The organism is Azospirillaceae bacterium, assembly GCA_028283825.1.
Classification (GTDB): Bacteria; Pseudomonadota; Alphaproteobacteria; order Azospirillales; family Azospirillaceae; genus Nitrospirillum.
Genome location: JAPWJW010000002.1, coordinates 403,165 through 518,507, shown reverse-complemented (window position 1 = coordinate 518,507; position 115,343 = coordinate 403,165). Strand labels below are relative to the sequence as shown.

Annotated in this window: 96 protein-coding genes and 2 pseudogenes (2 of these 98 only partly in view); 44 read left to right on the top strand and 54 right to left on the bottom strand. The window is 67.5% G+C overall.

What is annotated here, in order from left to right:
• The 6 genes from PW843_10995 to PW843_10970 all read right to left on the bottom strand — a co-directional run.
• Positions 1 to 260: the 5' portion of a TonB-dependent receptor gene (locus tag PW843_10995; GenBank protein ID MDE1147131.1), read on the bottom strand. Its footprint begins 1,900 nt before the window's first position; the window shows 260 of its 2,160 coding nt (coding positions 1-260); it begins with the start codon at positions 258 to 260; its stop codon lies off the left edge, out of view.
• A gap of 59 nt (positions 261 to 319) precedes the next feature.
• On the bottom strand, positions 320 to 1,261 hold the full coding sequence (locus PW843_10990) for a fumarylacetoacetate hydrolase family protein (GenBank protein MDE1147130.1): 942 nt from the start codon (positions 1,259 to 1,261) through the stop codon (positions 320 to 322).
• Positions 1,262 to 1,285: 24 nt separating this feature from the next.
• On the bottom strand, positions 1,286 to 2,293 hold the full coding sequence (locus PW843_10985; GenBank protein MDE1147129.1) for an MBL fold metallo-hydrolase: 1,008 nt from the start codon (positions 2,291 to 2,293) through the stop codon (positions 1,286 to 1,288).
• Positions 2,294 to 2,370: 77 nt separating this feature from the next.
• Positions 2,371 to 3,036 carry a TetR family transcriptional regulator gene (locus PW843_10980; GenBank protein ID MDE1147128.1) on the bottom strand — a complete coding sequence of 222 codons (666 nt, stop codon included), beginning with the start codon at positions 3,034 to 3,036 and terminating at the stop codon, positions 2,371 to 2,373.
• A 96-nt stretch (positions 3,037 to 3,132) separates the two neighbouring features.
• A complete protein-coding gene (locus tag PW843_10975; protein ID MDE1147127.1) occupies positions 3,133 to 3,681 on the bottom strand; it encodes a carboxymuconolactone decarboxylase family protein in 549 nt (182 codons plus the stop codon).
• Between the two features lie 32 nt (positions 3,682 to 3,713).
• Positions 3,714 to 5,231: an AMP-binding protein gene (locus tag PW843_10970; protein MDE1147126.1), complete on the bottom strand. Its 1,518-nt coding sequence runs from the start codon at positions 5,229 to 5,231 to the stop codon at positions 3,714 to 3,716.
• A 749-nt stretch (positions 5,232 to 5,980) separates the two neighbouring features.
• Between PW843_10970 and PW843_10965 the strand changes: the two genes are divergently transcribed.
• The gene (locus PW843_10965; protein MDE1147125.1) at positions 5,981 to 6,769 is read left to right on the top strand and encodes an MFS transporter; all 789 of its coding nucleotides are present in this window, start codon (positions 5,981 to 5,983) and stop codon (positions 6,767 to 6,769) included.
• Between the two features lie 146 nt (positions 6,770 to 6,915).
• A complete protein-coding gene (locus tag PW843_10960; GenBank protein MDE1147124.1) occupies positions 6,916 to 8,085 on the top strand; it encodes an acetyl-CoA acetyltransferase in 1,170 nt (389 codons plus the stop codon).
• Between the two features lie 22 nt (positions 8,086 to 8,107).
• Here the strand turns inward: PW843_10960 and PW843_10955 are convergent, their stop codons facing one another.
• The 12 genes from PW843_10955 to PW843_10900 all read right to left on the bottom strand — a co-directional run bounded on the left by PW843_10955 (position 8,108) and on the right by PW843_10900 (position 29,777).
• Entirely contained in the window at positions 8,108 to 9,550 is a 1,443-nt protein-coding gene (locus tag PW843_10955) for a PepSY domain-containing protein (protein MDE1147123.1), read from the bottom strand.
• A gap of 19 nt (positions 9,551 to 9,569) precedes the next feature.
• Positions 9,570 to 11,972: a TonB-dependent receptor gene (locus PW843_10950; protein MDE1147122.1), complete on the bottom strand. Its 2,403-nt coding sequence runs from the start codon at positions 11,970 to 11,972 to the stop codon at positions 9,570 to 9,572.
• 104 nt (positions 11,973 to 12,076) lie between these two features.
• Positions 12,077 to 12,502 carry a hypothetical protein gene (locus tag PW843_10945; GenBank protein MDE1147121.1) on the bottom strand — a complete coding sequence of 142 codons (426 nt, stop codon included), beginning with the start codon at positions 12,500 to 12,502 and terminating at the stop codon, positions 12,077 to 12,079.
• A 281-nt stretch (positions 12,503 to 12,783) separates the two neighbouring features.
• The gene (locus PW843_10940; protein MDE1147120.1) at positions 12,784 to 13,467 is read right to left on the bottom strand and encodes a hypothetical protein; all 684 of its coding nucleotides are present in this window, start codon (positions 13,465 to 13,467) and stop codon (positions 12,784 to 12,786) included.
• 44 nt (positions 13,468 to 13,511) lie between these two features.
• On the bottom strand, positions 13,512 to 16,829 hold the full coding sequence (locus tag PW843_10935; GenBank protein MDE1147119.1) for an amino acid adenylation domain-containing protein: 3,318 nt from the start codon (positions 16,827 to 16,829) through the stop codon (positions 13,512 to 13,514).
• Between the two features lie 18 nt (positions 16,830 to 16,847).
• Positions 16,848 to 20,255, bottom strand: a complete 3,408-nt coding sequence (locus PW843_10930; protein MDE1147118.1) for an amino acid adenylation domain-containing protein — start codon at positions 20,253 to 20,255, stop codon at positions 16,848 to 16,850.
• Positions 20,256 to 20,281: 26 nt separating this feature from the next.
• Complete coding sequence (locus PW843_10925; GenBank protein MDE1147117.1) at positions 20,282 to 23,938, bottom strand: amino acid adenylation domain-containing protein; 3,657 nt, start codon at positions 23,936 to 23,938, stop codon at positions 20,282 to 20,284.
• A gap of 10 nt (positions 23,939 to 23,948) precedes the next feature.
• Positions 23,949 to 25,505 carry a condensation domain-containing protein gene (locus tag PW843_10920; GenBank protein ID MDE1147116.1) on the bottom strand — a complete coding sequence of 519 codons (1,557 nt, stop codon included), beginning with the start codon at positions 25,503 to 25,505 and terminating at the stop codon, positions 23,949 to 23,951.
• On the bottom strand, positions 25,498 to 25,737 hold the full coding sequence (locus tag PW843_10915) for an MbtH family protein (GenBank protein ID MDE1147115.1): 240 nt from the start codon (positions 25,735 to 25,737) through the stop codon (positions 25,498 to 25,500). Before PW843_10915 ends, PW843_10920 begins: the two co-directional genes overlap by 8 nt.
• 129 nt (positions 25,738 to 25,866) lie before the next feature.
• On the bottom strand, positions 25,867 to 26,598 hold the full coding sequence (locus PW843_10910) for an iron-containing redox enzyme family protein (GenBank protein MDE1147114.1): 732 nt from the start codon (positions 26,596 to 26,598) through the stop codon (positions 25,867 to 25,869).
• 680 nt (positions 26,599 to 27,278) lie between these two features.
• Positions 27,279 to 28,892 (bottom strand): NAD-dependent malic enzyme, encoded by a 1,614-nt coding sequence (locus PW843_10905; GenBank protein MDE1147113.1) that lies wholly within the window; start codon positions 28,890 to 28,892, stop codon positions 27,279 to 27,281.
• 117 nt (positions 28,893 to 29,009) lie between these two features.
• Entirely contained in the window at positions 29,010 to 29,777 is a 768-nt protein-coding gene (locus PW843_10900; GenBank protein ID MDE1147112.1) for an alpha/beta hydrolase, read from the bottom strand.
• A 313-nt stretch (positions 29,778 to 30,090) separates the two neighbouring features.
• Here PW843_10900 and PW843_10895 point away from each other — a divergent pair, with 313 nt between their 5' ends.
• On the top strand, positions 30,091 to 30,924 hold the full coding sequence (locus PW843_10895; protein ID MDE1147111.1) for an enoyl-CoA hydratase/isomerase family protein: 834 nt from the start codon (positions 30,091 to 30,093) through the stop codon (positions 30,922 to 30,924).
• A gap of 4 nt (positions 30,925 to 30,928) precedes the next feature.
• Positions 30,929 to 31,825 (top strand): alpha/beta hydrolase, encoded by an 897-nt coding sequence (locus PW843_10890; protein MDE1147110.1) that lies wholly within the window; start codon positions 30,929 to 30,931, stop codon positions 31,823 to 31,825.
• Between the two features lie 57 nt (positions 31,826 to 31,882).
• On the opposite strand, the gene PW843_10885 is transcribed toward PW843_10890, so the two are convergent.
• Complete coding sequence (locus tag PW843_10885; GenBank protein MDE1147109.1) at positions 31,883 to 32,833, bottom strand: AraC family transcriptional regulator; 951 nt, start codon at positions 32,831 to 32,833, stop codon at positions 31,883 to 31,885.
• 327 nt (positions 32,834 to 33,160) lie between these two features.
• On the opposite strand from PW843_10885, the gene PW843_10880 reads away from it, so the two are divergent.
• The 4 genes from PW843_10880 to PW843_10865 all read left to right on the top strand — a co-directional run bounded on the left by PW843_10880 (position 33,161) and on the right by PW843_10865 (position 39,127).
• Positions 33,161 to 34,048: an AraC family transcriptional regulator gene (locus PW843_10880; protein ID MDE1147108.1), complete on the top strand. Its 888-nt coding sequence runs from the start codon at positions 33,161 to 33,163 to the stop codon at positions 34,046 to 34,048.
• 157 nt (positions 34,049 to 34,205) lie between these two features.
• Positions 34,206 to 36,278 (top strand): M13 family metallopeptidase, encoded by a 2,073-nt coding sequence (locus PW843_10875; GenBank protein ID MDE1147107.1) that lies wholly within the window; start codon positions 34,206 to 34,208, stop codon positions 36,276 to 36,278.
• A gap of 161 nt (positions 36,279 to 36,439) precedes the next feature.
• Positions 36,440 to 37,756, top strand: coding sequence for an acetyl-CoA hydrolase/transferase C-terminal domain-containing protein (locus PW843_10870; protein MDE1147106.1), 1,317 nt, complete (start codon positions 36,440 to 36,442; stop codon positions 37,754 to 37,756).
• Between the two features lie 150 nt (positions 37,757 to 37,906).
• Entirely contained in the window at positions 37,907 to 39,127 is a 1,221-nt protein-coding gene (locus PW843_10865; protein ID MDE1147105.1) for a PepSY-associated TM helix domain-containing protein, read from the top strand.
• A 159-nt stretch (positions 39,128 to 39,286) separates the two neighbouring features.
• Here PW843_10865 and PW843_10860 read toward each other — a convergent pair whose 3' ends face one another.
• From PW843_10860 to PW843_10850, 3 genes are all read right to left on the bottom strand, one after another.
• Positions 39,287 to 40,363 carry a putative sulfate exporter family transporter gene (locus PW843_10860; GenBank protein MDE1147104.1) on the bottom strand — a complete coding sequence of 359 codons (1,077 nt, stop codon included), beginning with the start codon at positions 40,361 to 40,363 and terminating at the stop codon, positions 39,287 to 39,289.
• A gap of 7 nt (positions 40,364 to 40,370) precedes the next feature.
• Positions 40,371 to 40,505 (bottom strand): hypothetical protein, encoded by a 135-nt coding sequence (locus PW843_10855; GenBank protein ID MDE1147103.1) that lies wholly within the window; start codon positions 40,503 to 40,505, stop codon positions 40,371 to 40,373.
• A gap of 284 nt (positions 40,506 to 40,789) precedes the next feature.
• Complete coding sequence (locus tag PW843_10850) at positions 40,790 to 41,041, bottom strand: hypothetical protein (GenBank protein MDE1147102.1); 252 nt, start codon at positions 41,039 to 41,041, stop codon at positions 40,790 to 40,792.
• A 167-nt stretch (positions 41,042 to 41,208) separates the two neighbouring features.
• Between PW843_10850 and PW843_10845 the strand changes: the two genes are divergently transcribed.
• The 4 genes from PW843_10845 to PW843_10830 all read left to right on the top strand — a co-directional run bounded on the left by PW843_10845 (position 41,209) and on the right by PW843_10830 (position 46,920).
• Entirely contained in the window at positions 41,209 to 42,126 is a 918-nt protein-coding gene (locus PW843_10845; GenBank protein MDE1147101.1) for a LysR substrate-binding domain-containing protein, read from the top strand.
• Between the two features lie 20 nt (positions 42,127 to 42,146).
• On the top strand, positions 42,147 to 42,977 hold the full coding sequence (locus PW843_10840; GenBank protein MDE1147100.1) for a methyltransferase: 831 nt from the start codon (positions 42,147 to 42,149) through the stop codon (positions 42,975 to 42,977).
• A gap of 428 nt (positions 42,978 to 43,405) precedes the next feature.
• Positions 43,406 to 46,369, top strand: a complete 2,964-nt coding sequence (locus tag PW843_10835) for a TonB-dependent receptor (GenBank protein MDE1147099.1) — start codon at positions 43,406 to 43,408, stop codon at positions 46,367 to 46,369.
• A gap of 59 nt (positions 46,370 to 46,428) precedes the next feature.
• A complete protein-coding gene (locus tag PW843_10830; GenBank protein MDE1147098.1) occupies positions 46,429 to 46,920 on the top strand; it encodes a hypothetical protein in 492 nt (163 codons plus the stop codon).
• Between the two features lie 210 nt (positions 46,921 to 47,130).
• Here PW843_10830 and PW843_10825 read toward each other — a convergent pair whose 3' ends face one another.
• From PW843_10825 to PW843_10815, 3 genes are all read right to left on the bottom strand, one after another.
• Positions 47,131 to 48,702 (bottom strand): peptidase S10, encoded by a 1,572-nt coding sequence (locus PW843_10825; GenBank protein ID MDE1147097.1) that lies wholly within the window; start codon positions 48,700 to 48,702, stop codon positions 47,131 to 47,133.
• A 345-nt stretch (positions 48,703 to 49,047) separates the two neighbouring features.
• The gene (locus tag PW843_10820; protein ID MDE1147096.1) at positions 49,048 to 49,386 is read right to left on the bottom strand and encodes a P-II family nitrogen regulator; all 339 of its coding nucleotides are present in this window, start codon (positions 49,384 to 49,386) and stop codon (positions 49,048 to 49,050) included.
• A gap of 189 nt (positions 49,387 to 49,575) precedes the next feature.
• The gene (locus PW843_10815; GenBank protein ID MDE1147095.1) at positions 49,576 to 50,952 is read right to left on the bottom strand and encodes an ammonium transporter; all 1,377 of its coding nucleotides are present in this window, start codon (positions 50,950 to 50,952) and stop codon (positions 49,576 to 49,578) included.
• 702 nt (positions 50,953 to 51,654) lie between these two features.
• Between PW843_10815 and PW843_10810 the strand changes: the two genes are divergently transcribed.
• Complete coding sequence (locus tag PW843_10810; GenBank protein ID MDE1147094.1) at positions 51,655 to 52,989, top strand: porin; 1,335 nt, start codon at positions 51,655 to 51,657, stop codon at positions 52,987 to 52,989.
• A gap of 275 nt (positions 52,990 to 53,264) precedes the next feature.
• Positions 53,265 to 54,392: a PAS domain-containing sensor histidine kinase gene (locus PW843_10805; protein ID MDE1147093.1), complete on the top strand. Its 1,128-nt coding sequence runs from the start codon at positions 53,265 to 53,267 to the stop codon at positions 54,390 to 54,392.
• A 200-nt stretch (positions 54,393 to 54,592) separates the two neighbouring features.
• On the opposite strand, the gene PW843_10800 is transcribed toward PW843_10805, so the two are convergent.
• From PW843_10800 to PW843_10790, 3 genes are all read right to left on the bottom strand, one after another.
• Positions 54,593 to 57,484: a response regulator gene (locus tag PW843_10800; protein MDE1147092.1), complete on the bottom strand. Its 2,892-nt coding sequence runs from the start codon at positions 57,482 to 57,484 to the stop codon at positions 54,593 to 54,595.
• Positions 57,468 to 57,872, bottom strand: a complete 405-nt coding sequence (locus tag PW843_10795; GenBank protein MDE1147091.1) for a response regulator — start codon at positions 57,870 to 57,872, stop codon at positions 57,468 to 57,470. The genes PW843_10800 and PW843_10795 overlap by 17 nt, the downstream gene beginning before the upstream one ends.
• Positions 57,873 to 58,132: 260 nt before the next feature.
• Positions 58,133 to 58,801: a response regulator transcription factor gene (locus PW843_10790; protein ID MDE1147090.1), complete on the bottom strand. Its 669-nt coding sequence runs from the start codon at positions 58,799 to 58,801 to the stop codon at positions 58,133 to 58,135.
• Positions 58,802 to 59,092: 291 nt separating this feature from the next.
• Between PW843_10790 and PW843_10785 the strand changes: the two genes are divergently transcribed.
• Together PW843_10785 and PW843_10780 are read left to right on the top strand one after the other, a co-directional pair.
• On the top strand, positions 59,093 to 61,402 hold the full coding sequence (locus tag PW843_10785; protein ID MDE1147089.1) for a S9 family peptidase: 2,310 nt from the start codon (positions 59,093 to 59,095) through the stop codon (positions 61,400 to 61,402).
• A 53-nt stretch (positions 61,403 to 61,455) separates the two neighbouring features.
• The gene (locus tag PW843_10780; protein MDE1147088.1) at positions 61,456 to 61,767 is read left to right on the top strand and encodes a DUF5076 domain-containing protein; all 312 of its coding nucleotides are present in this window, start codon (positions 61,456 to 61,458) and stop codon (positions 61,765 to 61,767) included.
• Between the two features lie 75 nt (positions 61,768 to 61,842).
• Here PW843_10780 and PW843_10775 read toward each other — a convergent pair whose 3' ends face one another.
• Complete coding sequence (locus PW843_10775; GenBank protein MDE1147087.1) at positions 61,843 to 62,043, bottom strand: (2Fe-2S)-binding protein; 201 nt, start codon at positions 62,041 to 62,043, stop codon at positions 61,843 to 61,845.
• A 144-nt stretch (positions 62,044 to 62,187) separates the two neighbouring features.
• Between PW843_10775 and PW843_10770 the strand changes: the two genes are divergently transcribed.
• The 5 genes from PW843_10770 (at position 62,188) to PW843_10750 (ending at position 65,680) form a co-directional block, all read left to right on the top strand.
• Entirely contained in the window at positions 62,188 to 62,586 is a 399-nt protein-coding gene (locus PW843_10770) for a hypothetical protein (GenBank protein MDE1147086.1), read from the top strand.
• 117 nt (positions 62,587 to 62,703) lie between these two features.
• Positions 62,704 to 63,798: an aromatic ring-hydroxylating dioxygenase subunit alpha gene (locus PW843_10765; GenBank protein MDE1147085.1), complete on the top strand. Its 1,095-nt coding sequence runs from the start codon at positions 62,704 to 62,706 to the stop codon at positions 63,796 to 63,798.
• Positions 63,799 to 63,803: 5 nt separating this feature from the next.
• On the top strand, positions 63,804 to 64,136 hold the full coding sequence (locus tag PW843_10760; protein ID MDE1147084.1) for a 2Fe-2S iron-sulfur cluster-binding protein: 333 nt from the start codon (positions 63,804 to 63,806) through the stop codon (positions 64,134 to 64,136).
• Positions 64,137 to 64,218: 82 nt separating this feature from the next.
• Positions 64,219 to 65,175, top strand: coding sequence for a hypothetical protein (locus PW843_10755; protein ID MDE1147083.1), 957 nt, complete (start codon positions 64,219 to 64,221; stop codon positions 65,173 to 65,175).
• 1 nt (position 65,176) lies between these two features.
• The gene (locus PW843_10750; GenBank protein MDE1147082.1) at positions 65,177 to 65,680 is read left to right on the top strand and encodes a hypothetical protein; all 504 of its coding nucleotides are present in this window, start codon (positions 65,177 to 65,179) and stop codon (positions 65,678 to 65,680) included.
• Between the two features lie 19 nt (positions 65,681 to 65,699).
• On the opposite strand, the gene PW843_10745 is transcribed toward PW843_10750, so the two are convergent.
• Positions 65,700 to 67,094, bottom strand: a complete 1,395-nt coding sequence (locus PW843_10745) for a carbohydrate porin (protein ID MDE1147081.1) — start codon at positions 67,092 to 67,094, stop codon at positions 65,700 to 65,702.
• A gap of 12 nt (positions 67,095 to 67,106) precedes the next feature.
• A complete protein-coding gene (locus PW843_10740; GenBank protein MDE1147080.1) occupies positions 67,107 to 67,565 on the bottom strand; it encodes a hypothetical protein in 459 nt (152 codons plus the stop codon).
• A gap of 316 nt (positions 67,566 to 67,881) precedes the next feature.
• Between PW843_10740 and PW843_10735 the strand changes: the two genes are divergently transcribed.
• From PW843_10735 to PW843_10720, 4 genes are all read left to right on the top strand, one after another.
• Positions 67,882 to 69,405, top strand: a complete 1,524-nt coding sequence (locus tag PW843_10735; GenBank protein MDE1147079.1) for a radical SAM protein — start codon at positions 67,882 to 67,884, stop codon at positions 69,403 to 69,405.
• Positions 69,405 to 69,650, top strand: coding sequence for a hypothetical protein (locus PW843_10730; protein MDE1147078.1), 246 nt, complete (start codon positions 69,405 to 69,407; stop codon positions 69,648 to 69,650). The genes PW843_10735 and PW843_10730 overlap by 1 nt, the downstream gene beginning before the upstream one ends.
• 196 nt (positions 69,651 to 69,846) lie before the next feature.
• A complete protein-coding gene (locus PW843_10725; protein ID MDE1147077.1) occupies positions 69,847 to 70,242 on the top strand; it encodes a hypothetical protein in 396 nt (131 codons plus the stop codon).
• 9 nt (positions 70,243 to 70,251) lie between these two features.
• Complete coding sequence (locus PW843_10720; GenBank protein ID MDE1147076.1) at positions 70,252 to 71,214, top strand: sulfotransferase; 963 nt, start codon at positions 70,252 to 70,254, stop codon at positions 71,212 to 71,214.
• 27 nt (positions 71,215 to 71,241) lie between these two features.
• Here the strand turns inward: PW843_10720 and bfr are convergent, their stop codons facing one another.
• Positions 71,242 to 71,718 carry a bacterioferritin gene (gene bfr / locus PW843_10715; GenBank protein MDE1147075.1) on the bottom strand — a complete coding sequence of 159 codons (477 nt, stop codon included), beginning with the start codon at positions 71,716 to 71,718 and terminating at the stop codon, positions 71,242 to 71,244.
• A gap of 137 nt (positions 71,719 to 71,855) precedes the next feature.
• Complete coding sequence (locus PW843_10710; GenBank protein ID MDE1147074.1) at positions 71,856 to 73,751, bottom strand: potassium transporter Kup; 1,896 nt, start codon at positions 73,749 to 73,751, stop codon at positions 71,856 to 71,858.
• A gap of 302 nt (positions 73,752 to 74,053) precedes the next feature.
• Between PW843_10710 and PW843_10705 the strand changes: the two genes are divergently transcribed.
• A complete protein-coding gene (locus PW843_10705; protein ID MDE1147073.1) occupies positions 74,054 to 74,974 on the top strand; it encodes an ion channel in 921 nt (306 codons plus the stop codon).
• A gap of 129 nt (positions 74,975 to 75,103) precedes the next feature.
• Positions 75,104 to 76,282 carry a GGDEF domain-containing protein gene (locus PW843_10700; protein MDE1147072.1) on the top strand — a complete coding sequence of 393 codons (1,179 nt, stop codon included), beginning with the start codon at positions 75,104 to 75,106 and terminating at the stop codon, positions 76,280 to 76,282.
• 6 nt (positions 76,283 to 76,288) lie between these two features.
• Here PW843_10700 and PW843_10695 read toward each other — a convergent pair whose 3' ends face one another.
• Positions 76,289 to 77,959: an alkaline phosphatase family protein gene (locus PW843_10695; protein ID MDE1147071.1), complete on the bottom strand. Its 1,671-nt coding sequence runs from the start codon at positions 77,957 to 77,959 to the stop codon at positions 76,289 to 76,291.
• A 188-nt stretch (positions 77,960 to 78,147) separates the two neighbouring features.
• Here PW843_10695 and PW843_10690 point away from each other — a divergent pair, with 188 nt between their 5' ends.
• Together PW843_10690 and PW843_10685 are read left to right on the top strand one after the other, a co-directional pair.
• Positions 78,148 to 78,903 (top strand): ABC transporter ATP-binding protein, encoded by a 756-nt coding sequence (locus tag PW843_10690; protein MDE1147070.1) that lies wholly within the window; start codon positions 78,148 to 78,150, stop codon positions 78,901 to 78,903.
• A complete protein-coding gene (locus PW843_10685; GenBank protein ID MDE1147069.1) occupies positions 78,900 to 80,405 on the top strand; it encodes a hypothetical protein in 1,506 nt (501 codons plus the stop codon). Before PW843_10690 ends, PW843_10685 begins: the two co-directional genes overlap by 4 nt.
• 127 nt (positions 80,406 to 80,532) lie before the next feature.
• On the opposite strand, the gene PW843_10680 is transcribed toward PW843_10685, so the two are convergent.
• Positions 80,533 to 81,879 carry an MFS transporter gene (locus PW843_10680; protein MDE1147068.1) on the bottom strand — a complete coding sequence of 449 codons (1,347 nt, stop codon included), beginning with the start codon at positions 81,877 to 81,879 and terminating at the stop codon, positions 80,533 to 80,535.
• Positions 81,880 to 82,434: 555 nt separating this feature from the next.
• On the opposite strand from PW843_10680, the gene PW843_10675 reads away from it, so the two are divergent.
• The gene (locus PW843_10675) at positions 82,435 to 82,602 is read left to right on the top strand and encodes a YdcH family protein (protein MDE1147067.1); all 168 of its coding nucleotides are present in this window, start codon (positions 82,435 to 82,437) and stop codon (positions 82,600 to 82,602) included.
• Between the two features lie 129 nt (positions 82,603 to 82,731).
• On the opposite strand, the gene PW843_10670 is transcribed toward PW843_10675, so the two are convergent.
• The 3 genes from PW843_10670 to PW843_10660 form a co-directional block, all read right to left on the bottom strand.
• Positions 82,732 to 84,273, bottom strand: coding sequence for a malonyl-CoA synthase (locus PW843_10670; GenBank protein ID MDE1147066.1), 1,542 nt, complete (start codon positions 84,271 to 84,273; stop codon positions 82,732 to 82,734).
• A gap of 40 nt (positions 84,274 to 84,313) precedes the next feature.
• On the bottom strand, positions 84,314 to 85,798 hold the full coding sequence (locus PW843_10665) for a malonyl-CoA decarboxylase (protein MDE1147065.1): 1,485 nt from the start codon (positions 85,796 to 85,798) through the stop codon (positions 84,314 to 84,316).
• A gap of 78 nt (positions 85,799 to 85,876) precedes the next feature.
• Complete coding sequence (locus PW843_10660; protein ID MDE1147064.1) at positions 85,877 to 86,551, bottom strand: GntR family transcriptional regulator; 675 nt, start codon at positions 86,549 to 86,551, stop codon at positions 85,877 to 85,879.
• 534 nt (positions 86,552 to 87,085) lie between these two features.
• Between PW843_10660 and dctP the strand changes: the two genes are divergently transcribed.
• From dctP to PW843_10645, 3 genes are read left to right on the top strand one after another with little or no spacing between them, the layout of a single operon-like run.
• Positions 87,086 to 88,165 (top strand): TRAP transporter substrate-binding protein DctP, encoded by a 1,080-nt coding sequence (gene dctP / locus PW843_10655; GenBank protein MDE1147063.1) that lies wholly within the window; start codon positions 87,086 to 87,088, stop codon positions 88,163 to 88,165.
• Complete coding sequence (locus PW843_10650) at positions 88,162 to 88,743, top strand: TRAP transporter small permease (GenBank protein MDE1147062.1); 582 nt, start codon at positions 88,162 to 88,164, stop codon at positions 88,741 to 88,743. Before dctP ends, PW843_10650 begins: the two co-directional genes overlap by 4 nt.
• A complete protein-coding gene (locus PW843_10645; GenBank protein ID MDE1147061.1) occupies positions 88,730 to 90,076 on the top strand; it encodes a TRAP transporter large permease in 1,347 nt (448 codons plus the stop codon). Before PW843_10650 ends, PW843_10645 begins: the two co-directional genes overlap by 14 nt.
• A 209-nt stretch (positions 90,077 to 90,285) precedes the next feature.
• Here PW843_10645 and PW843_10640 read toward each other — a convergent pair whose 3' ends face one another.
• The 5 genes from PW843_10640 to rfbB all read right to left on the bottom strand — a co-directional run bounded on the left by PW843_10640 (position 90,286) and on the right by rfbB (position 95,583).
• A complete protein-coding gene (locus PW843_10640; protein ID MDE1147060.1) occupies positions 90,286 to 91,788 on the bottom strand; it encodes a methyl-accepting chemotaxis protein in 1,503 nt (500 codons plus the stop codon).
• A 236-nt stretch (positions 91,789 to 92,024) separates the two neighbouring features.
• Positions 92,025 to 92,372: a ribbon-helix-helix domain-containing protein gene (locus PW843_10635; protein MDE1147059.1), complete on the bottom strand. Its 348-nt coding sequence runs from the start codon at positions 92,370 to 92,372 to the stop codon at positions 92,025 to 92,027.
• Positions 92,373 to 92,657: 285 nt separating this feature from the next.
• Positions 92,658 to 93,542, bottom strand: a complete 885-nt coding sequence (gene rfbA / locus PW843_10630) for a glucose-1-phosphate thymidylyltransferase RfbA (GenBank protein ID MDE1147058.1) — start codon at positions 93,540 to 93,542, stop codon at positions 92,658 to 92,660.
• 69 nt (positions 93,543 to 93,611) lie between these two features.
• A complete protein-coding gene (gene rfbD / locus PW843_10625; protein ID MDE1147057.1) occupies positions 93,612 to 94,502 on the bottom strand; it encodes a dTDP-4-dehydrorhamnose reductase in 891 nt (296 codons plus the stop codon).
• 10 nt (positions 94,503 to 94,512) lie between these two features.
• The gene (gene rfbB, locus PW843_10620) at positions 94,513 to 95,583 is read right to left on the bottom strand and encodes a dTDP-glucose 4,6-dehydratase (GenBank protein MDE1147056.1); all 1,071 of its coding nucleotides are present in this window, start codon (positions 95,581 to 95,583) and stop codon (positions 94,513 to 94,515) included.
• A 438-nt stretch (positions 95,584 to 96,021) separates the two neighbouring features.
• On the opposite strand from rfbB, the gene PW843_10615 reads away from it, so the two are divergent.
• Positions 96,022 to 96,252, top strand: a complete 231-nt coding sequence (locus tag PW843_10615; GenBank protein MDE1147055.1) for a hypothetical protein — start codon at positions 96,022 to 96,024, stop codon at positions 96,250 to 96,252.
• Between the two features lie 14 nt (positions 96,253 to 96,266).
• Here PW843_10615 and PW843_10610 read toward each other — a convergent pair whose 3' ends face one another.
• Positions 96,267 to 97,481: a hypothetical protein gene (locus PW843_10610; GenBank protein ID MDE1147054.1), complete on the bottom strand. Its 1,215-nt coding sequence runs from the start codon at positions 97,479 to 97,481 to the stop codon at positions 96,267 to 96,269.
• Positions 97,482 to 97,775: 294 nt separating this feature from the next.
• Here PW843_10610 and PW843_10605 point away from each other — a divergent pair, with 294 nt between their 5' ends.
• Positions 97,776 to 98,081 carry a hypothetical protein gene (locus tag PW843_10605; GenBank protein ID MDE1147053.1) on the top strand — a complete coding sequence of 102 codons (306 nt, stop codon included), beginning with the start codon at positions 97,776 to 97,778 and terminating at the stop codon, positions 98,079 to 98,081.
• A gap of 98 nt (positions 98,082 to 98,179) precedes the next feature.
• On the opposite strand, the gene PW843_10600 is transcribed toward PW843_10605, so the two are convergent.
• Positions 98,180 to 99,463 carry an MFS transporter gene (locus PW843_10600; GenBank protein MDE1147052.1) on the bottom strand — a complete coding sequence of 428 codons (1,284 nt, stop codon included), beginning with the start codon at positions 99,461 to 99,463 and terminating at the stop codon, positions 98,180 to 98,182.
• On the bottom strand, positions 99,463 to 100,908 hold the full coding sequence (locus PW843_10595; protein ID MDE1147051.1) for a M20/M25/M40 family metallo-hydrolase: 1,446 nt from the start codon (positions 100,906 to 100,908) through the stop codon (positions 99,463 to 99,465). The genes PW843_10600 and PW843_10595 overlap by 1 nt, the downstream gene beginning before the upstream one ends.
• A gap of 183 nt (positions 100,909 to 101,091) precedes the next feature.
• Here PW843_10595 and PW843_10590 point away from each other — a divergent pair, with 183 nt between their 5' ends.
• The gene (locus PW843_10590) at positions 101,092 to 101,298 is read left to right on the top strand and encodes a hypothetical protein (GenBank protein ID MDE1147050.1); all 207 of its coding nucleotides are present in this window, start codon (positions 101,092 to 101,094) and stop codon (positions 101,296 to 101,298) included.
• On the opposite strand, the gene PW843_10585 is transcribed toward PW843_10590, so the two are convergent.
• Entirely contained in the window at positions 101,295 to 102,632 is a 1,338-nt protein-coding gene (locus PW843_10585; GenBank protein ID MDE1147049.1) for an amidase, read from the bottom strand. The two genes, PW843_10590 and PW843_10585, sit on opposite strands and share 4 nt — an antisense overlap.
• A gap of 177 nt (positions 102,633 to 102,809) precedes the next feature.
• Between PW843_10585 and PW843_10580 the strand changes: the two genes are divergently transcribed.
• The 6 genes from PW843_10580 to PW843_10555 all read left to right on the top strand — a co-directional run bounded on the left by PW843_10580 (position 102,810) and on the right by PW843_10555 (position 108,922).
• Positions 102,810 to 103,085, top strand: a complete 276-nt coding sequence (locus PW843_10580; protein ID MDE1147048.1) for a DUF2282 domain-containing protein — start codon at positions 102,810 to 102,812, stop codon at positions 103,083 to 103,085.
• 32 nt (positions 103,086 to 103,117) lie between these two features.
• Positions 103,118 to 103,963 carry a DUF692 domain-containing protein gene (locus tag PW843_10575; protein MDE1147047.1) on the top strand — a complete coding sequence of 282 codons (846 nt, stop codon included), beginning with the start codon at positions 103,118 to 103,120 and terminating at the stop codon, positions 103,961 to 103,963.
• Entirely contained in the window at positions 103,947 to 104,660 is a 714-nt protein-coding gene (locus PW843_10570) for a DNA-binding domain-containing protein (protein MDE1147046.1), read from the top strand. Before PW843_10575 ends, PW843_10570 begins: the two co-directional genes overlap by 17 nt.
• On the top strand, positions 104,657 to 105,109 hold the full coding sequence (locus PW843_10565) for a DoxX family protein (GenBank protein ID MDE1147045.1): 453 nt from the start codon (positions 104,657 to 104,659) through the stop codon (positions 105,107 to 105,109). Before PW843_10570 ends, PW843_10565 begins: the two co-directional genes overlap by 4 nt.
• Positions 105,110 to 105,173: 64 nt before the next feature.
• Complete coding sequence (locus PW843_10560) at positions 105,174 to 106,049, top strand: LysR family transcriptional regulator (protein MDE1147044.1); 876 nt, start codon at positions 105,174 to 105,176, stop codon at positions 106,047 to 106,049.
• 92 nt (positions 106,050 to 106,141) lie between these two features.
• Positions 106,142 to 108,922, top strand: coding sequence for a DUF5695 domain-containing protein (locus PW843_10555; GenBank protein ID MDE1147043.1), 2,781 nt, complete (start codon positions 106,142 to 106,144; stop codon positions 108,920 to 108,922).
• Positions 108,923 to 108,926: 4 nt separating this feature from the next.
• Here PW843_10555 and PW843_10550 read toward each other — a convergent pair whose 3' ends face one another.
• The 7 genes and pseudogenes from PW843_10550 to PW843_10520 all read right to left on the bottom strand — a co-directional run bounded on the left by PW843_10550 (position 108,927) and on the right by PW843_10520 (position 114,504).
• Positions 108,927 to 109,211, bottom strand: coding sequence for a hypothetical protein (locus PW843_10550; protein MDE1147042.1), 285 nt, complete (start codon positions 109,209 to 109,211; stop codon positions 108,927 to 108,929).
• Positions 109,208 to 109,609, bottom strand: coding sequence for a hypothetical protein (locus tag PW843_10545; protein MDE1147041.1), 402 nt, complete (start codon positions 109,607 to 109,609; stop codon positions 109,208 to 109,210). Before PW843_10545 ends, PW843_10550 begins: the two co-directional genes overlap by 4 nt.
• A 132-nt stretch (positions 109,610 to 109,741) precedes the next feature.
• Positions 109,742 to 110,041, bottom strand: coding sequence for a hypothetical protein (locus tag PW843_10540; GenBank protein ID MDE1147040.1), 300 nt, complete (start codon positions 110,039 to 110,041; stop codon positions 109,742 to 109,744).
• Between the two features lie 30 nt (positions 110,042 to 110,071).
• Complete coding sequence (locus PW843_10535) at positions 110,072 to 111,271, bottom strand: IS256 family transposase (protein ID MDE1147039.1); 1,200 nt, start codon at positions 111,269 to 111,271, stop codon at positions 110,072 to 110,074.
• Between the two features lie 91 nt (positions 111,272 to 111,362).
• The gene (gene ltrA, locus PW843_10530) at positions 111,363 to 112,583 is read right to left on the bottom strand and encodes a group II intron reverse transcriptase/maturase (protein MDE1147038.1); all 1,221 of its coding nucleotides are present in this window, start codon (positions 112,581 to 112,583) and stop codon (positions 111,363 to 111,365) included.
• A 461-nt stretch (positions 112,584 to 113,044) separates the two neighbouring features.
• A pseudogene (locus PW843_10525) lies at positions 113,045 to 113,872 on the bottom strand (IS256 family transposase).
• 221 nt (positions 113,873 to 114,093) lie between these two features.
• Positions 114,094 to 114,504, bottom strand: a pseudogene (locus PW843_10520) (ATP-binding protein).
• 318 nt (positions 114,505 to 114,822) lie between these two features.
• On the opposite strand from PW843_10520, the gene PW843_10515 reads away from it, so the two are divergent.
• Positions 114,823 to 114,984 (top strand): hypothetical protein, encoded by a 162-nt coding sequence (locus PW843_10515; protein ID MDE1147037.1) that lies wholly within the window; start codon positions 114,823 to 114,825, stop codon positions 114,982 to 114,984.
• A protein-coding gene (locus PW843_10510) for a recombinase family protein (GenBank protein ID MDE1147036.1) crosses the window boundary here: on the top strand, positions 114,965 to 115,343 show its beginning. Its footprint extends 1,670 nt past the window's final position; the window shows 379 of its 2,049 coding nt (coding positions 1-379); its start codon is at positions 114,965 to 114,967; the stop codon falls past the right edge of the window. The genes PW843_10515 and PW843_10510 overlap by 20 nt, the downstream gene beginning before the upstream one ends.

The window sequence follows — 115,343 nt, the reverse complement described above, 5'->3', positions numbered from 1 at the left end:
AGGCCCGGCGCGTATTGCTGCACACTGTCCAGCGAGACGACGCCCGATTTCGCCAGCGCGTCGGCGTTGAGGGCGGTGACGGAGATCGGCACCTCCTGCAGGTTCTGGCTGAACTTCTGCGCGGTGACGACGATCTCCTCGATGCCGATGTCGGCCGGCCGTGCGGGCACGGCCGCCGGGGCGGCCGTTTGGGCCAGGGCGGGGGAAGCCAGGACCAGCGCCGAGGTGCCGGCCATGAAAAGGCATGTGCGGACGTTCATGGTGTTCTCCCTGTGGTCGGCGGCGCCTCTCCGGGCGCCTGCCGCTTATTTGTTTGGGGTCAGCCGGCTTCGGCCGGTATCACCACCCGATTGCTGAGCCGGCCCAGGCCGCTGACCTCCAGCTCGATCACGTCGCCGTGGCGCAGCCGTTGCCCGTGTTCCAGCCCGCAGCCGCCACCGACGGTGCCCGAAGCGAAGAACTCACCGGCGTGCAGCGTCTCATCCACCGAGGCATAGGCGATGATGTCTTCGAAGGTGTGCATCATGTCGGCGCTGCTGCCGACGGCGCGGACCTGGCCGTTGAGGATGGTGGTCATGGTCAGCGCCTGGGCATTGGGGATCTCATCCGCCGTCACCAGCCAGGGGCCCATGGCGTTGCCGGTGTCGAAATCCTTGCCCTTGCTGGGCCCCAGCATGGCCGGCATCTCGCGGTACTGCTGATCGCGGGCGCTGAAATCGTTGAAAATGGTGTAGCCGAAGATGTGGTCGCCGGCCTCGTCCCTGGGGATGTCCTTGCCGGACCTGCCCAGGAAGACGCCGAACTCCAGTTCATAGTCGAACCAGTCGCAATAGCGCGGGCAGATCACGTCCGTGCCGGTGCCAACGACGCTGAAACGGTTGGGCTTGTAATAGACCGGCCGTTCCTTGAACACCGGCGACAGGGCGGACAGCGGGGCGGCCCCGCTTTCCCCCACCACCAGGTGGCGGTTGGCCCGTGCCTGCATCAGGTGCTTCTCGAAGGTCAGGCAGTCGTACATCTGGCGCGGCACCGGCACCGGCGCCAGCAGGCGCACGGCATCCAGCGGCCGTTCCACGACGGGGCGCGCCGCCAGGGCCCGGGCGGCGTCCAGCGCCCACTCGCCCCCGTCGATCAGGGCCAGCATGTCGATGGACCAAGGGGCGCCGGCGGCACCGGCGGTGAAGTCGCTAAGGCTGGCTTCGCCCGGCAGCAGCGCGCCGATGTGCACGCCGCCGTCAATGGCGAACGAGATAAGCTTCATCGCGGTTTTCCTTGGGAAAAGGCGTCAGTGATGGTGGGTGGGATTGGTGCAGCCGGGGCAGCCGGCGGCCTCCGCCCGGCGCGTATGGCGCCGCTTGTAGTAGCGGCCCATCTGCGCCCACAGCTCCTGGCGCGGCAGCACGGGGCGGGTGCCGCTCAGTTCGCCGTAGATGGTCATGACGTTGGGGATCATGCGCTCGGCATCGCCCCAATCGTCGAATTCACCCAGCGTGATGTCGAAGGCGCAGTCCAGGAAGCCCATGCCGGCGGCGTGGCGCTTGGCCGTCTCATCCCAGATGTATTGCAGGTAGGCCTTGAAGTCCCGCACCGCCGGCTTGCCGACGATGGGGCCGTGGCCGGGCACCACCACGTCCACGTCCCAGTCCAGGATCAGGTCGCAGGCCTTGACCCAGTTGGCCACGGGGCCCGACCAGATGGCGGGATGGGCGCCGGCGAACAGGATGTCGCCGGTGTAGACCACCTTGTCCCCCGGCACATGGACCAGGATGTCGCTGCGGGTGTGGGCAGGGCCGACATCGACCAGCCGCACCGCCTTGTTGCCCACCGTCAGGTCCAGGGCGCCGTCGAACGTGTCGGTGGCGTGGGTGATGGTGATGCCGCGAAAGTCGAAATGACCGAACACCTGGTGCATGAAGTCGCCGCCCTCCCACTCCCGCCAGTTGTCCAGCATGTCGGCGATGGCGTCGGGCATGACGTGTTCCAGGTCCGCGTCCACCGACCGGGTGGTCAGGATGCGGGCACCGGTCACCAGTTCGTTGCCGAAGGTGTGGTCCCCGTTGGAATGGGTGTTGACCAGGGTGCCGATCCGCGCGGCGGCGGGCACGGCGTCCTTCATGGTCGCCAGCATCTCCGCCGTGATCTTGAGGTCGAACAACGTGTCGACCAGCAGGGTCTCGCCGCTGTCCTCGATCAGGCCGGCATTGCTCCAGCCCCAGCTGCCGTCGGGCAGGATATAGCCCCAGCAGCCGTTGCCCAGATCATGCAGCCCTTTGGTGAATTCCCATGCGGCCACCAGCGTCCTCCCTTTTTTCTTCCCCGTTCGGGGTAGGGCTAGTGGACAGGCAAGTGGCTCATCCAGGCAACAGCAGCCTATGGACGGTTGTCCAACGACGCCTCGGGCACGCCGCCGCCGATGCCCCGCATGCCGGCAACGGCGAAATTCACCAGGTATTGCGCGATCGTTTCGGGATCGTCATGACCAAGGTCAACGATATCGTCGTAGCGGCTGTCCATCAGCTCATAGGAATAGAGCGCGCCGACGATGAAGGAAAAACCCCATACCGCCTGCGCCGGGGTCAGGCCGGGGCTGGCCGCGCGCACGGAATCGATCCAGATACGCAACGAAGGGTTGCTGAAGCTTTGCCGCCGCATGGCCTCGCGCACCTCCGCCGGGGCGTTGACCCATTGGCGCAGCAGGCGCGGCGCCCTGCGCATCAGGGGGTCGGCGCTGCGGGCGCGGTTGACCAGCGGCTTGGTCAGGGCGGTGACAATGTCGCGCAGGTCGGCCGCGGCACCGCCCCTGGCCGCCTGCCGTTCCGCCAGCAGGGCCCGCCGCTCCGCCTCGATCTCGCGCCAGATGCTCTGCATCACGGCCACGAACAGGTCGGCCTTGCCGCCGAAATAGGCGTTGATGGTGCTGAGCGGCAGGTTCGCGTCCGCCGCGATGTCCCGCAGCGACGCCCCCTCATATCCGCTGCGGGCGAACACCGTGGTGGCGCTGTCCATCAGCGCCGCGATCGCATCAGACTTGGCCATCCATCCCCTTGCATCCCCACCGGACGCTTCCCTTCGCCCGGATCATAGGCCAGGGGCGGGCAAAGACCAAGCGGGCCCCAGGAGCAAGGGGTGACGTCACGTCACGACCGGCGCCTCGAACCCGATATCCAGGCCCACCAGGACACGCGCCACCATGTTGTAGGAGGCAACGATCATGGTCAGGTCGAACACCGCCGCCGGATCTGGGAAGTGGGTCCGCACCGCCGCCAGCGTGTCCGCGGCGATGCGGACATGCCGGGTGCTGTCCAGGGCGAAGGCCAGGACCGCGCGGTCCGCCGCGTCGAACAGGTCGGTATCGCGGCTGGCGGCGGCGACATCGTCCAGCGCGTCCAGCTGCGCCTGGGTGCCGCCGTCGCGCAGCCATGGGCCGGTGTGGTGGCGGAACTCATAGTCGGCGCCGTTCAGGCGGGCCACCGCGCAGATGGCCAGTTCGCGGTGGCGGGCGCTGATGTTGGGGCTGTTGCGGATGGGGCCCATCAGGGCGCCCCAGCCGGCGGCGACGCGCGGATTATGCAGCAGCATGCGGTCCAGGTTCAGCAGGCGGCCGCCGCGCCGGGCGCGGATGGCGGCCACCACCTCCGCCGCGTCGGGGCCGGGGTCGTCCTGGTAGGGGATCGTGGGCATGGCTCTCAAGTCCTTGTCCTGGTTGGAGGGGATCAGCCGACCGCGCGGTCGCGGCCCTGCCAATAGGGGTCGCGGATGGCGCGCTTCAGCACCTTGCCGACCGGGCTGCGGGGCAATTCGGCCCAGAAGGTCACGGCCTTGGGGGCGTGCACGCCGCCCAGCCTTTCCTTGACCAGGGCGATGATGTCGGCCGGCGCGGCCTGGCACCCGTCCTTCAGTTCCACCGCCGCGTGCACCGCCTCGCCCCATTTGGGGTCGGGCACGCCGAACACGGCGCAGTCGCGCACCGCCGGATGGGACAGGATCACCTGCTCCACCTCGGTGGAATAGACGTTGAAGCCGCCGCTGATGATCATGTCCTTGGCGCGGTCGACGATGTGGAAAAAACCCACCGCGTCGCGATAGCCGATGTCGCCGGTACGGTGCCAGCCCTGGTCGCGGGCCGCCGCCGTCGCCTCGGCATTGCGGTAATAGCCGGGGGTGACCAGGTTGCCGCGCACCACGATCTCCCCCCGCTCGCCATCGGCCAGCAGGTGGCCTTCCGCCCCCATGACCTCCACCCGCGTCGCCAGCGTGGCGCGGCCGCAGCTGGCCCAGCGCGCCTCGGGCCCGGCCGCCAGGTCCCGCGCCGGCAGGAAGGTCATGAACATCGGCGCCTCCGCCTGGCCATAGGACTGGCAGACGACCGGCCCGAACACCGCCACCGCCTCCCGCAGCTTGGCGGGTGAGATGGGGGCCGCGGCCACCACCATGTAGCGCAGCGAGGAATAGTCGCGGGTGCGCACATCCGGCTGGTCAAGCAGGCTGTAGATCAGGGTGGGCGGCAGGTAGAGGTGGGTCACGCCCTCGCGCTTGATGGCGTCCAGGATGGCGCGCGGGTCGGCCTTGGGCAGGATGACGTTGGTGGCGCCGCCGGGCAGGCAGCAGAAGGCCAGCACGCCGGCGGCATGCGTCATCGGCCCGGCCACCAGGTGCACGGGCCGCCCCTCATGGGGCATGCACTGCCAGAAGGTGGCGATCATCGTCTCCCACGTCTGCAGCGTCCATTCCGCCGCCTTGGACAGGCCGGTGGTGCCGCCGGTGGGAAAGACGCTGGCCAGGGTGTCGGGGGCATCGGCCGGATAGGGGGCCGGGCTGTCCCCCAGGGCCTCGAACGCGGCCAGCTCATCCAGGCGGACCAGCAGGCCGTCCGCCAACACCGGGCGCAGCGCCGCGACCTCATCCGCCAGGTCGGGGTGGTAGAACAGGCAGCGGCAGCCCATCAGGGCCAGCCAGTGGCGGTTGGCCTCATCCGAATTGCGGGCGTTGATCGGGACCCAGACCGCGCCCAGCCGGAAGGCGGCCAGGATGGCCAGGAAGGCGTCGACGCTGTTCGGACTGTACACCCCCACCCGCATGCCCGCCTCGACACCCCGGGCGGCCAGGGCGGCGGCGATACGCTCCACCCGGTCGCGCGCCGTTTCCCAGGACATGGATTCGCCGCCCAGGATGAAGGCGGGCGCATCGCCGCGACGCCGGAATCCCTGTTCGAAATAGTCGATCATGCGCATCGGACGCGCCCCTCCCTGATGGTTTTCTTAGGGGCCTATGGCTGACGCAGCGCCCGTGGCCCGGGCAATGGCAAAGCTTGGACGCCCGTCCAACGGCGGTCGCTTCTGGACACGCGTCCATAACGGCGGCTGGACCTGTCCCCCGACGAAGGATCAAATGGCGTCAACGACAAATGAACGGGGGGACGTGCCAGTGCGTATGGAGCGTGTGGGAACCATTGCCAGTCCGCCCTACCCTACCCGGCGGTCGGCCTATTTCGTCTCATCCATCGTCTTCCTGGCGACCCTGTCGGGCTTTCTGGACCGGCAGTTGCTGGCCATCCTGGTCGGCCCCATCAAGCACGATCTGGGGATTAGCGATTCCGGCATGAGCCTGCTCTACGGCTTCGCCTTCGTCCTGCTCTACAGCACGCTGGGGCTGGTCATCGGCCGGTGGGTGGACCGGGGACGGCGCAAGTACGTCCTGGCCGTGGGCATCGGCACGTGGAGCCTCATGACCATGCTGTGTGGCCTGGCGCCCGGCTACTGGTGGCTGTTCGCCGCCCGCATGGGCGTGGGCGTCAGCGAGGCCTGCCTGACCCCCGCCGCCTGTTCCCTGATCGCCGACTGTTTCCAGCCGCGCGCGCGGGGCCGGGCCATGAGCGTCTATCTGCTGGGCGTCTATATCGGCATCGGCCTGTCGCTCATAGCGGGGGGCGTGCTGCCGGGCTGGCTGGCCCAGCATCCGGCGCCTGCCGCTGCTGGGTGGCCTGGCGCCGTGGCGCGGCACCTTCCTGGTCATCGGCCTGCCCGGCCTGGCCGTGGCCCTGCTGGTGCTGGCCATGCGCGAACCGGCCCGCCAGGAAACGGGCGTGCCGCTGCCCGCGGCGGAGATGTCGGCGGCGACCACCCCCGGCCTTGTCGCCTACATCCGCGCCCATGCCCGGATCATGACGGGTGTGTTCCTGGCCCACGGCCTGCTGGCGTTCGCCGCCTATTCGGTCATGGCCTGGGCGCCCAGCATGCTGATCCGCCAGTTCGGGCTGGCCGCGTCCGGCGTGGGCGTGACCCTGGGCACCATCGCCGCATTGGGCGGCATCGCCGGCGCCCTGGCCGGGGCCTTCATCGCCGACCATTGGACCGCGCGGGGGGTGCCGGCCGCCAAGTTCCGGGTGTGCGCGGCGGGAACCGGGGCCGCCGCCATCGGGCTGGCGCTGCTGCCCCTGGCCGGCGACACCAAGGCGGCCTTCGCCTGCATCGCGCTGTGCCTGACCGCCCTGCCCTTCGCTTCCGCCAGCGGCCAGGTGATGGTGCAGGAGATGTTCCCCAACCAACTGCGCGGCCAGGGTTCCGCCCTGATGGTGCTGCTGCTGGGCCTGGGCGGATCGGGCTGCGGTCCGCTGGCCGTGGGGCTGGCCAGCGACCATTTGTTCGGCCCGTCCCACCTGTCCTACGCCATCGCCGCCGCCGCCTTGCCCGCCGCCCTGGCCGTCATCCTGCTGTACGTCGCCAACCGTGACGGTTTCGAGGCGTTGCGCCGCCAGCGCCTCAGCGCTTGATTTTTTTCGCCCTCAAGCGCCGGGCGCCGCCATCCGGCGGCTTGGGCTTCCTCGTTCCGCCCTGCGGTGCTCACTCCGGGGCCGGCAGTCGCCGGCCAGAAACGGCGTGAGGCGAACCTCACGCCGTTGTCTCATAAGGATTTCCCATGACCGGACCCTGTATCGTCGGATGGGCGCACAGCCCTTTCGGAAAGCTGGATGATGCCGACATCGAACAGCTGATCGCCCGCGTCGCCCGCCCGGCCATCGCCGATGCCGGCGTCTCCCCGGCAGACATCGACGGCGTCTTCGTCGGCAACTTCAACTCCGGCTTCAGCCGCCAGAGCTTCCCCAGTTCCCTGCCCCTGCAATCGGTTCCCGAACTGCGGCTGAAGCCGGCGGTGCATTGCGAGAACGCCTGCGCCTCGGGTTCCGCCGCCCTGTACGCCGCGCGCGACTTCATCGCGGCGGGGCGCGGCCGCCTGGCCCTGGTGGTGGGGGCGGAAAAGATGACGGCGGTGTCCACGGCCGAGGCGGGCGACCATTTGCTGAGCGCGTCATACCGCGTGGAGGAAGGCCTGGTGCCCGCCGGGTTCGCCGGCATGTTCGCGCAGGTGGCGGGGGCCTATTTCCAGCGCTACGGCGACCAGTCGGACGCCCTGGCCCGCATCGCCGCCAAGAACCACCGCAACGGCCTGGACAACCCCTATGCCCAGATGCGGCGCGACCTGGGCTTCGACTTCTGCCGGACGGTGTCGGAGAAAAACCCCATCGTCGCCGGGCCGCTGAAACGTACCGACTGTTCCCCCCTCAGCGACGGCGCCGCGGCCCTGGTGTTGGCCGACGCGGATACCGCCCGGACCCTGCGCCGCGCCGTCCGCATCCGCGCCGCCGCCCATGTGAACGACTTCCTGCCCCTGTCGCGCCGCGACCCCACTTGGTTCGAGGGGGCGGCCGAGGCCTGGCGCCAGGCCCTGGCGGCGGCGGGCCTCACACTTTCCGATCTGTCGCTGGTGGAAACCCACGACTGCTTCACCATCGCCGAACTCATGGAATATGAAGCCATGGGCCTGACCCCGCGCGGCCAGGGGGCGCGAGCCATCCTGGAGGGCTGGACGGAGGTCGGGGGCGTCCTGCCCGTCAACCGGTCGGGCGGGCTGAAGGCCAAGGGGCATCCCGTCGGCGCCACCGGCGTCTCCATGCATGTGATGGTCGCCATGCAATTGGCCGGGGAGGCCGGCGCGCTGCAACTGCCCACCCCCACGCTGGGCGCCGTGTTCAACATGGGGGGCGTCGGGGTCGCCAACTATTGCTCCATCCTGGAACGCGCCCGATGAACCATGACGGCGCCTTGGCCCCCTACGCCGCCAGCCCCAGCCAGGCCCGTGCCACCGGCAGGTGGCGCAGCACCAGGCGCTCGACCAGCAGCACGACGATCAACGATATCCCCAGCAGCGGCAGGAACAAGCCCAGCGCCACCAGCAGCACGGCGAACAGCCAGGGGGAACGCGCCGGCCGTTGCGAGGCGCGGGTGGCCGGCGGCGCCCCCAGCATGTGGGACGGGCGGCGACGCAGCCACAGCACCACCGAACTGACGGCCAGGGTGACCAGGCTGACGGCGGTGAACACGCCCAGCACCTGGTTCAGCCAGCCGAACAACTGCCCCTCATGCGCCGCCACGCCGAAGCCCACCACCTGATCCAGCCAGTGGCGCTGGTTGAAATCCTGGCGCGTCAGCAGTTGGCCATCGGCGCCCAGCGTCAGGTCGGTGCGCAGCGGTCGGTTCTGCGCGTCCGACTTGGCGGTCCAGGGGCCGCCCGGCTTGCGCGGGGGGGAGATCAGCACGGGTGCCGCCAGGTTCAGGGGCGCCACCGTGGCCACCAGGCCGTCCAGCGGCGTGTAGTCCATCACCATGGCGGGCATGGCCCCGCCGCCGTGGTGGTGATGGGCCGCATGCTCATCGGCAACCGCCGCGGCGCTGGCCGCCACGCCGTTGTTCATCGCCAGGCGCGCGGCCAGTTCGTCGGACCGGCCGGTGGGCCAGTCCTGCTTGGGCACGGCCGTGCCGGTGATGTAGCGCATCTCCTTGAAATAGGCGCCCCAGTTCTTTGACCAGGGCAGGCCGCTGAGCAGCAGGAACAGCGCGAAGAAGGAGACCCACAGGCCCACCACGGCATGCAGGTCGCGCCAGAAGGTGCGCCCGCCGTTGCCCAGCCGGGGATAAAGGATGCCGGCCAAACCCCGGGCCTGGCGCGGCCACCACAGGTACAGGCCGGTCAGGATCATGACGATGGCCCAGGAGGCCGCCAGTTCCACAAGGTAGGAGCCCTTGTCACCCATCATCAGTTCGCCATGCAGGCGGAAGATGATGCGCATCAGGCGGTCGTCCTCGCTCACCACCTTCAGGATGGCCAGGGTTTCCGGGTGGACGTAGACGCGGAATTGCTCCGTCCCCCGGCCGACGATGATGCGGGCGGCGGAATTGGGACCGGCCGGCAGCTCATAGGCGTTCAGCACGCCGCCCGGCACGGCGGCGACGGCCGCTTGTGCCTGGTCGGCGACGCTGGCCCGCTGGCCGGTGACGGCCAGGGTGTCGTAGGGCCGGTCGATCAGCGCCTCCACCTGCGGCTTGAACAGATAGAGGGCGCCGGTCAGCGACAGCCAGACGATGAAGGGGACGCAGAACAGGCCGGCGTAGAAGTGCCAGCGCCAGACCGCCCGCAGATCCAGCCAGGACCGGCGATCGGCAGGCCCCCCCTGGTCGAAAGCTTCCTGGGCGGAGAGGGTATCGATGCTCATCATGGTTTTCCCACCCGTGGATTTAGAACTTCACGCGCACGCCGCCGATGACCGTCCGGGGCGATCCCGCCCAGATGGAGCCCGTGCTGGCGGCCAGAGTGCCGGCACCGTTCTGCCCGCCGGCGGCGTTCAGGGTGTCGGTGATGTTGGAGGCGGAGGCGACGTAGGTCTCATCGAACACGTTGCGCACCTCCACATACAAACGCATGCCCGCGAGGGCGGGCGCCGAGGGTTCATAGTGGAGGTTCGCGTTCACCAGGTCATAGCCCGGCGCCTTCAGCAGGTTGGCGTTGTCCAGCATAAAGGATGCCGCGTGGTTGACCTCGACGAAGCCACCCAGGCCCTTCAGGGCGCCGGTGGGCTGGTCGTAACTCACGCGGGCGTTGAGGTATGACGGCATGACGCCAGGGATCTTGTTGCCGGCGCGGTTGAAGGCCACCGTGCGGCCGCTGCCGCTCAGCACCTCCACATACTCATCATAATACTGGTCATCCAGCAGATAGGCCGCCGACAGCCGGGCGCCGGGCAGGCTGTCCGGCAGCGGCTGCCAATCGGCCGAAACCTCCACGCCGCGATGCACGGAGGACGGCGCGTTGAAGGTGAAGGTTTGCAGGTTGGCGCCGGCGGACTGCGACACCAGCTCGTTGGAGAAGAACTCATAGAAGCCGGTGACGGTGGCCTTCAGGCTGCGCCCCAGCGTCCAGTCGGCGCCCAGATCAAAACCGACGTTGGACTGCGCCTTCAACTGGGTGTTGTTGCCGAACGTGCCGGCCTGGGTGACGAACAGGTTGCCGGATTGCGGCGTGCCGTAGCCGGTGGCGACCCGGGCGTGCAGTTGCCAGTCCTGGTCGGGCGTGTAGACCAGCGAGGCCTCCGGCGCCACGTTGACGAAGGTGCGCCGCGCCCGGATCAGGGTGGTGGTGGCACCGCCGCCGGTGGGATAGCTGTAGGCGGTCTGCAAGGCGTCGATGTCGGTGTAGTCGCCGCCCACGCCGACCACCGCCTTCCACTGTGGTGCCAGCGCCACCTCTTCCCGCAGGTGGGCGCCGACATTGTAGTGGTGGCCGAAGATGCTCTGCGTCAGGGCGCCCAGGGTGGCGCCGCCACCGGCCGCCGTGGCCGGCGCCAGGTTGTAGCTGTAGGAGTTGATGTCCTCATAATTGAAGGACAGTCCGGCGAACTGCGTCGCCTCCAGCCCGAAGATCTGGCCCCGGTTGGTGACGTCGCTCATCAGGTTGAAGGATGGCACGGTGCCCCGGGCGCTGGTGGCGCTGGTCGGCTGGTTGTAGTCGCGGTTGTCGAACACGAACTGTGTGCGCCAGACGGTGGCGTTGTCGATGTCGTGTTCCCAGCGCGCGCCGGCGATGGTGCGGCGGTCGTGCCGCCCCAGGCCGGCCTGGTCGGGGCTGAGGCTAAGCTTGGTGCCGTTGACGCCGTTGGCGTATACGCTGACCGGGGCGCAGCCGGCCGCCGCCAGAGCGGCACAACCCGCCTGATAGGGGTTGAGGTTGAACTGGTTCAGGGACAGGCGTAGCGACAGGTTGGAATCCAGGTCGTTGTTCACCAGCTTCACGGTGATGCGGTCGCGGGGGCTGGCCTCCAACGTGGCCAGCAGGTTCTCCGTCGTGGTGTTGAAGGAACTGTGCGCTGTCGACCCGTTGCCGCGCACATGGCTGCCGAAGAAACTGTAGTCGAAATCGTCGTAATGGGCGCCCGCCGTGGCATAGGCGTTGACGTAGCCGAAGCTACCCACGTCCACCCCGGTTTCCGCCCCGTCGATGTCGGCGCCGCTGCGCGTGCGGAAGTTGACCGCACCGCCGGTGGCGTAGTTGCCGTAAAGGGCGGAGGACGGGCCCTGCACCACGTCGATGCCGGCATAAGCGTGGGGGTCCGTCAGGTCGCTGCGCCCCAGGCCGTCCGGCTGGGTGACGGGGAAGCCATCCTCGAACATCTGGATGTTGCGCACACCGTAGGTCTGCCGCCCGTTCGACCCGCGGACGGAGATGGAAACGTCGCGGGGGCCGTTGCCCTGCTGCATGGTCACCCCCGGCGTCAGGGCCAGGATGTCGGCCACGGAAAAGGCGGGGCTGTTCCGGAACTGGTCACGGCTGACAGTGCCCATGGTCTGGCCCAGGGGCGCGTTGCGCACCGGCGGCGCCACGCGGTCGGCGGTGACCAGCACATCCTGGGGTACCGGGGTCGACGGCTGCGGCACGGCCACCTTGGCCACGTCGTCGGCGTCCAGCGCCGTCAGCGCGGCCTGGACCTGTTCAAGCTGGCGCTGCAACGCCGCCTTTTTCTCCGCCTTGGTCGGTGCGGCGGCATCGGCGGTCTGGGCCGGGGCGGGATGCGCCCAGGCGATGGACAGGGCAATGACGGCGGTCAGCGCGACGGCGCCGCCGGTCCTGGAATGGAAGCGGTACACGAAACTCTCCTGCGGCAGCCCATTGGGCCGCCATGACGCCGCCCCCGCACAGGCGGGGGCCGCGAAAGGCTGTGCCCGGCCCACGGGGCCGGAAGCGGATCGGATCAGCTCAGGAGAAGGGATGGCGGGCCCCGGGCCAGCCGGGTGCCGGGGGGCCGCAGATACCGCCGGGGGGCTGCCGGCGCGGGCGTCCAGCGGACCGCGCGGTATTCCGGCGACAGGATGAGGATGACGGCCAGCAGCACGGCCGCCAAGGCGGCCACGGCGGCGAAGACGCAGGGCGCATCGACCGTATGCCCGGCATGGCCGCCGCCCTCGTGATGATGGTGCATCCAGGGATCCGCCATCATCGCCTGGATCATCCCAGGCTTGGCCAGCGCCGGGTCGGCCATCATCGGGTCGGTCATCACCGACAGCAGGTCGTGCACGCTGTCGCACAGCATGATGGCCCCGGCGCCCGGTTCGCCCGAGGCCGGATTGGGCATATAGCCCACCGGCACCAGGCCCCGCAGGAACAACGCGACCACCAACAGCCACGCCCACCGCGACAGGCGGTGCCGGTTCCGGGCAGGTCCCCGGACGGGATGGCGGCGGGCAAGGCTCATAAGAACCTGATAAGAAAGCGGCGAATTGCTGTCAATGATTGAGGTCAAGCCCGGTTCCGGACTTTCGGCCGGGCTTGACCCATGCACAAACGACGCGTGGCGACCGCGCAGGCCGCCCAACCCCCGGCGGAATTGTCAGGGGACTTTGCCGGATTTTCCCGAATTATTCGTGCACCGTCCTTGTGGAAGGCTTCGTTTGACGGCCGTCATCTGCCGGCGCTCACGGATGGGCCGTGGGTGGCCGTGCCGGTGGGTCCGGGGACCCACCCTTGAGCTTGGGCGAGTTGAGCGGCATAGCCGATTTCCTGGGCCAGCTGCGTCAGGATGGACACGCCCCTGGCACTCAGGTCGGCGCCCTGCCACACGTCCCGAAGGTCCCCGAGATAGGCCGCCAGCGCCTTATCGACCGCGGCGGCACGGGCATCGTTGGCGGCCTCCAGAGCCTTGCAGTAATTGTTCTGCGCCGCATCCCAGTCCTGCCGCTCAACCTTGGCCGCCGTTTCCAAGGTACGGTAGTAGGTCTCATGGGCGGCGGCCAACTGCTGGCCATCATTACGCTGGCTGGCGGTTTGCGCCGCGGCAAGCCAGGCCTGATAGGCACTGTTGCGGCTGAAGCTTGCGTCCCAGGCGATGCGCTGCTGGCTGGCGCCCAGTTCGGCATAGGCACGCCACCAGGCCTGTGAAACCGCCAGTTCCGCCTCGTGGCTGGCCAGGCATATGGCGCGCCGGACCGCGCATAATGAGCTGGCCAGGCTGGGTGCCGCCTCGGCATCGGCATTGGCGTCGGCCGTCGCCGGTGAAGGCCCGGAGGGGGTGGCCGTGGCGGTCCTGGCCGCCGTGCGACGGCCCTCATCGCTTTTTTCCGGCCGATCCTCGCTCTTGGTCGACATGCTGTTCCTCCTCCGTCTCATCAGGTTTCGGCAACACGAACGTTTCAGGTCGGTAATCCCTCCGCGTCCAGGCGGGCGGCGGCCTCGATCTCTTCCAGCCCGGCCAAGGTGGCGGCAGCCGCGGCGGCCACGCTTGATCCAAGCTCCGGATGGTTCAGCAGTTCCCGGCTCAAGCCGCCGACCGAGGGGGCCTTGAACAACAGCAAGAGCGGCAGGTCCAGGCCCAGCAGGTCGCAGAGCTGGTGCATCACCCGGGCTGCCGTCAGCGAATGACCGCCCAGCGAGAAGAAATCATCACGCGCATCGATCTGGTCGAGGTTCAGCACGTCCATCCAGGCGGCGGCCACGATCTCCTCAACCGGCCCGGCAGGCGCCGTGAAGTCGCCCTCGTCACGGGACCGGTTCAGGTCCGGCGCCGGCAAGGCCCGGCGGTCAATCTTGCCATTGGGCGTCTGCGGCAGGGCATCGAGCCAGACCAGGGCCGTGGGCAGCATGTAGTCGGGCAACCGGGTTCGCAAATGATCGTAGAGCGCGGTGGCGCGGGGCCGTGCGCCTTCCGCCACGACGTAAGCGACCAGATAGGGGCCGGCCGGTTGGCCGGCGCCATCCCGGCGGGCGATCACCGCCGCCTGGCGCACCGCCGGATGCTGTCGCAGCACCGCCTCGATCTCACCTGGCTCAATGCGGAAGCCGCGGATCTTGACCTGGAAATCGCTGCGACCCAGATAGTCGATCCGGCCGTCGGCCAGCAGCCGGACCACGTCGCCGGTACGATAGAGCCGCCCGCCGGGAACGGTACCGAGATGGTCCGGCACAAACCGGTCGGCGGTGGCATCGGGGCGGTTGAGATAACCTTGGGCAAGGCCGGCACCGCCCAGGTAAAGGTCGCCCGGCACGCCCGGCGGCACCTGGTTGAGATGGCGATCCAGCACATGGGCCTGCAGATTGGCGATGGGCCGGCCGATCGTCACCGGCGCGCCGGCCCCGGCCAGCCGGTCGCCCGTGGCATAAATGGTGGCCTCGGTGGGACCGTACAGGTTCCAGCAGGTGGCGCCGTCCCCCGTCAGCCGGTCGGCCAGGTCCTGCGGCAGGTGTTCCCCGCCACTGATCAGCGTCATGCGCTTGTCGCCGCGCCAACCGGTTTCGATCAGCCGCCGCCAGGTCACCGGTGTCGCCTGCATGAAGGTGATGTCGGTCGCGGCCAGCGTCCGCGCCAGCGTCTCGCCGTCCAGGGCCGCCTCGCGGCCGGCGACGACCAGTTCCGCCCCCACCATCAACGGCAGGAAGATCTCCATGGCGGCGATGTCGAACGACAGGGTCGTCAAGGCCAGCCAACGGCCCTCCTGCGTCGGCTGCAGGCTCTGCCGCAGGGCGTGGAGCAGGTTGGACAGCGCCCCGCGGGACACCTGCACCCCCTTGGGTACACCGGTCGAGCCCGAGGTGTAGATGACATAGGCGGCCCGGGCCGGATCGACGGCGACCATGGGATCGTCCTCCGGCTGGCGGGCCAGGATCGGCGCATCCGCCGTCAGCCGGATCACCGTGGTGCCGACGGGCGCGAACGCCGCCGGCCGGTCGGGACCGCTCAGCAACAGCGGCACCCGCCCGTCGGTGAGCATGAAGCGCAGGCGATCCACCGGATAGTCGGGATCCAGCGGCAGGTAGGCACCGCCGGCCTTGAGGACCGCCAGCACCCCCACCACCATCTCGACGGAACGGTCGATGCAAAGGGCGACCAGCGTATCCGGCCCCACCCCCAGCCCGATCAGGTAATGCGCCAGTTGGTTGGCGCGGCGGTTCAGTTCGCCATAGCGGCACTGCACCGCGCCACACGTCACCGCCACGGCGTCGGGCCGGGCCACCGCCTGCCGCTCGAACAGCAGCGGCATCGCCGGCTCAGGCGGGAAAGCGGCCGTGGTCGCGTTCCACCCCGCCAGCAGGTGCCGTTCCGCCGCGGTCAGCAGCGGCAGCTCCCACAACCGCCGTTGGGGCGCCTCGGCAATGGCCGACAGCAGGGTCCGGAAATGGCCCACCATGCGGACGATGCGGTCCTGGTCGAAAAGATCGGTGCTGTATTCCAGGGTGCCACGCAGGCCCTTGTCATGGTCCTGCAGGAACATCGACAGGTCGAACCGGGTCGTGCCGGTCATGACCGCCGCGTCGGGTTCGTCCCCCGATGAGGCCAGCGCGTCCAGCGCCGGGATGTTCTGATAGGCGAACATGACCTGGAACAGCGGATGATAGCCCAGGTGGCGGGCCGGCTGCAGCGCCTCCACCAGCCGTTCGAAAGGCAGGTCCTGATGCGCCTGCGCCTCCAGCGTCGCCTCGCGGACCTGGGCCAGCAGGTCGAGCCAGCGCGGGTTGCCGGAAAGGTCGGCGCGGATCACCAGCGTGTTGGCGAACAGGCCGATCAGGGCCTCGTGCTCGCGGACGGTCCGGTTGGCGATGGGCGTTCCGACCGCCACATCCTCCTGTCCGCTGTAGCGCAGCAGCAGGGTCTGGAACGCCGCCAGCAGGATCATGTAGAGCGTGGCGCCGCTGCGCCGGCCCAGGCCCCGCAAGGTTTCGCACAGCCCATCCGGCAGATCGAAACTGTAATTGGCGCCGCGGTAGCTTTGCATCAGGGGCCGCGGCCGGTCGGTCGGCAGCTCCATCAGGGCCGGCAGGCCGCGCAGCTGGGTCGTCCAATAGGACAGCAGGCGATCGAACGTCTCGCCTTTCAGCCACCGGCGCTGCCATTCGGCATAACGGCCGTACTGAAGCGGCAGCGGCGGCAGCGGCACGTCGCGGCCTTGTCCCAACCCCTGGTAGAGCACGCCCAACTCGTGCGCCAATATGCCCAAGGACCAGCCATCCGAAATGATATGGTGCAGCACGAACACCAGTTGCGCCATGCTGGGACCGATCCGCAGCAGCAGGAACCGGACCAGTGGCGCCTGCGTCAGGTCGAAGGGCCGCTGAATCTCCCGCGTTTGCAGGTGCCGCACTTCGTCCGGGCGGCGGGCGGCGGGCAGGACCGTCAGATCGACCTCCGCCACCGTCACGGTAATGCCGGGTTCGACGATTTGCACCGGAACACCGTCGCTCACGCTGAAACGGGTGCGCAGCACCTCATGCCGGCGGACCAGTTCATCCACCGCCCGCTGCAACAGGGCGCTGTCCACCGTCCCCGCGAAGGGGATGCCCGTCCCCAGGTTGTAGACCGACAGGCCCGGCTGCAGCAGATCCACCAGCCACAGCCGTTCCTGCCCGAACGAAACCGGATATTGCTTGGGCTTGGCCGCCTTTTCGCGCAACAGCCGTTCCAGCAGCTGCCGCTTTTCCACCGGTGTAAGCTCCGGGCCGGTCGTCATGACGCTCATCGGCGGACACCTTTCTTGCTAAAGCCCGGCCAACAGGGTCTCGACCTCGGCATCGGACAATTGCGCCAGCCGGGCGAGAAGCTCCTCCGGCTGGGGGCCGTCCAGGGGCGGCGGGTCGAACGCCGGCGCGGTGGCGGCGGAGCCCCCCTCGCCCGCCAGCCCGTCGATGGCGACGGCCAGCTCAGCGACGGTCGGCGCATCGAACAGGCGCCGCAACGGCAGATCCACGCGCAGCCGCTCGCGAATGCGGGAGACGACCTGGGTCGCCAGGAGTGAATGCCCGCCAAGGTCGAAGAAATTGTCCTGGACCCCCACCCGATCCAGCCGCAGCACCTCGGCCCACAGATCCGCCAGCACCATCTCGGTCGGCGTGGCGGGGGCGACGAAGTCCTGGTCCAGGTCGGGCCGCGCGGCATCGGGCGCCGGCAGGGCGTTGCGGTCCAGCTTGCCGTTGGGCAGCAGCGGCAGCGCGTCGAGCACGACAAAATTGGACGGGATCATATAGTCGGGCAGCGTCGCGGCCAGGGTACGGCGCAGGTCCGCGGTCGTCACCGTCAATTCCGGCCGCAGCGTCAGATAGGCGGCCAGACTGGCCCCACCCTCCTGGTGGTCGGGGCGCAGCACCACGGCGCAGTCGCGCACCGCCGGGTGGCGCAGCAGGGCGGCCCGCACCTCGCCCGGTTCCACCCGGAAACCCCGGATCTTGACCTGGTCGTCGGCCCGCCCCAGGAACTCGATATCGCCGGAGGGCGCATGGCGCACCAGATCACCGGTGCGGTACAGCCGGGCACCGGGCACCCCGGAAAAGGGGTCGGGGACGAAACGGTCCGCGGTCAGGTCCGGCCGGCCCAGATAGCCCCGCGCCAGGCCGATGCCGCCGATATAAAGCTCCCCCGGCCCACCCGGTGGAACCGGTTGCAGCCGACGGTCCAGAATGTGGGTCTGGACGTTGGCGATGGGATAGCCGATGGGCGGCAGCACCGGCCAGCCGGCCGGCGGCCCGGCCAGGGTGAAGGCGGTCGCCAGATGGGTTTCGGTCGGCCCGTAGTGATTATGCAGGCTGGCACCCGGCCAACGGGCGAAGAAAGCGGTGATGGCGGGGGTGAGGTGCAACGCCTCTCCGGCGACGATGACCTGCCGCAGCGCCGACAGGTCCACGGTGGCAGCCGCGTCGGCCACCGCCAACTGCGTCAGCACCACCGGCGGAATGAACAGGCGGGCGACCGCCCCCTCGGCGATGGCCCGCAGCAATTGCCCAGGTTCCAGCCGGGTGTCGTCATCCACCATGACCAGGGTGCCGCCGCCGCACCAGGTGGAGAAGATCTCCTGGAACGAGACATCGAAATTGGGCGAGGTGAATTGCAGCGTGCGCGCCTCGCCGGGCAGCCTGGAATGGGCCACCTGCCACTGCAACAGGTTGAACAGGGCGCGCTGCGCCATGGCCACGCCCTTGGGCCGGCCGGTGGAACCCGAGGTGTAGATCACATAGGCCAGCCGGTCGGGATCGGCGGCCGGGCCGGCGTCCGCCAGACTGCCGTCAGACGGGTTATGATCGGGTTCGGCCATGATGGCCGCCGCGTCCCGGCTGAACGACAGCAGCGGGACATCAAGCGGGGGCAGCGCGTCCCGCGCGTTGTCATCGCTGATGACCACCGCCATCCCGGAATCGCCGACGATGAAGGCCAGCCGCTCTCGCGGATAGGTGGGGTCCAGCGGCACATAGGCGCCACCGGACTTCAGCACCGCCAGCAGCGCCACCGCCAGGTCGGCCGAGCGCCGCAGGCAGAAGCCGACCCGGGTCTCGTCGCCGACACCCAGTCGCCGCAGGTGATGGGCCAGGCGGTTGGCCCGCCGGTTGAGGTCGCCATAGCTCAGCGTCTGGCCGCCGCTGATGACGGCCGCCGCCGCCGGTTGCCGGGCGGCCTGGGCCTCGAACAGGGCGGCGACGGTCTGGGCGGTGCCGTAATCATGGCTGGTGGCGTTCCATTGGCCAAGCAGGGCCGCCTCGGCCGGCGGCAGCAGGGCCAGCGCCGACACGGGCTGGTCGGGCGCCTGCGCCACGGCGCCCAGCAGCGTACGGAAATAACCGATCAACCGCATGATGCGGGCGGCATCGAACAGGTCGGTGTTGAACTCGATGGCGGCCGTCAGGCGGGGCCCCGCCTCGGTGATGAACAGGGTCAGGTCGAATTTCGCCGTCCCGGCGACCGGCTGGGAAATGAAGTCCGCATCGGCGCCGCCCGCGTCGGCCGCCGCCGCCGCGACCTGATGGACGAACATGACCTGGAACAGGGGATTGTGGCTGGCATGGCGGGGCGGCCGCAGCTCATGCACCAGTTTCTCGAAGGGCAGATCCTGATGCGCGTAGGCCTCCAGCGTCACGTCGCGGACGTGGCGCAACAGCTGGCGGAAACCGGGATCACCGGCAAACCGCACCCGCAGCACCAGCGTATTCACGAAGAAGCCGATCAGTTCCTCGATCTCGGCACGGCCACGGTTGGCGATGGGACTGCCGACCACCAGGTCGTTCTGGCCCGTATAGCGGTGCAGCAGCGCCGTGAAGGCCGCCAGCAGCACCATGAACACGGTGGCGTTCTCCTCCCGGGCGATCGCCTTCAGCCGGGCCGTCACCGCGTCCGGGAGGGCGAAATGGATGCTGGCACCACGGAAACCCTGCGTCGGGCCGCGCGGCCGGTCGGCGGGAAGTTCCAGCAGCGCCGGCGCCCCGTCCAACTGCCGGCGCCAGTACCGCATATGGTCGTCCAGCACCCCGCCCGTCAGCAATTGGCGCTGCCAATGGGCGAAATCCCCGTACTGGATCGGCAGGTCAGGCAGGGAAGAGGGCAGGCCGGCGATGTAGGCGCCATAAAGCGCGGTCAATTCGCGATACAAGATCTCGGATGACCACGCATCGGAAACGATGTGGTGCAGGGTCAGCAGCAGGTAGCGGGCGGCGTCGCCCACCGTCACCAGGGTCGCGCGCAGCAGCGGCCCGGTCGCCAGGTCGAACGGCCGCGTGGCCTCCAACGCCACGATCCGGTGGAATTCGGCATCCCGGATACCGTCGGGCAGTCCGCGCAGGTCGATCTGCGGCAACGGGATGTCCAGTTGTGGCACCACCGCCTGCATCACCGCGCCCTCGATCCGGACGAAATGGGTGCGCAACGCCTCGTGCCGCCGGACGATTTCGTTAAGGGCGCGGGCGAGGGCGCCGGCGTCCACCGGCCCCTGGAAGCAGTAGTTGTTGGGCAGCAGATAAACGGCGCTGCCGGGATCGAATTGGTCCAGGAACCACAGCCGCTCCTGCGCGAAAGAGGCGGGGAACAGGAAACTCCCCTCCCCCTCCGCCTCGAGCCCCACCGGTGCCGGCAGGGCGGTTTCGGTGCCCCCGCCGGCGATGGCCAGCGACGCTAAGGATCCGGTCATCTCGTGCTTCTCCCTCGTCGCGGGCGTCACAGGGGGGGCGGGGCGGCACCGTCCGGCGGTGCCGGCGGCCCCGGGCGATGGGCGACGCGGGCCCCCCGCACCAGGGCCGGCCCCGCCGGTCCCTTGGGCATGGCGGCGATGGCGGCGGCCAGCCCGGCAATGGTCGGCACCTCGAACAGCTGGCGCACCGACAGATCGACGCCGAAGGTCGCGCCGACGCGCAGGATCACCCGTGCCGCCAGCAACGAATGCCCCCCCAGGTCAAAGAAATTATCGTGGATGCCGACCTGGACCACCCCCAGGAGGCCGGACCATATGCGGCACAGTTCCGCCTCCACCGGCGTCGTCGGCGCCACGAATTCCCGGGCCAGGTCGGGGCGCTTGCCCATCGGCCGCACCAGCGCCTTGCGATCCACCTTGCCGTTGGCGGTCAGGGGGATGGCGTCCAGCCGGATGAAATAGCTGGGCACCATGTAGGCCGGAAGTTTCCGCGCCAGGAAATGTTTCAGATCCTCCAGGGCGATGCGGCGGTCGGCGACGTAGTAACCCACGAGCGCCGTCTCGGTCTTATCCCCGTCCCCATCCCATTCGTAGCCGATCTCGGTCAGGATGCTGGTGACGTTGGCGACGTCGATCTGCTCGTCCAGTTCGGCCAGCGCCGCGTCCCGCGTCTTGTGGCCCAGGCGGACATCCCAGCAATAGGGCAGGGCATAGTTGTGGAAACCCCGCGTCTTCTTATGGACATAGATGCCCACCTCATTGATGAGGCAGTTGGTCGACCGGCCGGTGTCCATGGGCCGGCTCCAGGGCACCTGGGCCTTGATGAAGCGATAAAGCTCGTCCAGCTCCACGTCGCAATAGCGATAGAAATCGATGATCTTGACGATCTCAAAGGTCGCGTCGTCCTGGAAGATGCGGACGTCGAGCGACCGGGAAATGACGTCCTCGGCCCGGTGATAGAGTTTCCGGGCATCCAGGACCATGCGGTCGATGGTGTCGGGATCGAAAACGTTGTTCTGGTACAGTTCGGCCAGCCGCGTTTCAAAGAGCTGGCCCCGTGACAGGCCGGTCACGATGCAGGGTATGCCCCTTTCCTTGGCCAGGTTGATGGCGATGGTGTAGATGGTCTTGAAACAGCCGTTGCAGACGTTGCTGTTGCGCCGCAGGCTTTCGGCGAAGATATCGCGCATGAACGGCGTTTCGCCGAAGACGTGATCGACGCCCAGCGCCCCCACCACGCGGCGGATGTTGTCCTTCGCCTGCTCCGACAGGTAGCCGTTGTCCAGGGTGAAGGCCAGGACCCGCATGCCCATGGCCACGACCCGGCACAGCACATAGGTGCTGTCCTTGCCGCCACTGTACAGCACCATGCAGTCGTAGTCGCCGCGGCTGCGGGCCTTGGCCTCGGCGAACAGCCCGCTGAGATCGTCCATGGGGCGGAAATAGGCTTTGGCCTTGTCCCGATAGAACTCGAAGTTGTGGCAATGGTTGCAGACGCCCTCCCCGTCGAAGCTGACGCCGGGATAGTTGGAGGGCAGGCCGCAGCGCGCGCAGTAGGTCGGCGCAAGCGGCCGGTCCCCGCCCCCGACCTTGCCGTGATGGACGACATCGACCACGCATTCCCGGACCGCGGGATGGGCGGCCAGCGCCGCCTCGACCTCGCCCAGTTCCACCCGCGCGCCCCGGATCTTGACCTGGTGGTCGGCGCGGCCGAAATATTCCATCACCCCGGAGGCGCGCCAGCGGGCGATGTCACCGGTGCGATACATCCGCGCGCCGGCATGGAAGGGGTCGGGCAGGAACCGTTCGGCCGTCAGCTCCGGCCGGCCCAGATAGCCGCGCGCCACGCCGTCCCCGGCGATGAAGATTTCGCCGCGCGCCCCGATGGGCACCGGGCGCAGCGCCTTGTCCAGCACATAGAGCCGGACGTTGCTGATCGCCCGGCCGATGGGGACGGCGCCCCCCCGGTCGGCGGCGGGGTCGAAGCGATGGATCATGCAGCCGACGACGGTCTCGGTCGGCCCATATTCATTGAATATCTCGATGTCGCCGCGGAAAACGCCGTTCAGCGAACCGCATAGCGCCGTCTTCAGATCCTCGCCGCCCAGGATCAGCTTGCGCACCCGCGGGGCGCGGATGCCGGCGTCGCGGACCAGCTGCAGGTGGGCCGGGGTCAGCTTGATGATATCGACCGCGTCATCCTGCATCACCGCCAGGATCGACGGCGTGCCGCCGGCGCCGTCGTCAGGATAGACGACGATGCTGCCCCCCGTGATCAACGGCACGAAGATCGAGGTCACGGTCAGGTCGAAGGTGATGGGCGAGAACAGGGGAAAGGCCAGACGCCGGTCATCCAGATAGGCGCCCGCCGCCCAGTGGCAGTAATTGACCACCCCCTGGTGTGGGACGATGGTGCCCTTGGGCTTGCCGGTGGTGCCGGAGGTATAGAGGATGTAGGCGGCGTCGCCGGGGCCGACCGGCAGCGCCAAATCCGCCCCCTCAAGAGCCTCCAGTTCCGGATCATCGACGGCGACGACGGTGAGGGGCGGGGCGCCTTCCAGGTGGCGCAGGCGGGGGGCGTGGTCCGCCCGGCTGACCATCAGGCGTATGGCGCTGTCGCCGGCGACAAGGGCCAGCCGGTCGTCAGGCCAGGCCGGGTCCAGCGGCAGATACGCCGCCCCCGCCTTCAGAATTCCCAGGATGGCGACCAGCAGATCCGGCGACCGTTCCATCAGCAGGCCGACGGCGACGTCCGGGCCGGCACCCAGCTGGCGCAGCCGCCGCGCCAGCCGGTTGGCACGGCGGTTCAGGTCGGCGTAGGAGAGCACCCGGCCCCCCTGCCGCACCGCCGGCGCATCGGGGGTGCGGGCGGCCTGCTGTTCGACCAGGGTGTGAATGCCCGCTTCCCGCGGATAGTCGGCCGCCGTGTCGTTCCAGTCGCCGACCAGTTGCCGGTGTTCCATGGCCGTAAGCAGGGGGACATCGCCCACCGGACGTTCCAGGTCGGCCACCGCCGCCTGGGCGACCTGGTGCAGATGGCCGGCGAAACGGTCGATCGCGGCGCGACTGAAAAGATCGCGGCGATACTCAATCCGCGCCGTCAGGTCGCCGTCCCGCCCGGCGAAGCGGATGATGAGGTCCAGGTTCAGCGGCGGAAGTTCGCCATGCAGCCCCGCCAGGGTCAGCGCGACCGCGAACAGCGGGAATGGCCCCGACGCCGGCAGTTCCAATTCCTTGACCAGCCGCGAGACCGGATAGTGGTCGTGGTCATAGGCCTGCCGCAGGTTTTCGCGCATATCGGCCAGAAGCCGGCGCACCGGCATGGCGTCCGTCACCCCGGTCACGACGGTCACGGCGTTGACGCCGTCCAGGGCGGGGGTGCCCAGGGCGATGGTCCCGCTGCCGGTATGGCGATGCAGGCAGAGCGCCACCACGGTGGTGAGATAACTGAACAGCAGGAAGGGCGATCCCTTGGTGAGGCGCGCGAGGGCCGGTGACCCCAGGCCCTCAAGGATGACCGCGTCCCATGGCCTGGCGGTGGACGCCGGCGCGGTTCCATCCTGGGACCCGTCCTGGGGCAGGGTCGTCGGGGTGATGCCGGCGGGAAGCGTGTCCAGCCAATAGCGTCGCGCCTCGTTCAACTGCGCGTCGAAAATCAGCTTGTCTTCCGTAACCATGCTCATGGGACGGTCCTCAGCTTGATGGCGTCAGTTCGAAATCGAAGGTTTCTTCCAGCCGGCCGCGTCTGTGTTCCCGGCCGGCGGCGGACGGGACGGCGGCCTCGAGCGGGATGTCCAGGATCGGGCGATCCGGCGTGGCGACGACGCCATCAAGCAGGGTCACCAGATGCGCCGCCATGCGCGCGATGGTCGCCGCGTCGAACAGGTCGACGTTGTATTCGAACGAGGCCGCAAGGCCGGCCCCCGACGGGCTCATGAACAAGGCCACGTCGAACTTCGCCGTGCGCGCGGCCACCGGCGCCGGGTCGGCGGCCGGCGGCGGCGATGCCCCTTGCGGCGGCGCCGCGGTTTGGGCCGAAATGTTCTGCAGGGCGAACAGCACCTGGAACAGCGGATGCTGGCTGAGGCGCCGCTCCGGCCGCAATTCACCCACCAGTTTCTCAAACGGCAGATCCTGGTGGGCGAACCCCTCCAGCGTCACGGTGCGGACCCGGCGCACAAGGTCGCGGAAACGGGGGTTGCCCGACAGGTCGGTGCGCAGCGCCAGGGTGTTGACGAAAAAGCCGATCAACCCCTCGATGTCGACCCGGTTGCGACCGGCCGTCAGGGTGCCGACCACGATGTCCTCCTGCCCGGACCAGCGGTAGAGCAGCGCCTTGAAGGTCGCCAGCAGCACCATGAACAGGGTGGCACCTTCCTGCCGCGCCAGGGCGGTCAGGGCGGCGGTGACCTCGGGCGCGACATTAAAATTGTACTGGGCCCCGACAAAGGTCTGCATGGGCGGACGGGGCCGGTCCGTGGGCAGGGCGAGGATGGCGGGGGCGCCGGCCAGCTGTCCGCGCCAATAGTCCAGCAGGCGTTGAAGCACCGCACCGGACAGCCAGTGCCGTTGCCAGTGGGCGAAGTCCACATATTGGATCGGAAGCTCCGCCAGGGGTGAGGGCTGTCCGGCGTAATAGGCCTGGTAGAGCTGGGTCAACTCGCGGGCGAAGATGGCCATCGACCACCCGTCCGACACGATGTGGTGCATCGTCACCAGCAGGACGTGGTCGGCGTCGCCCAGCGCGACCAGGGTCGCCCGCAGCAATAGGCCCGCGGACAGATCGAACACGGTGCCCGCCGCCTCCATGACCAGGCGCTGCAATGCGGCCGGCCGGGCGTCGGCCGCCAGCGGCCGCAAATCCACCATGCGCAGGACCGGCGCCGGGGGCGGGTCGATGCACTGCGCCGGCTGTCCTTCCCGCACCACGAAGCGGCTGCGCAACACCTCGTGCCGGCGCAGGATCTCCTGCAGGGCACGCTCCAGCGCCTCCACGTTCAGCGGGCCGGAGAAGCTGTAGACCTCCGGTATGTTGTAAGCGGCGCTGTAAGGCTGAAGCTGATCCAGGAACCAGAGCCGTTCCTGGGCGAAGGATAGGGGGAAGACGTCGCGGTCGCGCGTCAGCCGTGTGATGGCGGCCGACGTGCCCGCGGTCGACGCCTGTCCGGCGCGGGCCGCCTGCAAGCGGCTTTGCAGCAAGGCCCGTTGGTCCACTGAAAGATTGGAGAGGCGGGCGGCGAGGTCAGCCATTCGGCATCGTCCCCGCCGCATCCGTTCCACCCCCGACCGGACGGCGCAGCGAAGCCGGTCGCATATCAACCCAGACCCGCGAGATATGGGCCAGGCAGTCGGCCTTGATCGCCGGCCCGGTCACCCCCCGCCAGCCGCTGGGCAGGTCGCGACCGGTTGGCCAAATCGAATATTGTTCCTCGTCGTTGACCACCACTAGGTACAACGCCGCGTCGTCGTCATCGTTCGGCATGGCAAATGCTCCTGCAACGCGTTGGTTGCGCGGGTACCGATTCCGGCGCCCGCCCGGCGGCGCCCTTCCGGCACCCGGCCCCGGTTGCGGACGGTTGGGGCCGGGCGTCCTCAGGCGGGCGCACAGCGCCTAGTGACGGGTGCGCCGCTGCCATTCCTCGTGAATGCCATTGAAGACATTCTCGAAAGCGCCATAGACGCGGTTGTAGATGGCCTCGAGTTCCTGCCGACGCGCGGCCAGATCCGGCGCGCCGGCCAGGGAGTCAATGGCCCAGCGGCTGTGGCCGTCTTCGTCATTTTCCAGCAGCAGGTGGATCATCAGATAGCCGTAGGCGCGCGTGGGGATGTCGTATTTGCGGAAGCCCTGGTCCAGCCCTTCGATCAGGACCTGGGCGCAATCCTCAAGCCCCAGCTGGGCGGCGCGATGGACAAAACTGTCGTTGGTGGAGAAATAGCCCATCAGGATTTCGTCGAACGCACGCGACGTCTGGTTGGGCTGGCTGGAGGCCAAGTCCTCGACGCTGACGCCGAAGTGCTCCGCCCAGCGCAAATAGTGCGTGAGGTGGTTGGTCTCGCCACCGGACTCCGTATCGAGAAAACGCAGAAGATGCCCAATGGTGTCGGTATCTTCCGGCTGCGCGTTCAATATGCCGGCCGCCAGCATGCGATATGATGTTTTCACGATAGAGTAATACTGAAGAAAGAAATCCCGCATCTCGTCCTGATTCAAGGCCCGGTCCTTGAGTTCGACGAAGAACGGAATACGCAACATGCGCCGCGCATCGACACGCTGCCGAATGGCTTCGATCTGGTCGATTTTCAACCCAGCGGCGTTGTTCGGCAGAACTTCCGCAACAGACATGGCTTCCTCCTTTAAAAGGTTCATTTGCCTGCAGAAAATGAAGATAAAAATCGGCAAAGACTTGCCGACATGCAGTATTTTTTATTAAAAAATGAAACACATACCAATATAGATTCATTTTTATATGAATACATTATGCAATATATAAATATTTTATGACAATCAGAACCATCAGTGCGCCTTGGATAAACCACCGGCGCCGCATGTAATATGATTGAGATTCGGATTCCCGAAATGACCCATACGGTCATGATAAAAATGGGAAATCAGGCCGGAAAGGCGTGCGTACCACTTACAGGCGACATCTACTGATCTCTCAGTACGTATCACGCATTCGCTTCAATATTTTGGAAGCTTCCGAAAAGCCGGACGTAAATGGAACAATAAGCGGGATCGGTCAATGCCACCCATGCTTCGCGGTAAAATCGCAGGTTTATTTTTGAGAGTCAAGCTATCCTATAGCGGGAGAAATTATTAACCGAACGTCCGAAATGATTGCGACCATCAGGGAGGTGACCCACCTGCGTGTCAGGGGGCGCGTCCGGAATCCCCGTGGTGCGGTGCTGCGGACGTGCCGTTCGCCATGGCATCCGCCCCATCCGGCGGTTGCGATCTTCACCAAGGTGGCCCGCAATTTCCGGGATTCCACCTCGGCGCCCACTCAAATGCTGGACGCCCCCTCAAGCGGGTTGCCCGTATTCCGCCTTGTAAGTCATGGCGGCGATATGGGCGGCCACGTCGGCCGGACGCGGACAACGGGCCAGGCCCTGGTCGAAAATATACTCCGCGACCTTCGCCGCGACATGGACCGAGGCTTCGAAGATCCGGTCCTGGGCCGGATAGATCAGCCCGATGTCGAGGTTCTCCCCGGGAACCTGCTCGGCCACGGCCTTGGCCGCGATGATGAACATCTCCTGGGTCACCCGCGTCGCCTCGGTCGCGTAGACGGCAAGGCCCATGGCGGGGAAGATGTAGACGTTGTTGCCCTGCCCCGGCGTGAAGCTGCGGCCATCGACGGTGAGCGGCGGAAAGGGGCTGCCGCTGGCGAAGATCGCCCGGCCCCCTGACCACTGATAGGCCTCCCGCGCCGTGCATTCCGAACGGGAGGTGGGGTTGGTGAAGGGGAATATGATCGGCCGGTCGTTGATCGCCGCCATGGCGGCGATGACCTCCTGGTTGAACAGCTTCGGCACGGTGGACACGCCGATGATGGCGGTCGGTTTCAGCGCCCGGACGGCGTCGGCGAAGGCCCCGACCGGCGGATGGTCGATGGCGAACGGCTTCTGGAAATCCGCCAGGTCGTCGCGGGCGGCCGTCATCAGGCCATTGACATCGAACAGGGCGTTGCGCGCCCGCGCCTCATCCAGCGACAGCCCCTCCAGAACCATGGCCTGGCTGATCAATTCGGCGATGCCGGTGGCGGCGGATCCGCCGCCGCAGAACAGGAAGCGCTGCTCGGTCAGCGCCGTGCCGGTGAGGCGCAGAGCGCCGTAAATCCCCGCCAGGGCCACAGCGGCGGTGCCCTGGATATCATCGTTGTAGGTGCAGACCTGGTCGCGGTAGCGGTTCAGGATCGACACGGCGTTGAAGTTGGCGAAATCCTCCCACTGGATGCAGCAGCGGGGATAAAGGTCCTGCACGGCCGCGACGAATTCATCGATGAAGGCATCGTAGGCCGCGCCGCGCACGCGCGGCTGGCGCAAGCCCAGATAGAGGGGATCGTCGATCAGGCTCTGGGTATTGGTGCCGACATCCAGGGTCACCGGCAGGCAGTATTCCGGAGGGACGCCGGCGCAGGCGGTGTAGAGGGCCAGTTTCCCGATGGGGATGCCCATGCCGCCGACGCCCAGGTCGCCAAGCCCCAGGATGCGTTCGCCGTCGGTCACCACGATGAAACGGACGTCCTTCTGGGGCCAGTTGCCGAGCAGCGTCCGCAGCCGGCCCTTGGCGGTGATGGGCAGGTAAACGCCGCGCGCCGCGCGGAATATGTGATCAAACTTCTGGCAGGCCTCACCCACCGTCGGCGTGTAGACGATTGGCATGAAGCGTGCCGGATCGGACATGAGCACGGCGAAGAACAGGGTCTCGTTGCGGGATTGCAGGTCTGACAGCACGAGATACTTCTGCAGGTCGTCCTCCACCCGGTCGAGTTCCGCGCGGATGCGGGCGACCTGATGTTCCAGCGAACTCACCGCCGGCGGCAGCAGCCCTTCCAGCCCGTAGTGCTGGCGCTCCGCCTCGGTGTAGGCGCTGCCGCGGTTGCGCCTGGGATCGCGAAGCAGCGGCCAACCCATGGTCCCGCCTGATCCTTGTCCATTCATCACGACCTCCATTGGTTGGGATGTACCCCGTCCCGGGCACCCCGGGCGGCTTTTGCCACCGCCCGGGCGCCGTTCGATCCGGCAGGCCGCCTACTTGGCCGCCGCGTCCTCGATGACCGACGCCACCGCCGACGATTGCGACAGCATGATCATATGGCTGCCGGAAACGGTAGTGGTCTTGGCGCCGATGGTCTTGGCCATCTGGGCCTCAAGCGCCGGGGGGATGGCCCGATCCTGCGAAGCGACGATGTACCAGGACGGCTTCGAATGCCAGGCGGCGACGGTGACGGTGCCGCCCAGGGCCTTGACGTTGGTCGGCGACTGGGTGGCCAGCAGAAGAAGCTTCTCGGCCGGCGTCACATCCTGGGCGAAGTCGTCGTACACACCCGTCTTGGTCAGCTTCAGGAAGCCCTGGGCATCGGGCCGGACCTCCGCCCCCATCGGGGCGGGCGGGACCGCGGCGCTGACGCTGCCGGCGGATTGCCCCGCGTCGGGCGCGAAGGCGGCGACATAGACCAGGGCTGAGACCTTGGGATCGCTGCCGGCCTCGGTGATCACGGCACCGCCGTAGGAATGGCCGACCAGGACGACCGGGCCGTCCTCAAGCGCGATGGCCCGGCTGACCGTGGCGGCATCATCGGCCAGGGAGGTCAGCGGCAGCTGAACCGCCGTCACGTTCAGGCCCTTGGCCTTCAGGATCGGAATGATCTTGGACCAGCTCGACCCATCGCCCCAGGCGCCGTGGACGAGGATCACGTTCTTGGCGGGCTCGGCTGACGCGACGGCGGGTGCCGCCGCCATGCTGAAGAAGGCCGCCGCGGCGAGGCACAGGTTGCGAAGGTGGTGGGGGGCGCGCATCGGGTCGCTCCTGATGATGAGGCGTTGCAAGACGCCGGACGTCGGCGCGCCTTCTAGATCGGCCGACGGGGCCGGGCGCGCTGGTAGGTTCTGACTTCTTTTGAACAATCGCGGCGCAAGAATTTTCACGCGGGCCCGGCACCGGCGACGCCAATACCGCGCCACGATTTCACAATTTCGCATCCCTTCTTCAAGGTCCGGCCGGCCGGCCCCGGTACCGTGGCGGCATCTTAACAACCACGCATCGCCACCCTTGAACCCGTAGGCGCCCCCCTCGGGCCCCACAGACCGGAACCGATGTTCGGAGGATAGAATGTCTGCTGATTTTGAGACGCTGACGCTGGAGGACCAGGGTGCGGCACTCTTCGTGACGATCGACACGCCGCCGATGAACCTGCTGGGGCCGGCGCTTGTGCGTGACCTCGTCCGGCTCATCACGCTGCTGGATCGGGGCGAACCTTACAAGGTCGTCGTCTTCAAAAGCGCCGATCCCGACTTTTTCATCTCCCATGTCGATGTGACCCAGATCGCGGCCTATCGGCAGGAGGCCGCCAAGCTGACCGGCGAGGCCTCGATCGCGCTGCTGTTCCGCCGGCTGGCCCAGACCAAGGCGGTGACCATCGCCCAGGTGGAGGGCCGGACGCGGGGGGCGGGCAGCGAGTTCGTCCTGAATTGCGACATGCGCTTCGCCGCGCGGGGCCGTGCCTTCTTCGCGCAGAACGAGGCTGGCCTCGGTCTTGTCCCTGGTGGTGGCGGGGCGCAGCACCTGGTCCGGATGCTGGGCCGTGGCCGGGCGCTGGAGGTGATGCTCAGCGCGGCGGATTTCGACGCGGACCTGGCCGAACGCTACGGCTGGGTCAACCGCAGCTTCGCGCCGGATGAGCTGGAACCGTTCGTGAGGGCCCTCGCCCTTCGGATCGCGCAGTTCCCCACCGCCGGCCTGGCCCTGGTCAAGGAGCGGGTCAACGCCATCTCCCTGGCGCCGATCGAGGATTTCCGCCGTGACTCCGATCTTTTCGGCGACGGCGTGAAGGTTCCGGAAACGCAGCGCCGCATCCAGGCCGCGATGAAGCGCGGCTTTCAGACCCGCGAGGCCGAGATCGACCTCGGCGACATGTTCCCCTCCCTTTCCCTGAACCAGGAGTAAGTCGATGCCGAAAATCACCAAGCATGATGTCAAAATCCCCGCCGAAGGCGGCGTGGAACTGGCGGCGTGGCTCTACCTGCCGGATGCGCCGGGCCCGCTTCCCGCCGTCACCATGGCCCACGGCTTCGGCGGCACGAAATTTCACGGGCTCGACCGCATCGCGATGGCGTTCGCCGAGGCGGGACTGGCCGTCCTGCTGCATGATCACCGCGGTTTCGGCGACAGCGGGGGCGAGCCGCGCCAGGATATCAATCCCTGGCAGCAGATCACCGACTGGCGGCGCTGCATCTCCTACCTGCAGGCCCGTCCGGAAATCGATGAGAACCGGATCGGCCTGTGGGGGACCAGCTTCGCCGGCGGGCATTCCATCGTGCTGGGCGCGACCGACCGCCGGCTCAAGGCGATCGTGGCGCAGGTCCCGACCATAGACGGGCACGAAGCCGGCCTTCGCCGCGTTCCCGCCGAGGCGGTGGCCGATCTCGAAGCCCGCTTCGCCGCGGATGACCGGGCCCAGCTTCGGGGCGAACCGCCCGCGACGCAGTCCATCGTCAGCGAGGACACCACGAAGGCGGCGTCCTACAAGGCGGCCGACGCGGTCAGCTTCTATCTGCAACCGGTTCCGGACGGCATTTGGGAAAACAAGATCACCGTGCGGTCCAACCGCTGGGCCCGCATGTACAGCCCGGGCGACTTCGTCGACCGCGTCTCACCGACGCCGCTGCTGATGGTGGTGGCCGCGCACGATCACATCGCCGTGACCGACCTGGCCTTGAAGGCGTATGAGCGCGCGCTTCATCCCAAGAAGCTGGTGATGATCTCGGGCGGCCACTTCGATCCCTATCTCGACGAATTCGCGGCCGCCTCGCAAGCCGCGGTCGGGTGGTTCAAGGAACATCTGTAGAAAATCCCCCTGCCCTCTCGCCGTCCGCCGGCCAGGCCGATGGCGAGGGGGCAGCGCTCAGGCTTGCCCCATCAAACCATCCGTCCCGTCGGTGTGGCCGGAACCGCGGTTGCGGCGCCAGACGGCCGGCGTCAGTCCGGTAAGGCTGGAGAACACCCGGGAGAAATGGCTGGTGTCGGAGAACCCGAGGCGGCCGGCGATCTGCGACAATTCCTCATTATCGGCGGCAAGCGCCAACTTGGCCTGCTCGATCCGCCGTTCGGTAAGCCACCGGTGGGGGGGACGGCCGGTGTTGTTGCGGAAGGCGCGTGAGAAATAGCTGGGCGAGAGGCCACATTGCGTGGCGATCTCCGCCAGACCGACGGGCCGGCCAAGGTTGGCTTCGATGAAGTCCTTGGCGCGCCTTTCCTGCCAAGGCGCCAATCCCCCCCGCCCCCGCCCGAGGCCACGTGGATCGCGGGGCGCGCCCGCATAGGCCAGGGTCAAGCGGCTGCAGACCGCCAGCGCGATCTGATCCAGGACCAGCTGGTCCGTCGGATCGCCCCGTTCAATCAGCGGCGCCGCGGACACGGCCAGATGATACAGGACCAGATCCTTGGTCCCGAAATCCGGACGCCTCAGACCGTCGAGAGGCGGCGTTCGCGCCGGTTCGGCCAGTTCATCAAGCGTCTCCTTGGTCACGTAACACCGGACAAAATCGAAAGGTCCGTTGAAGCGGACGCCGGGGACGGTCTCGAGATGACTGATGATCACCCCACCGGCGGCCACGCTCTGGGGGGCCAGTACCCGGCCATTGACCTTCATCGCCAGCTTCGGGGATGGCTGCAGGAAGATCGAGATCGCGTAGGCGTCCTGCGCTTGCGTCGGTTTGGTGAACTCACCGGTGCCATGGCCGCGGATCAGGCTGAAGCCGATCGGCGCGGAGCGCCCGACGTGCGAGACCAGGGAAGGGGCGTGGACCTTGAACTTGTCACTGATGCTACTTTCATAACTGCTCCTGGCGCGCATGGGCTTTGGTCGTCCCGATGGGCCGGCAGGACGCCGGCACGTGAACCTTGGCCTTATGGATAAGGACGACCACGCCGCCTGGATTGTGGGCTTCCGCCCCTGGATGTCTGAACCGCACCTGATTTCGCTCCTCGCAATCTGGGGGTAAACCCGCCTGCGGGGCCTGACGCCCCGGTGAAAACGGGGCGCTACCAGATTTTTACAACCCTTAACTCAGGACGGGCCCGTGATCGGTCTTAACACTGATCCGGCCGGCGAAGACGGTGGTCGGTGCCGTTGCCGCCGGCACTTCGTTCTGGACGACATTGGGTTCTGGGAGAGACTGGCATGGTCGCGCGGCAATCCACCCAACGATTGGGACGGGACTTTTTCCACCTTCGGGCGCCCGCTGACCTGTTCACGGAAATCCCCGGCGACCGGCCGCGCTTTGGCAGCGCCAACGCCAGTCTCGTGCTTGATCTTCAGCGTCGGGAAATCCCCTCATGCCGGAGTGTGGTCGATGGCGTGACGACACCGATCATCCCGTTCCCGGCGGGAAGCCAGGCGCTGGTTCGCCTCGCCACCGGAACCCGCCACCCTGTCGGCGCGGGCGGCGACGCGGTCAACCTTCTGCTACCCAGGGAGACCTTCGACGCGATCACCGATGAGCATGGCGTTCCCCGCCTTACGACACTGGAGGTCAAACCCGGAATCGCGGCCGAGGATTCGGTGATGCGCCATTTGGGGGCCAGCCTGAGCTGCGCTGTTGAGCAGACCAGGACGAACAGCCAAACGATCGTCGATCACATCGCGTCGGCGTTGAACCTCCATATCGCCCAACGATACGGGGATTTCTCCCTTCCCCCCCGCGCTGAGCGCGGCGGGTTGAAGCCATGGCAATTGCGCCTGGCGCGAAATGTCTTCGAAGAGCATCTGGGGAACGTGGTGTCGATTGATACCGTGGCGCGGGATTGCGGCCTCTCGACCAGCCATTTCTCACGGGCTTTCGCCTGCAGCACCGGCCTGCCGCCTTACCAATGGCTCATCCAAAGGCGGCTCAACCACGCCAGGGATCTCATGCTGCGGGACGATACGCCGCTCGCTCAAATCGCGGTCGCGTGCGGCTTTTCCGATCAAAGCCATTTCACCCGGGCGTTTACGGCGGCCATCGGACTGGGTCCCGCACAGTGGCGGAAACGCCGCCGGCATTTGGAAACCGCGCCAACAGCGTCCTGAACCCCGACAGGCCGGGCAATCCGCCTGCGGCGGTCCCGTCCGGATTTTCATTTGACCTTGGAGATTCCGTAGGCACCTACTAATATCATGCCGACCCTGGGCGCGGGCGGGAAATATCCGATGCGCCACCGGGCTGCTCAACGCGGTGGTGGATGCCATGAACATCAAGGGTCAAACCAAAGGGGCCAGCCGGCGCGGCCTTCTGGCTGCCGCCGGTGCGGCGCTTTGCCTTCAACTCCTGCCGAAGCGAATGGTGGCCGCGGTGATCAGGCCGGCGATCGGCGATTGGGGTTTCGACATCAGGGGCATGGACCCGACGGTCAGGCCGGGCGACGACTTCTTCCGCTATGGCAGCGGTTCGTGGCTGAAGGACACCCGGATTCCAGCGGACCGCGCGTCGTGGGGGCCGTTCTTCGCCCTGCGCGCAAAGGCCGAGGCCGATGTGGGGGCGATCCTCGATGATCTGGTCCGGCAGCCCCACGCGCCGGGCAGCCCGGAGCAGAAGATCGCCGACTTCTACACCGCCTATCTCGACACGGCCGCGATCGAAAAGGCCGGCCTCGGCCCCATCCAGGCGACCCTCGCCGCGATCGCCCAAGCCGGGTCGCATGAGGACATCGCGCGACTGATGGCGCGCGTCGACCTCGGCATCGGCGGGCCCTTCTCGATCGACATCTGGGCCGACGACAAGGACCCCGGCCGCTATACCGTCAACGTCAGCCAGGCCGGCCTGGGCATGCCGGGCCGCGACTATTACCTGAACGCTGAGGCGAGCTTCACCGGCGCACGGGACAAGTATCGAAACTATATCGAAACGGTGCTGTCGCTGGCCGGTGAGCCCGAGCCGGCATCGGCCACGGCGTCGATCCTGGAGGTCGAGACCGCCATCGCCACCCTGCACTGGCCTGCCGAGAAGCGGGGCGACCGCAACCTCACCTACAATCCGAAGACGCGCGCCGGCCTGAAGGCGCTGGCGCCCGAGTTCCCCTGGGATGACGTCTTCGCGACGCTGGATATCCCGGACGATCACGACCTGTTCGGCGCCAAGCAGCCCGACGCGATCCAGGGGCTGGCGAAACTGTTTCGCGCCATCCCGGTCCGGACATGGCGCAACTATCTGACGTTCCATTGCCTGAACGCGACGGCGGACCTGCTGCCGCTGGCCTTCGACGACCTGGCGTTCGATTTCAACGGCCGCACCCTGTCCGGGCAGCCCCAGAAGCGGGAACGCTGGAAACGCGCGACCACGGCCCTCAATACGGCACTGGGGGAGGCGGTCGGTGAACTCTACGTCCGCCGTCATTTCAGCGCCGACGCCAAGGCGCAGATGGTCGCCCTGGTCGGAACGCTGCGCATGGCCTACCGGACGCGTATCGTCCAGGCCGACTGGATGGCGCCGGCGACCCGGCAGGCGGCGCTGCGCAAGCTCGACAAGCTGCGGGTGAAGATCGGCTATCCCGACACCTGGCGCGACTATGCGACGCTGGAGGTCCGGGCCGGCGATCCGGTCGGCAACCGGGCCCGCGCCAGGCTGTGGGAGTGGCGGCGCAAGGCCGGCCGTCTGGGCAGGCCCACGGATCGGGACGAATGGGGCATGACGCCCCAGACGGTCAACGCCTACTACAACGCCTTCTTCAACGAGATCGTGTTTCCGGCGGCCATCCTGCAGCCGCCCTATTTCGACCCGGCCGCGGACGCCGCGGTCAACTATGGCGGGATCGGCGGGGTGATCGGTCACGAGATCGGTCACGGCTTCGACGACCAGGGCGCCAAGTCGGATGAGAACGGCGTGCTGCGCGCCTGGTGGACCGATGAAGATGTCACCCGCTTCCGCGCGCGAGCCGATGCCCTGGCGGCGCAGTATTCGCGCTATGAGCCCCTGCCCGGCCTGCACCTCAAGGGCGCCCTGACCCTGGGCGAGAACATCGGCGACAACAGCGGGCTGAGCATCGCGCTGGATGCCTATCGGATCTCGCTTGGCGGCAGGCCGGCGCCCGTCCTCGACGGCTTCACGGCCGAGCAGCGCTTTTTCCTCTCCTGGTCGCAGACCTATCGCGAAAAGGTCCGCGAGGCCCAGTTGCGACAGGACGTGATGACCGATCCCCACAGCCCTGCCGAGTTCCGCGTCAACGGCGTCGTGCGCAACCTGGATGCCTGGTACGACGCATTCGCCGTGCGGCCCGGCGACAGGCTCTATCTCGCCCCGACGGAGCGGGTGCGCGTCTGGTGACCCGTGGTCTTGAGAACCCGACCGCCTGATAGCCTTGCCGGAAGGGGAAGCTGTCAGGGTATAACCGTCTCTGTACAGGGCGAGGCGAACGCCGGCCTTCGTGCCAGGATGTCGGCCCAATAGCTTCGTACCAAGAAACGGGCACCACGGGAGGGGAAGGCATGGAATCAACGGCGGAAGCCTATGCCGCGCGCCGCATATCGGCGGAGGATGCCGTGCGGCTGATCCCGTCAGGATCGCGCATCGCCATGGGCCTGGGTGTTTCCCAGCCGCCGGCGCTGCTGGCGGCCCTGGGCGCCCGGGCGGGGACAGGGGAGGTCGGCGACCTGTCGCTTTATTACCTGCTGGCCTTCAAGAACGCTGCCCCCGTCCTGCGGTCGGATCTGCGCCACCGCATCCGGCCGGTGAGCCTGTTCCACGGCGCCATCGAACGCGCCCTGGACAAGGAGGCGGGGCCGCTGGGCCTGCCGCCGGTGGACTTCATCCCCACGGCGTTCAGCCAAGCGCCCGATGTGCTGAGCCGGCAGGTGGACGCCGACGTGCTGCTGACCACCGTGTCGCCGATGGACGAAGACGGCTGTTTCAGCCTGGGCACCAACACCGACTATGCCCTGGCGGTGTCACAGACCGCCCGCCAGGTGATCCTGGAGGTCAATCCGGCGATGCCGCGCGCCCGGGGCAACTGCCGCATCCCGCTGGAACGCGTGACGGCCCTGGTGGAAAACCCGGTGCCGCTGCTGGAAATCCCGCCCGCGAAGATCCGGGAGAACGACACCATCATCGGCAAGCTGATCGCGGATTTGGTGGAGGACGGCGCCTGCCTGCAGATGGGCATCGGCGCCCTGCCCGACGCGGTGTGCGCCGCCCTGCACGACCGGCGGCACATGGGCATCCACACCGAATTGATGACACCAGGCCTGGCGGAACTGATGCGCCGGGGGGCAGTGGACAACAGCCGCAAGGCCATCCACACCGGGCGCACGGTGTTCACCTTCGCCATGGGCGACCGGGCGCTGTACGACTTCCTGGACGACAATCCCGCCATTGAGGCCCAGCCGGTCGATTATGTGAACAACCCGGCGGTGATCGCCCGCAACGACAGCATGGTCTCCGTCAACGCCACGCTGGAGATCGACTTGCAGGGCGCCTGCAATTCGGAATGCCTTACGGGCTGGCAGTACAGTGCCGCCGGCGGGCAGCTGGATTTCGTGCGCGGTGCCTCCGCCTCCAAGGGCGGCAAGTCCATCATCGCCTGCCACGCCACGGCGGCAGGCGGCACCGCGTCGCGCATCGTGCCCCGCCTGAGCGGGCCGGTGACGACGCCGCGCAACGACGTCCAGTACGTCGCCACCGAATACGGCATCGTGAACCTGCGCGGCCTGACGCTGGCGGAGCGGGCCCGGGCCCTGATCGGCATCGCCCATCCCGACTTCCGCGAGGGGCTGGAGCGCGCAGCATACGCCACCATCCGTGAGTGACGGCCCCAACGCCCTGCCGATCCTGGGCGAAAATCTGGCCCGCAAGATTTCTTGGGAAAAATCCGCCGGCGGAATCGTCTTAAGTGATGGGGCATCAAGCTTGCGTCGTAATCGCAGCCTTGGACCCCGCCTGGATGAGGGAGAGCGGATGTGAGCGGTTGGCAGGAAATCGAAGGCACGGGCACCCAGGCGCACGCACCTGGCCGGGCGCACGGCATGTCCGCCAGCAGCATCCGCACCTGGGGGGCGGTCCACAAATGGACCAGCCTGGTCTGCACCCTGTTCCTGCTGGTGATCTGCCTGACCGGCCTGCCGCTGGTGTTCCGGGATGAGATCGACGGCTGGCTGAGCGACGATCCGCCCTATGCCACGCTGCCGGCCAACGCCCCCTTGGCCAACATCGACGGCCTGGTGGCCAAGGCGCGGGCGCTGCACCCCGACCGCATCGTCACCTCCCTCTTCATGGATGATGACGAGCCCAAGGTGGTGGTGTTCATGACGCCATCGTGGCCGGCCTTCCTGGACCCGGACAACCGCACCTGGGTAAAGTTCGACAGCCGCACCGGCGACGTGCTGGCGGAATCGCCGCCGCCGGGCCAACAGAAGTCCGACTTCCTGTCCATCATGCTGAACCTGCACATGGATTTGTTCGCCGGCTTGCCGGGTGAGCTGTTCATGGGTTTCATGGCCCTGCTGTTCGTCGTCGCCATCGTGTCCGGCGTGGTGCTGTACGGTCCCTTCACCCGCAAGCTGGACTTCGGCACCGTGCGCACCCGGCGGACACGCCGCGTGCGCTGGCTGGACCTGCACAACCTGCTGGGCGTCACCACCCTGGCCTGGGCCCTGGTGGTGGGCGCCACCGGCGTGATGAATGAGCTGTCCACCCCCCTGTTCGGCCTGTGGCAGATGACCGACGTGCGCGCCATCCTGGCGCCCTGGCAGGGCAAGCCGTCGCCATCCGCAGAGGAACTGGCGCCGGTGGAAACGGCGCTGGCCAACGCCCGGGCGGCCCTGCCCGGCATGGCGACCACCAGCGTGGTCTTCCCCGGTTCCCCCTTCGGCAGCCCGCAGCACTACGTCATCTGGACCAAGGGCGACACCACCCTGACCAGCCGCCTGCTGACGCCGGTGCTGGCCGCCGCGCGCACCGGCGCGGTGGACGTGGTGGCGCCCATGCCGTGGTACTTGCGGGCACTGGAGGTGTCGCGCCCGCTGCACTTCGGCGATTATGGCGGCATGCCGCTGAAGATCCTGTGGGCCCTGCTGGATGTGGTGACCATCATCGTCCTGGCCAGCGGCCTGTACCTGTGGATCGCCCGCCGTCGCACCGGGGCCGGGGCGGCGGATGCGGACGGGGCCGCCCTGAACTGAGGCGGCCCCGGAACAGTTCCCATAGCAGCGGCATGAGATTACCACTCATGCCGTAGGCCCCGACGGGGCCGCCGGAAGTTTCCGGGGAGCGTAGCGGACCGGAAACTGAGGAAGCCCAGCGGCCGGATGGCCGCGCCCGGCGATTGAGGAGATCTTAGATCAAGGCGCCAGCCAGGGCTGGGCGACGACGACGATGCCCAGGGTCAACAGGGCGATGCCGATCTCACCCACCACGCCGACGATGAAGGGATAATAACCCTGCTTGCGCATCTCCCGCAGGTCGGTGCGCAGGCCCACGCCGGCGAAGGTCAGCAGGAAGGCCCAGCGCGACAGGTTGGCGATTTGGGCGGACTGCCCCTTGTCGAACCAGCCCAGGGTGGCCAGCAGGGACACCAGCAGGAAACCCAGCACGAACTTGGGGAACTTGGCCACCAGGAAGGCGGCCTTGTTCTGGACCACGCCCGCCTGGCCCTTGCCCGCCCAATAGGCGGCGTAGCCCAGCACGACGAAGCCGATCATGGCGTTGCGCGTGGTCTTGGCCAGCACCGCCACCTTGGAGGCGCTTTCCGACCACAGGGCGCCAGCCGCCGTCGCCTCCGCCGTGTTGTCGATGCCGAGGCCCGCCCACAGGCCATAGGCCTGGTCGCTGAGGCCCAGGGCGTGGCCGATCAGGGGGAAGGTGAACAGGCTGATGGCGCCCAGCGCCAGGATGGCGGCGATGGCGAACGAGGCATCCTCATCCTCCGCCTCGATCGCCCCCTTGGCGGCGATGATGGCGGAGACGCCGCAGATGGAGGAGCCGATGGCCAGCAGGCTGATCAGCTTGGGCTTCAGCTTGAAGGTCTTGCCCAGCCAGGTCATCAGGATGATGGACAGCGACAGTTCCAGGGCCACCGCCACCAGGCTGACACCCCCCAGCTTCAGCACATCGCCCAGCAGGAAGCGTACGCCCAGCAGGACGATGCCGACCTTCAGCCAGAACTCATAGGTGTCGATGCCGGCCTTGAAGATGCGGTGCACGCCCACCGTGTTGGCGACGACCAGGCCGATCAGGATGGCCCACAGCACGTATTCGAAATTGGGCAGGGCCAGATGGTTCGCCTTGCCGTAGGCGGTGATGCTCTGTTCGATGACCTTGCCGCCGTAGCCGATCACGGCCAGCAGGGCGATGCCGGGCAGGACCTGAAGACCGCGCAGGGGCCCGCGTTCAACCCGGTCCAGGGTAATGGCGGTCATCGCGCCCTCACCACGGAATGGCGGGCAGGACGCCCGACTTGGCCAACAGCACCAGGGCCATGGCCGCCACCACGGACAGCACGTCCAGGTTCAGCCAGCGGGGCACAGCCCCGCCCCCGTTCTTTTCTACATCACCTGACATGGTATTCCCCCGACTTCAGTATTTCGGCGGTCCACCGCACGATCCCCGCTGGCGGCCGCCCTATCCGAAGGCGATACGGTTCCGTCCGCGCGACATCCTGTCAATGTGAATAATTTATATTTACCGATTTATTTTGTTATTATTCACACATCACAACCTGACCGCGCAGGGTGCCCGGTATCCGCGCAGGGCGGCGGAAATCCTGGCGATGCCCGATGGGGCAACGGGTGCAGCCGCAGGGTCGAGGATGTGCGACATGCGTCAAAACATCGCAGGCGCGTCGCTCAGTCGCCATAGGCGTCCGGCCCGAAGGAGGGTGCGCCGGGACGGGCCACCACCGTGGGCGGCAACTGGTCAGGGTCGGGCTGCTGCAGGTGCATCACGACGCAAGTCCGGCCCTGGGCATCCACGGCGACCTCCGCCGGGCGCGGATGGATCAGGGCGACGGCCAGCGGCAGCAGGATGAGGGCGAGCAGGGTCAGGGCCGGCAGCGCGCGTTCAGGCGCGCCGGCGGCGCGCACGGGGCGGCCGGTCATGGCGGTTTCTTTCAAAGGGTGTGTTTTGGGGGGCGGCGCGCCGGCCCCGGGACGAAGGGCCGATGCGGCGACCCTCCGTCCCGGGCGAAGATTGGCAAAGCGTGCCCTTGGCAACAATGCGTAATGCGCGCAGTCTGCCTTCGCCAACGGCGAAGGATGCGCCCCCCATGCAATTCGACCTGACCGACCTTGCCCTGTTCCGCCATGTGGTGGAGGCCGGCAGCATCACCTGGGGGGCGGAACGGGCGCACCTGGCGCTGGCGGCGGCCAGCACCCGCATCCGCAATATGGAGGTGTCGCTGGGCGCCACCCTGCTGGACCGGGGACGGCACGGGGTGACGCCCACGCCGGCGGGCCGCGCCCTGCTGGCCCATGCCCGCACCATCCTGGACCAGGCCGACCGCCTGCGGGAGGATCTGGGCGTCTATGCCGGCGGGGCGGCGGGCACGGTGCGCATCCTGTGCAACACCAACGCGCTGACCGAATTCCTGCCCGAACTGCTGGGCGGCTTCCTGACCGCCCATCCGCTGGTGACGGTGGATGTGGAGGAGCGGCTGAGCGATGAGATCGTGGCCGCCATCGCCGACGGCACCGGCGACATCGGCATCGTCGCCGGCACGGTGGAGACGGGAGATCTCGAGACCCATCCCTTCCGCCGCGACCGCTTCGTCCTGGTGGCCGCCCCCGGCCACCCGCTGGTGGATCCGGCGCGCCATCCCGACGGCCAGCGCGACACCGTCACCTTCGCCGAGGTGCTGGACCACGACTTCGTCGGGCTGGATCGGGCGTCCGCCCTGCAACGCTTCCTGTCGGAACGGGCGGCCCGCGCCGGGCGGCGCATCCGCCTGCGGGTGCAACTGCGCAGTTTCGACGCCATCTGCCGCCTGGTGGAAGGGAACGTCGGCATCGGCATCGTGCCGGAGACGACGGCCCGGCGGGCGGCCCGCACCATGGACATCCGCTGCGTCGCCTTGGCCGACGCCTGGGCGGAGCGCGACCTGAAGGTCTGCACCCGCGGCAACAGCCATCTGCCCCGCTTCGCCAAACTGCTGGCCGACCATCTGCTGGCGCCCCAGCGGCAATAACCTTGAGGAGAGACACGCCCATGCGCCCACGCGCCATCCTGCGTACGACCATCCTGTCCGGCCTGCTGGGCCTGGCCATCACCGGCGCCCACGCGGCCGACGCGCCGCCGGACGCGGCATTGGCGCAGGCCGTGGCGGCACCCACCCGCACGCCGAAGTTCGTGGCGCGCGACGGCGCCCGCCACCCGGCGGAGGAACTGGCCTTCTTCGGACTGGCCCCCAAGCAGACGGTGGTGGAGATCAGCCCGTCCGGCGGCTATTGGACGGAGATCCTGGCGCCTTACTTGGCCGACCACGGCACCTATTACGCCGCCGGCGCCCCGCGTGGCACCGACGATGCCGAGGCCAACCGCGACAACGCCACCTTCGACGCCAAGCTGGCGAGCGACCCCGCCCGCTTCGGCAAGGTCAAGGTGACGGAATTCGGCAAGGGCCACCTGGACATCGCCCCGCCGGGCAGCGCCGACCTGGTGGTGACCTTCCGCAACCTGCACAACTGGATGGAGGAAGGTTACGCGGACGAGGCCATGGCCGCCTTCTTCCGCGCGCTGAAGCCCGGCGGCATCCTGGGCATTGAGGACCACCGCGCCAGCGAGGCCCAGCCCCAGGATCCGAAGGCAACCAACGGTTACGTCCGCCAGGATTACGCCATCGCCCTGGCCCGCAAAGCCGGCTTCGAACTGGTGGCCACATCGGAGATCGACGCCAACCCCAAGGACACCAAGGATTGGCCAAAGGGCGTATGGACCCTGCCGCCGTCGCTGGCGCTGAAGGACCAGGACAGGGACAAGTACCTGGCAGTGGGCGAGGCCGACAACTTCGTGCTGAAGTTCCGCAAACCCCTAAAATAGAAGCTGTTTACGAACGGCTTCGTCGCGTAATCCCGGCCCGCCGGCCGCGTCCCCCACGCGGTTGGTGAGTCGGGTGGTACCCCGTCAAACCATCATCTGATCGGGCAATGAACAGTTTGTCGCAGCCTAAGGTCATAGGCCTTAGGAAACATCGTTTCATTTTTTGATGCTGTCACTTTTCTGCCATTACAAAGATTGTGGTAAATTTCCCACACCCACCGGTTGAAGCGCGGCGTTACAAAAAGCCCCCTTACTCAGTTGCACTTCTGCAAATGCTAATGATCGCAATTCTGCACGCGATGCAGAGAGGCCCGGGCGCACAGCGGCCGGAACGATCAAAACAGAAGTGATTGAGGAGAGGCATGAGGGAGATTTCCATTAACGCCCGCCGCCAGGCGTGGCGACAAGGCATTGCTGCGGGCACCTTGATGGCGCTGAGCGTTGCCACTGCCACCGTTGCCCAGGCGCAGGAGCAGAAGCAGGTCGCCGCCGCCGATGACGCGCTGGAAGAGATCGTCGTCACCGGCTCGCGCATCGCGCGCCCCAACCTGACGCAGCCCACCCCCGTCCAGGTCATCAACGCCGAAACCATCCAGGCCACCGGCCTGACCTCCACCATCGACGTGCTGAGCCAGCTGCCGCAGACCCAGAACGACATGGGCCCGTCGACCAGCGCGCGGTTCATCAACGGCGCCGGCGTGAACTTCGCCAACCTGCGCGGCCTGGGTGAATACCGCACCCTGACCCTGGTGGACGGCAAGCGGCACGTGGGCTCGCTGTCGGGCCGCAACGGGTCGGGCGGCACCTCGCTGGTCGATATGAACAGCATCCCGCCGTCGCTGGTGGAACGTATCGAGGTCGTGACCGGCGGCACCTCCGCCGTTTATGGCGCCGACGCCGTGGGCGGTGTCGTCAACGTCATCCTGAAGAAGAACTACGAAGGGGCCGAGGCCACCATCCAGCACAACTGGTCGCAGGGCGACGGCTTCCAGTCCACCGACGTCAACGCCATCATCGGCCACAATTTCGACGGCGGCAGGGGCAACATCACCTTCGCCTTCGACTACAACCACGACCTGGGCCTGTACGGCCGCGACCGGCCGGAGGCGCTGTACAATTATTCGCTGATCGCCAATCCGGTGGCCGGCGGCACGCCCAGCCGCATCACCATCGCGCCCACCCGGTCCTCGGTCATCGCCGCCAGCGGCGCGCCCGTCATCCGGACGTACCTGGACGCGGCCCACCCGCAGTACAGCCTGACCTTCAAGCCCGACGGCTCGGGCCTGATCCCCTTCGATCGCGGCACCGTCTACAACAAGCCGACCAGCCCGACCAGTGCCGGCGACACCGTGTCGGTGGGCGGCGACGGCGTGAACACGTCGCAGTATTTCACCCTGCGCACGCCCAACCTGCGCCAGGTCGCCGACACGCTGGTCAACTATCAGCTGGCCAATGACCTGGGCCCCATCGAGACCCTGAACTTCTTCAGCGACCTGAAGTATTCCAACAGCCGGGGCACCAGCCGGTCCTCGCCCATGTCGAACAGCACGGGCACCCCGCCCACCGGCTTCAACGGCGTGTCGGGCACCGGCGCCATGACCATCCAGGCCGACAACGCCTATCTGCCGTCGGACCTGAAGACGCTGCTGACCGCCGACGGCCTCAGCAGCTTCACCATGACACGCCTGAACGAGGACTGGTACGGCCCGCGCGAATACAGCTACGAGTATGAGGTGATGCGCGGCGTGTTCGGCCTGAATGGTGAGTTCACCAACGGCTGGCACTATGAAGCCTATTACGATTACGGCCGCAACCACACCACCCTGGTTAACAGCGACCGCGTCGTCAGCCTGTACAACCAGCAGCTGGACGCGGTGAAGCTGGCCGACGGCAGCATCGTCTGCCGCGACACCACCGCCCGGGCCAACGGCTGCGTGCCCATCAACCCCTTCGTGGTCGGGCCGCTGACCGCAGCACAGAAGAACTACGCCTTCACCTACACCAAGGAAATCGCGACGCTGCAGCAGCACGACGCGGCCTTCAACCTGAACGGCGACCTGTTCAAGTTCCCGGCGCTGTTCAGCGGCACCGTGGCCCCGGTCAGCTTCGCCGCCGGCTTCGAGTACCGGAAGGAAGAGTCGGTGGACAAGACCGACTTCCTGCAGAACCAGCCCTCCGGCTACATCTACGGCAACCAGAACGGCTCCGTCTCCGGCGCCTACCACACCAGCGAATGGTATGGTGAGTTGAGCGTGCCGGTCCTGCGCGACGTGCCGCTGGCCAAGGCGGTGGATTTGGACCTGGCCTATCGGTATTCCGACTATTCCACCTCCGGCCCCGCCAGCACCTGGAACGTCCAGGCCGGCTGGGCGGTCAACGACGATGTGAAGCTGCGCGGCGGCATCGCCCGCGCCGTGCGCGCCCCCAACATCGACGATCTGTTCTCACCCGCCGGCGACAACTACCTGGGCGTCAGCGATCCCTGCTCCATCGAGAACATCAACGCCAACGCCACCCGCGCCGCCAATTGCGGCAAGGTGGTTCCGACCGGGTACAAGTCCACCGACTTCGGCAACCCGTCCACCCGCACGGGCGGCAACCCCAACCTGAAGCCCGAGATCGGCCGCACCCTGACGGCCGGCGCCGTCTTCACGCCGACCTTCGTTCCGGGGCTGAACCTGACCGCCGACTATTGGCTGGTCAAGATCACCCAGGGCCAAGCGGCGCTGACCTCCAACTCCATCCTGGCCAACTGCTACGACCTCAGCGCCACCGCGCAGTGCGGCCTGATCAACCGGCGGGCCGACGGGTCCATCGCCACCATCGTCGGCAACACCATCAACATCGGCAAGGAAGTGGTGCGCGGCCTGGACGTGGGCGTCAGTTACGCCTTCGACCTGGAGCAGGTGGGCCTGCGTGACGCCGGCGGCCTGAACCTGGGCTTCGACGGCACCTGGGTGCCCGAGAGCATCATCATCCAGGATCCGGCGCATGCGGAGAACAAGCTGTACCGCGCCGGCACCGTCGGCTACCCGCACCTGAAGGGCACCTTCCGGGGCGTGTGGGACTGGAACAACCTGGCGGTCACCTGGACCAGCCGCTTCATCGGCGAATCCCAGACCTTCCCCAACCAGGCGGCCAGCCTGACCGATTTCAACGTGATCCCGACCTACTGGTATCACGACATCTCGGCCCGGTACCGCTGGCGCAACATCACCGTCTTCGGCGGCATCAACAACCTGGCGGACAAGATGCCCCCGACCGTGCCCTACCTGTACCAGGGTTCGTACCAGGGCGGCGCGTTCGGCACCTTCCCGGTCACCACCGGCGCGGGCGGTTCGTATGACATCGTCGGCCGCACCTTCTTCGTCGGCACGACGGTGAAGTTCTGATCCAGGCGGGTGCCCGGTTCCGGTGGGGCCGGGCACCCTTCCCCTTCATGGATGACGTGATGATCCGTCGTTTTCCCCTGATGCTGCTGTCGGCCCTGCTGGTGACCGCCGTGCCGGCCGGTGCGACCACCACCGCCGCGACCGACGTGGTGGCGTGCAAGAAGATCGCCGACCGCGACCAGCGCCTGGCCTGCTTCGACCGCAGCAGCGACAGCCTGGAGGCGGAGATGAAGAAGGCCGGGGAGTCCTGGTTCGGCGGCCTGTTCGCCGGCGGCGACCGGACGGAGGCCGACTTCGGCAAGCATGAGGCGCCACCACCGGTACCGACAGTGGACACCATCCAATCGCGGATCACGTCCATGCGCCTGGACGCCGGTGGCCGCCCCACCTTCGTCCTGGAAAACGGCCAGGTCTGGCGATCCCAGGAAAGTGCGCGCATCCATCTGAAGGACGGCGACGTCGCCATCGTGTCCCATTCCATGCTGGGCATGGGCTATCAGCTGCAGGTGGGCGACCTGTCCTACAGCCTGAGCGTGGTGCGGGAGCGGTGAGAGACGGGCGGAAAGTCGCCTTCCCGCCCGCCATTCGGATTGAGCCCTGTTGCTCCAGCGGCATGAGCCGCTGTAGGACGCGACGGCGTCCGCCGGAGCTTTCCGGGGAGCCGCAGGCGGACTGGAAAGCGAGGATAAGGCAAGGCCACGGATGTGGCCGCCCGCCGCTTGAGGGGGCCGCTGATCGTTCACGATCAGCGGCCGTACGCGTCAGTTTTGTGCCGGGCTGGCCGACACGATGAACTTGCGGATGTCCTGGGTCAGCTTCTCGATGGCCTGGGGCTGCACGTACATCATGTGCCCGCCGGGGTAGTAGTTGAACGACACCCGGTTGGTGGGCACGCCGGCGCTGTTCAGGCTGTTCTCCGTATGGAAGAACGGCGTGGCCAGGTCGTAATAGCCCATGGCGATGAAGGCCTTGAGGCCCTTGTTCTGGCGCATGGCGTCGCCCACCAGCGGGCCGACGTCGGTGCCGCGATAGGGCTCGCCACCCTCACCCTGGTTGTAGTTCCAGCGGCGGTAGAGGGAACCGAGGACCTTGTATTCCCGGCCCATGTCCAGGCCCAAATCATTGCGGAAATAGGTGTTCACCACCGCGCTGAACGCCCCGCTCATGCCGTTGAGCGAAGGATCGACGTCCGGCCGGTCGCCGGAACTGTCGTAGTCGTCGCCCAGATAGCGGCCGTCGATGCGGCCGATGGACTTGCCCTCGTCCCGCAGCAGTTCCTTCATGAAGCGGTGATCCTGGATCTTCAGGTTTGACTGCTCGATGAAGGCCGGGGTCAGGCCGGTGAAGTGGGCCAGCTTGGCCACCACGTCCTTGTGCTGTTCCGGCGTCAGGCGGTTGCCCTGGATGAGGGCGGAGGCGTACTCCGTCGCCGCGAACTGGCGGGCGTCGGCCAGGAACTTGTCGAAGCCCATGGACGTGTCCTGGACCTTCTTATGGTACCAGGCGGTGGCGGCGTAGCTGGGCAGGAAGGACCAGTACGGCACCAGATTGCCCCGCGCGAAGGTCAGCGAGGTGTAGTCCATGGCCGGGGAGATCAGGATCAGGCCGTTCAGCGACACGGTGGAGGTGGTGCCGTTCAGTTCCGGCAGCATGGAGCCAGTGCGGATGCCGCCGTAGCTTTCACCGCCTAAGAACTTGGGGCTGTTCCAGCGCTTGTTGTCGCCCAGCCACAGGCGCACGAACTGGGCGATGGACTTCGCATCCTCCTTCACGCCCAGGAAGTCCTTCTCCTCGCCCTTGCCGATGGCGTGGCTGTAACCGGTGGCGACCGGGTCGATGAACACCAGGTCGGTCACGTCGAGGATGGAATAGATGTTGTCGACGATGGGATAGGGGGGCGGGCCCGGGTTCTCGGCATCGGCCGGGATCACCACGCGCTTCGGGCCAAACACGCCCATGTGGATCCACAGGCTGGCGGAACCGGGGCCGCCATTATAAAGGAAGGTCACCGGACGGGTGCCGGGGCTGGCGCCCTTCTTGGTATAGGCGACGGAGAAGATGCTGGCGACCGCGTCGCCCTTGTCGTCCTTCAGGAAGGTCTCACCCGCCGTGACGGTGTAATCGACCCGCTTGCCGTTGAAGGTGCCGGAGCGGTCGACCGACACGCGCTTGGGCGCCTCCACCGGCTTCTTGTCGCCGTCCTTGTGGTCCTGCTCCGGACGCTTGTCGTCCTTCTTCTCCTGTGCGGTGCCCATCACGGCCGAGGACAGGACCGCCGGCACGGTCACGGTCAACACCGCGGCCACCAGCAGTCCCCAACGCCTTTTCGTCATAAAGACCCCCATTCTTCATTGCCCGGGCCTGCGGCCAGGAATGGGGCCCCGCTCCCCTATCCCCGGCCGGCCCCGGTGGGGGCGGCCCGATGGGCGGGGAGAATATCAAATATCCAAAACAAAAGGCGCCCGGATAAAAGTTTTAACCGGGGTTATAATCACCTGCCCCGCGCGGTTCCCGAGACGCAAAAAAACAGGGCGGCGCCCGTCGCCGGGATCACCGCCCTGTTTCATTGGTCATTCGACCACCCGTTCCGCCGGGCGCAAAGCCACCCCGTTGCCACCCCGTTCGGGAAGCTGTCGGGGTGGGCCCCGGGCATCGGCAGGGCCGGAAAATCCCGCCCCTTACAGGGCGTCGGCGTCGACCTCACCCGTGCGGATACGCACCGCCTGGGCCAGTTCCAGGACGAAGATCTTGCCGTCGCCGATCTTCCCGGTGTTGGCGGCGGCCTGGATGGCCTCCACCGCCTTGTCGGCGATGTCGTCGGGCACAGCGACCTCGATCTTCATCTTGGGCAGGAAACTGACGGCGTATTCGGCGCCGCGATAGATCTCGGTCTGGCCCTTCTGGCGGCCGTAGCCCTTGACCTCGGTCACGGTCAGGCCCTGAACACCCAAGCCGGTCAGGGCGTCACGCACCTCATCCAGCTTGAACGGCTTGATCACCGCGATAATGAACTTCATCAGACCACTCCCTGATTGGAGATTCCTGGGATTGGATAGTCCTGGTCGCCCGAGGAGCCTGTCGGCCGGATCAGTTTATAACATCACCGGCCGACTTTAAGTTCCCCCCAGGGTATTCCCTTCGGACCCTTTATACTTCAGGCCCTTAGGGATAGGCCCCCCGGGTGGACCAGCCTCATGGCACCGGGCTTAGTGGATGGACTCGCCGTGCAGGGCGATGTCCAGGCCGTCACGCTCGGTTTCCTCATCGACGCGCAGCCCGATCACCAGGTCGATGATCTTCAGCAGCACGAAGGTGATGACGCCGCACCAGACAACAGTGAAGGCGATGCCTTCCAGCTGGATCAGCACCTGGCCGGCATTGCCTTCCAGCAGACCCAGCTTGGCGGTGGGGTCGTCCTTCAGGGTGGCGGCGAAGGCGCCTTCGCTGTTGGCGATCGCGATCTTGGCGAAGACGCCCGTCAGCACGGCGCCGACGATGCCGCCGATGCCATGCACGCCAAAGGCGTCCAGGCTGTCGTCATACCCCAGCAACTTCTTCAGCGAGGTGGCGGAGAAGAAGCAGATGATGCCGACGGCGATGCCGATGGCGAAGGCGCCAACGGTATCGACGAAGCCGGCCGCCGGCGTGATGGCCACCAGGCCGGCGACGGCGCCGGAGATGATGCCCAGCACCGACGGCTTGCCCTTCACCGCCCACTCGACGAACACCCACGACAGGGCGGCGGCGGCGGTGGCGACCTGGGTCACGGTCATGGCCATGCCGGCGCGCGGACCGGCAGTCACGGCCGAACCGGCGTTGAAGCCGAACCAGCCCACCCACAGCAAGGAGGCGCCGATCAGGCTCAGCACCAGGTTGTGCGGGCTGAAGTCGGCGTTGGGATAACCCTTGCGCTTGCCGATGACCAGGCAGGCCACCAGGCCGGCCACGCCGGCGTTGATGTGCACCACGGTGCCGCCGGCGAAGTCCAGCACGCCCAGCTTGGCCAGATAGCCGTTGGGGTGCCAGACGGTGTGGGCGATGGGCGCGTAGACGACCAGCGACCACAAGGTGATGAAGACCAGCAGGGCCGAGAACTTCATGCGATCGGCGAAGGCGCCGGTGATCAGCGCCGGCGTGATGATCGCGAAGGTCATCTGGTACATCATGAACACCGGCTCGGGGATCGTCCCGGCCAGCGGATGGGTCCCGGCCGGGTCCATGCCGGCCAGCAGGATACGGCTGAATCCGCCGATGAACTCCTTGGCATCGGCCGCGTCGCTGGCCGCCGTGAAGGCCAGGCTGTATTCCACCAGCGCCCACAGCACCGTCACCAGGCAGGTGATGGCGAAGCTCTGCATCACGATGGTCAGCACGTTGAACTTCCGCACCATGCCGCCGTAGAACAGCGCCAGGCCGGGGATGGTCATCAACAGCACCAGCGCCGTGGACGTCAGCATCCAGGCGGTGTCACCACCGCTGATCGGCGATGCCGGCGCGGCGGCGGCGGCCGCAGCGGCGGGTGCCGCGGCGTCCTGTGCGAAGGCCAGCGCGGGCGCCAGCCCGGCCAGCGCCATTGCCGCCATTCGAAGTATGTTCCCAAGCAAACGGTTCATCTGGCTCCCCATTCCCGTTCATTAAAGCCGGTTCCGGGCCCCGGGGTCTGCCCCCGCAGGACCGGTCCGGCCATCAGCCAACCCTCAACCCTTTCAAACTTCGTGCCGGAGTTGTGAAAGGTCGCGGGATGGCGGGAACGCTGGGGTTACCGCCAATAGGCCAGCGGTGGCCGTTTATTGCCGAAAGGTTAAAAAAAACGCACGGTTTTAATGCCGGGGAAGGGCTCAACCCACTAGTTGCCTTTTATTTAGGCAATGCCGCAGCCTCCGGTTTCAGGATATTTTGAAGCTGTTTCAACAGACTGACCGCATGGGTTGCATGTCCGCCTAGCGGACGGAATAGACAATTTCGGTTTGAGCGTAAATTTTGTGCATATTTTTTCAATTTCGCCCGACATCTCACAACTTATGGAAACCAGTTTCACCGCCGGCCGGCATATTTACAACTTTGCATCGCCGAGTCCGGCCCCTTAGGGCTTAACCCCGGCAAATCAACCTTTTGTCGCCGAAATCTCCATCCTGCGACAAACAGCCCCTCTTAGGTTGTAGACTGCGGCCATGAGCCGGCTTGCCTGTTTTTGGGGCAAACAACGTCCACTGGCATCGATCTTGCTGCATCGCAATACGCAGTCATTGCGCACATAAAACAACAAGCCTCACGGAGAATAACAAATGGCCTCAGTACGGGAGATTGAAGTCCGCTATCCGTTCGCCGCCCAAGCGCCGGCCCCGCGCCGGCGGGCCACCAAGGCCTTCCTGTTGGCGGCCACGGCCGCGGCCGCGATCGGCCTGATGGTTGGACTGTCGGCCGTCGCCACCCCGGCCCTGGCGGATGAAACCCCCGCCGCCGCCGACACCCCTCCGCCCGGCATCAAGTGGTCGGCTTACGTCGAGGCCGGCGCCACCTTCAACAGCGACGGCCCCACCGGCGGCACCAACTTCGGGCAACTGTTCACCGACAAGACCAACCAGCTGGTCCTGAACCAGCTGGTGGGCACCATCTCCAAGGACCTGGACCCCAAGGCCGAAGGCTTCGACTGGGGCTTCAAGGTCCAGGCCATGTACGGCACCGACGCCCGCTACACCCACTTCCTGGGCATCTTCGACACCGGCATCAAGGAACGCACGCAGCTGGACCTGGTGGAAGCCAACGTCATCCTGCACTTCCCCAACATCGGCGCCGGCGGCCTGGACCTGAAGGTGGGCGCCTATTCCACCCCCCTGGGCGCCGAGGTCATCTCCGCCCCCAGCAACCTGTTCTACAGCCATTCCTACATCTTCAACTTCGGCCTGCCGCTGAAGCACAGCGGCGCCCTGGCGACCCTGCACCTGACGCCCGAGGTCGACCTCTATGGCGGCATCGACAGCGGCACCAATACGACCTTCAGCGACGGCGACAACAACAGCGCCGCGGCCGGCATCTTCGGCCTGGGCCTGAACCTGTTCGACGGCAAGTTCACGGTGCTGGCCCTGACCCACGTGGGCCCGGAAAACCCCAGCCTGAAGGAACCGCTGGGCTACGCCGACGCCAACAACGAGAACCGCTGGATCAACGACATCACCGCCACCTTCAAGGCGACGGACGAGCTGACGCTGATCACCGAGCTGAACTACATCAAGGACGATCTGTTCAACGTCGATGGCGGCGGCATCGCCCAATACGTCAGCTACGCCCTGACGCCGGAACTGACCGCCAACCTGCGCGCCGAGTACTGGCGGGACGGCCACGGCTTCTTCGTGGCGGCCTTCCCCGGCAACCGCGACTTCGTCTTCCTGGAAAAGGGCCAGCCGCTGGAGATCGGCGCCATCGGCCCCGGCGTCGGCACCAGCTATGCCGAGCTGACCTTCGGCGTCACCTGGAAGCCGGCGGACCTGGGCGTGGTGGACGGCCTGACCATCCGGCCGGAAGTGCGCTATGACAAGGCCAACCACAACGCCTACGACAACCTGAGCAAGGATGACCAGGTCACCTTCGGCCTTGATTTGATCCTGCCCTTCGGCGGCTAAACCGGCTACTATGACGGTGGGGGGCGGTTTCATCGGTTTTCCTTTGGAACCGTCCGCTCACCGACAGAACTATTTGGGCACGGCGCTGGATAGCCACCGGCGCCGATTTTTCGTTTTCAGAACCCTTTGATGAACCGAGATCTTTGGGGGCGGTCCGCAGCCGGGCCGGTGGAGGCAGGCAGGTGACGAGTTTCCCCATACCTTTGCGCGCCGAGCACGCCCTGCCCCCACCCGCCAATGAACCGGGGGGCGTCCCGGGAGGCGTCCCAGGGGGCGTGAATGAGCCGGGCGACGCCGCCCACCCCGAGGACCGCTATCGCCGCCTGTTCGAGCAGGCGCCCTGGGGCCTGTTCCAGACCACCATCGACGGCCGCTATCTGGATGCCAACCCCGCCCTGGCCCGGCTGTACGGCTATGAATGCCGGGAGGAGATGCTGGGCGCCCTGACCGACATCGGGGCGCAGCTGTATGTCGATGCCGGCCGGCGCGAGGCCTTCGTGGCCGAGATGCGGGAGCGCGGCGTCATCCAGGGTTTCGAATCCCGCATCCGCCGGCGCGACGGCACCATCATCTGGATTTCGGAGAACTGCCGCGAGGTGCGCGACGCCGGCGGCCAGCCCCTCTATTACGAGGGCACGGTGGAGGAGATCACCACCCGCAAGGAGGCGGAGCAGGCGCTGCGCGCCGCCAATGAGAAGGCCCAGCGCGCCAACGAGGCCAAGGAACGCTTCCTGGGCCTGGTGACGCACGAGTTGCGCACCCCCCTGCACGCCATCCTGGGCTTCGGCGACCTGATCGCCCAGCTGGACCAGGACGAGGGCGCGGAACGCGACGATTACCTGCGGGAGATCACCAGCGCCGGCAACCGGCTGTTGCGCACCATCAACCGCCTGCTGGACTATACCCGCCTGGCCTCCGGTTCCACCCCGACGGAAGTGCAACTGATCGAGCTTGAGCCCTTCATCGCCCGCACCGTGCGCCAGCTGGGCAGCGACCGGGAGAAACGGGTGCGCGTCCGCCATGACGATGAGACGACGGCACCCTGCGTGCTGGAGGTGGACGGCAACCTGCTGGGCCGCGCGCTCAGCGAACTGCTGACCAACGCGCTGGCCCATGCCCCCCTGGACCGGCCGGTGGTGGTGGAGATCGGCCAGCGCGCCGACGGCGTCATCCTGCGCGTCATCGACCAGGGCGGCGGCATGTCGGATGAGGAATTGCGGGCGGCCTCCATCCCCTTCGGCAGCGTCATCCTGCAGGCCCGCACCCGCCAGCAGGGCCTGGGCCTGGGCCTGCCCATCGCGCAGAGCATCGCCTGCATGCTGGGCGGGCAACTGGACCTGGCGAGTTCGCTGTTGAACGGCACGGTCGCCACCTTGCGCCTGCCGGCACGGGCCGTGGTCTGAATTCATGCCGCGTGAGACTGTCCGCGAGCAGGTTCACCGCCACGAAACAGCGGCATGAGACTTCCCTCATGCCGCTGTAGGCCCCGACCGGGGCCGCCGGAGATTTCTGGGGAGCCGAAGGCGGACTGGAAATCGAGGATCAGGTAAGGGCGCGGATGCGCCCGCCCGCCGCCTGAGGGGCGACCTTTGATCGGTCCCGATCAAAGGTCGCGCGCATCACGACCCACGGCGCACAGCGTCTCCACCTTCGCGGCCAGGCGCTCCACCACCACGGGCTTCAGGAAGAAGGCATCGGCGCCGGCGGCCAGCACCGCCTTTTCGTCGGAGCGCTCGCTATAGCCGGTGTAGAGCACGCAAGGCAGGTCCGGACGCCGCGTCTTCAGCAGGGCGATCAGGGCCATGCCGGTCATGCCGGGCATGGTCTGGTCGCTGACCACGGCGTCGAAGGCCCGGGGATTTTCCTCGAACACCTCCAGCGCCTCGGCCGGGGTTTCGCAGATGGCGACCTCATGCCCCCGGCGCGACAGCCCTTCCAGCAGCATGTCGCCCATCTCCGCCGCGTCGTCCACCACCAGGATGCGCAGGCGGCGGGGCGGTACCAGCCGGGGTGCCGCCGACGAACCGGCTGCCAGGCCCGGCACCGGCGCGGAGACCGGCCCCCCCACGGGCAGGATGACGCGCAGCAGGCTGCCGGCACCCTCACGGGCCATCACGGTCAGGCCGCCGCCATGGGCCTTGACGATGCCATAGACCACCGGCATGCCAAGGCCGGTGCCCCGGCCCTTGCCCTTGGTGGTGAAGAAGGGTTCGAACAGCCGGGCCATGACCTCGGCCGACATGCCGTGGCCCTCATCCTCCACCTCCAGCACCACGTGCGGGCGCACGGTGTCGAACGGCAGGGCCACCACTTCCGCCCAGCCGTCCGTTTGGGTCCCTTCCGGACCGCCGTCCCGACCGCGCGTATCCTCCGGGACCGGCCCCGGGAACAGACGGATGTGGATGCGCCCGCTGTCCGCCCGCCGCGCGTCGTGGGCGTTGATCACCAGGTTCATCAGGATCTGGACCAGCTGGGTGGGATTGGCGCGGACGTTGGGCACGGAGCCCGCGATCTGGAAAACCATCTCGGTGGTGGCCGGCACGGCGGAGCGCAGGATGCCGCGTGCATCCTCCACCACCGCCACCGGCGACACCGCCTGGAATTCCCCCTTGTCGGAGCGGGCGAAGGTCAGGATCTGGCCCACCAGATCCTTGGCCCGCCGGCCCACGGCGGCGATGCGCGCCACGTAGCTGTGCGCCCGGTCCTGCGGGTCCAGGTCGTCCAGCAGGAACTCCACATAGCCCAGCATGGCGCCCAGCAGGTTGTTGAAATCGTGGGCGACGCCGCCGGCCAGCCGGCCGATGGCCTCCATCTTGTCCTGCTGCAGCACCTGGTGCTGCAGTCCCTCGCGCTCCCGCGCCGCCCGCCGCAGGGCGGAGATGTCGCGCAACACCATGACGATGTCGCCGTTGGGCCGCAGGTTCAGCGTGGTCTCATACACCTCGGCGGTGCGGCCCCAGATGCTGGCCCAACCTTCCGCCACCATGTGGGAATAGCCGGTGCTGTCCAGGTCGGCGCGCCGCCGGGCCCGGCCCTCGGCCGCCATCGCATTGGTTTCCGGGGTCAGGCAGTCCGGCCACAGCCGGCCGATCACGGCCGCCGCGTCCGGCGCGCCCAGCATCCCGATGGCCGCCGGGTTGGCGAACAGCACGCGATAGTCGCGGTCGAACAGCACGATGGCGTCCTTGGCCGCCGCCACGCCGCCCAGCATGCGCTCCAACTCGCCCGTGCGTTCCTCCAGCTGGGCGCGCAGGCGGTCGCGCTCCGCCAGGGCGCCGCGGAAACGGTCCAGTGTGCGGGCGATGCCGCCGAATTCATCGCCCCGGCCAATGTCGGGCATGGTGTCGGTCCCGGGACCCCCGGGGAGGTTCCCCTCCAGCCGGCCGATGGCCAGCGCCATGCGCGACAGGGGCGCCCCCACCAGCGCCCGCACGATGACCACCAGCACCAGGCTGATCAGCGCACCCGCCAGCAGGGCGGTCAGCACGATGGCCGTGCCGATGCCGGCGAAGGGCGCGCTCAATTCCTCCACCGGCACGTCCAGCAGCAGGACGCGGCGGTTGTCGCCGTCGAAGAAGGTCATGGGCACGGCATAGCGGCGGATGCGGCGGCCGGCGGTGTCCAGCCGTTCAACCTCATAGGGCCGGACCGCCAGAACCTTGGCCAGTTCATCCGGGCTCAGCTGGAACTGCGGCCCGTCGCCCACCGTGGCCTTGGTGGCCAGCAGGGTATGGTCGGGGTGGTAGGTCCAGTTGCCCTCGCGGTTGATCATGTAGATGCTGCCGCCCAGGGGGCGGCGGGCGTCCAGCTCCGCCGCGCGCTGTTCCAGCGACAGGTCGGTGCCGGCCACGCCCACCAGCCGGCCATCGACGATCACCGGCAGGGTGTAGGAGATCATCCAGACCGGGCGGCCCAGCACGGTGTAAAGATAGGGGGGGATGGCCTGGCGCGTCCGCGTCTCCGCCGGCCGGGTGTAATATTCGTCGTGGTAGAAGTCGGGACGGACTTCCCCCGGCTTGGCCGTGCCCTCGTCCGACACATAGTATGTCGCGAAGCGGCCGGTGCCGGGCAGGCCCAGGACGGGTTCGCCGTCCTTGCCGTCACGGTCCATGAAATCGCGGTCGGCGCCCATGAAGTCCGGTTCCGCCAGGAACCAGAAGCCCACCATGTTGGGATGGGCCAGCGTCGTGCGCCGGATGTATTCGGCCACCAGCCGGCGGTCCCGGGTGCCGGTGGCCACCATGGATTCCACCTGGCGGGACAGGCCCTCGACGAAGGCGATCTTTTCCCGGGTGATGGCGGCGATCTCACCCGCCTGTTTGTTGGCCAGATCCTGGCCGTAGTCGATCGCGAAGCGCTCCACCACCGTCCGGCTGACCCGCATCGCGACGAAAGCGGTGCCGAAGGCCGCCAGCAGCACCAGCGGCACCAGAACCATCAGCAGGCGGGTGGTGACGCTGGCCCGCGAGGCCAGCGCGCTAGGCGGCAGGCTCACGCGCCTCCTTCCCCGGCAGGACACCCGGCACGTCCAGGAATTCCGCCAGCGTGGCGCTTAAGCCGCCCCGGCTTTTTTCCGAAATGGCGGCGCCATAGATCAGCTGGGCGGCGCGCAGGCAGGGGGCGGTGATGCCCTCCGGCCCGTCGCTCAGCATCAGCAGGGGCATGTCCGGGTACATGGTCCGAATTTCCCTGGCCAGTTCCAACCCATCCATCTCCGGCATCAACAAATCCGAAATGACGGCGTCCACCGATTGGGACGCCAGCACCTGCAGGCCCTCGCGGGCCGAGGCCGCCATGATCGGGGTACCCCCCAAGCGCCGCACCGCCTCGCAGAGATAGTCGCGGAAATAGGCGTTGTCGTCGACGATCAGGATGGCGCTCATCGGGATAGCTTTCGGGGGTGATGCGGCGGTCGGAAGAGGGACAGGTTCAAACCGCATTAACACCCCAACCGTTCGCCCCCGCATCCTTCGCGAAGGCTATCGCGCCGGGGAAGAGGGATAGCGGGGATAGTGCCGCCGATATCCCACGCGACGGCATGCGTGCCATGCCCCGCGCCCGCCGCCGATCAGCCCGGCGCGCCCCTGTTATTTCATATACTTAAGGATGCCTGACGGACGGGCCTGCCGGCGTTTGGGGAAACTCAAACCAACAACCCCATGTCGCGGGCCTTGGTCACGGCCTCCACCCGGTTCTTGGCGCCCAGCTTGCGCAGGATGCGGCGGGTGTGCAGCTTGATCGTCACCTCCTGCAAATCCAGGATGCGCCCGATTTCCTTGTTGGTGGCACCACCGGCCAGGTGGGACAGCACCTCGCGTTCGCGATCCGTCAGCAGGCCGCCATTGTCCTGCGACGGCAGCACGGGCGCCAGGGCGCCGGCCATGCGCAGGGCCACGTCGGCCGGCACCACCGTGCCGCCGAAGGCCACCACCTTCAGCATCTGCACCAGCGCCACGCTGGGCAGGGTCTTGGGCAGGAAGGCGCAGGCGCCGCGGGTCAGCGCCTCACGCGCGACGGCGATGTCCTCATGGCCCGTGACCACGGCGACGGGCGCGTCGATGCCGGCGGCGTCCAGCCGGTCCAGCCCGGCCCCGCCCTCACCCCCCGGCAATTGCCAGTCCATGACGATCAGGTCGAAATCGGCCCCGCCGTCCGTCTGGGCCGCCAGGGCGTCCAGTTCCTCCAGCGAGCCGATGGAAACCAGCGTGGCCTCCGGCCAGTCGCGCATCAGGTACAGTTCCAGCGCGTCCCGGTACATCGGGTGATCGTCGGCCACCAGCACCCGTACCGGCCTATTCCCCGCAAGCTCCACCCTCAAGACCCCCCACGGCTTGGTTCAATTCCCCCATCGATCGGTCCGCCCCCGCGCGCCTTGTCCCGGCGCGTCGCCTCTGGGCCCATACTCCGCCCCCGCTGTCGCCAAAACAACATCTTCGAAACGGTAGGGTCCGAAGCGGCGGGGCCAAACCGTCGCAGGTGGCCTTCCCGCGTCCGAAGGCCAGCGGCGTTTACAGGCGATACGCCCTTCGATACCGTGCCGGCCACAGTTTGAACCCGAGATCGGGGGCACGGGCCAAAAGCGCGCCGCCGGGGGAGAGTAAAGATGGGAATGATGCTGCGTGGCCTGACGTCGCGCTTGGTGAGGGCCGGCCTGGCGGCGGGTCTGGTCGGCACGCTGATGGGCGCCGGGGCCGCCCTGGCGCAGGATGCCGGCGCCCCCCAGCTGACGGTGGAGCGCATGCTGGGCAGCCCGTCGCTGAACGGCCCCCGGGCGCGCGGGGTGAAGTTCTCCCCCGACGGGAACCTGGTGACCTACCTGAAGGCCAAGGCCGACGACGCCAACAAGACCGACCTGTGGGCCTACGACATCCAGAAGGGCGAACATCGCCTGCTGGTCGACAGCAACCAGTTCAGCGCCAAGGAAAGCGAGGAGGAGCGTGGCCGCCGCGAGCGCCAGCGCATCCGCGATACCGGCATCGTCGACTATTCTTGGGATGAGGAGGGGCGCACCCTGCTTTTCCCCATGTCGGGCGACGTCTTCGTCCTGACACCCGGGAGCACGCCGCGCCGCATCACCGACAGCGCCGCTACCAAGGACGCCGCCATCGACGCGCGTTTCGCGCCGGGCGGGCGCCTGGTGTCCTATGTCCGCGGCAACAACCTGTACGTCTATGACCTGGACCAGGGAAAGGAACGCGCCCTGACCCAGGACGGCGCCGGCGCCCTGTCCTACGGCACGGCGGAGTTCGTGGCGCAGGAGGAGCTGAAGCGCAACACCGGCTACTGGTGGTCGCCCGACGCCCGCTACGTCGCCTACACCCGCGTGGACGAGTCCAGCGTGCCGCTGGTCAGCCGCTATGACTACGGTGCGGAGGGCGTGACCGTGGTGCCGCAGCGTTATCCCTTCGCCGGCGGCCCCAACGCCAGGGTGACGCTGCACGTCATGGAATTGGCCACCGGCAAGGTATCGAACGTGGATCTGGGCGATCCCGCCGGCCTGTACCTGGCGCGGGTGGACTGGCGCCGCGACAGCTCGGAAATGCTGGTACAGCGCCTGACCCGCGACCAGAAACGGCTGGACCTGCTGGCCGTCAACCCGGCCAGCGGCGCCGGCCACGTGCTGCTGACGGAGCAGAGCAAGACCTTCCTGAACCTGAACGAGGACATCCGGCCGCTGAAGAGCGGCAGCTTCGTCTGGGGTTCGGAACGCACAGGCTTCGAGCATCTGTTCCTGTGCGACCATGACGCCGCCCGCTGCCGCCAGCTGACCAAGGGCGACTGGATGGTCGACAGCGTGGCCGGCGTGGACGAGGCCAGCGGCCGCGTCTTCTTCACCGGCTTCCGCGAGGGCCCGCTGGACCACCATGTCTACAGCGTGCGCCTGGGCAACGGCGAGGTGACGGCCCTGACCACCGAGGACGGCTGGCACGGCATCACCATGGCCAAGAAGGGCAGCAACTGGCTGCACAGCTTCTCCGGCCCCCACCAGCCGCCGCAGCTGTCGGTGGTGGACGGCGACGGCAAGCTGGTCACCTGGATCATCGAGAACAAGCTGGATGCCGGCCATCCCTTCGCCCCCTACCTGGCGACCGAGATCCAGCCGGAATTCGGCGTTCTGAAGGCCGACGACGGCAGCGACCTGCACTACATGATGCTGGTGCCGCCCGGCGCGCGTGAGGCGGCGAAGCAGGGCCGCAAGTACCCCGCCATCATGAACGCCTATGGCGGCCCGGCGGCGGCCCTGGTCAACCACGCCTGGGGCGACGCCCAGTCAGGCTTCAACCAGGTGCTGGCGCGGCGCGGCTACGTCGTCATGGTGCTGGACAACCGGGGCACGCCGCACCGGGGCCAGGCTTTCCTGTCGGCGACCTATCATCATTTCGGCTCGGTCGAGGTGGCGGACCAGGTGAAGGGGGCGACCTACCTGAAGTCCCTGCCCTTCGTCGATGGTGACCATGTCGGCTTCTACGGGCACAGCCATGGCGGCTTCATGACCGTCATCATGCTGACCCGGGCGCCGGGCGTGTTCGCGGCCGGTGCGGCCGGCGCGCCGGTGACCGACTGGCGCCTGTACGACACCGCCTACACCGAACGCTACCTGGGCGACCCGGCGCAGGGACCCGCCTATGACGACAGCAGCGTCTTCAAGGATTTGAAGAACATCAAGGGCCGCCTGATGGTCATCCACGGCATGGCGGACGACAACGTCTTCTTCGACAACACCACCAAGCTGATCCGGGCATTGCAGCAGCAGGGCACGCAGTTCGACCTGATGACCTATCCCGGCCAGCGGCACGGCTTCTACGACCTGTACGCCAACATCCACCGCTACGACACCATGCTGGACTTCTTCGACCGCACCCTGCGGCCGGCGGGCAGCCCCGGTGCCGTGACGGTGGGCGGGGCGCCGTAAGGACCGCGACCGCCGGGGGCCCGCGTCCCCGGCGGTCCATTGAAGAGGCCACGATGAACGAACGCCCCATCCCCGACGCCGCCCTGCACGACCCCGATGCCGTGGAGATGCTGCGGGTGTGGATCGCGGGCCAGGAACTCCACTGCGCCATGAAGATCGGGATGTACCAGGAGGGTGGTGCCATTCCGGAGGATGGGGCCTGGGGCACCATCCTGGCCGGCGTCGCCCGCCATTTGGCCCATGCCCTGGAGACAGGATACGGCCTGGACGCCGCCGAGACGCTGGAGGGCATCCGCCGGCGCTTCAACGCCGAACTGGACAAAGTCCCGCCACCCGTGACGGGCGGCTTCGTCCGGCGGCACTGAGGCTGAAAAAAACAAAGCCGCCGATCCGGCAGGGTCGGTGGCTTTTCCTTTGGGAGCGGGCTGGAACGGGGGCGTTTATTCCGCCGCCACCATCACCGCCTCGGAGGTATTGGCCGGCTGGCCTTCCTGGATCATCTCACGCATCGTGTCGAAGCAGCGGCCGCAGCGGGGCGAGCACCCCTGGGCCTTGAACACCGCCCCCACGCTCTGCGCCCCCGCGCCGACATGGCTACGGACGGTACGGCAGTTGATCGCGTTACAGACACAGACATACATGGAGTAGGCATCCACCCATCGCGAGACTGATGCCCAAAATACTGAGAAGCGTTCGCATTGGCAATCGTGATTCTGCGAGGCATTCGCGTATGGGTGGGGTCACGGTGACGCACCTTGAAAAAGCCGGGCCATCAGGGGGGTAGCATGATGGGAAAGTGGCATGGATGGGCGCTGACGGCCGCCCTTGTCCTCTGTCCGGCACCAAGCTGGGCCAAGCCGCGATCCATCACGGTCCAGACGGTCGTGGTGGAGGAAACCGGCCTTTTCCGGCCGCAGCAGACCAACATCGAATCGGAAGAGGTTTGCGGGCGCTTCAGGCCGTCCGACGCCCAGGTGCTGGCCTGGCTGGCCAAGGCCAAGGAGGTGTCCGCGCCGGCCTTCTATGAAACCGCCACCATCACGCAATGCTCCGCCAAGGGGCATTTGTCCACGACCTCCGGCAAGACCTATCCGTGGATACTGGATCCGGGGGGCGGCATCATCATCGAGACGTCCGCCCGCGACGCCATCTACCTGAAAGGCCCGCAACTTCCCCTGCGGTGATGCGGCGGCTTAACCGTCATTGTCCCCGATCCTGCAACAGAAGTTCACGGGAAATGGCCATTGCCGGGCCGGCGGCGCGCCCCTTAGCCTGGGTGAAAATAAACCAGGGAGGGTGCGATGGAACTACCGCAGTCCGTCGGCAAGTACGTCATGAACCAATGGTACGCCGCCGCCTGGTCGGGGGAGGTGACGGACAAGCCGTTCGCCCGCCAGATGCTGGATGAGCGCATCGTGCTGTTCCGCCAGGGCGACGGGCGCATCGCCGCCCTGACCGACCGCTGCCCCCACCGCCTGGCGCCCCTGTCCATGGGCGATTGCGTCAACGGCCATCTGCGCTGCGGCTATCATGGGCTGGAGTTCAATGGCGCCGGCGACTGCGTGCACGTGCCCGGCCAGGCCATGATCCCGCCCACCGCGAAGACCCGCAGCTTCCCGGCGGTGGAACGCTACAACCTGATCTGGGTGTGGATGGGCGACAGGGCGCTGGCGGACGAGGCCCTGCTGCCCCTGGTGCGCAAGCATGGGGAACCGGGCTGGGCGGTGCTGGACCACGGCTATCAGCACCACGCCGCCAACTACCGGATCGAGGTGGAGAACCTGATGGATCCGGCCCACACCACCTTCCTGCACAAGCAGACCATCGGCAACCCCGCCGCCAAGGACGAACCGGTCAACGTCAAGCGGGTGGATGAGAACGGGCGGAAGGGCATCGTCGCCTATCGCTGGCTGAAGAACACCCCGCCCTCCCCCTTCGACCGGCAGAGCGGCGCGTTCAGCGACGGGACCAAGGTGGATCGCGGCCAGTTCTTCGCCTTCTTCCTGCCCACCGTGTCGCTGGTGGAGATCGTGTCCATGCCGTCCGGCCTGGAGTACACGGACGAGAACATGGACCGGGGCCTGCGCACCTTCAGCTACAAGTTCCTGACCCCGGAAAGCGAGAAGGCCACCCACTTCTTCTGGCTGCACGTCCGCAACTACCGCGTCGGCGACGCGGAGTGGGAGACGCAGTTGCGCATCAACCTGGACAAGACCTATGTCGAGGACAACGAGATGGCGTCGGCCATCCAGGTGGAGCAGGAACGCACCGGCGTGCGCCAGTTCACCGCCATCGCCATCGACCGCGCCCCCGTCATGGCGGTGCGTGAGATCGAAAAGATGATCGCCGCCGAGAAGGGCCTGGCGCCCGACAGGGCCCTGGAAATGGCGGACTGAGCCCCATGCCCCCCAACCCCGAGATCAGGATCCATGTCCAAACCCGCGACGGCGCGTCTCAAGTGGTGGAGGCCGCCAGCGGCGTCACGTTGATGGAGGCGCTGCGCGATGCCGGGGTGGACGGCATCCTGGCGCTGTGCGGCGGGTGCTGTTCCTGCGCCACCTGCCACGTTTATGTCGATCCCGCTTGGGTAGGCGCCCTGCCGCCTGTCGGCGGGGACGAGGACGATCTGCTGGACAGCTCATCCCACCGCGACGGCCGATCCCGCCTATCCTGCCAAATCCCCCTGATCGACGCGCTGGACGGGCTGACGGTGACGGTGGCGCCGGAGGATTGATGGGGAACAGCCACTCGCGCCTAGGTTGACAAGAACGAAATAAGAACATAAGGTGCTCTTCCATCAACCGAGGAGAGCGAGCATGGATGGTTGGCAGCGCCGTTACCGCCTGGACAGCAGCCCGGGCGGTTTGGGTGTCCGTTGCACGGACGATGGCCTGGCCTTGGCTGGCGTGCCCCTGCTGACCAAAGGCGCCGGCGGCTTGCAGGTCCGTCCGGCGGTAGAGGTGACGACGCTGTTGCGCCGGGCCTACGCCGGAACGGACCCGGGCGCCGCCGTGCTGCCCGGCCTTGCCAAGATCGCCGACGCGCTGAACCGGGGGGAACTGGCGCATGCCATGATCCGCGCCGTGCATCTGCGCCTGCCCGAACTGGATTGGGACGCGGCCGCCCGCCTGGCGCGGGCCAACGACGATTTGGCGAAGTACAGCCCCGATCAGCCACGCGATGACCACGGACGCTGGACGGGGAATGACGGGGCGGCGGACACGGCACAGTCCCATGAAGGATACGCGTTGGCTGCCGGAACCCAGCCCCAAGCGGCAGGCGGAAAGACCTGCGGCATCTTCTATCCCAAGGCCGGCACGCTACTTAACGCGCAAGACGGGGAAAAGCTGTTCAATGACGTCCTGAAGAAGCTGCGTGACGCCGGCACCCTGCCGACCCAGAGCACGCTGATGGACAAGCTGTTCCCGGATTTCAAGTTTGTGCCGTACTTCACCACTGTGGGGCCGGACGGCAACCCCAGAAAATATCCGTCCTTGAAAGGGGCGGATAAGGATCACGACGACAACGGCTACAAAATCGTGGGCGGCTTTACGCGTGGCGGCTATAGCGAGATTTACCGGACATCTGCCGCCGCCGCGTATATCCCCGGACTGGGTGACACCACACCGGCTGAGACAATGGAATTCGCAATCATGCATGAGTGGGGACACCAGAACCAAGGTGGCCATTGCGGAGGGAACGGAGGGAACGAAGAGTGCTGCGCGGACAGCTTCGCGCTTCGCCATATGGGGGGCGGAAATGGGAATCGCTGACATGATAGACCGCCTGCCGATATGCAAAATCATATCGAGCCTTTCATGTTCAATACTTCTCTGTCTTTTCCTCATGTGGGAATTTCGCCCGTTTTCCATTTCCGAGGAAGACAGGGTGCAACCGGCTTTAACAGCTATCTATGCTTATACGGAAGGTAATAACCTATGGAGCGGGGATTATCGTGAAGAGTTTTATTTATCAATTGATTATAATGACCCTGATGACGGAGTCATTAAATATCTTGAGAGCCGACACCCTGGCATAATAATACACAATGGAAGCGAGAATACAAAATACGTAGAATGCCAAGAAGGTGCTATCTTTTACAATGCTCCCCGCTTCAAGTGCAAGGCGGGGAAAATATTGTCCGCCAATCTGGTCCGCATGCTGATGTGGCGGGTCGCACTGGTGAACGTCCATTCGCCGAATTGCGGGGGTGACGCCTGGATGTTCAAGCCCTTCAACCGATGGATCATCTTTTCCATGGACATAGGCTGCTCTTAGGCACCCGCGCCACATGCCTCTATAACCGGATGCTGGTGCGCAGGCCCAGGACCAGGCCGTTGCCCACCACGCTGGCGCCCGTCCCCGCGGCCTGGCCGGGCAGCGGCACGTTGCCGCCGGGGTGGATGACGTACTGCACGTCCGGCTGGATGGTGGCCCAGCCGGCCACCACCGCCTGGTAGCTGAGTTCCAGCAGCACCTCATGGTCGCGCACCGGGTAGAAGGGACGCCCGTAGTGGCGGTAGTCCTGGTCCAGGCCGCTGGCGGCCGAGCCGATCTGGGCGTAGGCCACCGCCAGGCCCAGCGTATCGTCGGCCCGGCCGGGCAGCAGGGCCTTCCAGGTCAGGCCGCCGTCGGCGTAGAAGGCAATCAGGTTGCGGTCCGCCGGCGCGCCCGCCAGGCGCAGGAAGGCCGACAGGCCCGCATCCGGCTTGTCGCCCCTGTGCCACAGCTGGACGTCGGCCACGCCGTAGACGCCCCAGTCGTTGGTGTCGGTGGCGGGCACGCCGCCCGAGCTGGGATCGGCCTGGGTCAGGCCGTCGGCGGCCTGGCGCTCATCATGGAAGGGGCCGCCGTGGAACCAGGCGCCCAGCTTGAAGGTGGGGGACAGCCGGTCGTCGGCGCCGGCGATCACCGGCTGGTACTGCGCCTCCATCACCGCGAAGACGTCGCCGGAAAAGCTGAAGGTGGTGCCGCTGGCATCCTGGGCCTGGGCCTCGCCCACCGCACTGGCCGCCGGATTGCCGGCGAAGACCGCCCCCAGGAAGGACAGTTCCGGCGTCGCCGAGACGCTGACCCGGGCGCCGGGGGTGGCCAGGGGATATGCGGGGCCGCCGCCCGGCAGGTCGGCGCCGGTGATGGCCTGCCAACCGAAGGTGCCGTTGACGAACAGCGCCGCCCCCCGACTGGTGACGAATTCGTCATCCGCCGCCAGTTGGCCGACCCGGACGGAAACCTGGCCGTCCCACAGAGTCTGCTGCGCCCACAGGGTGAACAGGCGCGGGCCGGGCAGCGCCTCGATATTGCTGACGGTGGCGATGTTCTGCAGGCAGCAGCGGCTGAGCCCCGCGCCGTGGATGCCGTAGGCGGTGGCGTGCAGCAGCAGGCCGTGCCAGCCGAACGCCGCCTGGGCGTCCAGTTCCACCGTCGCCTCCAGCCGGCCCTCGCCCACCGTTTCCCGCTGCACGCCGCCCTGCGCCAGGGTCAGCGCCTCCCCCACATAGACCAGGTTCAGGGACAGGCCGTCGTCCAGCAGGCGGGTGCGCACACCGCCCCAGTCGCCCGTCAGACTGTCGCGATCCCGGAAGCCGGGACCCTCCGCGCTCGCCGCATCGGGGGCCGCGTCCTGCGCCCGGGCCGGCAGGGCCAGCAGCAGACCGGCCAGCAGGAGGGGGAACAGGGTACGTCGCGCCATCGCCCATGCCCCCTATTGCGCCGCCGCGTCCAGCAGACGCCGGGTCATGTCGCACACGAAGGTCTGCAAATCGGCGTCCCGGCGGCCACCCTGCACCTCCGCCTCACCAAACACCTCGGTCTGGTAGCGGCCGCCCTGGTAAAGGCGCAGTTCGGCGGAGATCAGGCGGTGCACGCCGAACAGCCGGCCGGCGCTGGACCGGGGCGGGCCCACGCTGCGTGAGGCGCCACCGGCATAGGGGTTGGGGCGGAAGGTCCATTCCACCCGGTCGGGGGCGGCAAGGCCGGCCGGGATGAAGGACTGGCCGCCGCCGGGCGTGTTCATGCCGGCCGTGGTCATCACGGTGGCCAGGAAGGGTGCGGCCTCGCGCGGCAGGAACCCCGGCAGGTCCCCCACCACCGTCACGGGCAGTGCGGCCGCTTGCGCCCAGCCCGCCGGCGTCATCGCCATCACCACGACCGCCCCCAGCATCAAATCCCGGCGCGATGGCGGGGAAAGGCGGGGAAACGGCGGGCGGCGGAACATTGCGGCATCTCAAGGGTCGCCTGGGATGACGATGGGATAGCACAGCGGGGGCGGGGGCCGCCGCCGCAACCTGGCATTGTCACAAAACCACAATGGAGCCGACCATCGGGACACCAGGCGCGACATGACCTTTAGTTGTACCCATGGCGTGTCTGGCGTCCATTTTAGCCGATTAAAGGTTGCAACATAGCAATCATCCACCAATAGTGGCCCCATGAACGCGGAGGCCAACGTGAAAGTTGCGCTGATTGCACCCCCCATCATGGATTATCAAGGCGGACGGTCCTGGGGCCGGCTGCGGCCCATCGCCATGGACGCGGTGCGGGAATGCCCGCCCTACGGCATCTACATGCTGGCGGGGGTGCTGGGCAGCGCCGGGCACGACGTCACCCTGGTCGACCTGATTGCCGCCGGTTCCCGCAGCGTCCGGCCCTGGCTGGAGGATCTGGGCCAGTGCGGGCTGATCGGCATCGGCGCCACCTCCATGTCCTGGCCCACCGCGCATGACGTGATCCGGCAGTTGCGCCGTGCCGGCGTGGACGCGCCCATCGTGCTGGGCGGCATCCACCCCACCATGTTCGACCGGCACCTGCTGCGCAATTTCGACGTCCAGTACGTGGTGCGCGGCGAGGGCGAGGTGGCGCTGCCCACCCTGTGCGCGGCCTTGGAGGGCAAGGGCGACCTGAGCGCCGTGCCCAACCTGTCCTGGCGCACGGCGGAGGGGGAGATCGTGCGCAACGCGGTGGCGCCCAAGATCGACAAGAGCGCCCTGCCGGAATTCCCCCTGCCCGACTACGCCGCCCTGCCGGCCGGAATCTATAAGGGCCTGGCCATCGAATCCTCGCGCGGCTGCGCCTTCGACTGTTCCTTCTGCAGCACGTCCTACCGGCAAAGCTGGCGCGGCATGGCGGCGGAGCGGTTCGTGGACCGGCTGGAAGCCGTCATGGCGCATTTGCCGCGCACGCGCTATCGCACCACCCACATCATCGACGACGAATTCTCCATGAACCCGAAGCGGGCCATCGAGATCGCCACCGTCATTCGGCAGCGGGGCCTGCATCCCAAGCTGGTCTACGACAGCCGGGCCACCGACCTGCTGTGGCCCGGCTTCGTCGACAGCATCGCGGAGTTCACCTGCCAGTTCCTGGTAGGGGCTGAATGCGGCTATGACGAGGGGCTGAAACGCATCGGCAAGGGATCGACCTGCAAGATCCTGGAGGACGCGGCCCGGGTGCTGCACCAGCATAACCTCAGCGAACAGGTGGATTATTCCTTCATCCTGGGCCTGCCCTGGGAAACCCGGGCGGAGGTGGAGAAGACCATCCGCTTCGCCATGCACCTGCACGCCACCTACGGCGTGCGCGTCCTGCTGCAATGGTACTGCCAGATCCCCGGCTCGCGCCTGTGGGAAGAGGACCGCCGCCGGGCCGTGGTGACCGAGGCCATGTACGACGATTACGGCTTCTTCCGCGACCCCTACATGTTCCGCAGCGGCGTGCAACTGACGCCCGCGGAGATATGGGAGGTGGGCGACATGGTGGAACAGCTGAAGTGGCTGGCCAAGCTGATGACGCCCGGCCGCAAGATGATCGAATTCGCCTTCCCCCTGGCCATCCACCAGAGTTTCCCCCGCGAAAGCCTGGATACCACCGACACCGGCCTGGCCAGCCTGCGCCAGATCGCCCACCCCGGGCGGGCGCCGGCGGCGGCCCCGATGCCGCCATCGGCCGGGTTGCCCCCCATGGAGGTCGGCATCCCCCAGCGCCACTTCGTGGGGGTGGACTGATGGCCGTGACGCGGGCCCCCCGGCTGCGGCGCCGTCCCGCCGGCGGTGACCGGCAGCGGCGGCTGGCCGTGGTCCTCCGCCAGGTGGCGCTAGACCCGGATTTGCGCCGGCGGCTGGAGGACGATCCCGTCGCGGCGCTGGGCCAACTGGGTGTCGCGCTCAATCCCCGCGAACAGGCGGCCGTGGCGGGCCGGCGGCTGTCCCGGTCGCTGGGCGTCAACGCCGACTGGATGCTGATGTTCTGACGCCGGCGGCATGAATGCCGCCGTAGGCCCCAAGCGGGGCCGCCGGAGCTTTGCGGGTAGCGAAGCGGACTGGAAAGCGAGGAAGCCCTAGCCGGCGGATGCCGGCGCCCGCCGCCTGAGGGGGCATTTGAGCGGTCACGATCAAATGCCCGTGCGTATGCCTGCATCGGAACCACCAGGAAGGAGGCACTGAGCCATGGTCACCAAGGCCGTCCCCGCGCGGACCACCAAGCTGGATCCGCATACCTTCGCCACGGCGCTGGACCGCGTCGCCAGCGATCCGCATTTCCGGCAGAAGCTGGACCTGCACCCCGCCGAGACCTTGCGGGAACTGGGCGTGCAGATCGATTCCGCCGACCGCGCGGCGCTGGCGGGCAAGCGCCTGTCGCAGTTGATCCCCCGCGACATCGGCGGCAGCGGCGGCCAGGTCGCCCAGACCTATGTCTACGTCGTGGTGGGCGTGGTCATCATGATCGGCACCAAGGTGGACGAAAGCATCGTGGAGCTGTCGGACAGCATCGCCGCCATCAAGAAGACGCGCGCAAGGACGACGACCATCACCGCCAAGGCGGCGAAGGAAACGCCGAAATAGGCGGCCGGCATGCCGGCATCCGGCCAGCGGCCCCTGCCGCCGCCGGTCTTCATCCTGTGCCCGCCGCGGTCCTTCTCCTCCGTCATCTGCGCCATGCTGGGGCAACATCCGGACCTGTACGGGTTCCCGGAACTGAACCTGTTCCTGGGCGACACGGTGGATGAACTGCTGCTGCTGCCGGCCGGGCTGATGTCCGGGCTGTTGCGGGCACTGGCGCAGGTGCATGAGGGGCGCCAGACGGCCGGCACCGTGGCGGCGGCGCGGGACTGGCTGGAAGCGCGGCGGGATTGGCCGGTGCGGGACCTGTTCGACCATCTGCGGCGGGAGGTGGCCCCCCGCGCCGCCATCGACAAAAGCCCTCTGACGGCGCTGTTCCCGGCGGCGCTGGCCCGGGCGGACGCCGGTTATCCCGACGCCAGGTTCCTGCATGTGACGCGGCATCCGGCGACCGCCCTGCCCTCGCTGCGCGGGCATGTCGCCATGGCCCCCGGCGGCGGCCGGACGCGAAAGCCCGGCAGCCGTGAGGCGCGGGCGGCCCTGGTCTGGTGCGCCAGCCACACGCGCATCCTGACCTTCACCCAGGCCCTGCCGCCGGCGCGGACCCTGTTGCTGCGGGGGGAGGATTTGCTGGCCGATCCGGCGGGGGTGATGCCCCGCCTGGCCGAATGGCTAGGGGTGGACAGGAGTGCCGCGGCCCTGGCGGCGGCCCACCACCCGGAGGCGTCGCCCTACGCCCACCCGGGGCCGCGCAACGCGCGCCTGGGCAACGACCCGCATTTCCAGGCGGCACCCACGCTGGTGCCGCCGCCATTGCCCACGGATCTGGGCCGGGTGGCGGACTGGGCCATGGACGACCGCCTGGCCCAGGTGCTGCACGCCCTGGCGTCCGAACTGGGCTACGTCACGGACGGTCCCGCCCCACCGCCGCCCATGAAAAAGGCCGGGCACGCGACGCGCCCGGCCTTTTCCTGAGGCAATGGTCCAGGGAAGGCGTTCGCCTTACGACCCTTCGGTCATCTGTTCCTGCTGGTAGTTCTGCAGGCCGACGCGGTTGATCAGGTCCTGCTGGGTTTCCAGCCAGTCGATGTGTTCCTCGGTGTCCTCCAGGATCTCCCGGAAGATCTCCTTGCTCTGGAAGTCACGCACGGACTCGGCGTACTTCATCGCTTCCTGCAGGCAGGTGCGGTTGAAGGTTTCGATGGACAGGTCACCCTCGAACATCTCCGGCACGTCCTCGCCGATCTTCAGCTTCAGCAGGTCCTGCAGGTTGGGCAGGCCTTCCAGGAACAGGATACGCTCGATCAGCTTGTCGGCGTGCTTCATCTCGCCGATCGATTCCTCATAGACCTTCTTGGCCAGACGCATCAGGCCCCAGTTCTTCAGCATGCGGGCATGCAGGAAGTACTGGTTAATGGCGGTCAGCTCATTGGTCAGGATCTTGTTCAGGTGCGCGATGACCTGCGGATCGCCCTTCATCACTTATTCTCCTTATTTAGGCGGGCCCGGTGCGGCGGGCCAAATGCATAGCATCAACGAGGGGCCATGAATACAAGCTCAAGTTTTCGATAATGCATCGCAGTATCATTGAGCCGTATCAATGGCTTCGGCGCCTATTAAACTTCGACTTGGGTCCCCAATTCCACTACTCGGTTGGGGGGGATGTCAAAAAAAGTCGTCGCGGAGAGGGCGGTGGCCGACAGGGCGATGAAAACCTGCTCCTGCCAGCGGGTGAGGTCGGAGCGTGACGACGGCACCAGGGTTTCACGGCCCAGGAAGAACGACGTCTCCGCCAGGTCGATGGCCAGGCCCAGCGGCCGGCATTCGGCCAGGGCCCGCGGCACGTTGGGCTGTTCCATGAAGCCGAAGTGCGCGGTGACGGAGAAGAAGCCCTTGCCCAGCTTTTCCACCGACACGCGGCGTTCGCGCACCACCCAGGGCACTTCCTCGGTCAGCACGCGCATCAGCACCACACGCTCGTGCAGCACCTTGTTGTGCTTCAGGTTATGCAGCAGGGCGTGGGGCACCTTGTCGACGCTGCCGGTCATGAACACCGCCGTGCCGGCCACGCGCACCGGCGTGCGGTCCGCCCGTTCCAGGAACAACGACATCGGCAGGGCGTCGCGGTAGATGCGGTCGTACAGCACCTTGCGCCCCACCCGCCAGGTGGAAACCAGGGTGAACACCAGCAGGCCCACCGTCAGGGGCAGCCAGCCACCCTGGGGGATCTTCAGGCAGTTGGCCGTCAGGAAGCTGAAATCCACGATCAGGAAGAAACCGAACACCAGCCCGGCGCGCGCGCGGCTCCACCCCCAGACATCGCGGGCGGTGAACAGCGCCATGATGGTGGTGATGGCCATGCTGCCGGTCACCGCCAGGCCATAGGCGTCGGTCAGCTTGGCCGAACTGCCGAACACCAGCACCAGCGCCACCACGGCCACCAGCAGGGCCCAGTTGATGCGCGGCACGTAGACCTGGCCGATCTCGCTTTCCGAGGTGTGGCGAATTTCCATGCGCGGCATGTAACCCAGCTGCACCGCCTGGCGGGTCAGCGAGAACACGCCGGAGATCACCGCCTGGCTGGCGATGATGGTGGCCGCCGTCGACAGCACCACCAGCGGCAGCTGCAGGGCTTCCGGCACCATCAGGAAGAAGGGGTTGCTGATGGCGTCGGGGTGCTTCAGCAGCAGGGCGCCCTGGCCGAAATAGTTCAGCACCAATGAGGGGAAGACCAGGCCCACCCAGGCGTGGCGGATGGGCGTGCGGCCGAAATGGCCCATGTCGGCGTACAACGCCTCCGCCCCGGTGAAGGACAGGACGGCCGCCCCCAATATGTAGAACACCGACCAGCCGTGGTTGAAGGCCAGGTCCAGGGCGAAGCGGGGGTCCAGCGCCTTCAGCACGTGCGGCACCTGGACGATGTGGGCCAGGCCCATCACCGCCAGGCCGAAGAACCAGAAGGTCATCACCGGGCCGAACACGCGGCCCACCGTGTTGGTGCCGCCGCTCTGGATCAGGAACAGGCCCACCAGGATGACGACGGTGATGGGCACCACCCAGTGCTGGACATCGGGGGCGGAAATCTCCAGCCCCTCCACCGCCGACAGGACCGACACGGCCGGCGTGATCATACCGTCGCCGTAGAACAGCGCCAGGCCCAGCATGGCCAGCACGGTCATGAGGCGCCGTTGCGAGCGCGACCGGTCCTTGCCGCTGAGCGCCAGGGTGGACAGCGACAGGATGCCGCCCTCGCCCTTGTTGTCGGCGCGCAGGATCAGGACCACGTACTTGGCGGTGACGACCAGGACCAGGGACCAGAACACCATGGACAGGAAGCCGAAGATGTTGCCTTCGGTCAGCGGCATGCCGGTGATCACCGGGTCGAACGCCGTGTGCATGGTGTAGAGGGGGCTGGTGCCGATGTCGCCGTAGACGACACCCAGCGCCCCGAGGGTCAGGGCCCAGTGGCGGCGGCCGGCACCGTGCTGGTCGCTAGAGTGGCTGGATTGCATGGGGTCGGATGAGATCGGCGTGAACTGCGTTAGGACGGCGTGTCTGGGTCCGGTCGGGTGACATGGCTAAAAGAGGTAGGCTTCCAATAGCGACGAAACGACGGAGGTAACACGACATCGGTGGCAAGGCGGGCCGGATCGACCACGCCCCACCCTGGGACGGATTGCGGCGTCAGTCAACAATCACATCGCAGGTGCAGCATCGGAGGGCCCCGCCGACCGCTTGAAAAAACGACATTTTCCGCCGCTTGGGCTATGGTGAGGAAACCCGTCCAACCCCCGCTGAACAAACGGTTTTTCCCTTGGCCCCGCACCGCCGCCTGGACCGCCTGCACCAACGCCGCATCACCGTCGACGGCCGCCCCTTCGCCACCCTGAAAGGGGTACCGGCGGTGCGCTGGCAGGACCCCTATCACTTTTTGTTAAGCATTTCCTGGGGCGGATTCTTCGGCCTGGCGCTGGCCGTCTACATCGTCGCCAACCTGGTTTTCGCCGGCCTCTACCTGGCGGAGCCGGGCGGCGTCACCAACGCCCGCATCGGGTCCTTCGCCGACGCCTTCTTCTTCAGCGTGCAGACCCTGGGCACCATGGGCTACGGCGTCATGGCGCCCAACACCATCTATGCCAACGGCGTGGCGGCGGCCGAATCCTTCACCGGCATGCTGGGCGTGGCCCAGATCACCGGCCTGATCTTCGCCCGCTTTTCCCGGCCCAAGGCGCTGATCATGTTCAGCCGCAACATCCTGTTCACCCAGCACGACGGCATGCCCGTCCTGATGCTGCGGGCGGGCAACCAGCGCGGCAACCAGATCCTGGAGGCCGAGGCCAGCATATCGCTCAGCACCATGCGCATCACGGCGGAGGGCACGCAGATGCGGGGTTTCGACGAGCTGAAGCTGCTGCGCGCCAAGTCGCCCCTGTTCGCCCTGTCGTGGAGCATCATCCACAGGATCGACGAGGCCAGCCCCCTGTACGGCCAGACGGAATGGACGCTGCGCCAGGCCCAGGCCAGCTTCATCGTCCTGCTGAGCGGCACGGACGAGAACTATTCCCAGAAGGTCTACAGCCGCAAAACCTATGACATCGGGGACGCGCTGTGGGGCCAGCGCTTCGTCGACATCATCAATCTGCGCGACGACGGCCACCGCCTGCTGGACTTCACCCGCTTCCACGACGTGGAACCGCAACGTTTGCCCAAAACCGGGCCGGAGCCCACATCCTAGCCTTAGGGTTAGATAACCCTTCGCAAACGCAATATTAATAGACCACCCGATATAGATAGACCGGAAGGCTTAGGTTAGGCGCTTCAAAACGCCGAACCCGGGCCGCTTCTCCTGTCTGGAGTCTTAGGGGTGCCGCGGCAACCGTTCATCACCTTGGGTCAGATACTGGGTACCGGCGAAGGCCGGCAGCTGCTGAACCCGGGCGCGCATGCCCACGGGGCGGCGCGCGAACGCCACAGCCTGGTCACGACGCGGGTGCGCACCCTGGCGCTGCTGCTGTGCGCGCTGACCTTGGCCTGGACGGTGGTGGATTTCGTGACGTTCGACTGGCCGGTGTGGGGCGCGCTGGCGGGCGGGCGCCTGGTGGCCGCCGCAGCCTTCCTGGCCCTGGCCTGTCATCCGCGCTGGCGCCGTGGCCGCCTGGGCATCGCCCCGGTCATGAGCCTGCTGATCGGCGTCATCCTGGCCTTCTACCTATGGGCCGAGACGGTGCTGCAGCTGTTCGGGGTGACCGGCTTGGGCGCCACCAGTTCCACCGCCTACAACGACCTGCCCTATATCACGGCGGCCGGCCTGGCCATCTTCCCCCTGACCATGCTGGAAAGCGGGCTGGCGGCCCTGGCCATCGTGGTCACCACCGCCCTGTCCATGACGCTGTGGCCTCAGGTGCTGGAGGGGGAGGCGATGGTGATCGCCCTGTGGCACGTGGTGGTGACGGCCGGCATCGCCGGCATCGCCGGAATGTGCCAGTTGCGCCTGCTGATCACCCTGACCGACCAGGCCAACCGCGACGGCCTGACCCGGGCGTTCAGCCGCCAGGGCGGCGCGGAGTTGCTGGCCGCCCGTTTCGCCCGGGCCCAGCAGCTGGACCAGCCCCTGACCCTGGCCTTCATCGACCTGGACCAGTTCAAGGACGTCAACGACCGCTATGGCCATGAGGCGGGCGACCAGGTGCTGCAAGGGGCCGCGCGGCGCATCCGGGAGAACGTGCGGGAGAGCGACACCCTGATCCGCTGGGGTGGCGAGGAATTCCTGCTGATCCTGCCGGAAACCACCATCCACGACGCCCTGCCGGTAATCGAGCGCCTGGCCGCCGCCGGCCTGGGGCCGCGCCCCAACGGCGTGCCGCAGACGGCTTGCGTCGGCCTGGCCGAACGCATCTCCGACAACACCCAGGACTGGCACGACCTGGTGGCCATGGCCGACCTGCGCATGTATGCCGCCAAGCGGGCGGGGCGCAACCGCTATACCTTCTCCCCCGGCAACCCCCTGCCCTTCATCCGGCAGACCCTGTCTGAAGTGGCTTGATGGGGCTCACTGCGCGGCGGCGGCCGGGCAGGTGTCGCCGTTCCCGCCGTCCAGATCGACGCAGCGGCCATCGACCTCGCCCGGTTCCAGCTTGAACCCCACCAGGGCCGCCAGCGTCGGCATGATGTCCACCGTCTCGATCGACAGGGGCTGTTCGAAGCCCGTCATGCCCTTGCGCCAGAACAGGATGGGCACGCGCCGGTCATAGTCCCAGGGGCTGCCGTGGGTGGCGATGTAGGTCGCGGGCTTGGCCGCGATGGCGGTGATGCGCGGCTTCAGGAAGACGACCAGGTCGCCGGACCGGCTGGGCTCGAACGAGGCCCGGGCGCGGTCCAGCAGGGTCCAGGCGTCCGGCGCCCCGGTGGGCACCGGTGCCGCCGCCACCTCGGCGGCGGTGTAGACGGCCGCCACCTGCGGATCGGCGCGATACAGGGCCAGCGCATCGGCCAGCACCTTGGTCCGCCAGGCGCCGGCCACCGACGGCCCCACCCAGACGTCGCCGTTGTTGCCGCCGTACAGCAGGTCCGTGCCGTCCACGCCCAGGGGCGCCACCTTCTTGCCGAAGTTCTCGGCCACCAGCCCGTCATCCACGCGCGCCGCCATCGGCATGCCGCGCAGGCGCTCACGTTCCGGAATGTCGTTGCCGCCATGGTCGGCCGACAGGGCCAGGACGTAATCGGTCCCCGTGGCATCCAGGGCCGCCACCAGCTTGCCCAGCGTGCGGTCCAGGTTGGCCATCTGGATGCACATCTCCGACCCTTCGGTGCCGTAGCTGTGGCCGATGTAGTCGGTGGCGGAGGCGCCGACCGTCAGCACGTCGATGGATTTGCCATGGCCCAGCTTCATGTCCTTGACCAGCCGGATGGCCAGATCGACGATGGCGGCGTCGAAGGCGGGGGAGGCGCGCCATTGCGCCTCCGCCTTAGGGCCGGGCTGGCGGGCGAAGCGGCCGTTGCCGACGGTGAGGACATCGTCCTTGCGTTCCACCGCGACGGCCATGTCGATGGCCCGGCACCACTCTGGCTCGGCATATTCCTTCGCAGGCTTGGCGATCTCCGCCAAGGCGGCCTGGTTGACGGCGGTCACGGCCGCCGGTGCCGTGCGGCCCTCGTAGGAGACGAAACCCGGGCCGTCCTTCCAGAACCACAGCTCATCCACGGCGTGGCCGCCCATCATGATGGCCGCCCGGTCCTTGCCGGCGACGGAAACGGTACGCACGTCGGCATCGGCGGCCTTCAGCCGTTCGCCCAGGGTCGGCACCTTCAGGTGCACGTCCGAGGGGACGTAGGCCTTGTAGCTGCCCTTGCTCTCATCCTCGGCGCAGTAGATCTTGCCCGGCCGGGGCCCGCGGAAACTGTACCAGTCGTTGGCGATGATGCCGGTGCGGGCCGGGCGGTCACCGGTCATCAGCGTCGAATGGCCGGGGCAGGTCTCCGTCGCCGCGTGGCTCTGGTAGCCGTTGGGGAACACCGCGCCATCCAGCAGCCGGCGCAGGCCGCCGGTGAAATGGCTGCGATACTGCTGAAACAGGTCGGTGGAGAACTGGTCGACCGACACCAGCACCACCAGCTTGGGCGCAGGTGCTGGGCTATCCGCCGCGATGGCGAGGGTCGGCGCGGCCAGCAGGGCCGCCACGGCGCACAGCGGCGCCATCATCCTGGAATACCAACGCGTCACGGCTTTTCTCCCCCCTCACCCCATGCGACCAATCCACGCAGGGTCCGCGCAGTTGTTTTCCATTGGCGGCCCGATCGCAACACGTGTCTGGCCTTGTCTTTGAAATGTCATGTGATTTGCCCGGCTTGTGGCTGCGGCACCACCTGACTTAAGGTGGAAACGCCGAGATCGTTGGCACGCGGGGGAACATGACGGCGTTGGAAGTGAGGGGCCTGGCCAAGAGTTTTGGCCGGCCGGCGGTGCGGGGTCTGGATCTGACCATCGCGCCGGGGGAGTTTTATGGCCTGCTGGGCCCCAATGGTGCCGGCAAGACCACCACGCTGCGCATGATCGTGGGCCTGCTGGCGCCCGACGCCGGCACGGTGCGGGTGTTCGGCATCGATGCCCTGGCCGACCCCATCGCCGCCAAGCGCCAGATCGCCTGGCTGCCGGACGAGCCGCTGATCTATGACAAGCTGACCCCGCTGGAATTCCTGGAATTCGTGGCCGGGCTGTGGGGGGTGCCGGCGGCCGACGCCCTGGCCCGGGCGGATGAGCTGCTGCACCGCCTGGATTTGTGGGAGCATAGGGCCGAGCGGTGCGAGGGCTTCTCCCGCGGCATGAAGCAGAAGACCGCCCTGGCCGGCGCCCTGATCCACAACCCGCGCCTGCTGATCCTGGATGAGCCGCTGACCGGCCTGGACGCCGCCATCGCCCGCGAGGTCAAGGATATCCTGACGGAACGGGTGAAGGCCGGCGCCACCATCATCCTGACCACCCACATCCTGGACGTGGCGGAGCGGCTGGTGGGCCGCATCGGCATCATCCGCGACGGCCAGTTGCTGGCGGAAGGCACGCTGGCCGAACTGCGCGGCCGGGTGGGCCGCAGCGACAGCACGCTGGAAGAGGTGTTCCTGGATCTGGTGGCGGATGCGCCGCCGAAGCCCACGGCGGTGCCGGCATGACGGACGCCGCCATGCCCACGGACGCCGCCCCGGGCGGCTTCGCACGGCCGGGATCGCTGCCCTGGCTGCTGCGGCATGAGCTGCGCCTGGCCTGGCGCTCGGTCCGCCTGTCGTCCAACGCGCTCCTGTTCTGGCTGCTGGGCATGATGCTGCTGTTCCATGGCCTGGGTTTCCTGCTGGCCCGGTCGCTGTCCAGCACCTTCACCACCGCCGTCGGGGGCACCGTCGCGGCGATCATCGCCGGCAGCTTCATGGCCGGCACCGCGCTGTACCGGGCGCTGGACGCGCTGTACAGCCGGGGCGATTTCGACCTGCTGCTGGCCTCCCCCCTGTCCCCCGCCGTCATCCTGCCGGCCCGCGCGCTGGCGGTGGCGCTGTCCACGCTGCTGTTCCCGGCGGTGGTCATCCTGCCCATCGCCAACATGGGGGCGCTGTTCGGCCATCCGCAATGGCTGGCGGCCTATTTGGCGTTGCCGGCCCTGGCCCTGCTGGTCACGGCGCTGGCCCTGCTGCTGTCGCTGGGCCTGGTGCGCTGGGTGGGGGTGCGGCGGGCCAAGGCCGTCGGCCAGACGGTGGCGGCCCTGACCGGCCTGGTGATGGCCTTCGCCGGGCAGATCCCCCGCCTGGCCATGCCCTATGTCGCCTGGGCAAGCGGCCAGGACCTGGGCAAGGGCTGGATCGCCGTCCTGCTGTGGCCCGGCCGGGCGTTCATGGGCGACCCGCTGCCCCTGGCGCTGCTGGTGCTGGTGTGCGTGGGCACCTTCGCGGCGGTGGTGACGCGGACGGGCACCGCCTTCGTCGCCGCCTCGGCCGCCGCCGCCGGTGCCGCCACACCCAAGGGCCGCGCGGCCAAGGCCGCCCGTTTCCACGACCGCCTGGGCCCGTCCCTGCGCCGCAAGGAATGGCGCCTGATGCGCCGCCACCCGCAATTGACCATGCTGCTGTTCCAGCAGGCGAGCGGCGCCATCGTCCTGGGCTTGTCCATGCAGCAATATTGGCGGGCCCAGCCCGTGGTCATCAGCCTGCTGATGGTGCCGGTGGCGGCCCTGGCGGCCGGCGTCCTGGCAAAGCTGGCCCTGACCGACGGTGCCGCCGACCTGATCAACGCCGCCCCCGTCCCGGCCCGCCGCCTGCGCTGGGCCAAGGTGGAGGCGGCCAGCCTGCCGCCGCTGGCCGCCGTGGCGGTCGCGGCCCTGGCCGTCCTGCATTGGAGCCCCTGGACCGCCCTGACCGTGCTGTCCTGCGGCGTGGCGGCGACGGTCAGCGGCGTGGTGTCCAGCCTGTGGGTACAGCCCCTGACCGGCACTGCCCAGCAGCAGGCCCTGCTGCGGCCCAACAAGAAGGGGGCCGGCGGCAAGGCCGTGGGCCGCACCCTGGTGGAGATGCTGATGGGCTATGGCTGGATGGCCACGGCCTTCATGATGCAGGGCCACAACATCTATGCCGGCCTGGTCGCCGCCGGCCTGCTGGGCCTGCTGGCCATCCTGCGGACGCCTCTTTAGTTTTCCCTCACGCGCCGGGCGCCGGCATCCGCCGGCTGGGCTATCCTCGCCTTTTCAGTCCACTGCGTTCCCCGAAAGGCTCCGGCGGACGCGGTCGCGTCCTATGGCAGGTGCCGGAGGTGATCGGTCACTCAGCCGGTGACAGTGCTTCATCCGCGCGCCGCCGGTTGACGAACAGGACGAAGATGGCGGTGACGACGCAGGCCAGGCCGGCCACCTGGAAGGCGGGGAAATAGCTGCCCCATTCGGTGCGGATGAAGCCGGTGCCGTAGGCCGCCAGGGCGGCGCCCATCTGGTGGCCGGTGCCGACCCAGCCGAAGATGACGGGCGCGTCGCGCCGGCCGAAGCGGTCGGTGATCAGGCGCACGGTGGGCGGCACGGTGGCGATCCAGTCCAGGCCGTAGAACACGGCGAACAGGGACAGGCCGTACAGGCTGAAGCCCGACATGGGCAGGTAGAACAAGGACAGGCCGCGCAGGCCGTAATACCACGACAGCAGCTTGCGGCTGTCCACCCGGTCGGACAGCCAGCCGGACCCGGTGGTGCCCACCAGGTCGAACAGGCCCATCAGCGCCAGCAGGCTGGCCGCCGCCACCTCGGGAATGCCCTGGTCGAAACAGGCGGAGATCAGGTGGGTGCCGATCAGGCCGTTGGTCGACAGGCCGCAGACGAAAAAGCTGGCGAACAGCAGCCAGAAGTCGCGCGACTTGGCCGCCCGGCCCAGGGTCAGGAAGGCGATGGCGATGGGGTTGCCGGCGCGCGGCCCCAGATCGTCGGCCGCCGTCCCGCCCACGGGCACCAGGCCGACGGACCGCGGGCTGTCCGGCAGCAGCAGGGCCACCAGCGGGATCAGCGCCAGGCCCACGGCACAGACGGTCAAGCCCACCGCCTGCCAGCCGAAATGGGTGGCCAGCGCCGCCATGCCGGGCAGGAACACCAGCTGGCCGGTGGCCGAACTGGCGGTCAGCAGGCCCATGACCAGGCCGCGCTGCGTCACGAACCAGCGCGTGACCACGGTGGCCGCCAGCGCCATGGAGATGACGCCGCTGCCCAGGCCCACCAGCAGCCCCCAGGACAGCATCATCTGCCAGGGTGCGGTCATGAAGGTGCTGGCCCCGGTGGCCGCGGCCAGCAGGCCCAGGCCGATCAGGATGGTGCGGCGCACGCCGATGGCCTGCATCAGCGCCGCGGCGAACGGCCCCATGAAACCGTAGAGGAAGATGTTCAGCGACACCGCCGCCGCGATGGTGGCGCGGTCCCAGCCGAAGGCCTGTTCCAGCGGCACGAACAGCACGCCGGGTGCGGACCGCACCCCCGCACCCACCAGCAGGGTGGCGAACACCAGGGCCGCCACCACCCAGCCGTAATGCGCGCGGCCCGCCATCCTGGCCGCCAGGCGCCGGGACAGGGCGGGGGCGGTGCCGTGGTGGGGCAGATGGGCGCCGGGGGCGGCTGTCTCGGGACTATCGGTCATGGTGCGATGTGTCCGGCTGGAATGCGGTCGGGCCATAATACGGGCAATTACCCATATTTCAAGAACCGACAAGAACGCGTATCTGTTCCGCTGTAGGACGCGACCGCGTCCGCCGGAAGTTTCTGGGGAACGAAGTGGACCAGAAACTGAGGAAGCCAAGCGACCGGATGGCCGCGCCCGGCGCTTGAGGGGCGGCATTTGAACGGTCACGTTCAAATGCCGCGCGTATCATAGGCCGCAGCCGGCGCCCCCAAGGCGTATGTCATAGGCTGCGCCGGGCGGCCACCGGCCCCCTACCCCAATCGTCTATGGCTATCCGAATTTGTTGAAGACTTCGACTCGGGATCGGCGTAGCATTTGTGACTGCGGCATGACCGCGTCAAGGCGGCAACCGTCGTCTAGCGATCGATGCACGGAAAATAACAACGCCCCTTACCACATCAATTGTTGTGTCAAAGGGGATCTGGTCACCAATACTGCCAGAACCGGCCCATCATCGCGAACATTACAGGCGACTTCCGCCCCTATCCCTTGAACTGATAACCGGAGGGGACTATGGCCACTGACAATTTCGTCGAAAGCCTGCGCCAGAAGCATGCGAGCCTGGAAGACAGGATCCATGCCGAACTGGCCCGCCCTTATCATGACAGCGCCGAGGTGCAGCGCATGAAATTCGAAAAGCTCAGGCTTAAGGAAAGAATCGACGAACACACGCGGCACTGATCCGCCGCGCGGCCATTGGCCACGTAAATCCCGGTGGGTCCGACGCTGTGGCGCGGCCCGCCAGCAGATGATGAAGACCGGATGGATTTACCCCATCCGGTCTTTTTTTATAAACTCATGCCCCGCGTATTATTTCTTATACAAATCCTGGTATTCCTGGCGCAGCAGGTTCTTCTGCACCTTGCCCATGGTATTGCGCGGCAGGTCGTCCACGAACAGCACGCGCTTGGGCTGCTTGTACTTGGCCAGCCGCCCTTCCAGTGCCGCCAGCACGGCGGCCTCGTCCACCGCCGTCCCCTTCTGGCGCACCACCACGGCGGTCACGCCCTCGCCGAAGTCCGGATGGGCCACGCCGATGACGGCGCTCTCCACCACACCGGGCAGGCCGTCGATCTCGGTCTCGATCTCCTTGGGGTAGACATTGTAGCCGCCGGAGATCACCAGGTCCTTGCCCCGGCCCAGGATGTGGACGTAGCCGCGCCCGTCGATCTTGCCCAGATCGCCGGTGATGAAGAAGCCATCGGCCCGGAACTCGGCCGCCGTCTTCTCCGGCATCTGCCAATAGCCCTTGAAGACGTTGGGGCCGCGCACCTCGATCATGCCGATCTCGCCCTGCGGAATGGCGGCACCGGTTTCCGCATCGACCACGCGCAGGGCCACGCCCGGCAGGGGGAAACCCACCGTGCCCGCCACCCGGTCCCCGTCATAGGGGTTGGAGGTGTTCATGTTGGTCTCGGTCATCCCATAGCGTTCCAGGATGGCGAGGCCGGTGCGTTCCCGCCAGCTGTCGTGGGTCTCCGCCAGCAGGGGGGCGGAGCCGGAGATGAACAGGCGCATGTGCGCCGTCGCCGCCTGGGTCAGGCCCGGATGCTGCAGCAGGCGGACGTAGAAGGTGGGTACACCCATCATGGTGGTGGCGCGCGGCAACTGGCGCATCACCTCATCGGCATCGAACTTCGCGAGGAAGATCATGGTGCCGCCGGCCAGCAGCAGGGTGTTGGTGGCGACGAACAGGCCGTGGGTATGGAAGATGGGCAGGGCGTGCAGCAGCACATCCTTGCCGGTGAACTGCCAGTAATCCACCAGGGTCAGGGCGTTGGAGGCCAGATTGTCATGGCTGAGCATCGCCCCCTTGGACCGGCCGGTGGTGCCGGAGGTGTAGAGGATGGCGGCCAGGTCGCCCGCCTCCCGCGCCACGTCGACGAAGGTGTCGGACAGATCCGCCGCGTCGGCCAGCAGGGTGCCGGCATCCGCCGCCCCCTGCCCGCCCAGGGTTTCCACCGCCGCGACACCCTTGGACCGCGCCAGGTCACCGATGGCCGTCGCCTTGGCGGGATCGCACACCACCAGGCGCGGCGTGGCGTCACCGATGAAATAGTCCAGTTCCGTCAGGGTGTAACCGGTGTTCAGCGGCAGGTAGACCGCACCCGCCCGCACACAGGCCAGGTACAGCACGATGGCCTCGGGACTTTTTTCCACCTGCACCGCCACGCGGTCGCCGGGCAGCACACCGCGCGCCACCAGCAAATTGGCCAGGCGGGCCGACAGGGCCACCACGTCGCCGTAGGTCAGGGTCCGTTCCGGCTGGCCTTTGGTCTCAGGCGCGATGATGAAGGGCGTCTCGGGCGCCGGCATGCGGCCACGGATCAGGGAAAACAGATGGTTGGCCATTTGGGATCACACTCCGGCGTCTTAAGGCGTCTTTTGATAATCAGGCGTGGGGCTGGGGATCGGGCGTGTCGGCGGCGCGGGCCCCCTTGGCGGCCGGCTTGGCCTTGGATGAAGGCTTCCTGGCCTCGTCGCCCGTCTCGGCCCGCAGATGGCGGCGCACGGCGGCGGCGGCCACCACTTCCCCCCGGTCGGCATAACGTTCGTGGTTGGTCTCGATGTCATCCAGCTTATACAGGTAATTCACCATCAGGCCATGGGCCTGCGACAGCCCCTTGGGCGATAGGTCGCCCAGGATGTTCAGGCGTTCCAGCCGGGCGCCGTTGCCCAGGTGGAAACGCGCCACCGGGTCCACCGGCCGGTTGCCCCGCGCCTTGGCCTTCAGGAAATAATGCGCCGCCGCCTGCTGCAACACCGGCGTCAGGGTGGCCGCCGCCGCCGGGTCGGCCTGCCAGTCCGGCTGGTCCAGCGCCGCCAGGATGGATTTGTCCGCCGGCACCAGCACGGCCGAATTCTCATCCTTGCGTTCCCGGGATAACCAGCGGGCGAAGCCCGGGACCGGCGACAGGGTGACGAAGGTGCGCAAATTGGGCAGCTCACGCCGCAGATCCTCCACCACCTGCTTGATCAGGAAGTTGCCGAAGGACACGCCACGCAAACCCTCCTGGCAGTTGGAGATGGAATAGAACACGGCGGTGGTGGCCTGCTCCGCCGCGATGGGCGCGCGGTCCTCCGCCAGCAGGGCGTCGATGCTGGCCGGGATGTCGGGGGCCAGCGCCACCTCCACGAAGATCAGCGGATCGTCCAGCAGCTGGGGATGGAAGAAGGCGAAGCAGCGGCGGTCGGTCGGCGCCAGGCGGCGGCGCAGATCGTCCCAGTCGCGGATGGTATGCACCGCTTCATACCGGATGATCTTTTCCAGGATGTTGGCCGGGGTGGTCCAGTCGATGTGGCGCAGCACCAGGAAACCCCGGTTGAACCACGACGCCAGCAGATGGGAAAAGTCGGCGTCCACCGCCTCCAGCGCCGCCTTTTCCACGCCCTCGGCCTTGGCCAGGATCTGGAACAGCGTCTCACGCATGCGCACCACCGCCTCCGTCCCGCCGGGCGCCAGGTTCAGGCGGCGGAACAGTTCCTGGCGCCGCGCCTCCGCCGCCGTGTGCAGGGTCAGCGCGGTGCCGGCCCCGGGGGTGGCGCGATAGGCCTCGATCGCCCGGTCCAGCTTGATGGGATCGGGACCGAAACGATAGGCCAGGTCCAGCAGGAAGGCGCGGCGGCCGTCGGCGTCCAGGGCCGCCCACTGGTCCAGGATCTGCCCCGCCAGCGCCACGCCCGACGCCTCCCCCCGCCCGGACAGCAGGGTGTCGCACAGGCTGGGCAGGTCGCGCCTGGCCGGCGGCCGGGACGGCATCAGGCGTGCGGCGTCCTCCAGCAGGTCCTCCACCATGGGGCCATGGCGGTGCAGCAGGGCGCGGCCGCGATCGGCGATGGTGGTCAGCATGGACCGGAAGAAGGTGGTGCTGCTCATGGAATCGGGCCTCGCGGAATGAAAGTCACAGGCAGTGAGATAGCACCCGCCGCCCGGCGCGCAACGGCCAAGGCCCGCCTATCCCACCGCCGCCACGCCGGGCGAGGACATGTTGGAGACGAAATCCGACAGGCCGTCGCCCTGGATGCCGATGTGCCGGCGCATCAGGGATTCGGCCCGGTCGGCGTCGCCCTCCAGCAGGGCGCGGACCACGTCGTCATGCTCCTGCACTGATTTGGCGACGCGGCCCAGCTGATGCAATTGGTTGCGGCGATAAGGCGACAGGCGGTTGCGCACCCGCCGCGTCTCCTCCTCCAGCTGGCGGTTGTGGCTGCCGGCGTAGATCACCTCATGAAAGCGGGTGTTCATGGCGTAATAGACGTCCGGGTCGCCGGCCAGGGCCAGGCGCTGGCATTCGGCGTGGACGGCCACCAGGTCGGCACGTTCCGCCGGCGTCATGCGCCGGGCGGCCAGGCGGGCGCACAGCCCCTCCAGCACGGCCATGATCTCGAACAGTTCCAGCACCTGGCGCACGTCCAGGCCCACCACCACCGCCCCCTGGCGCGGCCGTATCTCCACGAAACCCTGGGCCGCCAGCATCTTCAGCGCCTCGCGCACCGGGGTACGCGACGTGCCGAAACGCTGGGCCAGCACCTGTTCGTCCAGGCGCATGCCCGGCAGGGCGCGGCCGGCGCAGATGTCATCCTCCAAGGCGCGGGCCAACTGATCGGATCGTGTTTCCGGAAGGGCCATGGGCATCCTCAAGGCTAGGAGTGCGCTTGATGCGCGGGCTTCTTAAAGCGAAGGCTTTGAAAGCATTGTCTTTAAATAAAATGCCGGCAACGGCCGCTATCGACCGGTCTCACCTTCGTTTTCTCCCTGTCATTACGCATACACTACGTATCTTCCTGCATGCAAGATCATCAATCTTGCGTTTCAGAGATTGACGCGCCTGGGTTGCTCTGACATGCTCCGACCAAGCAAGCACATGCAAATAAAGATATATTTCGCAATTGCAGCATTCATTGAGCAATTGCGGGATCAGGGAAGAACAGACGCACCCGTCCTCTTGTGATCATTGCCCCCGAGTCGCCCCAACACGCGGCGGCCGGGCCCCTGGCCACCGCCGGGGAAACGCCCTGCACCTTTCACAGGTTGCGGCCCCATCGGTCGCGGCGCGCCATTGCCATCACCTGACGTTGCACCCATTCCCCGACGCCCACGGTCCCAACCCCAATGCCGGTGCGATCACACGACCGGCGCCCGCCCACGGTGAGGAAAAAACCCATGTCGACTGACAAGACATTCTCCGCCAGCCTGACGCGCCGCACCCTGCTGGGCGGACTGGCGGGCACGCCTGTGGCCCTCGGCCTGGGTGGCGCGGTGCTGGGCGCCGGCACCTTCGGCCTGGCCTCACGGGCCCAGGCCCAGACCACCCTGAAGATCTCCCACCAGTTCCCCGGCGGCACCCTGACGGAGGGCGATTTCCGCGACCGGTTGTGCCGCAAGTTCGCGGCGCAGGTGGAGGCGGAAACCAAGGGCGCCCTGAAGTTCGAGATCTACCCGGCCTCATCCCTGATGAAGACGGTGGCGCAGTTGCAGGCCCTGCGCAAAGGCGCCCTGGACCTGACGCTGTACCCCATGCCCTACGGCGGCGGGGAGATCGGGGAGATGAACCTGGGCCTGATGCCCTGCCTGGTCACCACCTATGAACAGGGCCTGGCCTGGAAGAACAAGCCCATCGGCGCCGCCATGACCAAGGCGCTGGAGGCCAAGGGCGTGAAGCTGGTCAGCTGGGTGTGGCAGGCGGGTGGTGTGGCCTCGCGCGCCGGCACGGTGCTGCACCCGGCCGATGTGAAGGGCATCAAGATCCGCGGCGGATCGCGTGAGATGGACATGCTGTTCAAGGCGGCCGGCGCCTCCGTCTCCTCCATCCCGTCCAACGAGATTTACGCCGGCATGCAGACCGGCGCCCTGGACGCCGCCGTCACCAGTTCCACCAGCCTGATCTCCTTCAAGCTGGAGGAACAGAGCAAGAGCCTGACCGCCGCCCGGCAGAAAAGCTTCTGGTACATGCTGGAACCGCTGTTCATGTCCAAGACGGTATTCGACGCCCTGCCCGCCGACCAGCAGAAGGCCATCCTGGCCGCCGGTGAGGCGATGGAGCCCTTCGGCCTGGAAGAGGCCAAGAAGGACGACCAGCGCGTGGCCGAGATCTACGCCAAGGCCGGGGTCAAGGTGGTGGACATGGACGACAAGGTGATGGACGAGTGGCGGGCCATCGCGCGCGAGACCGCCTGGAAGGACTTCGCCGAGCGCAGCCCCGAAAACGCCGCCCTGCTGAAGCTGGCCGAGGACGTGGCATGAGGGGTGCGGAACTGGACAAAGGGCCCGCCGCCGCCCGCCTGCCGCGCGGCACGCCGGCCCCCATCCGCCTGGCCGGCAAGGCGCTGGCCTTCCTCAACCACGCCATCGCCGTGGTCGCGGCGGTGGCGGTGGTGGCCGCCGGCGTCGTCATGACGGAAGAGGCGATGGTGCGCTATTTCCTGCACGCATCCGCCGACTGGCAGGATGAGACGGCCATCTTCCTGCTGGTGGGCGCCACCTTCCTGTCGGCGGCCTACGTTCAGTCCCGCCGGGGCCATGTCGCCATCGAGGCGGTGGGCGGCCTGTTGCCCGTGCGGGTGGAAAGCGCCCGGCGCTGGGTGGCGGACCTTTTATCCTTCTTCTTCTGCGGCTTCTTCACCTGGAAATCCTGGATCCTGTGGCATGAGGCCTGGGTGGAGGGCTACGCCACCTTCTCCTCCTGGGCGCCGCCCCTGTGGATCCCCTATCTCGCCATGTCGGTGGGCATGAGCCTGCTGACCCTGCAGATCGCCCTGCAAGTGCTGGCGCCGGCGCCGGTCGAGCCCCCCAAGGAAGGACATGCCCATGGGCACGGTTGAGATCGGCCTGCTGTACGGTGCGGCCACGCTGGTGGCCCTGTTCGCCGGCCTGCCCATCGCCTTCGCGCTGGGCGGGGTGGCCGTCATCTTCATGTATTTCTTCATGCCGGCGGCCTCGCTGGATACCGTCACCCAGAACGTTTATGAGGAAATGGCCAGCATCACCATGCTGACCATCCCGCTGTTCATCCTGAAGGGGGCGGCCATCGGCCGGTCGCGCGCCGGTTCCGACCTTTATTCCGCGCTGCACGTGTGGATGGGCCGGGTGCCGGGCGGCCTGGGCGTGGCCAACGTCTTCGCCTGCGCCCTGTTCGCCGCCATGGCCGGCAGCAGCCCCGCCACCTGTTCCGCCATCGGCAGCGCCGGCATCCCGGAAATGCGGCGCCGGGGCTATTCCCCGGGCTTCGCCGCCGGCATCATCGCCGCCGGCGGCACCCTGGGCATCCTGCTGCCGCCGTCCATCACCCTGATCCTGTACGCGGTGGCGGCGGAACAGTCGCTGGGCCGGCTGTTCCTGGCCGGCATCGGGCCGGGCGTGCTGATGGTCGTGCTGTTCGCCGTCTACGCCGTCGTGCGCTACCGCCAGGAAAAGACGGCGGCGGCGGTGGCCCATGCCCAGGGCGGGGAGTGGTCGGAACTGCTGCGGACCGACACCTTCACGGCGCGGGAGCGTTTCGCCGCCATCCCCCGCGTGCTGCCCTTCATCATCCTGCTGATCGGCGTGATGTTCGCGCTGTACGGCGGCATCGCCACCCCGTCGGAAACCGCCGGCCTGGGCGCCGTCATGGCGCTGGTCATGGTGGCCGGCATCTACCGCGTGTGGCGGCCCAAGCAGGTCGGGCCCATCCTGATGTCCACCCTGCGCGAGTCCACCATGCTGATGATGATCATCGGCATGTCGCTGCTGTATTCCTACGTGATGAGCTACCTGCACATCAGCCAGGGTGCGGCGGAGTGGATCGTGGGCATGCACCTGTCGAAATGGCTGCTGCTGGCCGCCATCCTGCTGCTGGTGGTGGTGCTGGGCTTTTTCCTGCCGCCGGTCAGCATCATCCTGATGACCGCACCCATCATCCTGCCGCCGCTGAAGGCCGCCGGCTTCGACCTGATCTGGTTCGGCATCATCATGTCCATCGTGATGGAGATGGGCCTGATCCACCCGCCGGTGGGCCTGAACATCTTCGTCATCAAGAACATCGCCCCGGACATCCCCTTGCGCGACGTCATCCTGGGCGTGCTGCCCTTCGTCGCCCTGATGCTGGTGTCCATCCTGGCCCTATGCCTCATCCCGGGCCTGGCCACTTGGCTGCCGGCGGCGGTCTACGCCGGCTGAGGAACCCACAGCCGAAGACAAACGGGGCGCCCCACCAGGAGCGCCCCGTTTTCTTTTCAGTCTCCACACACCCCAGCGGCATGAGCACCTCATGCCGCTGTAGGCCCCGACCGGGGCCGCCGGACCTTTCCGGGGAGCCGCAGGCGGACCGGAAAGGGAGGATAGCCCAGCCGGCGGATGCCGGCGCCCGGCGCCTGAGGGACCGCGAATTAAGCCGCGTCGTTGCGGATTTCCCGCACCACGCCGTCCACCACGCTCTGCAACTGGCCGACGCGGCCGGACAGCAGCTTGGACAGGTCGGCAATGCCGTCGGCGGAGCCGTTGGTGTCGGTCCAGGCGGACAGCGTCTCCTCACACCCCCGGGCGGCGGCGCCGGCGCTGTGCACCGCTTCCGCGGCACTGCGGGCGATTTCCTTGGTGGCGGCGTCCTGTTCCTCCACGGCCGCCGCGATGGCGGCGGTGGCGGCGTCCACGTCGAAGATGACGCTGGCGATGGATTCGATGGCGTCGGCGGCGTCGTGCGTGCTGTCGCGGATGGCGGCCACCTTCTCCGCCACCTCCGACGTGGCCAGTGCGGTCTGGCCGGCCAGGTTCTTCACCTCGGTCGCCACCACGGCGAAGCCCTTGCCCGCCAGGCCGGCGCGCGCCGCCTCGATGGTGGCGTTCAGCGCCAGCAGGTTGGTGCGCTCCGCGATCTCGCTGATGGTGGACAGGACGCTGCCGATGCTGCTGGCCGCTTCCGACAGGCCACGGATGATGGCCTGGGTGGAGCGGGCGCGGTCCGCCGCCTCACGCGTCACGCCGGACGAGCGGGTGATCTGGGTGCTGATCTCGGCGATGGCCTCGGACAGCTGCGAGGCGGCATCGGCCACCTGCGAGGCGCTGTCCAGGGCATCGCCGCCGGAGGCCGCGATGGCGCCGGCGTTGTCGGACCCGCGCCGCACCAGGGCGCGCAAATCGTCGGCGCAGGTGCGGGCATCGGTGGCGGCACCGGCCACCTCACCCGCCAGGCCGCCGACGTCACCCTCCAGCCGCTGGGCCAGGGCCAGCATCAGGCGGTTGCGTTCCTCCCGCGCGTGGGCCGCCATGGCCTCGCGCGCGGCGGTGGCCCCGGCCAGTTCCTCATGCGCGTGGCGGGCATCGGCCAGCGCCTCGTCGGAACGGCGGAAGGACTGGGCCATGGTCTGGGCCAGCCAGGCCAGCAAGGCGCCCTCGAACACCACCAGCCAGACGTACATCAGGATGCGCAGGTATTCGCCGCCGTGCACGCCGGCCGATTCCGGCACCGTCAGGCCGCCGATGATGAAGAACAGCGCCACGGCGGCGGCCGACGCCGCCAGCGTCCGCCCGTCACAGAACCCGGCGGACACGGCCACCAGGATGTAGACGTAGATCTGCATGCCGGTCTGCCATGGGTTGCCGGCGAAGGCCCAGATGGACAGGGCGCCGGCCAGCGGCAGGCACCCCGCCATCACCAGGCGGCCAGCGGCGGCCGGCAGGCCCAGCCAGGCGACGGCGGCGACCAGGACGACCACCAGGGTCGCCACCGGCTGGCGCCAATCGAACCCGCCCAGCACCACCAGCTGCGCCGCCAGCAAAACGAAGATCTGGCCCACCAGCAGGGCCATGACCAGCATCGTGGTGGTTCGGCGGATGCGCTCCAGCGGGGTCAGGTCAAGGCCTGAGGGGTCGGAAGCGGTGATAGCGGACATTTGGGCCGATCTCCTGGAAAAGGTTTTCCCAGATAACCGTTCCCGTGCAGGCCCGCCTTGACTTGGATCAGATCGGAATGCGGAGCACGCGTCGTAACCAGGACATGGCCGGGATGCGGCCAAGGGCAGGCGGAATGGCCATCAGGCGCCCGGACTATGGCGAACCGGTGCACAAGTGTCCAGACACGACGGGGGTCCGCAGCGCGGCAAATGGGCCGAAACCGTCAGAAAAATGCTCAGAAAAACGCCTGGCTGAGATTGGGCTGCGGCGCCTGCACCGGCGAGGCCAGGGTCTCGACCGAGGCCAGCCATTGGAAATAGCTGACCACCACCACGCGCACGGCGCTGGACAGGCTGGTCTCGTCATCCCGAGAGCGGTCGATGACATCCAGCAATTCGGCGACCTGGCATCCCTCCTGCCGGGCCAGCAGATCCAGGCCGGTCCAGAACTGCGGCTCAAGCCGCATGGACGTGCGCCGGTTGCCCACCCGCACGCTGCGCGGCACCAACGAGCGCGGGGCGGTCGCCTGATGAACGGCGGCCATGACCGGAAAGGGCAGACGGTGGCTGGTCTGTATGCTCATGATGTCTTACTCCGCATCAAAAACCCCACTCATGGCAAGACATTTTCCATTCAGGGGTGTGACAACGACGGACATCCAAGCGAAGAGATCGATTACATAATGATAGGGGAATACAAAGTTAGGCGCCGCCCACGGGAAAGCGTGCATTGCCGGCGGATGCCGTAGCCCCCGGGGTTCCGACCGGCAGGGGCGGCCGCCCCGGTGCGGAACCATAGGTGGTGTGTCCTGTTCGGAGTCGCGGCCGCGGCGGCATGAGGGGGGCCCTCATGCCGCTGGATATGCCCCTCAGATCTGGCCGGCGCGGCGGCGGCCGACCAGGCGCTGCAGGTATTGGCCGTAGGGGCTGTTCTTGTAGGCCCGGGCCTGGGCCAGGACGGTTTCCTCGTCCACGAACCCCTGCTCCAGCGCGATTTCCTCGGGGCAGCCGATCTTCAGGCCCTGGCGATGCTCGATGGTGCGCACGAACTCCGCCGCCTCCAGCAGCGAGTCGTGCGTGCCGGTATCCAGCCACGCGGTGCCGCGGCCCAGGCGTTCCACCAGCAGGTTGCCCTGCTGCAGGTACACGTTGTTGACGTCGGTGATCTCAAGCTCGCCCCGGGGCGAGGGTTTGATCTCGCGCGCGATGTCCACCACCCGGTTGTCGTAGAAGTACAGGCCGGTCACCGCCCAGTTGGAACGCGGGTCGTTGGGCTTTTCCACGATGCTGATGGCACGGCCGGCCTCATCGAACTCCACCACGCCATAGCGGTGCGGATCCTCGACCCAATAGGCGAAGACGGTGGCGCCCTGCTTCACCTGGGTCGCCTTCTGCGCCTGGGCGCTCAGGCCCTGGCCATAGAAGATGTTGTCGCCCAGGACCAGGGCGACGGGATCGTTGCCGATGAAGTCGCGGCCGATGACGAAGGCTTCCGCCAGGCCGTTGGGGGCCGCCTGCTGCGCATAGCTGAGGTTGATGCCCCAGGGTGCGCCGTCACCCAGCAGATCCTGGAACAGCGGCAGGTGGTGCGGCGTGCTGATCACCAGGATGTCGCGGATGCCGGCCAGCATCAGCACCGACAGGGGATAATAGACCATGGGCTTGTCGTAGATGGGCAGCAGCTGCTTGCTGACGCTTTTGGTCAGGGGGTGCAGGCGGGTGCCGGAGCCGCCCGCCAGGATGATGCCCTTCATGTCAATTTACCTTGGTGACTATGGTTACGGGAACAGCCCCGGTCAAAATATCGGTTTCAAGATGGCGGCTCAGGCCGGCAGCAGCACATCCAGGCTGCGCGCCAGGCTGTCCTGCCACGCCGGCGCCTGCCAGCCGAAGACCTGGCCCAGCAGGGCACAGTCCAGCACGGAATTGGCCGGGCGCGTGGCCGGCGTCGGATAGTCGGCCGTACCGATGGCGACCAGACGCGGCACCTTGGCGCCCCGGGCCTGCGCCTGGGCGAAAATCTCCGCCGCGAAGCCGTGCCAGGTGGTGGTGCCGGTGCCGCACAGATGATAGGTGCCAAAGCCGTCGCGCTGGCCGTCCAGGATGCGGGTGCCCACCGCCACCAGGGCGTCGGCGATGTCGGCCGCCGCGGTGGGACAGCCATGCTGGTCCGCCACCACGCGCAGTTCGTCCCGTTCGGCGCCCAGGCGCAGCATGGTCTTCAGGAAATTGGCGCGGTCCGGGCCGTAGACCCAGGCGGTGCGCAGAATGACGTGCTGTTCCAGCGTCGCCCGCACCGCCTGTTCCCCCGCCTCTTTCGAGGCGCCGTAGACGCTGATGGGATGGACGGGGTCGGTCTCGACATAGGCCCCGACCTTGGTGCCGTCAAAGACGTAGTCGGTCGACAGGTGCAGCAGGGGGGTGCCGCGCACGGCACAAGCCCGGGCCAGCGCCGCCGGACCGTCACGGTTGGCGGCGTAGGCCGCGTCCACCTCGGCTTCCGCCTTGTCCACCGCGGTGTAGGCGGCGCAGTTGACCACCAGGTCGGCCGCCGACACCGCCGCCTGCACGGCATCGGCGTCGGCGATGTCCAGGTCGGCGCGGCCGGGGGCGGTGACCGTCCAGTGGGCCGGTGCCACGCGCTGGAAGGCAAGGCCGACCTGGCCGGCGCCCCCCAGAAGCAGAATGCGGACGGTATCCTGAGTTGTCGCCATGACGGTATCCTCAGCCGACCACGGCGGCGGCGGGTGCTGCGGCGCCCAGGCGCTGGCCGCTGTACTTGCCCTCACGGATGGGTTCCCACCACCAGCGATTGGCCAGGTACCAGTCGACCGTGCGGCGGATGCCCTCCTCAAAGGTCACCGTCGGTTCCCAGCCCAGCTCACGCTTGATCTTGGACGCGTCGATGGCATAGCGCTGGTCATGACCCGGCCGGTCGGTGACGAAGGTGATCAGGTCGCGGCGCTTGGTGGCGCTGGGCAGGCGCTCATCCAGCAGGTCGCAGATGGTTTCCACCACCGCGAGGTTCCGCTGTTCCGCATTGCCGCCGACGTTGTAGCGCTCACCCGGCACGCCCTTGCGCACGATCAGCACCAGCGCCCGGGCGTGATCCTCCACAAACAGCCAATCACGGACATTGTCGCCCTTGCCGTAGACCGGCAGCTTCTTGCCGTCCATCCCGTTCAGGATCATAAGCGGGATCAGCTTTTCCGGGAAATGGAAGGGACCGTAATTGTTGGAGCAGTTGCTGAGCAGCGTCGGCAGGCCATAGGTGTGGTACCAGGCGTTGACCAGGTGGTCGGACGCCGCCTTGCTGGCCGAATAGGGCGAATTGGGCGAATAGGCCGTGTCCTCGCGGAACAGCCCTTCCGCCCCCAGCGAGCCATAGACCTCATCGGTGGAGATGTGGTGGAAGCGGAACGCGGCCTTGCGGTCCGCCGGCAGCGCCTGCCAGTACTCGCGCGCCGTTTCCAGCATCACATGGGTGCCGTTGATGTTGGTGCGGATGAAGATGCCCGACCCGTCGATGGACCGGTCGACATGGCTTTCCGCCGCCAGGTGCATCACCGCGTCCGGCTGGTGGCGCTGAAACACCGCCCGCATGGCCTCGGTATCCGCCACGTCCACCTTTTCCAGGACGGCGCGGCCGCCGGCCAGCACCTCACCAATGGACTCCAGGCTGGCCGCGTAGGTCAGCTTGTCGACACAGACCAAGTCATCCTGGCCTTCCGACGCCAGAAGACGACAAACCGCGGAACCGATAAAGCCGGCAGCACCCGTCACCAGAATCTTCACGCAACCAAACTCCTTAACGCGGGCCAGGCGTCGGCAGGGTTTTCCCCAAGCCGAAGCCCTCACCTGAAAATGGCGCCCAAAATACATCCCCGGCCCCGGGAAACGCAAACGCCGCAATCGGATCCACGGGCCCGACGGCACGCAATCTAGGGAGCCGACCTGTCTTGAGCCTGACGCCCGCCCCCAAGCGGCGTACGCCCCACCCACCTGACCCTTACCGATTTGGCAAGGTGCAAGGCCGGCATATGGACCATCCGCCTATTCTATCCGGCGATGGGCATAAATCATATCCGGCGATTTCCAAGATAATGACGTAGGACCAAAGCAACCGTGACGCGATGGCAAAACCTGCGATGATGAAGGCGTCGATTTCCGCGCCACCAATACATGGGCTGACGTGGGAATAACGCGCTGAAGCGCCCCGGAATGGAGGTTCAAATGGCTGGAAAGAACGGACTACTGATAAGCGGTGCCGTCATCGTGATCCTGGGCGTGCTGGCGATCGCCGTGCCCATCTTCACCACCAAGGACACGACGGAACTGGCCAAGATCGGCGACCTGAAGGTCACGGCCAAGGAAGAGAACACCCACGTCATCCCGCCCTTCGTCGGCCCCGCCGCCCTTATCCTGGGCGTGGTGCTGATGGGCACCGCCCTGGTGCGCCGCTAGGACAGCGGCGGCCCTCAGGGCTGACCGACCCGCTTCCCGGTAAAGGGATTCCAGCCGGCCTGGGCCAGGGCCGCCCAGGCGGTGGCACCCAGATGCGGCTGGTGGTAGTAGCGGAAATCATCCGTCGTCGATGCCGGCCCCACCGCCAGGCCGGTGCTGACCGTGCCCGCCGCCGTGGCGTACAGCAGGCCGCCCGGGCCCGCCGCGGCCAGGACGGTGTCCAGCGCGGCCTGGGCCTTGGCCGGCTGGCCCAGCGCCTTGTAGGTCAGGGCGGCCTGGGCCGTGCCTTCGATCCACACGCCGTCGCGGTCGTCGTTGAAGTCGAACCCGCCGCCGACGGCGTGCCGCGCCTCCACCCAGGCCAGCGACCGGCGCCAGGCCCCCGGCGCGTCGGGGAAGGCCAGGTGCGGCCATAGCTGGATGTCCAGCGCGCCGCTGGTCCGGTCCAGCGTCCGGCCGTCGGGCTTGGTGCCGATGAGGAAGCGGCCCTCATCCCCGTTCCAGGCGGCATCGACGAAGCCCCGCGCCAAGGCCGCATGGCGGGACCAGGCGGCGTCGCCGGTCAGGCGGGCCAGCCAGGCGAAGGCGGCGGCGGCGTCGATGTTGTGTTCGGTGGCCTTATAATTAAGGCGCTGCTGCGCCGGGTCGAAACCGCTGACCCCGCCGATATAGCCGCCGGGCATCGCCGGGTCGGCCATCAGGTCGGCGACCCAGCGCATCAGGCCGGCCGCCCGGTCGCGGTAGCGGACCTCGCCCGTCGCCTCATGCAGGGTCAGCAGGGCCAGCGCCGCCCAGGCGACGTTGCCTGTGGCGCTGCCGTCCTGATAGGCGTCTTCCGCCCACTGGTTGGCCTTGTCGTCCCACCAGCCCGGCGGCAAGGGCGGCGTGGCGGCGGCACCCGCCCGGTAGGCATTGCGGATTCGGCCATCCTGGAACGTCCGGTCGCCGCCCGCGGCCAATGCAAGCGCGTCGCCAATCAGGCGCGCGTTTTCGGTATGCCCGCACGCCACCAGCGCGATCGCCGTCAAGGCGTTGTCGTAGGTGAAGGCGCTGTGGGCCAGGGCGGGGTGCGTATCCCCCGGATAACTGACCGCGAAACGGGGACCGGAACCGGGTGCCGCGGCCGTCGCCGCCTGTTGCAGCGCAGCACAGGGGCCATCGCCACCGGTGGCCGCCCGGCCGCAAGTGCTTGCCAGGAAAATGCAAACCGATGCAGAAGCAATTTTCATAAAATGCATTCTATTTTCCTGATAAAGGCAAGCCGGACAATTGCGGGCCCCGAAAAACAAGGTGGGGATTGTGACAAATTCAAATATAGCCCCGCCCGGTAACGTCACCCCGCGTGTAACGCAGCCCAACGATGCATGCGGACCTTGTTTTCAACTTGGTAAGGTTTTGCTAATAAACCGCTCGTAAACAATTGGCCGTCCACTAGCGCAGTTGGGAAGCAGGTGCAAAAAGTCACCGCTTATCGCGCTGGAATGACGGACCACCGGGGCAGCAGCATACGAGAGAGATCACCGATGAACGCGAAGATTCTGGGCACCCTCGCCACCCTTTCCCTGTTTGTTGCCGGCCCCGCGCTGGCTGAGTGCGCGTCCAAGGCCAACCCGCCGACCATTCCGGACGGCGCTTCGGCCTCCACCGAGCAGATGACCAGCGCCAACGCGTCGGTGAAGGGCTACATGGCCGACATGCAGGACTTCCTGAAGTGCATGGAGAACGACAAGGCCAGCGGTTCCGCCAAGTACAATGCCGCCGTCGACCAGATGCAGGGCATTGCCAACGAATTCAACAAGCAGCTGCGGGCCTTCAAGTCCAAGAGCTGATTGTCCGGCGCCCCGGCGCCGTTGATGCAGTGAAAGTGAAAAGGGGATGGGCCCACGCCCATCCCCTTTTCCTTGTGTCCGATTCGACCCCCCTGTCTTCAGGGCGGGGTATTACCCCAGTCCAGGCGGTCGGCCCGGCGCAGGGCCGGGAACAGCACGCACCACAGCCCCACCACCACGATCGTGCCGATACCGCCCACCACCACGGCGGGGGCGGCCCCCAGCCAGGCGGCGGTCAGGCCGGATTCGAACTCGCCCAGTTGGTTGGACGCACCGATGAACAGGCTGCTGACGGCGCTGACGCGGCCGCGCATCTCATCGGGGGTGCGCAACTGCACCAGCGTCTGGCGGACGAAGACGCTGACCATGTCCACCGCGCCCATGATGGCCAGGCTGGCCAAGGCCACGGCGGGCGACGTGGTCAGGCCGAAGACGACGGTCGCCAGGCCGAACACGGCGACGCAGCCCAGCATGATGGGCCCCACCCGGCGGTTCAGCGGCCGGGCCGCCAGGGTCAGGCCCACCAGGATGGCGCCGGCCCCGGGCGCGCCGCGCATCATGCCCAGCAGCATGGGCCCGGTAATGCCGAACAGACCGGCATCGGCGGAGAACTGATCGCGCGCCAAGGCCGGCAGCAGGGCGGTGGCCCCGCCCAGCAGCACGGCGAACAGGTCCAGCGAGATGGCGCCCAGCACGATGGGCTGCCGGCGGATATACTGCACGCCGCCCAGGATGGCGCCCCAGGTGACCGGCGCCCGGGCGCCGGACCGGGTGGGCGCCTTGATACCCACCACCACGATGGCGGCCAGCAACAGGCAGCCGGCGCCAACGCCGAACACCCAATCATGCAGGGCGGCATACAGCACACCACCCAGCGCCGGCCCCACCACGCCCGCCACCTGCATGGCCGACGAACTGATGGCCACGGCGTTGGGGAAATCCTCCTTCGGGACCAGGTTGGGCACCAGGGCGGAGGCGGCCGGCGCCTCGAACGCGCGGCCGGTGCCGAACAGGACGACGGCGCCATAGACCAGCCACACCGGCAGGTCGGGGGAGGCCAGCACGGCCCCCGTCAGGGCCATGGCCACAGCCTCCACCACCACGCACAGGGTGACGATCAGGCGGCGGTCGAAACGGTCGGCCACATGGCCCGTCACCAGGACAAAGCCGACCGACGGCAGGAACTGCGCCAGGCCGATCAAGCCCAGGCTCATGGCGCTGCCGGTGCGGTCATAGATGGCCCAGCCTGCGGCCACCGCCTGGATCTGCATGGCCGCCATGGACAGGATGCGCGCGATCCAATAACGCAGGAAGGCGGGGTGGCGCAGGGCGCCGCCCCGGGGACGCGGGGTGGCCGGCGTGTCAGAGGGGGCGGCGCTCATCACTGGGCCGCCGGGTCGGGCACGGCGACGAAGGACCCGGCCGGGCCGGGATAGACCACCGGGCTGGCGTAGCCGTCCTTGGACACCGATGAGACGCCGAAGAACCAGTCGTCGATCACCACGTTGGGCAGGGTGACGGTGGCGGCATCGCCGGCCCAGCGGTCGTACTGCCAGACCGGGGCGATGGTGTCGCGCCACCAGACGCGATAACCCGTGGCACCCGGCGTCTTGGCCCAGCTGAGGGTGGTGTCGTGCTTCAGGGCGCCCTCCACCTTCACGTCCGACGGCGGGGCCGGCGCCCAGGCCAGGCTGGCCATGGTCACGGCGTTCAGGCGCGTCACCTGCGCCAGGTAGGGGAAGTCCACCCAGTCGATGGTGTCGCCGTAGGTGATACCGTTCTCGGTGCGCAGATCCTGGTGCTGGCGGGTGTAGTTCTCATGCGCCTCGGTCACGCGCACCGCGGGGAAGCCGGCCTCCAGCAGCGGCACCTGGTCGCCGCCCCGGCCGAAGCGGTCGGTGCGATAGACCATGCGCACGCTGAAATTATCCAGGTAGCGGGTGGACAGGGCGTCCATGTAGCGCGCCAGATTGCGCGACGGGCTGTCGACCTCGCCCCCGGAATAGCGGCGCTGGTTGGCCTGCTTCACCGTCTCCACCGCCTTGGTGCCCTCGGCGAAGACCCGGACGTGGGTGTTGTCGACCACGCCGTCCTCACCCTGGGTGTTGCCGATGATGTCGTTGTTGAGGTCGGCCTCCACCTGCCAGCCCTGGGCCTTGGCGTAGTCGGCCAGCACCTTGCCGCCCAGCAGGCCCTGTTCCTCGCCCGACAAGGCGGCGAACACCAGGGTGGCGCGGAACTTGTGGTGCGACAGCACCCGCGCCGCCTCGATGGCCGCCGCCACGCCGGAGGCGTCATCGTTGGCGCCGGGCGCGTCGGCGGTGGCGTTCATCACGTCGGTGACGCGGCTGTCCAGGTGGCCGGCGATGACGATCACACGCTCCGGCTCCTCCGTGCCTTTCAGCACGGCGACCACGTCCATGACCTCCGTCGGGGTGGGCACGCGCTTGCCGGTGACGGTCTGCGACGGCGTCACCACCGTCAGGCAGCCGCCGCAATCCTTTGATATCGCCTCGAACCGGCTTTTGATCCAGCTGCGGGCGGCACCGATGCCCCGGTCGCTTGAGGTGGTGTCGGACAGGGTGTGGCGGGTGCCGAAGGACACCAGCTTTTCAATGGTGGCGTGCAGTTGCGCCGGGTCCACCTGGGCGGCGATCTCGCGCAACACCGGGTGGTCGTCCACCGGGCCGACGGCCAGGGCGGCCTCGGGCGCTTCAGCCTTCGCCGGCTTGGCCGATGCCGCGCCGCCATAAAGGGCCGCCCCCAACAGCAAAGTGGCGGACAGCAGTCGGGCGGGACCGGAACGAAGCCGGAGGCGCGGATGCATGGGATGTTTCCCCGTTTTTGATGAAGCTGCCAAAACAAATCCGGCCGCCACGATGCGGGAGCACCCGACGCCAGGCAAGGGGCGGCGGACAGCCTTTCCGTCGCACCGCAGCAAGCCTGCCATGCCGTGGCGCGCAACCGGGGGCGGTGGTAGGTTTGGTTAATGGCAAGGACGGGGATTCAGGTGGCCGGAAAGATCAGAAAAACGCTTCTTTTCATCGTGATGGCGGCGATGCTGGGCGGCGGCGCCTATATCATCGAGTTGCAGGTGCACTCGACCCACCGGCTTTATTTCCGGGGCCTGGCGGTGGGCGGCTTCCTGGTCGCCTTCGGCCTTTACGTGCTGGTCGATGACTTCATCCGCCCGGCCGCGCGCCGCCTCAAGGGCTAATCCGCCAAACAGTCCGCCACCGCCCGGGCGATGGCCAGCAGGCGGGCGTCGGCGCCGCGCGGGCCCAGCAGTTGCAGGCCCACCGGCAAACCGGCCGCGTCGGTGCCCACCGGCAGGGTCACCGCCGCCATGTCGCCCAGGTTGGCGACACAGCAATTGCGCAGCACCAGCAGGTTGGCGCGGCCGTAGGCCAACGGGTCCGCCAGGTCGGCCAGGGGTGGCGGGGTGATGGCCACGGTGGGCAGGACCACCACATCCACGTCCCTGAACACCCCCTGGACGCCGGCGGCGAAGCGGTCGAGGAAGGCGACACGCTCGGCATAGTCCAGCACGTCGGCCGCGGCACGGATGCGCGGGCCGACGAAACGGTCCAGGGTGGACAGCCAGCCCGGCAGTTCGCGCGACAGGAAGCCGAAGATCTCCGCCCCCGCCAGGCCGCCCCGGCGGAACAGGGCCAGCGCCTCATCCAGTTCCGGCAACGCCACCGCCTCCACCGGGCGGAACAGGCCGGACAGGCGGTCCAGTGCCGCATTCACCGCCGCGACCACGCCGGGGCCGCATTCCTGCCACAGCACGTCGGGCGCCCGGCCGAAACGGATGGCGCCAGCATCCACCGACGGCAGGTCGGCACCGGTCAGCAGGCGGTAGCCGGTGCCCAAATCCTCGGCGGAAAGGGCCAGGAAACCCACCGTATCCAGGCGCGGCGACAGCGGCACGATGCCGTCGGTCGCCAGGTGCCCGCGTGAGCTTTTGTAGCCGTACAGCCCATTCCAGGCGGCCGGGATGCGTACCGACCCGGCCGTGTCGGTGCCCAGGGCCAGCAGGGCCGACCCCTCGCGCAGGCTCAAGGGTGCGCCGGTGCTGGACCCACCGGGCACGCGGTGGACGGCATTGTCCGAGGGGTTGCGCGGCGTGCCCCAATGACCGTTGGCACCCAACCCGCCGAAGGCGAATTCCACCATGCGGGTCTTGCCGGTGATGACCGCCCCCCGCCCCAGCAGCCGCGACACCACCCCCCCCGGCTGGTTGAAGCGGCCGGGCAGGCGGCGGGGGCTGCCGGCGAACACCGGCCAGGTGCCGCCGCATATTGTTCCGGTTCCGTAATTATCCTTCAACGACAGGGGAATGCCGTCGAACTCCCCCAACGCCTGGCCGGCCCGACGGCGCGCGTCGGCGACATCGGCCTGGCGACGGACCAGGCCAGGGTCGAAGGCGGCATAGGGGTTGTCGCAGCCCTGGGGCCGGTCGGCGCGGGCGGCGACGCAGGCTTCCGCCAAGTCGCGGGCGGACAGGACGCCGTCCTTCAGGGCGGCAAGCGCGGTGGTCAGGTCCATGGGGCGGCGAACCTCAACGGGCGGGAAAGGCGCCACCCTGGCATGGGTATGGTGACGGGACAAGCGGGCGCCATATCCCACCGCTATCGAATCCATATCCCCCCTGCATTTCACAAGGACCGGTGGCAGCGGTTAGGGTTTAGCCATCGCAACCACCCAACCCCGAGGGGATTTGAAATGCAGACCACTCACCGCACCGGCACCCGTTTCGGCCTGGGCCTGATCGTCGCCACCGCCGTGGCCGGCGCCACCCTCGCCGCCGCCCCCGCCAAGGCCGCCGATGTCGAGAAGTGCTATGGCATCGTCAAGGCCGGCCACAACGACTGCAAGACCGACACCAATTCCTGTGCCGGCCACGCCACCAAGGACCGCGACCCCAACGCCTTCGTGGCCGTGCCGACCGGCACCTGCGCCAAGATCGCCGGCGGCAGCACCGAACCCGCCAAGAAGTAAGCGGCCAAACGAAACCAGGGGGGAGCGCCGTCATGACCATCACCGGCATCGGGCTGAAGGCCCGCCACACCGCCGATCTGCTGGCCGGGCGCCCCCGCCTGCGTTTCCTGGAAATCCATGCGGAAAACTACATGGGATCCGGCGGGCCGCCCCACCGCTGGCTGACCGCCCTGCGCGAGGCCTATCCCCTGTCCATCCACGGCGTCGGCCTGTCGTTGGGCGGGGCGGAGCCGCTGGACACCCGCCATCTGGCCGACCTGGCGGCCCTGATCGACCGTTACCAGCCCGAGTTCGTGTCCGAGCATCTGGCGTGGTGCCGGCTGGACGGCGCCTATCTCAACGACCTGCTGCCCATCCCCTACACCGACGCCAGCTTGGCGCTGATGGCCGAGCATGTGGACCAGGCGCAATCGGCCCTGGGGCGCCGGCTGCTGGTGGAAAACCCGTCCAGCTACATCCGTTTCCCCGAAAGCGACTGGGACGAAGCCGCCTTCCTGGTGGAACTGGCGCGGCGCACCGGCTGCGGCCTGCTGCTGGACGTCAACAATGTCCATGTCAGCGCCCACAATGTCGGCCTGGACGCGGCCGCCTACCTGGCGGCCCTGCCCGTCGGCCTGGTGGGGGAAATCCACCTGGCCGGGCACGCCGTGATCGAGCATGAGGGCCGCCCCGTCCTGCTGGACAGCCACGGCGCGCCGGTGGCCGACGCGGTGTGGGACCTGTACCGCGCGGCCCTGGCCCGCCTCGGCCTGATCCCGACGCTGATCGAACGCGACGCCGAGGTGCCACCCCTAGCTGACCTGCTGGCGGAGGTGGCGACAGCGGAGACGATCGCGTGGGCTTTACAGAAGGAAAACGGCCATGCCGACGCCGCTTGAACGCCAACGGGCGCTGCGCGACTGGATCCTGGGCGGCGACGGAACGCCGCCCTTGCCCAACGCCGGCCTGCACCACGACAACACCCTGGGTGGGCTGGCGGCGGCCCTGGCCCTGAGCTTCCCGGTGGTGAGCCGGCTGGTGGGCGAAGACTGTTTCGCCGGCCTGGCGCGGGCCTTCATCCGCCGGCACCCGCCATGCGAGGCGCCGCTGCTGCGCTACGGCAGGGAATTCCCTGCCTTCCTGGCCGCCCGCCCAGTGGCGGCCCTGCCGCCCTATCTGAGCGACATCGCCCGGCTGGAAGCGGCGTGGAACCATGCCTTTCACGCGCCGGAAGCCGATGCGCTGGAGCCGGCCGCCCTGGCGGCGCTGGGTGAGGAGGCGGAACGTGCGATCCTGCGCCTGCACCCCAGCCACCGCTTCGTCGTGTCGGACTGGCCGGTGGATTTGATCTGGCAGAACAACCTGGACATTCCGGGCCGGGACGCCGTCCGCCTGTTGCTGGTCCGCCCGAACGCGGAGGTGCTGATGAAGCGCCTGTCCCCCGGCGCGCTGGCCTTCCTGATGGGCGTGGCAGCGGGACAGCCGCTGGGCACGGCCTGGGACGGCGCGCTGGCCCTGGAGGCCGATTTCGACCTGCGACACGAACTGACCGGCCTGCTGGCGATGCGGGCTTTTTTCGGAGTGCACCTGCCATGACGACCATGCGAACGGCGGCCCTGGCGCTGATACGCCGGCTGGAGGCCATGCCCACGGCGTTCGACGGCCTGCTGTGGCGGCTGGCGGCGGCCACGGTGTTCTGGCGATCGGGCCAGACCAAGGTGACCGGTTTTCACATCAACGACAGCACGTTCGACCTGTTCCGGGATGAGTACAAGGTGCCCCTCATCCCGCCGGAGGTGGCGGCGGTGATGGCCAGCATCACGGAGAATTGCGGCGCCCTGCTGCTGGTCATCGGTCTGGCCTCGCGCCTGTCGGCCAGCGCGCTGTTCGGCATGACCTTGGTGATCGAGATTTTCGTCTATCCCGAAAGCTGGCCGGACCATCTGCTGTGGTCGGCGGTGCTGCTGCCCATCGTGCTGCGCGGGCCCGGCGCCCTGTCGCTGGACCATCTGATCCGCCGTTTGGTCCAAGGGCGCTTCGCATAGCGTCCGGCCGCCACTTCGGCCACACTGCGGCAGCTTCACAATAAAAACGGCCGCCCCGATGGAGATGAACCAAGTCCGGTACTTTGTGGCCCTGTGTGAGACGCTGAACTTCACCAAGGCGGCGGAGCAGTGCGGCGTGGCCCAGCCGTCGCTGACCAAGGCCATTCAGAAGCTGGAGGATGAACTGGGCGGGCCGCTGTTCGCGCGCGAGCGCAGCCTGACCCACCTGTCCGACCTGGGCCGCCTGATGCGCCCGCACCTGGAGGCGGTGTTCCACGCCAGCGAATCCGCCAAGCTGGAGGCGCGGAGCTTCGGCAAGCTGGAACGGGGCCGGGTGCGCCTGGGCGTGATGTGCACCATCGGCCCCACCCGGCTGGTGGACTTCCTGAAACGCTTCCGCGCCGCCCTGCCCTCGGTGGAGGTCGCACTGCGCGACGCGCCGGGACGCGAGGTGCTGGGCCTGTTGATAGGGGGGGAACTGGACGCCGCTCTGCTGGGCCTGCCCAACCTGCCGGAGCGGGTGGAGACCAAACCGCTGTACCAGGAGCGCTACACCATCGCCTTCGCCCCCGGCCACCGGTTCGAAGCCATGGACGTGGTGCCGCTGAAGGAACTGGACCGCGAGGATTACCTGAACCGCGTCAATTGCGAATACCCGCAGCATTTCGACGCCCTGGGCATCCCCGACCCTGCCGACGTCCGCGTCTGTTATGAGAGCGAGCGCGAGGACTGGATCCAGGCCATGATCCTGGCCGGCATGGGGTGCGCCATCATGCCGGAATTCCTGCCCATGCTGCCCGGCATCGCCACCCGCCCGGTGGTGGAACCGGAACTGTCCCGTACCGTCAGCCTGGCCACCATCGCCGGCCGCCGCCATTCCCCCGCCTTGAAGGAATTCATCGCCCTGGCCCGCCGCCATGAATGGGGCGGCCACATCTGAACGCCCTTTCACCAAGCCGCCAATCTGTATATTATATCCAATTATCGGTCCCGTTTAAGAGGGCCGGATGGGGACAGGCGGAAGGGGACTGGATGATGAAGCGGTTGACTGACAAGGCCGATGGCGGTACGCGCCGCCGCGATGTGCTGGCCGCCGCCGGCGGTGTGGGCATGGGCCTGTTGCTGAACACCCCCGCCCGGGCCGCGACCGGCGCCCGGACGATCAAGGGGGCCGGCACCGCCTTCGCCTTGCGTTTCCAAAACGGCGGCCTGACCAGCCTGCGCGCGGCGGGTGACGCCTTCGACACCGACTATATCGAACCGGGCCGAACGCTGGGCGCCGTCACCCTGGCCTATCGCCGCGGCACGGCGGCTTGGCAAAGCGCGGACACGGCCACGCTGAGCGCCACCGCCATCCGGCAGGTCAGCGCCACGGAATGCGTGTCCGACCATACGATCACCGACGGTCAGGGGCCGGCGCTGGCCCTGACCCTGCGCCTGAAAGCCGAGGGGGGTGAGCTTTCCTGGCAGGTGGGCGTGCGCAACCTGACCACCGGCCCGCTGGAGGTGGGGGATCTCGCCCTGCCCCTGCCTTTGCACACCGAGTTCAAGGAGGGCCAGCCCGCCACCGCCGCCGTGCTGAAGCACAGCTTCGTCTCCGGCCACGGCTCCTTCCTGTTCTGGATGCGGTCCAACAGCGCCGGGCCCTATCTGGTGATGACGCCGGAGCGCGACACGGCGCTGGAGTATTGGGAGGGGCGTGAGGGCGGCAAGGACCATCCTTATGTCCCCTATCGCGTCTTCATCCATTCCGCCGCCCGGGGGGCGGAGGTGACTGCGGCCGGCGGGCGCTGGCGCCAGCCGCACACCAGCCTGGTCCTGGCGCCGGCCGGCGGTGAAGGCGCCGTCCGCCAATACGGCTTCCGCTTCGGCTGGGCGACCGATTACCAGGGCGTGCGTGACCGGCTGGTGGCCCAGGGCGGGGTGGATGTGGAGGTGGCGCAGGGCATGACCGTGCCCACCGACCTGACCGCGCGCCTGGCCTTGCGTTGCCTGGACCCCATCACCGCCATCGAGGCGGAATTCCCCGACCGCACCACCGTGACGCCCCTGGGTACCCGCGGCGCCTATCGCCTGTATGAGGTGCGGTTCGCCAAGCTGGGCGAGAACCTGCTGACCATCCGCCAGGACGACGGCCGGGCCACCGGGCTGGAGTTCTTCGCGACCGAGCCGGTGGAAACCCTGATCAAGAAGCGCGCGGCCTTCATCGCCGCCCACCAGCACCGCGACCCGGCCAAGTGGTACAATGGCCTGCTGGCCGAATGGAACATGGAGACGGGCACCCTGCTGGGCCCGGACAATTACGACCGGATCAAGGGCTGGCGCATCTATGAGGTCACCTGCGACGACCCGGGCCTGAGCAAACCGGCCTACCTCGCCTCCAAGAACGCCGAATACCCGGTGCAGGCGGAAGTGGCGGCGCTGGATTATTATATCGAGCATTTCGTCTGGGGCGGCCTGCAGCGCACAACTGAGGAGGCCGACAGCTACGCGCTCTATGGCATTCCCGACTGGAAAACCAACCGCGACAGCCCCGACCCCGGCCCCAAGGGCCAGCGCCATTACTGGCGGCCCTACGACTACCCGCACATCACGGCCATGTACCTGGGCCTCTATCGCGTGGCCACCCGTTATCCCGCCATCCACACCCGGCTGGACGCCGCCACATACCTTGAGCGTGCCTACGGCACCGCGCTGGCCATGTTCACCATCCCCATGGCGGTGGAGAAGTGGAGCGCCTATGAGACCGGCTTCTACAATGAGGTGGTGATCCCCGAGGTCATCGCCCTGCTGGACGCGGCCGGCCAGGCGGCCAAGGCCCAGACCCTGCGCGGCCACTGGGAGCGCAAGGTCGACTTCTTCGTCAACGGCAAGCCCGACCTGTTCGGGTCGGAATACGCCTTCGATTCCACCGGCTTCGAATCCACCCAGGCGCTGGCGCGTTATGCCATCGACCATGCCGGGCGGCCGGGCTTCCCGGTCACGCCGGCCGCCGCCAAGCGCTTTGCCGACACCCAGATGGCGGCCAACCTGTTCTGCCGCGGGGTGGTGGAGCCCGCCTATTATTATTTGGGCAGCGACTATCGCGCCGGCGGCGGCGACGCCTTCACCCTGACCTACATGGCGCAGATGGGCGGCTGGGCCATCCTGGACCACGCGCTGAACGACGCCACCGATCCCCGGTCGGGCATGCGCCTGGCCCACACCTCGTACCTGAGCGCCTGGGCCCTGGTGAACAGCGGCACGGCGGACAGCGGCTACGGCTATTGGTACCCCGGCCAGGCCAACGACGGCGCCTCCGGCGGCGGGTTCGAGCCGGCGGCCCTGGGCACCACCTGGCTGGGCCAGCCCCACCATCGCGGCAGCTGGTATTATTCCAGTGAAAGCGACCTGGGCTTCTGCGGCGCCCTGCGCATGGCCGCCACCCTGGTGGCCGACGACCCCATCTTCGGCCGCTTCTGCTACGGCGGCATATTGGAAGAGCGTGACGGCTGGCTGGCCATCACCCCGCGCGACGGCCTGCGCCGCCGCTTCCACGCCCGCCTCAGCCGCCAAAGCCTGGACCTGGAACTGGAGGGCGCCCGCCTGGCCGCCGGCCCCAGCCTGGAATGGCACCCCACGGATGCCCAATTGCACCTGACCCTGGATAATGAGGCGCCGCCCTCCCCCGGCGCCACCCTGCGCCTGAAGGGCCTTCCCAAGGGGCGCTACCAGGTGGCGGGCGGCGGCGTGGTGGACGTGGCCGGCGAGGGGCAGACGGTCGCGGTGGCGCTGGTGGGCTTGGGTGGACGCGTAGAAGTGGGGCGGGTGTGATGCGTCAGTGGTCCGGCAATAAGATCATGTAGAGAAAAGAGAAATAGACTGCGGCACCAATTGCGAACCACAGAAGAAAGGTCAGGTAAGGGCGCTGGAAAAATTTGGTCTTGCCAGGCAGGTCGGCTTCCAGCAGCAGACCCCACACACCGGTGGCCGCGATCAGAAATCCCACGACGGATTGCTCATAGCGTCTGGCGAAAAAACTTAGCACGGCGAGTATAATTCCAGTCGTTATCCACCACCGACCATAGCGCGCCACCCAGGTACGGAATGGCTGGATAATCATCGCAATAGCCTCCGGCTGAATTCAGTGCAGTATCGTGGCCAAAGCCGTCCCTGCCGTGCCGCGTCCCAAGCGTTCCCAGGCAGCAAGTGACCAGCCGCGCTGGTAATGGCTGACGAAACCACGGCCCTTGAGGCCGCAGTGGCGAAAGCGGGGGCGCCAAGCGCGGCCGCACCGGCAGCCTCAGGAATCAATGCCGGCAGGAAAACTCCCACGGCGGTGCCCATGATAATGACCCCAACATCCTGTGCGAGAGCGGTGTAGAAACTGGGCGGCTTATAGATGCCTTGGACATCCGGGATCTTGCCGCCGAAATTCTTGGTGGCGTAATAATCGAATTCGCGGTCGGTGAGAGCGAATGGATATTCGTCCGGATTTTCCGTCACCTGGAATTTCGTCATGATCATCCAGGAATAGAAAGGCCCGCAGCTGGACTGAGATCGTGGTCGAGTAGCTCAGCCATTTGGCTTTCGCCCTCACAGATCCGGGCGTGCGACTTTCCCGCACCCGGCTCTTCCCGAAGGTAACCCGCATCATGCATGACGCGCCATCCATGGGCGTGTGATCCGAGGAAGCGGCAGGGTGAAGCGTGCCGTCAGAGCCTCAAAGTCTTCCCAGCCCATACGCCGGCTCTTTTGGCTGCGCCTTCGAAGGCAGCAGAACCAGATTCGGCGAACCTGCTGACGGAATCCGTTGAGCGCGCGGTAGTTGTGCGGTCGACCGTAGTAGCCGTAGTGACCCAGCAGCACGCTGGCGTACCAACGATGCTGCAAGGCCAGCGGGGCGTGCATCAGATCGTGTCCCAGGTCGTGGTGTAAGAAGCGCCCGGTCATTTTGGTCTCCGGCGCGTTTGGCCGGGACGATCATGCGGCGACAGTGGGCAGCATGATGGTTGGATCATCGCCGACGGCGGCGATGGTTTCCAGGGTCATGTAGCGACCGCGCTGAACTGCCCATTCATCGTTGATCTCCATGAGGACGGCACCCACCAGGCGGGTGATGGCGTCCTCGTTCGGGAAGATACCGACGACCTCGGTACGGCGCTTGATCTCGCCGTTGAGGCGTTCGATGGGGTTGGTGCTGTGCAGCTTTGCCCTGTGGGCGGCGGGGAAGGACATGAAGGCCAGGACGTCCTCCTCGGCCTCGTCCATCAGGGCGGCGAGCTTGCCGACCTTGGGTCGGAGTTGATCGGCGACCTGGCGCCACTGGGTCCGGGCGGCGGTGGCGTCATCCTGGGCAAAGGCGGTGCCGATGAAGGCAGCCACCACACGGCGGCCTTGCTTGCCGGCGTGGGCCAAGGCGTTGCGCATAAAGTGGACACGGCAACGCTGCCAGGTGGCACGGAATACGCGGGCGACAGCGGCCTTGATGCCCTCGTGGGCATCGGAGACGACCAGCTTGACGCCACCCAGGCCGCGGCGTTTGAGCTTGCGCAGGAACTCTACCCAGAAGGTCTCGGCTTCCGAGGTGCCGATGTCCATGCCCAGGATCTCTCGCCGACCGTTGGTATTGACCGCCACGGCGATGGTGACGGCCACGGAGACGATGCGGCCGTTCTGGCGGACCTTCACATAGGTGGCGTCGATCCACAGGTAGGGCCAGTCGCCTTCCAGCGGCCGTTCCAGGAAGGTCTTAACCCGGCCGTCGATCTCCTCGCACAGCCGGCTGACCTGGCTCTTGGAGATGCCGGTCATGCCCATGGCCTGGACCAGGTCGTCCACCGCGCGGGTGGAGACGCCCTGGATGTAGGCCTCCTGGATCACGGCGGTCAGCGCTTTCTCCGCCATGCGGCGGGGCTCCAGGAAGCCTGGGAAGTAGCTGCCCTTGCGCAGCTTGGGGATGTGCAGTTCCACCGTGCCGGCGCGGGTATGCCAATCGCGGTCACGGTAGCCATTGCGCTGAACCAGGCGGTCGGCCGACCGTTCGCCGTGGCCGGCACCGGTCAACTCCTGAACCTCCAGTTCCATCAGTCGCTCGGCGGCAAAGCCGATCATCTGTCTCAGGACATCGGCGTCTGCGCCCTTTTCAAGCATCACGCGCAGCGCCATCATCGGGTCGGTCATCGTGGTCACCCTCGGTTGGGGATGTGTTGTGGTGACCAAACTCTACCGAAGAACCGCGATGACCGCCCGCCGTGTCAGGCCTTCCAGCCGGCTATGCCGGCCTCCACGCCTGACACGGCGGAGGCGCTCCTACACCACGCAGTGGGACGTGACCGTGCATCAGCCGCCAGGCCTCCTCGCGTAACGCCTTCAGCTTGCGCGTCAGGCGCTTGCTCTGCGTCTTGTGCTTCACGATGAACCGGCCGTCCCTGGTCCACCCGCAGTAGTGGACGAACCCGAGGAAGGCGAAGGTTTCCGGATGCCGCTCGCCACGTTGCCGTCGGGCCAGGGCCGGTAGGCGCCCGAACTCGATCAGCCGCGTCTTATCGTCGTGCAGCGACAGGCCGAAGTCGGCCAGTCTCTGCTTCAACGCAGCAAGCATCTCCTGCGCGTCTGCCGCCGATTCAAAACCCATCACGAAGTCGTCGGCGTACCGCACGACGACTACCCGGCCGCGTGCATGGCGCCGCCGCCATTGATGGACCCAGAGGTCGAGGACGTAGTGCAGGAAGATGTTGGCGAGGAGCGGGCTGATGCCCGCTCCCTGCGGCGTTCCCCTGTCGGTCTCGCGCCATTCGCCGCTCTCCAGGACACCGGCGCCCAGCCACAGCTCGATGAGCTGCAGAATGCGGGGATCGGCGATCCTGTGCGCCAGCATGCGCAGCAACCATCCGTGGTCAACGGAGTCGAAGAAGCTGCGAATGTCGGCATCGAGCACCCAGTTCACGCGTTGGCTCATCAGCGCCGTGTGAAGCGCATCGAGAGCCTTGTGTGGGTTCCGTCCCGGCCGGAAGCCGTAAGAGAATCCGAGGAAGTCGACCTCATAGATGGCGCTGAGCAATTCGGCGACAGCCCCCTGGACGACCTTGTCCTCCAGGGTTGGCACACCGAGAGGCCTTTGCCCTCCATCGGCTTTCGGGATGAACACCCGCCGCACCGGTTGAGGCCGATAGCGACCGGAGTGGATGCGTGCGTGCAGGTCCAGGAGGCTGGCCTCCAGCTCTTGCTCGTACGCGGCCACCGTCATTCCGTCGACTCCCGCACTGGCCTGCCGCCGCTGTCGATGGAACGCCCTTTGGAGGGCGGCCAGATCGACATGGTGAAGCAGTGCGGTGAACTGGGTATGGACGGCTCGACGAGCCGCCGCGTTCACCCGGGCGAGGTTTGGCGGATAGGCGATCCGGCTCTGTGTCCGGGCCCCAGCCTCCGCGCCTGGGTTCCCTTCGGGCCGGCCCCTTCCCTCGGCGCGTCTCGTTTCCTTCGACGGCGTCATTGGTACTATGAACCGGTCCGACTCCCGACCTCAGCTCGGACGATCGCTCCGGCAGTGCCTTGCGTTCGCCCCCCGCCGGAGACCATTCCGGCGGCCCCGGTCGGGCCTCTCATGTTCCGATGATTGCTTTTCATACGTGACCCGGCCTTCGACCCCGGCGGAGCGACATCGTCTCGCATAGCAACGATGCACATGCTGCCTTTGCTGTTAGGGAACCAGCTCGGCCTCCGCGATCTTCCACCTTTCGAGGCTCAATCCCGCACCCCGTATGACCCCTGTCTACACTTCAGACCCCGCGTCACCGCGACGCCCGCAAGACTCGGTATTGGCCTGCCCGCTACGGCTTTGGCCAAGTGGGACTTTCACCCACAGGCGATCATCAGCTTTCCATGACGTACTCCCAGGTCGTGGTGTAAGAAGCGCCCGGTCATTTTGGTCTCCGGCGCGTTTGGCCGGGACGATCATGCGGCGACAGTGGGCAGCATGATGGTTGGATCATCGCCGACGGCGGCGATGGTTTCCAGGGTCATGTAGCGACCGCGCTGAACTGCCCATTCATCGTTGATCTCCATGAGGACGGCACCCACCAGGCGGGTGATGGCGTCCTCGTTCGGGAAGATGCCGACGACCTCGGTACGGCGCTTGATCTCGCCGTTGAGGCGTTCGATGGGGTTGGTGCTGTGCAGCTTGGCCCTGTGGGCGGCGGGGAAGGACATGAAGGCCAGGACGTCGTCCTCGGCCTCGTCCATCAGGGCGGCCAGCTTGCCGACCTTGGGGCGAAGCTGATCGGCGACCTGACGCCACTGGGTTCGGGCGGCGGTGGCGTCCTCCTGGGCGAAGGCGGTGCCGATAAAGGCGGCCACGACACGCCGGCCCTGCTTGCCGGCATGGGCCAGGGCGTTGCGCATAAAGTGCACTCGACAACGCTGCCAGGTGGCGCGGAACACCCTGGCCACAGCGGCCTTGATGCCCTCGTGGGCGTCGGAGACGACCAGCTTGACGCCGCCCAGGCCACGGCGCTTGAGCTTGCGCAGGAACTCCACCCAGAAGGTTTCGGCCTCCGAGGTGCCGATGTCCATACCCAGGATCTCCCGGCGGCCATTGGTGTTGACCGCCACTGCGATAGTGACGGCCACCGAGACGATCCGGCCGTTCTGGCGAACCTTCACGTAGGTGGCGTCGATCCAGAGGTAGGGCCAGTCGCCTTCCAGCGGCCGTTCCAGGAAAGTCTTCACCCGGCCGTCGATCTCCTCGCACAGGCGGCTGACCTGGCTCTTTGAGATGCCGGTCTGTCAATCGGCAGCGTAACGGGACCCCGTATCGGCGCCCAATAGGGACCCCAGTGATGTGCTGGCAATCGGGTTGTCCCGGTAGCGCATAGGAGGGCCCTGTCCCCGGAGCGCAGCGCCTCCGGCGATGCGCGGAGCGGAGGGGACGGGAGGTGCCTGTGTGCCCACCGGGGTAACCCGCGGGGGTGGGGTCCGGGGCGGGGGTGGTGATGGGAGGGCTGTCAGGCGCGGTTTTTGAAGCGCCAGCTCTCGTTGCCGGTCTCGACGATCTCGCAGTGATGGGTCAGGCGGTCGAGCAGGGCGGTGGTCATCTTGGCGTCGCCGAAGACGGACGGCCATTCGCCGAAGGCGAGGTTGGTGGTGACGATGACCGAGGTCTGTTCATAGAGGCGGCTGATGAGGTGGAACAGGAGTTGGCCGCCCGCCTGGGGGAACGGCAAGTAGCCCAGTTCGTCCAGGATGATGAAGTCCAGGCGACTGAGGTGGTCGGCCAGCCGCCCCTGGCGCCCCAGGCGGCTCTCGGCCTCCAGCTTGTTGACCAGGTCGACGACGTTGAAGAAGCGGCCGCGCCTGCCGCCCCGGATGCAGGCACGCGCGATGGCGATGGCGAGGTGGCTCTTGCCGGTGCCGGTCGAGGCAGCGGCATACTGCCCGATATCAGGGGCAGGACGCGACGATCCATTATCCGTTTCATCCGCGATGCGGTGAACGCGTAGGCATCATCCGGCGCCATTGCCTTGGCGGTAGCGTCATGCTGGTGGTCGAGCAACCGGACGGCACGCTGACCCATGTGCCGGAATGGATGACCGCCCCTGCAGCCCGTGACGCCGCCATCCGTGACGCTCCCCGCTTTCCCATGGAGGTATTGCAGGCTCTGCGTCTGACCGCTGACGCGGCCCTATCGTTGCTGTGTGAACGACGCAACGGAGGGCGGCATGAGGCATCGCGGAATGATGGTGCAGACGGATCTGTTCACGGCGACCCGGCCACTGGCAGCTCTTCCGCAGGAGGTTGCGCGCCGAGTCTTGCCGCTTCTGGAACAACTTTTGCTGGAAGTCCTGGCGAGCGAGGCCGTGACGCTGGAGGGGAACGATGAACAAGATCACCCCTGACCACCTGGCCCGTCGCGCCTACATCTACGTCCGTCAATCCAGTGCCGACCAGCTCCTGCACAACCATGAGAGCCGACGGCGCCAATACGGACTGGCGGATCGTGCCCGCCAACTCGGTTGGACGGATGTGGTGGTGATTGACGATGACCTCGGGCGATCAGGTGGTGGCATCGCGCGTCCCGGGTTCGAGCGGCTGCTGGGGGCGATCTGCGAAGGGCGGGTCGGCATTGTCCTGGCGATCGAAGCGTCGCGGCTCGCCCGCAACGGCCGGGACTGGCACACGCTGTTGGAGTTCTGCGGCCTCGTTGACTGCCTGCTGGCGGACGAGGACGGGGTCTACGACGCGCGGCTTCCGAACG

Excerpts from the sequence above, each read along its gene's own strand:
- PW843_10605 (MDE1147053.1), top strand. The coding sequence starts at position 97,776 with ATGAACGCGAAGATTCTGGGCACCCTCGCCACCCTTTCCCTGTTTGTT.
- PW843_10860 (MDE1147104.1), bottom strand. The coding sequence starts at position 40,363 with ATGACCGCCATTACCCTGGACCGGGTTGAACGCGGGCCCCTGCGCGGT.
- PW843_10570 (MDE1147046.1), top strand. The coding sequence starts at position 103,947 with ATGCCGACGCCGCTTGAACGCCAACGGGCGCTGCGCGACTGGATCCTG.
- PW843_10640 (MDE1147060.1), bottom strand. The coding sequence starts at position 91,788 with ATGTCCGCTATCACCGCTTCCGACCCCTCAGGCCTTGACCTGACCCCG.
- PW843_10685 (MDE1147069.1), top strand. The coding sequence starts at position 78,900 with ATGACGGACGCCGCCATGCCCACGGACGCCGCCCCGGGCGGCTTCGCA.
- PW843_10565 (MDE1147045.1), top strand. The coding sequence starts at position 104,657 with ATGACGACCATGCGAACGGCGGCCCTGGCGCTGATACGCCGGCTGGAG.
- PW843_10885 (MDE1147109.1), bottom strand. The coding sequence starts at position 32,833 with ATGCGCGCCAGGAGCAGTTATGAAAGTAGCATCAGTGACAAGTTCAAG.
- PW843_10880 (MDE1147108.1), top strand. The coding sequence starts at position 33,161 with ATGGTCGCGCGGCAATCCACCCAACGATTGGGACGGGACTTTTTCCAC.
- PW843_10650 (MDE1147062.1), top strand. The coding sequence starts at position 88,162 with ATGAGGGGTGCGGAACTGGACAAAGGGCCCGCCGCCGCCCGCCTGCCG.
- PW843_10980 (MDE1147128.1), bottom strand. The coding sequence starts at position 3,036 with ATGGCCAAGTCTGATGCGATCGCGGCGCTGATGGACAGCGCCACCACG.
- PW843_10580 (MDE1147048.1), top strand. The coding sequence starts at position 102,810 with ATGCAGACCACTCACCGCACCGGCACCCGTTTCGGCCTGGGCCTGATC.
- PW843_10675 (MDE1147067.1), top strand. The coding sequence starts at position 82,435 with ATGGCCACTGACAATTTCGTCGAAAGCCTGCGCCAGAAGCATGCGAGC.
- PW843_10535 (MDE1147039.1), bottom strand. The coding sequence starts at position 111,271 with ATGACCGACCCGATGATGGCGCTGCGCGTGATGCTTGAAAAGGGCGCA.
- PW843_10905 (MDE1147113.1), bottom strand. The coding sequence starts at position 28,892 with ATGGGTTGGCCGCTGCTTCGCGATCCCAGGCGCAACCGCGGCAGCGCC.
- PW843_10560 (MDE1147044.1), top strand. The coding sequence starts at position 105,174 with ATGAACCAAGTCCGGTACTTTGTGGCCCTGTGTGAGACGCTGAACTTC.
- PW843_10870 (MDE1147106.1), top strand. The coding sequence starts at position 36,440 with ATGGAATCAACGGCGGAAGCCTATGCCGCGCGCCGCATATCGGCGGAG.
- PW843_10545 (MDE1147041.1), bottom strand. The coding sequence starts at position 109,609 with ATGACGAAATTCCAGGTGACGGAAAATCCGGACGAATATCCATTCGCT.
- PW843_10670 (MDE1147066.1), bottom strand. The coding sequence starts at position 84,273 with ATGGCCAACCATCTGTTTTCCCTGATCCGTGGCCGCATGCCGGCGCCC.
- PW843_10955 (MDE1147123.1), bottom strand. The coding sequence starts at position 9,550 with ATGATGAGCATCGATACCCTCTCCGCCCAGGAAGCTTTCGACCAGGGG.
- PW843_10990 (MDE1147130.1), bottom strand. The coding sequence starts at position 1,261 with ATGAAGCTTATCTCGTTCGCCATTGACGGCGGCGTGCACATCGGCGCG.
- PW843_10845 (MDE1147101.1), top strand. The coding sequence starts at position 41,209 with ATGCAATTCGACCTGACCGACCTTGCCCTGTTCCGCCATGTGGTGGAG.
- PW843_10575 (MDE1147047.1), top strand. The coding sequence starts at position 103,118 with ATGACCATCACCGGCATCGGGCTGAAGGCCCGCCACACCGCCGATCTG.
- PW843_10815 (MDE1147095.1), bottom strand. The coding sequence starts at position 50,952 with ATGGCGGCAATGGCGCTGGCCGGGCTGGCGCCCGCGCTGGCCTTCGCA.
- PW843_10740 (MDE1147080.1), bottom strand. The coding sequence starts at position 67,565 with ATGCTGGGGGCGGTCGTGGTGATGGCGATGACGCCGGCGGGCTGGGCG.
- PW843_10820 (MDE1147096.1), bottom strand. The coding sequence starts at position 49,386 with ATGAAGTTCATTATCGCGGTGATCAAGCCGTTCAAGCTGGATGAGGTG.
- bfr (MDE1147075.1), bottom strand. The coding sequence starts at position 71,718 with ATGAAGGGCGATCCGCAGGTCATCGCGCACCTGAACAAGATCCTGACC.
- PW843_10720 (MDE1147076.1), top strand. The coding sequence starts at position 70,252 with ATGCCGGCATCCGGCCAGCGGCCCCTGCCGCCGCCGGTCTTCATCCTG.
- PW843_10785 (MDE1147089.1), top strand. The coding sequence starts at position 59,093 with ATGGGAATGATGCTGCGTGGCCTGACGTCGCGCTTGGTGAGGGCCGGC.
- PW843_10915 (MDE1147115.1), bottom strand. The coding sequence starts at position 25,737 with ATGCCGAACGATGACGACGACGCGGCGTTGTACCTAGTGGTGGTCAAC.
- PW843_10810 (MDE1147094.1), top strand. The coding sequence starts at position 51,655 with ATGGCCTCAGTACGGGAGATTGAAGTCCGCTATCCGTTCGCCGCCCAA.
- PW843_10760 (MDE1147084.1), top strand. The coding sequence starts at position 63,804 with ATGCCCCCCAACCCCGAGATCAGGATCCATGTCCAAACCCGCGACGGC.
- PW843_10925 (MDE1147117.1), bottom strand. The coding sequence starts at position 23,938 with ATGAGCATGGTTACGGAAGACAAGCTGATTTTCGACGCGCAGTTGAAC.
- PW843_10645 (MDE1147061.1), top strand. The coding sequence starts at position 88,730 with ATGGGCACGGTTGAGATCGGCCTGCTGTACGGTGCGGCCACGCTGGTG.
- PW843_10765 (MDE1147085.1), top strand. The coding sequence starts at position 62,704 with ATGGAACTACCGCAGTCCGTCGGCAAGTACGTCATGAACCAATGGTAC.
- PW843_10775 (MDE1147087.1), bottom strand. The coding sequence starts at position 62,043 with ATGTATGTCTGTGTCTGTAACGCGATCAACTGCCGTACCGTCCGTAGC.
- PW843_10660 (MDE1147064.1), bottom strand. The coding sequence starts at position 86,551 with ATGGCCCTTCCGGAAACACGATCCGATCAGTTGGCCCGCGCCTTGGAG.
- PW843_10850 (MDE1147102.1), bottom strand. The coding sequence starts at position 41,041 with ATGACCGGCCGCCCCGTGCGCGCCGCCGGCGCGCCTGAACGCGCGCTG.
- PW843_10970 (MDE1147126.1), bottom strand. The coding sequence starts at position 5,231 with ATGCGCATGATCGACTATTTCGAACAGGGATTCCGGCGTCGCGGCGAT.
- PW843_10830 (MDE1147098.1), top strand. The coding sequence starts at position 46,429 with ATGATCCGTCGTTTTCCCCTGATGCTGCTGTCGGCCCTGCTGGTGACC.
- PW843_10780 (MDE1147088.1), top strand. The coding sequence starts at position 61,456 with ATGAACGAACGCCCCATCCCCGACGCCGCCCTGCACGACCCCGATGCC.
- ltrA (MDE1147038.1), bottom strand. The coding sequence starts at position 112,583 with ATGACGCCGTCGAAGGAAACGAGACGCGCCGAGGGAAGGGGCCGGCCC.
- PW843_10540 (MDE1147040.1), bottom strand. The coding sequence starts at position 110,041 with ATGACCGGGCGCTTCTTACACCACGACCTGGGACACGATCTGATGCAC.
- PW843_10680 (MDE1147068.1), bottom strand. The coding sequence starts at position 81,879 with ATGACCGATAGTCCCGAGACAGCCGCCCCCGGCGCCCATCTGCCCCAC.
- PW843_10795 (MDE1147091.1), bottom strand. The coding sequence starts at position 57,872 with ATGAGCGCCATCCTGATCGTCGACGACAACGCCTATTTCCGCGACTAT.
- PW843_10610 (MDE1147054.1), bottom strand. The coding sequence starts at position 97,481 with ATGAAAATTGCTTCTGCATCGGTTTGCATTTTCCTGGCAAGCACTTGC.
- PW843_10615 (MDE1147055.1), top strand. The coding sequence starts at position 96,022 with ATGGCTGGAAAGAACGGACTACTGATAAGCGGTGCCGTCATCGTGATC.
- rfbD (MDE1147057.1), bottom strand. The coding sequence starts at position 94,502 with ATGGCGACAACTCAGGATACCGTCCGCATTCTGCTTCTGGGGGGCGCC.
- PW843_10690 (MDE1147070.1), top strand. The coding sequence starts at position 78,148 with ATGACGGCGTTGGAAGTGAGGGGCCTGGCCAAGAGTTTTGGCCGGCCG.
- PW843_10555 (MDE1147043.1), top strand. The coding sequence starts at position 106,142 with ATGATGAAGCGGTTGACTGACAAGGCCGATGGCGGTACGCGCCGCCGC.
- PW843_10920 (MDE1147116.1), bottom strand. The coding sequence starts at position 25,505 with ATGGCTGACCTCGCCGCCCGCCTCTCCAATCTTTCAGTGGACCAACGG.
- PW843_10595 (MDE1147051.1), bottom strand. The coding sequence starts at position 100,908 with ATGCATCCGCGCCTCCGGCTTCGTTCCGGTCCCGCCCGACTGCTGTCC.
- PW843_10600 (MDE1147052.1), bottom strand. The coding sequence starts at position 99,463 with ATGAGCGCCGCCCCCTCTGACACGCCGGCCACCCCGCGTCCCCGGGGC.
- PW843_10840 (MDE1147100.1), top strand. The coding sequence starts at position 42,147 with ATGCGCCCACGCGCCATCCTGCGTACGACCATCCTGTCCGGCCTGCTG.
- PW843_10515 (MDE1147037.1), top strand. The coding sequence starts at position 114,823 with ATGATGGTGCAGACGGATCTGTTCACGGCGACCCGGCCACTGGCAGCT.
- PW843_10750 (MDE1147082.1), top strand. The coding sequence starts at position 65,177 with ATGATAGACCGCCTGCCGATATGCAAAATCATATCGAGCCTTTCATGT.
- PW843_10940 (MDE1147120.1), bottom strand. The coding sequence starts at position 13,467 with ATGTCGACCAAGAGCGAGGATCGGCCGGAAAAAAGCGATGAGGGCCGT.
- PW843_10635 (MDE1147059.1), bottom strand. The coding sequence starts at position 92,372 with ATGAGCATACAGACCAGCCACCGTCTGCCCTTTCCGGTCATGGCCGCC.
- PW843_10875 (MDE1147107.1), top strand. The coding sequence starts at position 34,206 with ATGAACATCAAGGGTCAAACCAAAGGGGCCAGCCGGCGCGGCCTTCTG.
- PW843_10900 (MDE1147112.1), bottom strand. The coding sequence starts at position 29,777 with ATGCGCGCCCCCCACCACCTTCGCAACCTGTGCCTCGCCGCGGCGGCC.
- PW843_10935 (MDE1147119.1), bottom strand. The coding sequence starts at position 16,829 with ATGAGCGTCATGACGACCGGCCCGGAGCTTACACCGGTGGAAAAGCGG.
- PW843_10835 (MDE1147099.1), top strand. The coding sequence starts at position 43,406 with ATGGCGCTGAGCGTTGCCACTGCCACCGTTGCCCAGGCGCAGGAGCAG.
- PW843_10665 (MDE1147065.1), bottom strand. The coding sequence starts at position 85,798 with ATGAGCAGCACCACCTTCTTCCGGTCCATGCTGACCACCATCGCCGAT.
- PW843_10730 (MDE1147078.1), top strand. The coding sequence starts at position 69,405 with ATGGCCGTGACGCGGGCCCCCCGGCTGCGGCGCCGTCCCGCCGGCGGT.
- PW843_10735 (MDE1147079.1), top strand. The coding sequence starts at position 67,882 with ATGGATTATCAAGGCGGACGGTCCTGGGGCCGGCTGCGGCCCATCGCC.
- PW843_10825 (MDE1147097.1), bottom strand. The coding sequence starts at position 48,702 with ATGACGAAAAGGCGTTGGGGACTGCTGGTGGCCGCGGTGTTGACCGTG.
- PW843_10710 (MDE1147074.1), bottom strand. The coding sequence starts at position 73,751 with ATGCAATCCAGCCACTCTAGCGACCAGCACGGTGCCGGCCGCCGCCAC.
- PW843_10975 (MDE1147127.1), bottom strand. The coding sequence starts at position 3,681 with ATGCCCACGATCCCCTACCAGGACGACCCCGGCCCCGACGCGGCGGAG.
- PW843_10725 (MDE1147077.1), top strand. The coding sequence starts at position 69,847 with ATGGTCACCAAGGCCGTCCCCGCGCGGACCACCAAGCTGGATCCGCAT.
- PW843_10755 (MDE1147083.1), top strand. The coding sequence starts at position 64,219 with ATGGATGGTTGGCAGCGCCGTTACCGCCTGGACAGCAGCCCGGGCGGT.
- PW843_10550 (MDE1147042.1), bottom strand. The coding sequence starts at position 109,211 with ATGATTATCCAGCCATTCCGTACCTGGGTGGCGCGCTATGGTCGGTGG.
- PW843_10890 (MDE1147110.1), top strand. The coding sequence starts at position 30,929 with ATGCCGAAAATCACCAAGCATGATGTCAAAATCCCCGCCGAAGGCGGC.
- PW843_10585 (MDE1147049.1), bottom strand. The coding sequence starts at position 102,632 with ATGGACCTGACCACCGCGCTTGCCGCCCTGAAGGACGGCGTCCTGTCC.
- PW843_10910 (MDE1147114.1), bottom strand. The coding sequence starts at position 26,598 with ATGTCTGTTGCGGAAGTTCTGCCGAACAACGCCGCTGGGTTGAAAATC.
- PW843_10960 (MDE1147124.1), top strand. The coding sequence starts at position 6,916 with ATGACCGGACCCTGTATCGTCGGATGGGCGCACAGCCCTTTCGGAAAG.
- PW843_10745 (MDE1147081.1), bottom strand. The coding sequence starts at position 67,094 with ATGGCGCGACGTACCCTGTTCCCCCTCCTGCTGGCCGGTCTGCTGCTG.
- rfbA (MDE1147058.1), bottom strand. The coding sequence starts at position 93,542 with ATGAAGGGCATCATCCTGGCGGGCGGCTCCGGCACCCGCCTGCACCCC.
- PW843_10770 (MDE1147086.1), top strand. The coding sequence starts at position 62,188 with ATGATGGGAAAGTGGCATGGATGGGCGCTGACGGCCGCCCTTGTCCTC.
- PW843_10855 (MDE1147103.1), bottom strand. The coding sequence starts at position 40,505 with ATGTCAGGTGATGTAGAAAAGAACGGGGGCGGGGCTGTGCCCCGCTGG.
- PW843_10930 (MDE1147118.1), bottom strand. The coding sequence starts at position 20,255 with ATGACCGGATCCTTAGCGTCGCTGGCCATCGCCGGCGGGGGCACCGAA.
- dctP (MDE1147063.1), top strand. The coding sequence starts at position 87,086 with ATGTCGACTGACAAGACATTCTCCGCCAGCCTGACGCGCCGCACCCTG.
- PW843_10895 (MDE1147111.1), top strand. The coding sequence starts at position 30,091 with ATGTCTGCTGATTTTGAGACGCTGACGCTGGAGGACCAGGGTGCGGCA.